At 43.7% G+C, this 115343-nt stretch carries 95 protein-coding genes and 4 pseudogenes (1 of these 99 running past the window's edge); 23 read left to right on the forward strand and 76 right to left on the reverse strand.

Annotated features, from left to right (window positions below; all coding sequences use genetic code 11):
- The 3 genes from V1L65_RS10005 to V1L65_RS10015 all read left to right on the forward strand — a co-directional run.
- On the forward strand, positions 1-718 hold a 718-nt coding region (locus tag V1L65_RS10005), incomplete at its 5' end, for a carbohydrate ABC transporter permease (protein ID WP_331699001.1).
- A 48-nt stretch (positions 719-766) separates the two neighbouring features.
- Positions 767-2083, forward strand: coding sequence for an ABC transporter substrate-binding protein (locus V1L65_RS10010; RefSeq protein ID WP_331699002.1), 1317 nt, complete (start codon positions 767-769; stop codon positions 2081-2083).
- 250 nt (positions 2084-2333) lie between these two features.
- Complete coding sequence (locus V1L65_RS10015; RefSeq protein ID WP_331699003.1) at positions 2334-3782, forward strand: GGDEF domain-containing protein; 1449 nt, start codon at positions 2334-2336, stop codon at positions 3780-3782.
- Between the two features lie 85 nt (positions 3783-3867).
- Here V1L65_RS10015 and V1L65_RS10020 read toward each other — a convergent pair whose 3' ends face one another.
- The 13 genes from V1L65_RS10020 to V1L65_RS10080 all read right to left on the reverse strand — a co-directional run bounded on the left by V1L65_RS10020 (position 3868) and on the right by V1L65_RS10080 (position 23232).
- Positions 3868-6096 (reverse strand): sensor histidine kinase, encoded by a 2229-nt coding sequence (locus tag V1L65_RS10020; protein WP_331699004.1) that lies wholly within the window; start codon positions 6094-6096, stop codon positions 3868-3870.
- Entirely contained in the window at positions 6074-6766 is a 693-nt protein-coding gene (locus V1L65_RS10025; RefSeq protein ID WP_331699005.1) for a response regulator transcription factor, read from the reverse strand. The genes V1L65_RS10020 and V1L65_RS10025 overlap by 23 nt, the downstream gene beginning before the upstream one ends.
- A gap of 174 nt (positions 6767-6940) precedes the next feature.
- Complete coding sequence (locus V1L65_RS10030) at positions 6941-8548, reverse strand: hypothetical protein (protein WP_331699006.1); 1608 nt, start codon at positions 8546-8548, stop codon at positions 6941-6943.
- Between the two features lie 80 nt (positions 8549-8628).
- Positions 8629-9492 carry a carbohydrate ABC transporter permease gene (locus tag V1L65_RS10035; RefSeq protein WP_331699007.1) on the reverse strand — a complete coding sequence of 288 codons (864 nt, stop codon included), beginning with the start codon at positions 9490-9492 and terminating at the stop codon, positions 8629-8631.
- Entirely contained in the window at positions 9489-10475 is a 987-nt protein-coding gene (locus V1L65_RS10040) for an ABC transporter permease (protein WP_331699008.1), read from the reverse strand. Before V1L65_RS10040 ends, V1L65_RS10035 begins: the two co-directional genes overlap by 4 nt.
- 727 nt (positions 10476-11202) lie before the next feature.
- Positions 11203-13425 (reverse strand): AraC family transcriptional regulator, encoded by a 2223-nt coding sequence (locus tag V1L65_RS10045; RefSeq protein WP_331699009.1) that lies wholly within the window; start codon positions 13423-13425, stop codon positions 11203-11205.
- Between the two features lie 91 nt (positions 13426-13516).
- Complete coding sequence (locus V1L65_RS10050; protein WP_331699010.1) at positions 13517-15634, reverse strand: right-handed parallel beta-helix repeat-containing protein; 2118 nt, start codon at positions 15632-15634, stop codon at positions 13517-13519.
- A gap of 28 nt (positions 15635-15662) precedes the next feature.
- Positions 15663-16298, reverse strand: coding sequence for a hypothetical protein (locus V1L65_RS10055; protein ID WP_331699011.1), 636 nt, complete (start codon positions 16296-16298; stop codon positions 15663-15665).
- Complete coding sequence (locus tag V1L65_RS10060; RefSeq protein WP_331699012.1) at positions 16291-17142, reverse strand: amidohydrolase family protein; 852 nt, start codon at positions 17140-17142, stop codon at positions 16291-16293. The genes V1L65_RS10055 and V1L65_RS10060 overlap by 8 nt, the downstream gene beginning before the upstream one ends.
- 22 nt (positions 17143-17164) lie before the next feature.
- Positions 17165-18292: a glycoside hydrolase family 88 protein gene (locus tag V1L65_RS10065; RefSeq protein ID WP_331699013.1), complete on the reverse strand. Its 1128-nt coding sequence runs from the start codon at positions 18290-18292 to the stop codon at positions 17165-17167.
- Between the two features lie 234 nt (positions 18293-18526).
- The gene (locus tag V1L65_RS10070) at positions 18527-20374 is read right to left on the reverse strand and encodes a hypothetical protein (RefSeq protein ID WP_331699014.1); all 1848 of its coding nucleotides are present in this window, start codon (positions 20372-20374) and stop codon (positions 18527-18529) included.
- A gap of 12 nt (positions 20375-20386) precedes the next feature.
- A complete protein-coding gene (locus tag V1L65_RS10075; protein ID WP_331699015.1) occupies positions 20387-21304 on the reverse strand; it encodes an aldo/keto reductase in 918 nt (305 codons plus the stop codon).
- Positions 21305-21318: 14 nt separating this feature from the next.
- The gene (locus V1L65_RS10080) at positions 21319-23232 is read right to left on the reverse strand and encodes a hypothetical protein (RefSeq protein ID WP_331699016.1); all 1914 of its coding nucleotides are present in this window, start codon (positions 23230-23232) and stop codon (positions 21319-21321) included.
- 115 nt (positions 23233-23347) lie between these two features.
- On the opposite strand from V1L65_RS10080, the gene V1L65_RS10085 reads away from it, so the two are divergent.
- A complete protein-coding gene (locus V1L65_RS10085; RefSeq protein ID WP_331699017.1) occupies positions 23348-24232 on the forward strand; it encodes an AraC family transcriptional regulator in 885 nt (294 codons plus the stop codon).
- A gap of 57 nt (positions 24233-24289) precedes the next feature.
- Here V1L65_RS10085 and V1L65_RS10090 read toward each other — a convergent pair whose 3' ends face one another.
- The 8 genes and pseudogenes from V1L65_RS10090 to V1L65_RS10130 form a co-directional block, all read right to left on the reverse strand.
- On the reverse strand, positions 24290-25078 hold the full coding sequence (locus V1L65_RS10090) for an IclR family transcriptional regulator (protein WP_331699018.1): 789 nt from the start codon (positions 25076-25078) through the stop codon (positions 24290-24292).
- A complete protein-coding gene (locus V1L65_RS10095; protein ID WP_331699019.1) occupies positions 25066-25977 on the reverse strand; it encodes a fumarylacetoacetate hydrolase family protein in 912 nt (303 codons plus the stop codon). Before V1L65_RS10095 ends, V1L65_RS10090 begins: the two co-directional genes overlap by 13 nt.
- Before the next feature lie 15 nt (positions 25978-25992).
- Complete coding sequence (locus tag V1L65_RS10100; protein WP_331699020.1) at positions 25993-26766, reverse strand: SDR family NAD(P)-dependent oxidoreductase; 774 nt, start codon at positions 26764-26766, stop codon at positions 25993-25995.
- Positions 26767-27132: 366 nt separating this feature from the next.
- Positions 27133-27480, reverse strand: a pseudogene (locus tag V1L65_RS10105) (MFS transporter); the annotation flags it as partial.
- Positions 27477-27929 (reverse strand): MBL fold metallo-hydrolase, encoded by a 453-nt coding sequence (locus V1L65_RS10110; protein ID WP_331699021.1) that lies wholly within the window; start codon positions 27927-27929, stop codon positions 27477-27479. The pseudogene V1L65_RS10105 and the gene V1L65_RS10110, both read right to left, overlap by 4 nt.
- Before the next feature lie 255 nt (positions 27930-28184).
- A complete protein-coding gene (locus V1L65_RS10115; RefSeq protein WP_331699022.1) occupies positions 28185-29174 on the reverse strand; it encodes a helix-turn-helix transcriptional regulator in 990 nt (329 codons plus the stop codon).
- A 519-nt stretch (positions 29175-29693) separates the two neighbouring features.
- On the reverse strand, positions 29694-30863 hold the full coding sequence (locus V1L65_RS10125) for a stalk domain-containing protein (RefSeq protein WP_331699023.1): 1170 nt from the start codon (positions 30861-30863) through the stop codon (positions 29694-29696).
- Positions 30864-30913: 50 nt separating this feature from the next.
- A complete protein-coding gene (locus V1L65_RS10130; RefSeq protein WP_331699024.1) occupies positions 30914-31270 on the reverse strand; it encodes a DUF4870 domain-containing protein in 357 nt (118 codons plus the stop codon).
- A 259-nt stretch (positions 31271-31529) separates the two neighbouring features.
- Between V1L65_RS10130 and V1L65_RS10135 the strand changes: the two genes are divergently transcribed.
- Positions 31530-33596: an ATP-binding protein gene (locus tag V1L65_RS10135; RefSeq protein ID WP_331699025.1), complete on the forward strand. Its 2067-nt coding sequence runs from the start codon at positions 31530-31532 to the stop codon at positions 33594-33596.
- 429 nt (positions 33597-34025) lie between these two features.
- The gene (locus V1L65_RS10140; RefSeq protein ID WP_331699026.1) at positions 34026-34937 is read left to right on the forward strand and encodes an SDR family oxidoreductase; all 912 of its coding nucleotides are present in this window, start codon (positions 34026-34028) and stop codon (positions 34935-34937) included.
- Between the two features lie 124 nt (positions 34938-35061).
- On the opposite strand, the gene ligD is transcribed toward V1L65_RS10140, so the two are convergent.
- Positions 35062-37488, reverse strand: a complete 2427-nt coding sequence (gene ligD, locus V1L65_RS10145; RefSeq protein WP_331699027.1) for a DNA ligase D — start codon at positions 37486-37488, stop codon at positions 35062-35064.
- A gap of 310 nt (positions 37489-37798) precedes the next feature.
- Between ligD and V1L65_RS10150 the strand changes: the two genes are divergently transcribed.
- The 3 genes from V1L65_RS10150 (at position 37799) to V1L65_RS10160 (ending at position 42302) form a co-directional block, all read left to right on the forward strand.
- Entirely contained in the window at positions 37799-39181 is a 1383-nt protein-coding gene (locus V1L65_RS10150; RefSeq protein ID WP_331699028.1) for an ADP-ribosylglycohydrolase family protein, read from the forward strand.
- Between the two features lie 279 nt (positions 39182-39460).
- A complete protein-coding gene (locus V1L65_RS10155) occupies positions 39461-40309 on the forward strand; it encodes an AraC family transcriptional regulator (protein ID WP_331699029.1) in 849 nt (282 codons plus the stop codon).
- Between the two features lie 817 nt (positions 40310-41126).
- Complete coding sequence (locus V1L65_RS10160) at positions 41127-42302, forward strand: patatin-like phospholipase family protein (protein ID WP_331699030.1); 1176 nt, start codon at positions 41127-41129, stop codon at positions 42300-42302.
- Between the two features lie 112 nt (positions 42303-42414).
- On the opposite strand, the pseudogene V1L65_RS10165 reads toward V1L65_RS10160, so the two are convergent.
- Positions 42415-43064, reverse strand: a pseudogene (locus V1L65_RS10165) (glycosyltransferase).
- Between the two features lie 295 nt (positions 43065-43359).
- On the opposite strand from V1L65_RS10165, the gene V1L65_RS10170 reads away from it, so the two are divergent.
- Positions 43360-44439, forward strand: a complete 1080-nt coding sequence (locus tag V1L65_RS10170; protein ID WP_331699031.1) for an NCS2 family permease — start codon at positions 43360-43362, stop codon at positions 44437-44439.
- A gap of 17 nt (positions 44440-44456) precedes the next feature.
- A complete protein-coding gene (locus V1L65_RS10175; protein WP_331699032.1) occupies positions 44457-45008 on the forward strand; it encodes a phosphoribosyltransferase family protein in 552 nt (183 codons plus the stop codon).
- Here the strand turns inward: V1L65_RS10175 and V1L65_RS10180 are convergent.
- Positions 45005-45310: an S-layer homology domain-containing protein gene (locus V1L65_RS10180; RefSeq protein ID WP_331699033.1), complete on the reverse strand. Its 306-nt coding sequence runs from the start codon at positions 45308-45310 to the stop codon at positions 45005-45007. The two genes, V1L65_RS10175 and V1L65_RS10180, sit on opposite strands and share 4 nt — an antisense overlap.
- A 90-nt stretch (positions 45311-45400) precedes the next feature.
- Here V1L65_RS10180 and V1L65_RS10185 point away from each other — a divergent pair, with 90 nt between their 5' ends.
- Positions 45401-45976 (forward strand): TetR/AcrR family transcriptional regulator, encoded by a 576-nt coding sequence (locus V1L65_RS10185; RefSeq protein ID WP_331699034.1) that lies wholly within the window; start codon positions 45401-45403, stop codon positions 45974-45976.
- 52 nt (positions 45977-46028) lie between these two features.
- Positions 46029-47012 carry an SDR family oxidoreductase gene (locus V1L65_RS10190; RefSeq protein WP_331699035.1) on the forward strand — a complete coding sequence of 328 codons (984 nt, stop codon included), beginning with the start codon at positions 46029-46031 and terminating at the stop codon, positions 47010-47012.
- A gap of 163 nt (positions 47013-47175) precedes the next feature.
- Here the strand turns inward: V1L65_RS10190 and V1L65_RS10195 are convergent, their stop codons facing one another.
- From V1L65_RS10195 to V1L65_RS10240, 10 genes are all read right to left on the reverse strand, one after another.
- Positions 47176-47772 carry a TetR/AcrR family transcriptional regulator gene (locus V1L65_RS10195; RefSeq protein WP_331699036.1) on the reverse strand — a complete coding sequence of 199 codons (597 nt, stop codon included), beginning with the start codon at positions 47770-47772 and terminating at the stop codon, positions 47176-47178.
- 46 nt (positions 47773-47818) lie between these two features.
- Positions 47819-48598 (reverse strand): DNA alkylation repair protein, encoded by a 780-nt coding sequence (locus V1L65_RS10200; protein ID WP_331699037.1) that lies wholly within the window; start codon positions 48596-48598, stop codon positions 47819-47821.
- Positions 48599-48611: 13 nt separating this feature from the next.
- Positions 48612-49040 (reverse strand): VOC family protein, encoded by a 429-nt coding sequence (locus V1L65_RS10205; protein WP_331699038.1) that lies wholly within the window; start codon positions 49038-49040, stop codon positions 48612-48614.
- Between the two features lie 140 nt (positions 49041-49180).
- Positions 49181-49561 (reverse strand): VOC family protein, encoded by a 381-nt coding sequence (locus V1L65_RS10210; RefSeq protein ID WP_331699039.1) that lies wholly within the window; start codon positions 49559-49561, stop codon positions 49181-49183.
- Positions 49554-50021, reverse strand: coding sequence for an SRPBCC family protein (locus V1L65_RS10215; protein ID WP_331699153.1), 468 nt, complete (start codon positions 50019-50021; stop codon positions 49554-49556). The genes V1L65_RS10210 and V1L65_RS10215 overlap by 8 nt, the downstream gene beginning before the upstream one ends.
- Positions 50022-50075: 54 nt before the next feature.
- Positions 50076-50663, reverse strand: coding sequence for a TetR/AcrR family transcriptional regulator (locus V1L65_RS10220; RefSeq protein ID WP_331699040.1), 588 nt, complete (start codon positions 50661-50663; stop codon positions 50076-50078).
- Positions 50664-50917: 254 nt separating this feature from the next.
- Positions 50918-53917, reverse strand: coding sequence for an InlB B-repeat-containing protein (locus tag V1L65_RS10225; RefSeq protein ID WP_331699041.1), 3000 nt, complete (start codon positions 53915-53917; stop codon positions 50918-50920).
- Positions 53918-54085: 168 nt separating this feature from the next.
- Positions 54086-55213, reverse strand: coding sequence for a response regulator (locus V1L65_RS10230; RefSeq protein WP_331699042.1), 1128 nt, complete (start codon positions 55211-55213; stop codon positions 54086-54088).
- Complete coding sequence (locus V1L65_RS10235; RefSeq protein ID WP_331699043.1) at positions 55194-58229, reverse strand: ATP-binding response regulator; 3036 nt, start codon at positions 58227-58229, stop codon at positions 55194-55196. Before V1L65_RS10235 ends, V1L65_RS10230 begins: the two co-directional genes overlap by 20 nt.
- A 206-nt stretch (positions 58230-58435) precedes the next feature.
- Complete coding sequence (locus V1L65_RS10240; RefSeq protein WP_331699044.1) at positions 58436-58789, reverse strand: VOC family protein; 354 nt, start codon at positions 58787-58789, stop codon at positions 58436-58438.
- A 121-nt stretch (positions 58790-58910) separates the two neighbouring features.
- On the opposite strand from V1L65_RS10240, the gene V1L65_RS10245 reads away from it, so the two are divergent.
- Complete coding sequence (locus V1L65_RS10245) at positions 58911-59834, forward strand: poly(ethylene terephthalate) hydrolase family protein (RefSeq protein WP_331699045.1); 924 nt, start codon at positions 58911-58913, stop codon at positions 59832-59834.
- A gap of 311 nt (positions 59835-60145) precedes the next feature.
- On the opposite strand, the gene V1L65_RS10250 is transcribed toward V1L65_RS10245, so the two are convergent.
- The 5 genes from V1L65_RS10250 to V1L65_RS10270 form a co-directional block, all read right to left on the reverse strand.
- Positions 60146-60532, reverse strand: coding sequence for a VOC family protein (locus tag V1L65_RS10250; RefSeq protein WP_331699046.1), 387 nt, complete (start codon positions 60530-60532; stop codon positions 60146-60148).
- A gap of 300 nt (positions 60533-60832) precedes the next feature.
- Positions 60833-61243, reverse strand: a complete 411-nt coding sequence (locus tag V1L65_RS10255; RefSeq protein WP_331699047.1) for a carboxymuconolactone decarboxylase family protein — start codon at positions 61241-61243, stop codon at positions 60833-60835.
- A gap of 208 nt (positions 61244-61451) precedes the next feature.
- Complete coding sequence (locus V1L65_RS10260; RefSeq protein WP_331699048.1) at positions 61452-62456, reverse strand: sugar-binding transcriptional regulator; 1005 nt, start codon at positions 62454-62456, stop codon at positions 61452-61454.
- Positions 62457-62505: 49 nt separating this feature from the next.
- Positions 62506-63174: a hypothetical protein gene (locus V1L65_RS10265; RefSeq protein ID WP_331699049.1), complete on the reverse strand. Its 669-nt coding sequence runs from the start codon at positions 63172-63174 to the stop codon at positions 62506-62508.
- 21 nt (positions 63175-63195) lie between these two features.
- Complete coding sequence (locus V1L65_RS10270; RefSeq protein ID WP_331699050.1) at positions 63196-64134, reverse strand: DMT family transporter; 939 nt, start codon at positions 64132-64134, stop codon at positions 63196-63198.
- A 125-nt stretch (positions 64135-64259) separates the two neighbouring features.
- Here V1L65_RS10270 and pdxR point away from each other — a divergent pair, with 125 nt between their 5' ends.
- Complete coding sequence (pdxR, locus tag V1L65_RS10275; RefSeq protein ID WP_331699051.1) at positions 64260-65648, forward strand: MocR-like pyridoxine biosynthesis transcription factor PdxR; 1389 nt, start codon at positions 64260-64262, stop codon at positions 65646-65648.
- Between the two features lie 91 nt (positions 65649-65739).
- On the opposite strand, the gene V1L65_RS10280 is transcribed toward pdxR, so the two are convergent.
- The 15 genes from V1L65_RS10280 to V1L65_RS10350 all read right to left on the reverse strand — a co-directional run bounded on the left by V1L65_RS10280 (position 65740) and on the right by V1L65_RS10350 (position 77051).
- A complete protein-coding gene (locus V1L65_RS10280; RefSeq protein WP_331699154.1) occupies positions 65740-66717 on the reverse strand; it encodes a tRNA dihydrouridine synthase in 978 nt (325 codons plus the stop codon).
- Positions 66718-66741: 24 nt separating this feature from the next.
- A complete protein-coding gene (locus V1L65_RS10285) occupies positions 66742-67446 on the reverse strand; it encodes a demethylmenaquinone methyltransferase (protein ID WP_331699052.1) in 705 nt (234 codons plus the stop codon).
- 121 nt (positions 67447-67567) lie between these two features.
- On the reverse strand, positions 67568-68137 hold the full coding sequence (locus tag V1L65_RS10290; protein ID WP_331699053.1) for an SF0329 family protein: 570 nt from the start codon (positions 68135-68137) through the stop codon (positions 67568-67570).
- A gap of 270 nt (positions 68138-68407) precedes the next feature.
- The gene (locus V1L65_RS10295) at positions 68408-68737 is read right to left on the reverse strand and encodes a metal-sensitive transcriptional regulator (RefSeq protein ID WP_331699155.1); all 330 of its coding nucleotides are present in this window, start codon (positions 68735-68737) and stop codon (positions 68408-68410) included.
- 126 nt (positions 68738-68863) lie between these two features.
- Positions 68864-69109, reverse strand: coding sequence for a glutaredoxin family protein (locus tag V1L65_RS10300; protein ID WP_331699054.1), 246 nt, complete (start codon positions 69107-69109; stop codon positions 68864-68866).
- Positions 69110-69244: 135 nt separating this feature from the next.
- Entirely contained in the window at positions 69245-70240 is a 996-nt protein-coding gene (locus V1L65_RS10305) for an NAD(P)/FAD-dependent oxidoreductase (RefSeq protein ID WP_331699055.1), read from the reverse strand.
- Positions 70241-70273: 33 nt separating this feature from the next.
- Entirely contained in the window at positions 70274-70507 is a 234-nt protein-coding gene (locus V1L65_RS10310) for a ferredoxin (RefSeq protein WP_331699056.1), read from the reverse strand.
- A 122-nt stretch (positions 70508-70629) separates the two neighbouring features.
- Complete coding sequence (locus V1L65_RS10315; RefSeq protein ID WP_331699057.1) at positions 70630-70836, reverse strand: heavy-metal-associated domain-containing protein; 207 nt, start codon at positions 70834-70836, stop codon at positions 70630-70632.
- A 29-nt stretch (positions 70837-70865) separates the two neighbouring features.
- Positions 70866-71486 (reverse strand): nitrite reductase, encoded by a 621-nt coding sequence (locus V1L65_RS10320; RefSeq protein ID WP_331699058.1) that lies wholly within the window; start codon positions 71484-71486, stop codon positions 70866-70868.
- A 32-nt stretch (positions 71487-71518) separates the two neighbouring features.
- Positions 71519-72391 (reverse strand): hypothetical protein, encoded by an 873-nt coding sequence (locus V1L65_RS10325; protein ID WP_331699059.1) that lies wholly within the window; start codon positions 72389-72391, stop codon positions 71519-71521.
- 31 nt (positions 72392-72422) lie between these two features.
- Entirely contained in the window at positions 72423-74855 is a 2433-nt protein-coding gene (locus V1L65_RS10330; RefSeq protein ID WP_331699060.1) for a heavy metal translocating P-type ATPase, read from the reverse strand.
- A 29-nt stretch (positions 74856-74884) separates the two neighbouring features.
- Positions 74885-75085 carry a copper ion binding protein gene (locus V1L65_RS10335; protein ID WP_331699061.1) on the reverse strand — a complete coding sequence of 67 codons (201 nt, stop codon included), beginning with the start codon at positions 75083-75085 and terminating at the stop codon, positions 74885-74887.
- Entirely contained in the window at positions 75082-75417 is a 336-nt protein-coding gene (locus V1L65_RS10340; protein WP_331699062.1) for a metal-sensing transcriptional repressor, read from the reverse strand. The genes V1L65_RS10335 and V1L65_RS10340 overlap by 4 nt, the downstream gene beginning before the upstream one ends.
- A gap of 112 nt (positions 75418-75529) precedes the next feature.
- A complete protein-coding gene (locus V1L65_RS10345; RefSeq protein WP_331699156.1) occupies positions 75530-75862 on the reverse strand; it encodes a metal-sensitive transcriptional regulator in 333 nt (110 codons plus the stop codon).
- Positions 75863-76025: 163 nt separating this feature from the next.
- A complete protein-coding gene (locus V1L65_RS10350) occupies positions 76026-77051 on the reverse strand; it encodes an MFS transporter (RefSeq protein ID WP_331699157.1) in 1026 nt (341 codons plus the stop codon).
- Positions 77052-77053: 2 nt separating this feature from the next.
- On the opposite strand from V1L65_RS10350, the pseudogene V1L65_RS10355 reads away from it, so the two are divergent.
- The 3 genes and pseudogenes from V1L65_RS10355 to V1L65_RS10365 all read left to right on the forward strand — a co-directional run.
- Positions 77054-77791 (forward strand): annotated as a pseudogene (locus V1L65_RS10355) (spore germination protein); the annotation flags it as partial.
- 49 nt (positions 77792-77840) lie between these two features.
- Positions 77841-78944, forward strand: coding sequence for a GerAB/ArcD/ProY family transporter (locus V1L65_RS10360; protein ID WP_331699063.1), 1104 nt, complete (start codon positions 77841-77843; stop codon positions 78942-78944).
- Positions 78941-80128: a Ger(x)C family spore germination protein gene (locus V1L65_RS10365; RefSeq protein WP_331699064.1), complete on the forward strand. Its 1188-nt coding sequence runs from the start codon at positions 78941-78943 to the stop codon at positions 80126-80128. Before V1L65_RS10360 ends, V1L65_RS10365 begins: the two co-directional genes overlap by 4 nt.
- Before the next feature lie 115 nt (positions 80129-80243).
- Here the strand turns inward: V1L65_RS10365 and V1L65_RS10370 are convergent, their stop codons facing one another.
- Both V1L65_RS10370 and V1L65_RS10375 read right to left on the reverse strand, forming a co-directional pair.
- On the reverse strand, positions 80244-84026 hold the full coding sequence (locus V1L65_RS10370; RefSeq protein ID WP_331699065.1) for a lamin tail domain-containing protein: 3783 nt from the start codon (positions 84024-84026) through the stop codon (positions 80244-80246).
- Entirely contained in the window at positions 84016-84141 is a 126-nt protein-coding gene (locus tag V1L65_RS10375; RefSeq protein WP_331699066.1) for a hypothetical protein, read from the reverse strand. The genes V1L65_RS10370 and V1L65_RS10375 overlap by 11 nt, the downstream gene beginning before the upstream one ends.
- A gap of 759 nt (positions 84142-84900) precedes the next feature.
- On the opposite strand from V1L65_RS10375, the gene V1L65_RS10380 reads away from it, so the two are divergent.
- Positions 84901-85350 (forward strand): SRPBCC family protein, encoded by a 450-nt coding sequence (locus V1L65_RS10380; RefSeq protein ID WP_331699067.1) that lies wholly within the window; start codon positions 84901-84903, stop codon positions 85348-85350.
- Between the two features lie 890 nt (positions 85351-86240).
- Here V1L65_RS10380 and V1L65_RS10385 read toward each other — a convergent pair.
- The 6 genes and pseudogenes from V1L65_RS10385 to V1L65_RS10410 all read right to left on the reverse strand — a co-directional run.
- Positions 86241-86375, reverse strand: a pseudogene (locus tag V1L65_RS10385) (transcriptional regulator); the annotation flags it as partial.
- A 1-nt stretch (position 86376) separates the two neighbouring features.
- Complete coding sequence (locus tag V1L65_RS10390) at positions 86377-88644, reverse strand: MFS transporter (protein WP_331699069.1); 2268 nt, start codon at positions 88642-88644, stop codon at positions 86377-86379.
- Positions 88645-88851: 207 nt separating this feature from the next.
- Complete coding sequence (locus tag V1L65_RS10395) at positions 88852-90180, reverse strand: stalk domain-containing protein (protein WP_331699158.1); 1329 nt, start codon at positions 90178-90180, stop codon at positions 88852-88854.
- A 274-nt stretch (positions 90181-90454) separates the two neighbouring features.
- Positions 90455-91996 carry a 23S rRNA (uracil(1939)-C(5))-methyltransferase RlmD gene (rlmD, locus tag V1L65_RS10400; protein WP_331699070.1) on the reverse strand — a complete coding sequence of 514 codons (1542 nt, stop codon included), beginning with the start codon at positions 91994-91996 and terminating at the stop codon, positions 90455-90457.
- 291 nt (positions 91997-92287) lie between these two features.
- Positions 92288-92923 carry an FMN-dependent NADH-azoreductase gene (locus tag V1L65_RS10405; RefSeq protein WP_331699071.1) on the reverse strand — a complete coding sequence of 212 codons (636 nt, stop codon included), beginning with the start codon at positions 92921-92923 and terminating at the stop codon, positions 92288-92290.
- 145 nt (positions 92924-93068) lie between these two features.
- Positions 93069-94058, reverse strand: coding sequence for a TRM11 family SAM-dependent methyltransferase (locus tag V1L65_RS10410; RefSeq protein ID WP_331699072.1), 990 nt, complete (start codon positions 94056-94058; stop codon positions 93069-93071).
- A 193-nt stretch (positions 94059-94251) separates the two neighbouring features.
- Between V1L65_RS10410 and V1L65_RS10415 the strand changes: the two genes are divergently transcribed.
- Together V1L65_RS10415 and V1L65_RS10420 are read left to right on the forward strand one after the other, a co-directional pair.
- Positions 94252-95181 carry an ABC transporter ATP-binding protein gene (locus V1L65_RS10415; RefSeq protein ID WP_331699073.1) on the forward strand — a complete coding sequence of 310 codons (930 nt, stop codon included), beginning with the start codon at positions 94252-94254 and terminating at the stop codon, positions 95179-95181.
- A gap of 2 nt (positions 95182-95183) precedes the next feature.
- Positions 95184-96308 carry an ABC transporter permease gene (locus tag V1L65_RS10420; RefSeq protein WP_331699074.1) on the forward strand — a complete coding sequence of 375 codons (1125 nt, stop codon included), beginning with the start codon at positions 95184-95186 and terminating at the stop codon, positions 96306-96308.
- Between the two features lie 202 nt (positions 96309-96510).
- Here the strand turns inward: V1L65_RS10420 and V1L65_RS10425 are convergent, their stop codons facing one another.
- A complete protein-coding gene (locus tag V1L65_RS10425; protein WP_331699075.1) occupies positions 96511-98058 on the reverse strand; it encodes a sulfatase family protein in 1548 nt (515 codons plus the stop codon).
- 128 nt (positions 98059-98186) lie between these two features.
- On the opposite strand from V1L65_RS10425, the gene V1L65_RS10430 reads away from it, so the two are divergent.
- Entirely contained in the window at positions 98187-99041 is an 855-nt protein-coding gene (locus tag V1L65_RS10430) for an AraC family transcriptional regulator (protein ID WP_331699076.1), read from the forward strand.
- Between the two features lie 249 nt (positions 99042-99290).
- Here V1L65_RS10430 and V1L65_RS10435 read toward each other — a convergent pair whose 3' ends face one another.
- The 10 genes from V1L65_RS10435 to V1L65_RS10480 form a co-directional block, all read right to left on the reverse strand.
- Complete coding sequence (locus V1L65_RS10435) at positions 99291-100424, reverse strand: hypothetical protein (RefSeq protein ID WP_331699077.1); 1134 nt, start codon at positions 100422-100424, stop codon at positions 99291-99293.
- Positions 100425-100439: 15 nt separating this feature from the next.
- Entirely contained in the window at positions 100440-101627 is a 1188-nt protein-coding gene (locus V1L65_RS10440) for a M24 family metallopeptidase (protein WP_331699078.1), read from the reverse strand.
- Between the two features lie 22 nt (positions 101628-101649).
- Complete coding sequence (locus tag V1L65_RS10445; RefSeq protein ID WP_331699079.1) at positions 101650-102378, reverse strand: PIG-L deacetylase family protein; 729 nt, start codon at positions 102376-102378, stop codon at positions 101650-101652.
- Between the two features lie 28 nt (positions 102379-102406).
- Positions 102407-103291 carry a carbohydrate ABC transporter permease gene (locus V1L65_RS10450; protein ID WP_331699080.1) on the reverse strand — a complete coding sequence of 295 codons (885 nt, stop codon included), beginning with the start codon at positions 103289-103291 and terminating at the stop codon, positions 102407-102409.
- A 17-nt stretch (positions 103292-103308) separates the two neighbouring features.
- Positions 103309-104256: an ABC transporter permease gene (locus tag V1L65_RS10455; RefSeq protein ID WP_442955685.1), complete on the reverse strand. Its 948-nt coding sequence runs from the start codon at positions 104254-104256 to the stop codon at positions 103309-103311.
- Positions 104246-105946, reverse strand: a complete 1701-nt coding sequence (locus tag V1L65_RS10460) for an extracellular solute-binding protein (RefSeq protein ID WP_331699081.1) — start codon at positions 105944-105946, stop codon at positions 104246-104248. The genes V1L65_RS10455 and V1L65_RS10460 overlap by 11 nt, the downstream gene beginning before the upstream one ends.
- A 147-nt stretch (positions 105947-106093) precedes the next feature.
- Complete coding sequence (locus tag V1L65_RS10465; protein ID WP_331699082.1) at positions 106094-107755, reverse strand: response regulator; 1662 nt, start codon at positions 107753-107755, stop codon at positions 106094-106096.
- Positions 107756-107772: 17 nt separating this feature from the next.
- On the reverse strand, positions 107773-109530 hold the full coding sequence (locus V1L65_RS10470; RefSeq protein ID WP_331699083.1) for a sensor histidine kinase: 1758 nt from the start codon (positions 109528-109530) through the stop codon (positions 107773-107775).
- Between the two features lie 787 nt (positions 109531-110317).
- Positions 110318-110464, reverse strand: coding sequence for a hypothetical protein (locus V1L65_RS10475; protein WP_331699084.1), 147 nt, complete (start codon positions 110462-110464; stop codon positions 110318-110320).
- Between the two features lie 34 nt (positions 110465-110498).
- Entirely contained in the window at positions 110499-111257 is a 759-nt protein-coding gene (locus V1L65_RS10480) for a class I SAM-dependent methyltransferase (protein WP_331699085.1), read from the reverse strand.
- Between V1L65_RS10480 and V1L65_RS28715 the strand changes: the two genes are divergently transcribed.
- Positions 111256-111714 (forward strand): LysR substrate-binding domain-containing protein, encoded by a 459-nt coding sequence (locus V1L65_RS28715; protein WP_442955686.1) that lies wholly within the window; start codon positions 111256-111258, stop codon positions 111712-111714. The two genes, V1L65_RS10480 and V1L65_RS28715, sit on opposite strands and share 2 nt — an antisense overlap.
- A 79-nt stretch (positions 111715-111793) precedes the next feature.
- On the opposite strand, the gene V1L65_RS10485 is transcribed toward V1L65_RS28715, so the two are convergent.
- From V1L65_RS10485 to V1L65_RS10495, 3 genes are all read right to left on the reverse strand, one after another.
- Entirely contained in the window at positions 111794-112315 is a 522-nt protein-coding gene (locus tag V1L65_RS10485; protein ID WP_331699086.1) for an AbrB/MazE/SpoVT family DNA-binding domain-containing protein, read from the reverse strand.
- Positions 112316-112911: 596 nt separating this feature from the next.
- Positions 112912-113421: a GNAT family N-acetyltransferase gene (locus tag V1L65_RS10490; protein ID WP_331699087.1), complete on the reverse strand. Its 510-nt coding sequence runs from the start codon at positions 113419-113421 to the stop codon at positions 112912-112914.
- A gap of 42 nt (positions 113422-113463) precedes the next feature.
- Positions 113464-115343 carry the 3' portion of a HAMP domain-containing protein gene (locus V1L65_RS10495; RefSeq protein ID WP_331699088.1) on the reverse strand. 874 nt of this gene lie beyond the right edge of the window, so only the last 1880 of its 2754 coding nucleotides appear in the window; its start codon lies off the right edge, out of view; its stop codon occupies positions 113464-113466.

Here is a 115343-nt window from a genome sequence, read left to right on the forward strand (position 1 = left end):
CTTTCGGGAAACACTATCTTTTCCGCCTACGATTATCCCATCGGTGCCGCAGTTTATTAACTACGTCGATGCGATGCAGGCAGGGCCGTTTCTGACCTATTTTAAAAACTCGGTCGTCATTACGCTGAGTATCATCGTTATTCAGATGATTGTGATGATTCCGGCCGCTTATGCGTTTGCCAAGTACAAGTTTTGGGGCAGCGGCCTTCTATTCAGTCTCGTCTTGCTTGCCTTTATGATCCCTGGCCAGGTGACCTTTATCCCGGTTTATCTGATGATGTCGGATTGGGGCATTATGAAAACCTTATTGCCGCAGATTATTCCGTTCATGTCCAATGCCTTTGGCATCTTCCTGCTTCGCCAGTACTTTATGCAAATTCAAGACGAAATTGTGGAAGCGGCCCGCTTGGATAACGCATCCGAGCTTAGCATTATGACTCGCATCATGCTGCCTATGTCCTTGCCGGCTCTAGCTACTGTAGGCTTGTTCAGCTTCGTCAGCCACTGGAACGATTACTTCTGGCCGCTCGTGATGACGGATTCTGCAGCAGTTAGACCGCTGACCATTGGTATATCCATGCTGCGCGAGACAGAGGGCATTAGCAACTGGCATATTATTATGGCAGGCAACGTGGTGCTCGTACTGCCCATCCTGCTCGTGTACTTGTTCAGCTCCAAGCAAATCGTAAAAGCGTTTGTTTACTCAGGTATTAAGTAATTATTACTTATACATTCCAGAATTTATAAAAATGGAGGGTTAAAACGTATGAAAAAGTTTTCTGCAATCCTTATTACGCTGACGCTGGTTGCGAGCATGCTGGCTGCGTGCGGCCAGTCTTCCACAGGCGGAAACAACCCATCAGATCCACAAGCACCGTCCAACACGGCTGACAATGGCGGCAGTAAAGGGAAGAAACAGGTTCACTTCTGGCATGCGCTTGGCGGCAAAAATGGCGAACGCATCGACGAAATGATTAAGCACTTTAATGATTCTCAAGACAAAATCGAAGTTGTCGGCACTTTCCAAGGCGGTTATGGCGAAACAGTTACCAAGCTGCAGCAAGCGATTGCAGCCAAGTCCGCTCCTGAAATTGCGATGATTGAGCGTGCTTACGTTCAAATGTTCTCGGATTCAGACGTGCTGGAAGATCTGAAGCCATATGTTGAAAAAACGAATCTAGATCTTAACGATTTCAGCGAAGGCCTAATGGGTCACTCCTACTTCGATGACAAGCTGGTATCAATGCCGCTTAACCGCTCTACCCCAATTCTTCATGTCAACAAAACGATGCTCGATGAGCTAGGCCTTGCCATCCCGACAACTTGGGAAGAGATGGCGGATGTCGCTTCCAAATTGGCGATTAAAGAAGGCAGTGAGTACAAGCGTTATGGCCTTTCGATGCCGTACGACCATTGGTACTTCCTGGCATTCATCACACAGGCTGGCGGCAGATTCTTTAATGAAGAAGGCAACGGCCTTGGCTTTATCGACAACGGTGTCGGCGTAAAAATTTTCGAGCATCTCAAAAAGATGCAGTCCAATGGCGGCCTGTTCTACCCGCCCGCAACAGATTCCGGAAGCATTGTAGGTTCCATGTTTAGAGAAGGCAAAGTAGGCATGCTATATGAATCCACTGGAACAATCGGCGGCTTCCTGTCTACTGTCGATTTCGAATATGTAACAGCTTTCTTGCCAAAAGAACAGGTTCACGCTATCCCAACTGGCGGTGCCAACATAGTACTACTCAACAATGCTCAAAATAAAGATGAAGCATGGGAATTCATTAACTGGGTGATGACGAATGAGCAAGGCGCACAGCAATTCGTTATTGATACTGGCTATCTTCCATTTACGAAGTCGATGACGGATTCCAAAGCAATCCAGGATCTATGGGCAAAAGAACCCATCCGCAAAACAGCTTTTGAGCAATTGCAATACGCGATTGACACAAACAAATCTGTAGCATGGAGTTCTGTTGAGCAAGAGTTCTTCGCTGCGATTCAGGCGATTATGTATGACAGCAACGATATTCCAGCAACGCTTGACACACTTAAGAAAAACACAGATCGTTTGTTCAAGTAAAAATTATAAAAAAAGGCGATCCAGGAGCAATCCTGGTCGCTTTTTTTAATATAAGCACCGTATGAGCTTTATGCTTATACAGTGCTTATATTTTTATGCTAGGATGAGTCATGTAACTCTCTTTATGACTCTTTTATTGCAATTATAGATTATACTATAGTAGTGAAGAACTATGGGTACTGCTTAATTAGAACTAGATTCATTCTATAGAGAGGTGCAGCAGATGGAATCCCGCTTCAGAGTAAAGCTTATGCTTACAATGATCGCTTTCGCCATGAGCATTTCGTTCATATTAGCTGCGATGGATCATAACAGACTTAAAAATCAAACAATTGATAACCAGCAAACGCAAATGAAGAAAAGTGAAGAAATAGTTTTGACATCTATCGATACAATTGAAAAAGCTTATTACCTGTTTGGCGAGCATAAGGCTGCCTCGATGCGGGATGTAAGCGCTAGATTAATACAGCACTACGAGCAACAGCCCGATTTCAATCAATGGAGCTTTAATGAGCTGAAGCAGAAATACGAATACGATATCTACATTATAAATAAAAATAACGTCATTACACATAGCAGCATGAAGTCCGATATTGGACTTGATTTCAATTCCTGCTGCAAAGGTCTTGCAAAAACATTGGATGACAGGAGAAATACGGGACAATTCTATCATGACGGCATGGATATCGAACAACAAACCGGGGCCGTAAAAAAATACAGTTATCAAGGCACTTCAGACAAAAATTATTTGATCCAGCTTGGCTATGATTTGCAGAATGACGATATTTTTCAACAATTTAATTTTTTCACAACGATTGAAAATCTTACATTAAGAGATCCGTTGATCTCCCATATTCGCATTTTGAATCCGGCTGGAAATGCATTAGGCTATTCTGCTGATTCGCTTATATTGCCTGAAGGGCATCGCAGTGCTTTCAAGCATACCCTTAACACTCAGGAAACGACAGAAATACAAGGGCTATGGGAGGGTGAAAAAGTTTATTACCGCTATATTTATTATAAATCAAAATATGATACGGGAACGACAACAGAACGAAAAGTGCTTCAAGTTATTTACAATGACAAAGAGCTGCAGAGCTTGCTGAGCGCCAATCGCAAAACCTTCATTCTCCAGCTTGCAACCGTACTATGTATTACGATCATTTTATCGTTATTCATTTCAAAAGCGGTAGCCAGACCCATGCATCTTGCCTTTCATGATAGCCTGACTGGTTTGAAAAACAGAGCCGCTTTCGATGAAGCAATGATTCGAACACTCGCTTCGCAACAAACAACGACAGCACTCCTTATGATGGATGTTGATAACTTCAAAGGAGTTAATGACAAGCTGGGTCACGACACCGGCGACCAGCTGTTGAAACGTGTGGCTGAAAGCATTCATAAAACGGCCCGTAAGGACGATATACCCGCACGGCTTGGCGGTGATGAGTTTATTATCATCCTGCCAGAGCCAGGATCCAAGGATGCGATCCAGATAGCTGAGCAGCTTATCGACTCTATCAAAGCCCTTACAGTTACTAAAACAGGACTTTCAGATATACCTGTAACAGTCAGCATCGGCATTGCATTTTCTCCTGCCCATGGCGAAGACGCAGAAACCTTAATCAAGCATGCGGACGAGGCTCTTTACGCCTCCAAAGAGCGCGGAAAAAATCAATACCAGGTATACAATGCCTAATTGGATAGAAAAAAGCGCAGCATTCTAGGCTGAATCAACCTTGAATCTTGCGCTTTACCGAAAACTAGCCCCATCCAGCGGTCAGTTAGTTCACTAATTTAAGCGAAATGCTTACTTTAAATAAATCGCCTTCCGTTTCGATAACAAGACTGCCATCATGAAGATCCACGATTGATTTAGCAATCGCCAGCCCGAGTCCAGAGCCTTCGGTTTGACGTGATGTATCTCCGCGCTTGAACCTTTCAAATAGCTCGTCTATATTTTCACTAAGCTCAAATTTGGATACATTTTTAAACGTAATCATCGCCTGATTGCCGTTCGAAGATACCGTTATATATACACGGGAATTTTCTAGTGAATACTTAAGTATATTTTCAATTAAGTTATCAAAGACACGCCATAGCTTATTACCATCGACAAGCGCGTAAACAGGCTGTTCGGCATACTTAATTCGAAATTGCAAACTGGAGTCTTTTACCGCGTTATCATGCTCGGCAAGCGCCTGCTGCAAAAGCTGGATAAGATCAACCTTTTCTGGCATCAATTCTATATTGCCGCTGGCCATTTTTGATATTTCAAATAAATCATCAATTAACATCTTTAAGCGTTTCGATTTACTATCAATGATTTCAAGATAGGCTATCTTGTCTTCGTCGGATACCCCTTCCTTTTTCAATAAATCGGTATACGTAATGATGGAAGTTAGCGGTGTCCGCAGGTCATGGCTTACATTAGTTATTAGTTCTGTTTTAAGCCGTTCGCTCTTGGCCTGTTCGGTCTGCGATGTTTTTACCCCTTGCTTTAATAGGTTAATGTTTCCAGCAAGCATGGCCAAAACAGATTTCCCTGTCACAGGCAGATCCTCTCCCAGATTGCCAACAGCCAATTCGTTAGTTCTTATCAACACTTGGTTAAAATACCCCAAGCTTTTTATTAGTATTATGATAATTGGCAAACCTACAAACACAAGAAGCATTACATAGATAAGAAGATAAGCGGATTCCCAAACAATCATGTTCGCTGCTGCTCCTAAACCAAATACTGCCGCCAAAACAATAAATAACTGTATGCCTATGCTCTTATTCAAAAAAGCATCCTTCAGGCTAAGCTTTATTTTTTTAGAGAGCACCCACAAGCCCTGTCCAGCTTTATTAAGAAGCGCTTTTCCCCACGCCTCTTTAAAGTTTTTCCTGTCCTTTAATTCTGTAACAAGAAACTTTCCTTGGATAAGCGTCAAGCACCAAACAATCGATCCCATTACTATACAGCTAAAAATATCCCAGCTATAAACTATAACATTTTTGATGTCATAAAAAATCTGTTCATTAATAAAAAATAGAACGTTGACAGCCAAAATTCCTGTCGCGGCAAAAATAATGATTCTTAAGTCAATAGGAAGCTTAGTATAATGGAACCTCCATGATTCAAATCCAGCAGGAATGACCTTAGCTATTTTGAGATAGAAGCAAAGAATAAAAGCGCCTATGCTTGCAATTATATACACAATTAATAAGATTTGTTTTTGCTTATAGCGTTCGTATTCAATCATAACTGGGTTTGATAAGGGTAGAGATTTGGATACCCCAATCTGTCCTTCAAATGGAATAAATGACTTAGCGAGCTCATAAGCTCCTGGAAAGCTATAATACCCCAAATATTCTCCTGATATAAAATAACTTTTAACGAATAACATTTCTTTAGCATTTATCCCATCATTTCCGAGTTCATCTTCTGCGTTTTTCAAATTCGTAAAGACTTTACCTGTCACATGATTTTTAAAATAGTACTGAAAGGCTTCTTTATATCTCATATACTCCAGACGGTAAAATTCCCGCTCCTGGAAGAACTCGCCGACCATCCGTTCTTTTTCTTCTAATACCTTTTCTTTAATGTACTCATCACTTTTGAACCCGTTTGTAATATCCTCTATCTTTTTATCTCTTTCCGCAATATAAACATCCGCTGCCTCTTGATTACCCGTTTCCAATGCATTCTGAATAACATATTCATATTCAGCTTTTAAGTCGACAATTCGATCAGTAAGGCTTACATATCGGTTTCGATACTCATTGATATCATTCTCAGTAACCGTTATTGCCTCTTTTGCTTGCTCCAATGTAATATCGTTCAGCTCAAACTTGTTTAAATACTCCGCAAATTGATCAAGCTTGAAGCGAAACTCCTGAGTGTGGAAATAGTTCGGATGAACATAACTGCTGCCAACGGTGAAAATAGATAAAATTCCGCTTAGGCCAAAAGTAAATAAAAATACCCAAATACTTATAATAACGCTACTTTTCCATTTTGTACCCAACTCCCCATACCACCTTTAAGTATCTTGGATTTTTCGGATCAATTTCAATTTTCTCTCGAATTTTTCTTATATGTACAGCAACCGTATTTTCCGCGTTATAGCAAGGCTCCCTCCATACTCGTTCATAGATTTCATTAATCGAGAACACCCGGCCTGCGTTGGTCATAAGTAATTCAACAATTTTGTATTCGATTGGGGTAAGCTTCACCGGGTCTCCATGGACCGTCACTTCCTTTGTTAATTTGTCTAGAGTAAGCCCGTTTAGATCAATCACTTTTTTAATACCTTCATAAGTGCCTAAAGTGACGTACCTTCTCAACTGAGATTTCACACGGGCAACAAGCTCCATAGGATTGAACGGTTTTGTGACATAGTCATCCGCCCCCATATGGAGACCTAATATTTTATCCGAGTCCTCGCTTTTCGCACTCAAAATAATGATCGGAATATTTTTCTTCTCACGAATTTTATATGTAGCCGATATCCCGTCCATTTTGGGCATCATAATGTCCAAAATAATGAGATGAATTTGATGTTTATTTATTATTTCCAAAGCCTCCATTCCGTCCTTAGCTTTTAACACGGTAACCCCTTCATTTTTTAAGTAAATTTCAATAACGTCCCGTATTTCCTTGTCGTCATCGGCAACTAATACAAAAAATTGTTCCACGTTTTCCCTCCATTCCAGCAGCCATCTTTCACTATATTAATTGTAAATGGAAAATCTTAATATCTATTCATCATAATTATGAAGACATTCTTAATTATTGGAAAGACAAAGTGCCCCCAATCATCTTGAACGATGACGAGGGGCACTTCCTATTTATACTGTTATAAGCCGGGTCTATTTATTGTTTCTGGCATAAGCAGCATTCGCTTCCTCAGTAGCTTTTGCAAGCCCGATCTTGTTCAATTCTGCTACATAGCTGTCAAAGCCGGCATCCAGATCAACCTCGCCTGCAACAAATTTCAGCTGAAACTCCTTTAACACTTTATCGATAGCATCGCGATTTTCTGTCCAGCTAGGAAGATCTACAAGCTGCATAATATCATATAAAATATTAATTTCCGATTTGTTGAGCTCTTCTTTATAGGCTTGCTTTTCTGCTGAATACTCGTACACCAGCATATCTGGATTATCCGCAGCTTTAAAGAAGGTTGTGCCGACGGTTGAAACCGATTTGGCTATGTCGGAAAATTCAGCTTTTCTAACTGCGCCGCCGTTAACGACATCGTAATGAACTCCCTCTTCGCCGAACGACACTTTCATATAAACATCCTTATCCGTGGCAATGCGATCCACCATTTCTAGAATCTTCTTTACCTTTGCCTCATCTTTTACTGCATCTGCACCAATTGCATAAGGATTTTGCTTATAGCCTTGAACAATACCATTCATTTGTCCGGCAGGCCCAATAACTGGAGCGCCTACAGCAAATTCTAGCCCTGTTTTAACGGCATCTGCACCAACCGCGCCTTCTGTATGATAGTGATACCACATCATCTGATCCATCATGCCTGTCTTGCCATTTACAAATTTAGCCCGGTAGCTATTGGCGTCATCCGTAATAAATTCTGGATCAATAAGTCCAGCCTTATACCATTTATTTAAAAGCTTATAAACTGCACGAGCTTGCTCACTGACGAGGACATGCTCCACTGTATTATCTTCTTTTACGTGCCAGCCGCTGCTTCTAATGCCATGCGCCGCAAAAACCGTATTGAATATTTGATTAGAGCCTAAAGTATCTTTACCGCGAACTGACATACCGTACGTATCCTTCTTGCCGTTTTGATCCGGATCATTATTACGGAACTTCGTTAATACATCCTCCAGTTCTTCTAATGTAGTTGGAGGCGCATCATAGCCTATATTTTTCAACCATTCTTTATTGTAAGCTGGCAAAAATGGCGAACCGCCTTCTCCGTATATTCTAGGAATTCCATAATTCTTACCATCGACAACAGCTACATTCCAAGCGGTCGGGTCATATTTATCTACCATTGCTGAGTAGTTAGGCGCATACTCACGTATTTTTTCTACCGGAAGCTCTCCTATTAACCCTTGCTTAACATAGCTAAGGAAATCAGCAAAGGTGAGATCCGTATTGCCGATATAATCCGGTCTGACACCAGATGCAAGCATAATGTTAATTTGCTGCTGCCAATTCGAGCGGTCATAACCAAGCGGTGTAATCTTTACATTAAACAATTCTTCAACGTACTTCTGAGTTGCCGTATCCTTCCCAGGCAAATAAAAATTTAACCACGATATTTCAATTGGGCTTTCTGGCTCCTTATTCGTCTCCGATCCTCCTGACGATGGTGTCGTGGTTGGTGATGTTGAACCATTATTGCCATTTTTCGTACCGCTGTTTTCACCGCCGCAAGCAGACAGCACTAAGATTAATGCCATCGCTAACACAAGCGTTTTCAATACATTTCCTTTCATGTGTAAGCCTCCCCTTAAATATGATTTTAATATATTAACCTGTTGGATGAACAACAGCTTAATTAAAAATAAATGCCTCCTTACCCTTTTACGGACCCTACCAAAATGCCCTGGGCAAAGTGCTTTTGCAAAAATGGATATACAACCAAAATTGGCGCTGTCGTAAATATTAGCGCAGCTGCCTTCAGTGATTCGGAAGGCGGCGCATTGGTTGTAACCAATACCGCATTAATCATCGACTCATCCTGATTAATAATTAAACGGCGCAAATACATCTGCAGTACAAGCAAAGCTTGATCCCTTGTGTACATCAGCGCATCGAACCAAGCGTTCCAATGATGCACCGTACAAAAAAGTATCATCGTAGCTATAATAGGCATGGATACGGGAATAACGATTTGCCAAAAAATGCGAATATCGTTAGCTCCGTCCATTTTGGCCGATTCCTCGATTTCCTCCGACAGCTGCATAAAAAAATTTCTCATAATAATAAGCCAAAAAGTATTGACCAAGCCTGGTAGAATAAACACTAAATGCGTATCAAACAAACCTAAGCTTTTAATGAGCATATAGCTCGGCAGCAAGCCGCCGCTGAAAAACATCGTTACAATAATGAGCGTAGTGAAAAATTGGCGGTGCGGAAGCCCTTTTTTGGACAACGCATAGGCAGCTGAAGACATGACCAGCATCATCGCTAATGTCCCTATAACCGTCCGGAACACAGAATTTCCGAATGCCGTCCAAATCTCACTCGTTTGAAACAGCATCACATATGCGTTAAATGTAAAGCCTTGAGGGATTAAGCTGATGCCCAGCCTGGCTGCACCGTCACTGAGTGATATTGTCAGCTGATGCAGAAAAGGATACAGCATGCTGACGCATAATAGGCTTAAAAATAAAACCAAAAAGACTTGGAATGTTTTTTCAGATCGTGTCATTTTCATATGAGCCCCTCCTGCCCCCCGCGCTTCACTAAATAATTCGTAAACAATACAAGAATGAGAGCAACGATATTTTTCGAGAGTCCCACAGCTGTTGCAAAGCTAAATTGCATCTGTTCGAGTCCTATCCGGTAAACGTAAGTATCCAGTATATCGCCTACACTATACGTTGCCGGCGAGTACATATTAAGCACTTGGTCGAATCCGGCATCCAGCACATTGCCTATTCTCAAAATTAGCATGATTGTAATAACTGGCAGGAGCGACGGCAAAGTAATATACATAAACTGCTTAAATCGCCCGGCTCCATCCATGACAGCAGCCTCGTACATGCCCGGATCAATACCCGCTATGGCAGCCAGATAAATAATCGCTCCCCAGCCTACTTCCTTCCAAATTGATGTAGAAATCAAGGTGAAGCGAAAATATTCTGCTTTTCCCAGAAAGTAAATCGGATCAAAACCGAACCAGCTAATGATTGCATTCACAATGCCGCTGGACGGGGAAAGCACTGTAAACATAAAACTGGCTACAACTACCCAGGATAGAAAGTGCGGTAAATATGTAAGCGTTTGCGCAATTTTTTTAAAAAGTTTAAGCCTTAGCTCATTCAATAAAATTGCCAAAATGATAGGAGCAGGAAAGCCAAACAACAGATGATACAAGCTAATTACGATCGTATTGCGAAGAATTAAATGAAAATCTTGAGCTCCGTTTACCATGGCTTCAAAGTGTTTTAAGCCGGCCCATGGACTGTCCATAATTCCTTTTGTAATATTGAAATCTTTAAACGCAAGCTGTATGCCATATAGCGGGCCATAATGAAAAATCAAATACCATATAAGCGCTGGAGCGAGCATGAGCAATAAATACTTATAACGTTTATATCGTTTCCAGTTTCGGCTCCAAGAAAAAGGCTCTTTATTGGAAGAACGTTTTCCTTTCTTGCCATGCACAGCTGAAGAAGCGCTAAGATCTGTCTGCATATCAATTCTTCCTTTCGGTGTTTATCCTCTTCCCAACAATAAGCGAGAAGCGGCGTATCGGTCTATTTCAAATCCTTCTAATGCATTGCAATATCTTCCGATGCCCAAGAAAGCTTATAAACAAAGGGATTCTCAAGGCCTCTTCCCATTACTCGATTCCCTTGAATCTATAATAATCTGTTATCATTCGAATTTTTTATAACTCAACTTTCGCAGATGCCATAATTGCCTAACGGTTGCCATAGAGGCTATTTCGATTATTCTAGCTCATTTGAAAATGTAATGGTTGTCATGAGCGCTATTGTGCCTTTTCTCGAGCAAAATCAATGCTTTTTGGGGTATTAAGCGCAATAGCAACCGTTAGAAAATTTAAACCATCATTTTTGCACGAATAGCGTTTGTGGCAACCCTTAGAATTTCATCATTGCTCAGTATACTCTGCGACGAAGTAAGTCAACCGGGCTCCAGTAATGGATCGCAGGTTTCACCAACCGGGGATTTCGGCGTTTTCTGCTTCGAGGCCTGCCGAAGGTTAGCCTTGAGGTCGGGTGGCTTTCGCTCGCCCATAATTTACTCAAGAAGGCAGCTATGGACCAAAAACCAGGAATGGCGATGCAGGGATGATCTCCCTTTGCATCGCCATTCCATTATTTTTAAGTTTTTTTGTGTAGCGAGCTATCTCATCTAGCGAGCAAACCTACTTTTGGGACAGCCCCTTTTTTATAGTTTAAGATTCCAATACAACTTGCTTGGATCTTTCCAAGTTGCGATATTGCAACGGGGTAATTCCATACTTTGCTTTGAAGCGTGTACAAAAGTATTGCGAATTTCTATACCCTACGGAAACAGCAACTTCTGCTACCGTTAATTTTATCTGGTCTACAAGCATATCAGCGGCACATTCTAGCCGTACCCTGTTCAAATATTCTGAGAAGGATTCTCCCGTTATGGTGCCAAACAAGGTGGAAACATAATTGGACGACAAATGGACACGGGCCGCTAAACTTTCGAGTGACAAATCCTCGGCTAAATGCTCCTTCATGAATTGCTTTAATTCATTCATTTTTTCAGCATGGTTATCGTTTCGGCTTTCATTCATATACTCAGCAATGCTGATCGCCTGCTCTTTCAGAACAAGCACCATTTCATCCAGGGTGCAATGCTTCATTTGATCGTGGATATTCAGAGCTGAAAACATGCCGCCAAGCTTCTGTTCATTGGCAATCTGCGAAATAATTGTACCTAGACGCAAACAAGCAAGCTCAATGGCATCAATGCTTATATTCTGAGAACTCAGCTCTGCTTTGGAATGATTGAACCATTGCTCTACTTCGCTTGCATTGCCTGCTAACATTTTATTTTGCAAAATAGGATAGGACAGCTCGACAGATAATATCGGCTTCTTGTCAACAGATACTTCCTCGTACAAAACAATAGCTGTACGTCCCTGCAGAAATGTATATCTGTAAGCATGCTTGGCATCTTCGTAAGTACGATGGATATCATCGATGGAATCCGCTATTGATCCAATACCTGCTGCAAACGGAATATCCGAAATCGCATGCAAGGCATAAAGCTCTGCTTTTAAAGAAGCTATTGTGTCATTTATATCCTCATAGATGAATCCTAAGAGCACCCACTCTGCAGCGCTAAGTTTGATAACCTCTGATGCGAGGCTTGTGCGTTCTTTTATGAAATAGCAAAGTGCTTCCCCTCCCTCCGGCTCAGTTACTATATAAGCAGCAACATAGCTGCACTCCAGAGGAATAGCAGGCATCTGATCAAAACTGGCAGCCGTTTGCTGCCCAGTCACCAGGCCGGCTAGCTGTCTTATGCGCACTTCGTCTTTCATCTTCAATAAATTTAAATCGATAAACTTCAGCATATGATGAATCGCATTATACTCGGTACCTTCGGTCACTTGAGCCGGCCCATTGTATAAATCCCGTATGGAGTAGAGTAATTTTTTGAGAGGCATATAGAAATGACGAGACAGTAAGAAGGCGATTAAAATGCCAACCAGCAGCGCAGCCATGCATGCCGCCCACACTTGATGCTTCATTTTATTGGCGGATAAAAGAAACGACTCCATCGGCCGAACGACAGCATACGTCCAGGTATGGGCAGATTCATTGCTGGATAGCACAGATATAACATTATCATTGATTCGTGTCGTAATATTTCCATGTGCCGGTTCATTGCTGAGCATATCATTAACGGCATTTTTGACGATAGTCATTTCCTCATTATAATGCTCATTTCCAACAATCGGGGTTCCGTGTTCATCGAATACATATAACTGGGTTTGAGGGGAGTTGAGTGCCAATTCCATCGTTTGAGTCAAGTATCCAATATCAATATCTAAATACAAATATCCTGCAATGCTTGTTAGATTATTTCTGCTAGGCAGCGCGTACACATAGGTCAGCACACTTGTATCTATACCGGGTTTTTCGCGAATGAACCAGGATTGAACGGGGACGGAACCAAGCGTTTGGATAAATGCAAAGTCAGACGAGTTTGCGGGACCCTCATAGTATCTTTGATCGTCGACGACATAATGCCCATGCTTAAAGTAAACAGTAATTCCTTCAATACCTTTCGTCATTTCCTTAATGAGGCTTAAATTCATTATAAAACTGACAATTTTGCTTGAATTCCCTTGTGCAGTTGCATCAATCAAATAATTAATTACATCTTCACTTCGCGGACTGACTAGTGAAAACACTTGATTATTAAAAACACCTTCATAAGATTGCAAATAATTTTCTTCTACTACACTCTTTACCTTTTGCAAAGAATAATTTGTATCCTTTGCTACTTCATTCATGACCATATCGTTTGCGTTGTTAAGTAAATATCCTCCCGTAAAGCCGATTAAAACAAGCGCCAGCACCGTATATGAAATGACCAGACGAATATAATAGCTGCTTCTCCATCTTGTAACCATTAGCAATGCCTCCTATTCTTTGTTCATTGAACGAATAAGGGGAAAGGAACACAGGATAAAGCTTCTATCCTGCATTCCGATTGCCGGCATTTCACTCATTCTTTAATCCTATCTTTGCAAATGGGATGTTCTCAAAGCCTGGAATATGACGGAACACAGGAGAGTCCGGCTTCAAAGCGAAGTTTTGTTCATTGGCATCAACAAAAGACAACTCCTCGCTCGTCACCCAATTTTGTTCAACAACGCCGTATTGTCTAGCATATTTGTGTATCAGCATCGTATCTTCATGATCAGAGACAGTATCGCCATCTACGTTGCTAGTTACGCCAGTCTTGTAAATTACATTTCGTTCGACCACATTGTATTTCGGGCATGACGGCATATCTTCCCAAAGCGTTAATAAGGCAGGGTACTTGCTGCGCCATGGCTCAGCATGAATGGGCATGGAAAGCAGTCTGCGGTGCATCACTTGCCCTTCCAGCGAATGATTGGCTGCCCATTCTCCCGGCATAGAACGCGCATCCAGCTGCACGGAACGAGCACAATTTAATATTAAATTGTTGCGCAATATGTTGCTGCGCCCGCCGCCTATCAAAACAGCCAAATCAACATCGTACAGCACATTTCCGTACATCTCTACACCTGAAGCCATATCATCCAAATAAATACCCATATGAGCCTGTGACACGTCGTTATGAATATGATGAATAAAATTATAGCGGATCGTATTTCCTTGTTCTGTCCAGTCGCGCCCGATATAGATCGCTCCAGCGTCCCCGGTTTCCATAAGTACCTTGTAAACCTCGTTGTACTCTACGGTATGATCATTGCCATACAACAGAATGCCAACATGCGGCGCATGATGAATATAATTATTGGCCGCTATATGACCGACACCCATTAATTCGACCGCAGCGCTATACGTTAGTTTTAGGCGGCTATAACGTGAAATATCATTGCAGCGCGCGTAATTGCCGCCAGCCTCGAGCGTTATTCTGTCACCGCCGGACAGTAAAATCCCGCCTGTACCTGTATCGTAGATTTTACAGTGAACGACGCCATTTCGCCTGCCTCCGCGAATATACCTTTCCTCGCGTTCCTTCGTGGCAGAATCTGCATTTCCGCTGCTTTCTTCGCCAATAATGACGGCCATGCTGCCCAATCGGCGCAACGTACATCCTGCAACGATATTATCCGATCCTCCAATGATTTGTATGCCTGCTCCGCGAGACACTTCAAAGGTCAAATGGCTAAAAGTAACATGGCTAGTATTTCGCAATAAAACAAGCGGCGCTACGAGGAGAGAAAGCTCTGCTTCAGCTGTTTCCAGCGGACCGGGCGGATAAAAATATAATATCCCCTTCTGCCGATCCAAGTACCATTCTCCCGGCGTATCCAATTCTTCTAAAATGTTGTAATAATAATAGCGTTGGTCGGCACGCATACTGTAATAACTCGCGCCTTCTGTCGTCAGTGAATGGCTGGAGGCATCAATAGAAGCTATTCGCAGATTGCCATCTGCCCAGTCCCATTGCCAATAACCGTACATCCATATATCTCCAGTATTGATCCAATGCAAAGGCCTGTCATCCTTGAACCGGAATGTCGCAGCTTTAGTCAGCTCCTCCGCGATTTTTACTTTGTCACCGTCATATTCACGCGGATTGCCTCCCGGATCGATGACCTTTTCTATTTTGACATAGCCTTCATTCGGATAGCGGGCAAGCGTCATCGTAGAGCCATTAAAAAACAGCTCCGGATTGGCTGCAACTGCCGGAAACCCAAAACCGCTTTTGGAGATTTGGCCAAATTCATTCAGCCCTAATGCCTTCAAGTCGATTTGCAGTACACGGTCACGTACATCTGCCTGCAATCTGGCTCTAACCGCTTCCTCTGTGACCGGTAGAAAATGCTCTGCTGACAATGGAATTCCGCCGCTTATTCTAACCTCTTCTCCTTCGGCAGCTGTGTAGACGATTGGTGCTTCTGGTGTCCCGGAATCTTGTTCTTCCAGCACAAATGACTCCTCATGCCTATATAAGCCTTCACGAATATAAACGGTAATTCCGCCTTTAGGCATGCCACTGGCATGTTTAATAGCACGAATAGCATCGCGCGCCCCCGAAAGCGTTGCCAACGGTGCGTTTGCTGTTCCTGAATTACGATCGTCGCCGCTCGGGTCTACATAAAGATTAAAGGTTGCGCTCATTCGTAAAACTCCCCTTCTAAATGCTTATTTAGTAGGCAAACCATATATCTAGTTTAGTCCATACCGATTTTTCTGCACCCTGCCCTGTCGTGAAATGCCCGGCCATTACGTCATGCCAATTCGATGGCGTATGATTAGTCGCCAGCTTGCCGACGCGGCTTGCTCCCTTTATCGCAGGAAGCTCATAGTACGAAAATAAAAGCGCTCCATGAAGCCCGATACAATAAGATTGGTTAAAGCTTCCCGGCATTTCTTCCTGCATCTGATAATGATAAAATACGTAACTGCTCACCATATCCGGCTTCAAGACAGCAATCGAGCCTATTCGTTCTATGCTCTCCCGCTGCTGTCGGCAGATTTGCGCTTCTGATACTGTTCCATCGTAAAACACATTCGGCATAAACACTTGATAGGTGTGCTCCTCAGCCAAATCTGGCCACGGCTCCAGCCATTGGTGAACTTCCTCAGGCCAACTCCAATCCTTGCTGTCAAAAGCAGCCTCTACATAAATAAACAGCGAGTGCTCAAAGGCGAAAATGCTGCAAGTCTCCGCCCCTTTTTTGACAAGAGCTTCCTTCCAGCTCTCCTGCACGTCTCTGAGAGCCTCCTGCAGCAGCTGCTGTTTTCCAGGTTTTACTTGTGCCCGATACATCCACCTATTCACTCGCCGCAGCCTCCTCTTGCCCGATGCCATAAAACCGATACCCATTGCTGCAGCGCACCGCGTGGCGCTCCGCCTCGCCCCATTCCGCCGGCAGCAGCTGTTCAAACAGCCGGATCACTTCATCATATGTGCCGCCTTGCAGTGCAACCGGCCAATCACTTCCAAACAACAATCTTCCGGATTTGAATGTACGTGTCAAATACTGCACATACGGCTTAAGCAGTTCGGGCTTATATCCTCCTGCTTGCGTAATCATACCTGACAGCTTCACCATCGTTTGCGGCAGAGCTTCTATGGAGCGCATATCGTTCATCCAAGTTTCCATCAACTGTTCTTTCACAGGAGGTACGCCAAGATGATTAATGACCGCTTTTAACTGGGGGACAGCGCTTAAGTAAGGGATAATGGAAGGCAGCTGATGAGCTCTGGCTAATAGATCGATGGAAAATTGATCCTTCTGGAGAAGAGCAAGATGATCGAGCAGCAGCTTATGTGTCCGCTCATCCGTCTGTTCGAATCTGGAACCATTCACGCGTATGCCTACGAATTTCTCCTTGGAGCGCAGCCTCCTATAGTTTTCCTCAAATGACTCTTGTGTCAAATCAAGCCCGCCCACTACACCTTTGATCCAACGATACTCCGCTGCCAGATTGAGCATGTAATCGATTTCGTCTGCCGTCGAGGCCGCTTCAACAAGAATTACCCCCGTAACACCACATGCTTCCAAAACAGGCTCCAATTGCGAAGGAAGCCGATCTTGGAATAGCATTTTGTTTTCAGGAGAGATCCAGCTATAATTCCCCCGATCCAGCTTCCAAAAATGAACATGACTATCCAAGTACATAAGCTTCCCTCCTGACCTCTCGTTACCAGTAACTCAATTCGTTGCCGCGCAATTTACTAATCGCCTCGGCGAAGTAGTAGTCTCCATAAATAATAGGAACTTCGACAAAATGCTTTTTAGGATAATTTGCAGTAGCTCTTCTGATCAGGCCTTCCTCGTTTGAATCATCCCATGTCCCGTAATATTGGTCTAGCAGCTGCAGTATTTCAATGGCCTTCTGTTCGTAGAACACAGCTTCCTCTTCTGTCACATGCTTGGCAAGCTCAAGCAAACCGCTGGCTGTACATGCCGCTGCGCTGGAATCCTGAATGGCCTTCGAGTCTGCCGGTGCTCTAAAATCCCAGGACGGCGCTTGACCAGGCTGCAGTTGTGACAGGAAGTATGCTGCTGTTTGCTTGGCCGCTGCCAAATAACGAATATCCTTCGTATACCGGTAGCTGAGCGTAAAGCCATAAATTGCCCAGCTCGTTCCTCTTGCCCAGGCGGAATCCTCCGAATAGCCCTGCCCGCTGATCACACTGATTCTTTCTCCCGTCTCTGGATCAAAGTGTACAATATGCCGAACCGATCCGTCCGGGCGAATAAATTCACGCAAGGTCGTATTCGCATGTTCGACCGCGATATGGTGAAATCTTGGATCGCCTGTTATTTCACTAGCCCAGTAAAGAAGAGGCAAATTCATCATGCAGTCGATGATAGCCCAGCCAACACGCTCTTCCTGGTTCCAGGCACGAATGAATTTTCCTTTTGCATTATATCTTCCTGCCAAGTGGCTGGCTGCGGTTAAAGCTCTTCGCTTGGAGGCTTCGTTGCCTAATAATTTGTAATGTGCAATGGCTGTCGGCGTCCACATAAAGCCTACATCATGATGCAGCCCAGTAAATGCATGCAAAGGCTCATCTAATTTCTCTTCGCATGCTGCGGCGATCGACTTAAGCCTTTCATTGCCGTTATGCTGATAAATAAGCCATAACAATCCCGGCCAAAAGCCGTTTGTCCACCAATCTGCGTCTTCATCTGTATAAGTCCCGTTAACCGAAGCATAAGGAAAGCTGACGCCAATTCTTTGGCTTGTCTGGCTGACCTTATTGACAATTTTATCCCAAATCTCATCAGCCCATCGATTTAATGTCTCATTCTGCAGCTTCATCACTTCCTAGTTATATTATCCAACTATGGTGAGAGGTCGCGCTACGATCAAGATTGGACTTACGACCGCTGTTGTATTCCAATTTTTTCGATTTTGTAATCCTATTATGGATAAAATTGTAATACAAAGGCGGCCACTACCGTTTCTCCAGTTCCAATCTTGCTCATCCGCTTGCCCATTCTTTGCCCCACTAATGTTGTGAGCAATTAATCAGTACTCTCATGGCTACTCTTACTAAAAGTCAATGCTTATACTAAAATTCAAGCTCTGCTCCGGCTCGATGCTCGACAGAAGAATACGATAAATCGTATGCTTATCCTCATATAGATACTTTACCTGATGTGTGTCAACATCAAAGGAGAACCTCTGTGCGTCATAGCTAATGACAGCCTCATCCAGCTTGATGCGGCCTGCCTCGATCAATTCAGGCTTGATTGACGATACTAGAACCTCTACGAATGATTTTGGTTTTTTTGAAAATTGAGCCTGGTCAGTAATCGTTAAACGGAAGTGCCCCTTATCACAATCAACCCGCTGCCAATTATACGCTCTTGTCAGTTCGTTCAAATGCGTGCAATCATAAGCGTTAGTCAGATCCAGCTTGAATTCAACAGCCGCTTCTGTTGATGCATACTGGATGACCTCTGTTCTGTAATTTTCCCCAAAGCCTTGCCGGAAGCCGTCTACAATCGGAACGGAATGTCCGTGAGAGCCGGCCGTTATCATCTCATAGCGCGTGACTGGCTGGAAATATTCCTTCGTATAAAAGCCTGAGCCCAAATCCGCAAGCATCGTTTTCCCGTTCATATGGACGATGAAATGCCCTAGATCATTATGATTATGAGGCTCGGCATTATGTCCTCCTTTGGCTGCAAAAGCGTACAGCCCTTTGGGCGTCCATGTCTTCGATATGACCCATTGGTGTCCCTGGAAGAACTTGTCGTCAATAGCTTGTGCAGGCACATCCTCAGACACTGCCTCCGAGGTCCATAGCAATATTCGTGCAAAATGTGCCCAGTGATCAAACAAATCATTGAACTCTGGCTTCATCTTTGGAATGGCTACGTCAGGAAAATGCTCCTTCAGCCTGCTAAGAAGCCCGATGTTAATAGGAATATCTTCAACGGAATCAGAAAAGTTGACCACTTTTCCACCGCTAAGCATACATGCATTTGGGAATGTGGCTATACGGCCGATCTGTTCGCCTGCGAGCAAGTTAACTCGGCCATTCGTGCGATCCCTTAACATTTCAGAGAAGTAGACATAAAAACCAAAGCCGAACTGCCAATAGGTTACACCTTCCGGAGTTGCTCCTTCCTCGTCAAAGCCGCTCAAATGCTTTCGCATCGCTTCAATTACTCTCCATAGCATGCCGGCTAGAAGCTCGCTGTCCTTCACCTCATATATAGCAGTTACGCCAATGCCAGCCGAGCATACGGCCGGCCAATTATTCGTTTTCAGCTCCCAATTTTGCGGAACAGGATCGTAGAAGTAGACTTGTATAATTCGGCGGTCAAGCTCTTTGTGAACCCGCTCCACTACCCATGGATGCAGAGCGTCGCCAACGAGACTAATCGTCTCTGATAAAGCAAAGGCAGTAATAGAGGAGAACAAATCTATCGTTTCTCTTGGCGCATGCTCCCTATCCCAAATACCGCTTGGATACTCATTCACATAAAGTCCAACATGAGCCGGGATTACCCAGGTCGATTCCTCGCAAATGGCCCATATTAAATTTTCAAGCGCTTCTCCCCAGCGTTCCCTTCCTTCCGTTAGTACTAAAACCGTAAGTACAGATAAACGCTTTCTTCTCTCAAAATATTTACTTTCAAAAACTTTGCGGTCACCGACCGTGCCGAACATAATAAATTCCGAAAATTTAAGCTCCTTTAAGGGGGCATGAACCGTTTCTTCCCCGTACTCGCGAATATCTTTCCACACTTCTGACATCAATGAGCTGTGAGCCAGCTTATTCCAATTATTAAGATCCCTGCTTTCAGGAAACAATTGATACCCTTCCTGTGCCGACTGCTCCAGTGCCAGCTTCAATTGCTTCAAGGTCAGATCATACATACCTGGCATTGTATTTTCCTCCTAGTATTCAAATAACGGCTTTTTGTTTTCTAATAATTGAAACACTCTGGCTTGTTCTTCTTCCGGTAATCCTGTCCCATCACAGCATGCGACATTTCTGAGCAAGGATTGTACGGACGTTGTACCCATCAAGGTTACGGCAATATCCGGACAATTCAGGCTGAATCGCATAGCTGGCTCGATCAAGCCTTTCGGTTCTGTTTTCCTTAGAAAAGAGATCTGCTGCTTCCGCTTCTCGGCTTCTTCCAGCAGCTGCTTTTTCGGCAGCAGGAAACTGGCCGGAGCATCCGCCAATATCCCCATTGCCAGCACACTGCCATTTATAACCCCTACCTTATTTTCACGAGCCAATGGAAATAGCTCTTCCTTCGCCGAGCAATCGATCAGCGTATAACGTCCCCACATTTGGACCGTATCAATTTGCCCTGTCCGTATGAATGGGAATAACTGCTCCACTTTTCCGCCATTAACGCCAATGGCCCTTACCTTTCCCTGCTCCTTCAATTTGAGGAAAGCAGCTACAGTGCCGTTCATTCCTTCCTCGAACGTTGTCATTTCAACTTCGTGGAGCTGTATTAGATCGATATAATCCGTTCCCAATCTTTTTAGGCTCTCTTCTACTGAACGCATTGTATTTTCATAGCTGTACGCTTCACCGCGCATAACAGCTTTAGTTGCCAGCACAACCTGATGACGCTTGCCGCCAGCCAGTGCCTTCCCTATTCTTAATTCACTTGCCCCATTACCGTACAATGGAGCCGTATCCATAAACGTAATGCCACTGTCAATCGCTGCGTGAACGACATTTTGAACGATGTCATCATTCGTCTCACCGAAGCCGCCGCCGAAAGGGGCTCCGCCTAGACCAAGCCTCGATACTTGTATTCCTGTATTGCCCAGCTTCGTATATTGCATCATTAGTCCCTGCCTCTCTAAAGCTGTCTTCCTGCCAAAAAAGGTTTTGCAGCGTCTGCCACTGTCCATGGAGTATCATAGGACGGCCTATTCACATATCTGCTCATTTGGAAAACGAGCCTTGCTCCTGCCCCTTTGCCCAAGTGAACCTTAAACCATTTGCCTTCTAATGACTCCGCTCCTATTTGCTCACCATTCTCGTCATACAGCACGACGGATTCAAAAGCATGCTCGCCAAAGCTTCCCGCCTGCAAGATTACTTCCCTGTCCTCGAACAGGCTGAGATTGACCAAAGTTACTGTGACAGACTGATCTGTGAGTTTATCGATTAAAGCGCCGACAGATTCTGGCAATCCAGGCCTCTTATTGATCGCGTCGAAGTACCGAATTCTAGCATGTTGGAATCCCCCATGAGAAATATGCATAGGAGCGCCCAAAGTCAATTGAACGAGCGATTCCATATAAACAGGATTCATCTCCTGCCACTTATGAATGCCGTTAATATCTTCCCAATCCCATCCGGCCGGATTGCCGGCTTCCGATCTCATCTTCTCCAGCTGCTGTACAATGAGCCGATGATTTGCCTCCAAGATTAGATTAGGATAATCCGGATATTCACCTTGCATGAATAGAAACCAAGGAATAGTATTTCCTATAAAATGCTTCGTTTCCTTCTTCGTAACCGGATTGCGTCCTGATACAACGGGCACATCAATCTCCTTCAGGCTATCGGGGATCGTAATGCGTTGAATTCTTTCCAAATCCTCTTCCTGCATCGATACCATCCATAGCTGAATGGGATACACTGCGTTCTGAGTCCGATAATCGGTCCAGCCGCTGTCAAAATGCTTGTTCGGCGTTACCCAAACGCCATCCTGCTCTTTACCGAGCTTCCAGTTGTAGTCCAGCTGTCCCCTCGCCAGATCAAGCCACTTGGCATCCCCTGTTAACAAATACGCATTCATAACCGCGTTAACCATTGGTTCAATTATCGTCATGAAGCCATGCGGCCAGCGCCAGCCGTAATATCCGCCCCACCATTTGCCGTCGTTATATTCCCCTATCTCGCCCGACAGGCCGATATTGTCAGGGGTTAGCCCGCCGTTGCGAGCCGTGCGCTCTATCCATGCTTCCACATACTCCAATACCCATTGCTTATACTTCTCATTGCCCGTATACAGAAAAGCATTAGTAATCAGTCCAGTTGCGTTTAAATTTAACGGGACATCGCCTTTAGCTATCCGGCTGTTCATCTTGGCTATAATTTGTTTATATATCGCATCATTAGACCATGCGCACTTGCCGCTTTCAAAATCAACCCCGTCTATATCTTCAAAAGGCGCCAAATAATCATCGAGCACCCCTCTATGCGTAACCCAATCCTCTTCCGTCATCTCGAATCTAGGCCCGCGGCTTCCTGTAATAGGGGAGCGAATCAGTTTTTTCTCTGTATCATAGTTTGGAGCGAGCGGATCTTCACCCGTATACATACGAGCGAATTGAACAGCACGCTGTTTGTTTTTTAAAGAATGCGGATTGCTTAATCCGAGAAAATAAATATAAAGATAACCCTCACCATGATGCATCCAATCATAATAAGCATCAAATTCACGATCAATTTGACCATATTGCGTCCACTGCCACGTAAGCGCTTCCCACATCGATTGAGATAGCTCTTTTACCTTTTCGCTGCCCCCAAGCGTATATAACAAGGACAGATACATAAAGGCTTCGTAGGGGTCGTCGGAGCCATCCATGCCCGGCCAATCCTGTCGCCAGATTAATGTTCCGTCCTCACGCGTATAACGCTTTACAAACTCAACCGCGCTTTGATTCAAAATATCTATAAGCAATCTTTCCATTAATGCCCATTGCGGGGGCGTCCAGCTTGTATAAACCTGCACTTCTGGTATCTGATTGTTATGAGGCATATTTTGATCTCTCCTTATAGCTTATATAACTATAAGGATACTAAAAGAATCCGTATCAATGTATCTCTACGATGTGCTAAAATACGGTTATATTGATCAGAGGAAGAGATGCCAAATGAAGCTCATTCATGAAATGGATTTAACTAAAATACCTTTTCATCTCAAGTTCCATTATGCTGCCTATTCCGAGCTACCCAACTTCTATCACTCGCATCAAGGCTTGGAAATGATCTATATATATGCAGGACAAGGCGATATTCTAGTCAATCGCAAAGTATATGAAGTCCGTCCAAACAGCCTGTATATTTTTCAGCCCTATCAATTGCACCGGATTCGTCTTCATGTTACTACAGAAACCCCTTATATCCGTTCAAAATTTTTAATAGAGCCGTCTATTTTTTACGATCGTCTGCAGCATATGCCGCTACTGCAAAAGTTTTTTTTGCAAATATGGAAGCATGAAATTGCCCAGCCCGTTATATATGACATGCAAAGCAATCCCTTTGTACTCGAGTTGATGAAAGAATACCAATCACGGATTAAAACGCCGTCACCTGCTCCGGAAATTCAAGAAGAAGGCTTCTTGTTTCTGACACAGCTTTTCCAGCTGCTCAAAAACAATTGGCATACGCATCTGTTCGGTGACGCTTCTGGTATACTGCAGAAGAGAGAGTATCATCAAGCCGAGCATGTGATTCATTGGCTGGAAGAATATATGCATGAGCCTTTGGAGCTCGATCGTATTGCAGATGAACTTCATGTCACCAAGCATCATTTGTCGCGCTTGTTCAAAAAAGCGACAGGCAGCACCATAAGCGAATATATGACTGTTCTCCGAATACAAAAGGCGCGCAGACTGCTTGAAACGACCGAGCATTCCATCGAGCAAATTTCCCAGGACATCGGGCTCGGCAACGTATCCTATTTCTGCGAAATATTCAAAAAGGCAATGGGCATTACACCGCTGCAATATCGTTTGTTTTTGCTGAAGCACCCTTAAAAAAGCAAGAAGTCCCTCCTGCGTTATGTTTTACGCAAGAGGGACTTCAAACTTAATTTATTGCTGTGCTGCTTGCGAGAGCTTGCGAGCCAGCGTCTTTATTTGCAATGCAGCTCTGTCTTTCTTCTCTTCCCAAACTTGCTGCAGCATCGAGCAGCTTACCGCAGCCACGACTTCCCCGCTGCTATTCGTAATAGGAGCTGCCACGCAACAGAAGCCTATAACCGCTTCCTGCAGATCAAATGCACAGCCCTGCTTTCTAATCGCGTCCAACTGCTTGAATAGCTCCCCGGAGTCTTTAACACTATTAGGCGTTGGCTGCTCCAAAGCCTGACCCGCATAGCGAAGCCGCACCTCTTTATCCGTTAATCCAGCCAGCATCACCTTACCTAGCGCAGTTATATGAGCGGGATAAGTCATGCCGGGCTCACTTACTAAGCGTACTCGGGAATAGCTGCATTCTTCTTTTGCCAAATATACAACATCCGTATGCTCCAATCGAGCCAATTGAATCGTTTCGCCAAGCTCCTCAGCGTACAGGGAAGCTTCTTTTCTGAATTCGCTTATCAAATCATTATGCCTGTAGAAAGAAGCTGCCCACTGGGCAATAACTGAACCATTAGAGTAAGTGCCATCAGGTTCCAATACAATCCAATTTAAAGCCTCCATCGTCTGCAAAAGCGAAAACATGGAGCTTTTATTAATTCCAGTCTCATGAACCAAATCCATTAGCCGATACTTTCGCGGAGATGAGCAAACCAAATTCATAACCAAATGCGCCTTCTCGATCGCCGGTACCCAATATTTCGGCTTTTCCTTCTCTGTGATATGATTCACCTTCTCCATTCTGATCGCTCGTCTTTTTCCTCAACAAAATGATTCGTCAGTTGTCCGAGCTTTTCAATTTCTATCGTGACGACATCGCCAGGCTTCAGATAAACCTGCTTATCCTCTGGCAAGCCAAGCACAACGCCTTCAGGCGTACCTGTCAAAATAATATCGCCAGGCGTCAAAGTCATATGCTGTGAAATATAGCTTACAATCTCAGCGCAATTAAAGATCATATCCGACGTGTTTGAATTTTGCCTTACTTCACCGTTGACAATCGCGCGAATTTCCAATTGATTAGGGTCTCCTACCTCATCGGCAGATACAAGATAAGGACCGAGCGGGCTAAAGTCATCGCATGTTTTGCCAAGCAGCCATTGTGCAGTGCGCAGCTGCAAATCCCTTGCAGACAAATCATTAACCATCGTGTACCCGTAAACATAGCCCAGCGCATCTGCATTAGATACATATTTAGCTTCCTTGCCTATAACTATGACAAGCTCAGCTTCATAATCCAGCTTATCTGTCACGCGGGGGATCGCCACGTTTTGCTGATGGCCTGTAAGTGTATTATTGAATTTATTAAATAAAATCGGATAAGTTGGATAAGGAGCATTTGTCTCATCGGCATGTTTTCTATAGTTCAAGCCGATGCAAATGATTTTGTTCGGACGGGTTACACTCGGTCCCCATACGATGTCTTCTTCCTTCAGCCATAATTCTGGATTGGACTGAGCTTTGGCTGCTAAGGCTTCCAGCTCGGCCATTGCCGCAGTACCTCCAGCTATTAATTCCATATCAGTACGGGGAGCAGCGCCGCCGTAAATATTCCAGGCAGCATCAACATCCAAAATACGTTCAGCATCCTTCAGCCCAAGAGCTGGCATGCCCTTTTTCATAAATGTGATCGTTTTCATAGTTAAGCCTCCTAATTATGCATTTTTTCCAAAAGTAACGCCGCCGTCGATATATAAAGGTGAACCCATCATAAACGATGACTCATCCGATGCCAGAAACAGCGCCGCCTTAGCCACATCTTCCGGACGGCCAATCTCACCGCTTAACTGCCTACGCTTAATGGAAGCAAATGCTGCTTCAGGATCACTGTAGGATTCTGTTAAGTACTTCTCAACAAACGGTGTCATAATCGTTCCTGGAAGCAAAGCATTCACCCTAATATTATACGAAGCATAGTCCACTTGCATAGATTTTGTTAAAGAAAGCACGGCACCTTTTGTAGCCGAGTAAGAAGCTCTTCTAGCCAGCCCTATCTCCGCAATGCAGGACGACATATTAATTATATTGCCGCTTCTTTGCTTCATCATTTGCAGGACAGCATATTTGCTTGGCAGAAAAACGCCTTTCACATTCACACTCATAATTCGATCCCACGTATCCGCCTCGACTTCGTGCAGAGCACCTACTCCGCTAATCCCGGCATTGTTCAGCAGCACATCGATCTTTCCATACGCTGCTACAATTTGATCGATCATATCCGATACGGATTCTGCAGCGGTTACATCTGCGTGGATAAACAAAGCCTGGCCGCCCTGCTCGCGAATTTCTTCAACGGTTTGCTTACCCGCAGCTTCATTAAGATCATTTACTATAACCGTCGCTCCCTCATTGGCAAACAGAAGCGCTGTGCTTCTGCCTATGCCTGACCCGCTGCCTGTAATTAAACATACTTTTCCGGATAATCTCATCGTTTTCCTCCTCATTATTGACTAAACGGTATTATCCACGACGTATTGCTATTACATTCTTAAAGTAACTTTGCCCAAGCATTAGTTAAAAACCATTCTTTTGCGTTCTTTAGTAGTTTATTATAAGGAACTAGGTTTTATATATTAATTTTTAAGTATCTTAGCACGTAACTCTAATCTCGTCAATTGTAAATTACAGCCGTTATTATGCGAGGCAACTCTTGAATGGAAAATCGTACACAGTTGCTGCTTTCGGCACTGCGTAAACCCCTTGGGTATACTTTCCCAATAAACAAAAAGCTCAAGCAAAATCCGCTTGAGCAAAATAGAATTATTCCAGCTGTCTACAGAAACATTAGTGAGCGGAAAAACGAAACCCAAGCCATGCTCGTCTAGATGCATGACGAACGGAGAATAAGCCAGCAGGGTAAAAAATCCAAAGTTATACAGAAGCGCTGCGATCCCCAGTATAAGCAGAGCCGGATATTTTAGAGCACGAAACGGGTCCAAAATCGATGTCTTTTGGGCGGGTGGCGCCGCTTTCTTCAATGCTGCATTAGGATTGCGGGAGGGCATCATAAACAGAAGCAGCAGAAACGCTATCCCCATTAAGCAAGCCACACCATAAAACGGTCCTCTCCAAGAAATCGAACCGAGGCTGCCACCAAGCAGTGGTCCTACAGAGATTCCCAGCCCAATGGCCGCTTCGTTTAAATGATGTATGGACGCAATTCTACTGCCATATCCGTATGTCGGAACACACTTCTAGATTCTGCTTCAAGATCTGCCAAATCCTCAATTGTAATTTCCACAATCTTAATCGGATAACCCAAATGAGTTCCCGTTATCCGCAAATTCGTCTCCACATATTCACACAATCCTGGAGGTCCGTAAATTTCCAAAGATTCTGTACATCCAAACGATGAGCGGCTACTTAATAAACCCGGGATACCATAGACGTGATCCCCGTGTAAGTGTGTAATGAATAATTTCATCAATCGATTAAGGTTCAAAGAAGTTTTCAACATTTGCTGCTGGGTACCCTCCCCGCAGTCAAACATCCAAAAAGATCCACTATTCTGATTTATTCGTATGGCTACAGATGTAACATTCCTTCCGCGAATCGGCATACCTGCACTTGTACCAAGGAACCAAAGCTCCATTTTACCTCACCTCTGAAATGTTTAACTTTTCTAATCTGTCATATATTATTTCACTTCGTGCTAGCTATTCTACAGTCTATTGTCTGTTTGAAATCTCAATAATATCCATATGCATAAGTAGTCAAGGATAAACGGCTTCCGCCGCCCTCTCGACGTGCGCGTTTTGTGAAAAATTTATAAACTCTTATATTTAAACAAAAAAGCAGTCTCAAGGTTATGTCCTCCGTTGACTGCTCATCATACCCATATTTTCGATTAATCCCCGTCATACATTTCAATAACATATTTTGCTTGCTGAACTATTTTCCCAATTAAATAATCAGGTTCTATCAGCTTCATCGCCCCGCCGAAACCAAGTACGTAAGCGATAGCTTCCTGCTCCGTGTTAAAGTTTAATGTAACAAGAATTGTGTCGTCTGTTAGCCGCTCATCTGCATCCACTTTTTCGACAAATTTATCCGTAAATGTCATACGGCCTACGGTTGTTGGATCTGCCAATACTTTCACTTCGAAAGAAGGCAATGATTCGGTAAATTCGCGTTTGCTTTGCTTCCAATACTCATTTAACTTAAAGTGCTCTGGTCTTGCAAATCCTTCATGTCCAGCTTCAGCCTGAACGATTCTTGACAATCTGAAGTTACGGTATTCACCATCTTCATTTAATCCAACTAAATACCAAGCACTTCCCTTCGCCACCAGGCCCAAAGGGCAAACAACTCTGTTTGAGCAGACACCATCCGCTTTTTGGTACATCATATTAAGCTTCTTGTCTTCCCATAATGCTTGCTGAACGATAAGAAAGGTTTTATTTTTCACTTCGGATGTCTTCCATGAGCCTGTATCTATATAGATCTTCTCTAGGTAATGCCGCCCTTCTGTTTTCGTTGAACGAGGCAAAGATGCCAGCAGCTTCCGGCGGATATCTGACCCATACGTCTGAACCCCCAAATCTTCCAGCATTTTTTCAGAGGGAAGGATAAATAATGCCTTCATATCCTCCAGCTTCAGACTGCTCAACTGTGATTGAAAATGATCCATTAGCCGCCATCCTCCCGTTTTTCCCCGCTCAGCAACAACAGGTATTCCAGAAAGACTCAAGGCATCCATATCACGTAAAATAGTCCGATCCGACACTCCAAGCTCGCCAGCCAGCTCATTTGTTGTCATTTGCATATTATTTTGGAGCAAAATCATAATACGAATAAGCCTGTCAGCTCTCATATTTTTCACCTCTGCTTGATCCATTCAATCATTAATCTTTTTCAGTTCTTTTCCGGTACTCTTGCGACAACCGTATTCTCTGGCAATGATTAAGAGTAGCAATCACAACATTCATGCCAGTCATTGAACCATCGCCAACTCTGATTCCGCCTCTTTACCAAATCCTGAATCGCCATATATAGTCCTCGCTCGAGAAAATAAAGTTTTCAATGAAATCATAGAATGATATGACTCAAATATCAATTGCACGACCTAGAATAGAATTAGGAACAGTTTTATTTGCAAGAGGGAACCGGAAAATCACATTAACGGAAGAACTACTGTCAACAATGAGCTATCATACATCAAAACAGCAAGCTTTGCTTCATACCATTAAGTCCTCGATTAGAAGCTGACTTAAATTTCATTTGGAAAAAACATCAAGTATTTTCTAATGCAGTAAATAAATTTTTGGATCAGCTACGGAATACTATTAAAAAATAACGCAACCTAGACAGGTTGCGTTTTACTCATTGCTCTATCGGTTTCGATTGCTTCACAGCATTAAGGAAATTGCAGTTCAAGTTGAATAAGATGATGGCCTGTAAACGGACTTTTGAAATTTGCCGTAATTTTCTCTTTATACTGTTCATTTTCCTTAAGGCTAACCAATAATGGAACTGCCTTATAACCGTCAGGTTTCCAAATAGCAGATATTTCGTATGTGCCAACCGGGATTTGCATCAACCGATCCCCATCATGGCGAATAGGAATTCCGGTAATCGTACTGCCTGTACTTCCGTCTACCAGCTTGCCAACGGGCTTCAGCGTAAGCTCAACATCTTTCATCTCGAACCATGGCGCATTGTCATCATACGGGTATAAACTATCCCAGCTGTGTACTTCAATTTCTCCAATGTTGATATCAAGCGTAAAATCTCTTATCGCTCCAGTGCTTCCGGCAAAGCCTTGATTTGACTTCGGCTCCATATAAAAGCTATAAGTTTGACCTTCATACTCTGTATCTAGTCTTGCTCCCATCCGGTAAGATGTATTTGCATTCGGAAGTTCCAATCGGTAATAGCCGTTGTTATCGGTCGCCCCCAAGATATTGCTATTATACAGGAGCGTATTGTCTGCCCATACTTCTGCCCCCGGCACCGGTTGGCCCTCGACATTGACGATGCGGCCCTTAACCACAAAAGGCTCCACTTTATTATCAATCGGCGGCGTGGATGGCTTCGGAGCAGGCGGATTCTTCACAATGCCCGGATCTGCCGATTCCTCCGTGGCGCCAATTCCAATGATGAAAGTACCTGCATTATCAGAAAAATAAACATGAAACCCGCTGTTTTCTGATACGAATCGCAATGGGACAAGCGTTCTGCCGTTTCGGATCTGCGCTGGCACATCCAATGCAACAGTTTTCCCGTTGACTATTGCCTTATTGCTGCCAATCGTCAATTCAATCGTCAAGCCTGCCTTCTTGCCAATCACCTTGCGTACTTTTCCCTCAATCCACTCTATTTCAAAACCAAGCGTTTCAAAGATTTTACGAAATGGAACCATCGTGCGACTATCGATCAGTATCGGGTCAGTATCTTCGAATTTCAAGCGTTCTCCTTCAAAGTACACTTGAATTTCTCTGGAATTGGCTTCTGCCCCTTGCCCGTTGACAGGAATCAAGGCGGCGCAGAGCAAACATAACAGAAATATTCGCATTATTTTCTTCATTAATCACAATCCCTTCATTATTTAATCGATATTGCCAGTATTGCATAGGCCTATTTCAGTTGCTTCTCCGCCATGTCTCCGATAATCGGCAATTTGAACCATTGGCCTTGATAAGCTTTCATCATTAAAACAATCCACAAAACGAATGCTGCCAGCATGATAAAAATGCTTATTATGAGTCCCAATATCGGAATAAGATTTATTACCAGATTCAAAATTATGATCGCTGCAGATACAAAAATAGATTGCAACGCATGGAACCGCACAAAACGATTCTCTTTTTCAATAACCATAAAAATAATTCCCGTTATAAACCCGCATAAGTAACACAAAACGCCGGCCAGATTCTCATCTATACCGGAACTTGTTGTACCTTTTTCCCTTCCAGATTGTTCATGTCTGTCCATGAGTTCACCCTTTCATAAACTGTTTTCGAATAGCTAGCTTGTTTTAGATCCCTCCTCAAGATTTCAACACAGTAGTTACAATTATACATTTCAAAAACTCTCAAATAATACGCCAAATTACTCTCATATTCATGCTTGTACACAAAATAATGAAAACGCTTCATTCATTCCGTCTATGATATAATTAGCTGTATTGAACTGGCTCGGCGGCGACCTGCCTGTCTATGATGCGTTGAGGAAATCGGGAGGACTGGTTCCTATGGATATAGGTGATTTATTGATCACACAGCAAAAAGCATTCTTTGTTGGGCGAAGCGAAGAATTAGCGATGCTCGAACAATGTTTATCAAACCATGATTGGAAACTGCTTCACATTCATGGTCCTGGCGGTATTGGAAAAACAACGCTGCTCCGGCTATTCGCACAGACAACTGGTTCCAGCCGATGCATATACCTGGACGGACATAGCGATTTCCAGCTTCCGCAAGATTTTTTGAAACAAATTCGACGTGCGCTTCCCGAATTCGCAGATGATAGGACAGAAATAGATATGCTCAATGCCTGCGCTGCTTCACATGGAAGTGTTATTCTGCTGCTGGACACGTTTGAGATGTGTGGTGCAATCGAAAATTGGCTGCATCAGGATTGGATTCCCAAACTTTGTCCGCTTGTCAAAATTTGCTCGGCTGGCCGCTATCCATTGGAAGATCAGTGGATGCGAGACGGTTGGCATGCTCTCGTTCATAACATGGAGCTGCAGCCGCTAACTTTTCAAGAAATTCAAATGTACGCCCACACACGTGGAATTGCCGATCAACAGATCGTCGCTGCGCTGCAGCAGTTTTCGAATGGATTGCCGCTCGCCTTGTCGCTTGCTTGTGAAATTATTGTACTTAAAGGAAACACTCAGTTTCTTGATCAATATCAGAAGGATCACATCATTACGTACTTAATAGAGGAATTAACCAGAGATTTAGAGGAGAACGATTGGAAACGTTATATGGAGGCATCTTCTGTAGTATGGCGCTTCGATCAGGAATTGCTGCAATCCCTGCTTCAGGAGAAAATAACTAACGACTATTTCAGAGAGTTTTGTCGACTTCCATTCGTCATCCGGCAAGCAGACGGCTGGTCCTTGCATGATTCGATCCGGCAATGGGTATTTACCGATCTGCGAAACCGCATGCCGCAAACTTTCCAAGCCTACCGCAGACTTGCATTAGATGCGTTATACAAACGGGCGGATCTCTTCCCGCACAAGAAAACAGATTTGGCCTTTGAACGGCTATATCTGCACGAACTGGACTTCGTTCGCGATTTCCGCTTTCAATGGGATGATCGGCTACGGTTTCGTGAATGCAGAGAGCAGGATCTGGATCTGGTCGAACAGCTATATCTGCAACATCTGCATAATCAAAGTAACTTTATTCCTGGCGAAACTCATTTGGAAGCTCTTATACGTCCACTCGGGCAAGTAGATCCGTCTGCCTTCTATGGTTTATGGCGGGATCAGGAACTGGTCGCTTTCTGCTCCTGCATCTTGCTCACAGAACAAACGGTGCGGATATTCCGCAGCAATCCGATCACCTTGCCCATAACTACCCGCATCCGTCCCGATCGTCGCCAGTATTTGCTCTCGATTACCGGGGTAGCCGCACATCTGGAACAAGACATTACAGGGTCCGTTGCCCGGGCATTAGTACAAATTATTGAACGGAACAAGGATGCTGACTTTCTCGATTTAATATCGATACCATACTGGCTGGAATATTTGCCGGTGCTTGGCTTCCAGCGAGCCCCTTGGGCAGACTCAACGACTCCTTTGGGCGTTAAATACTTCGGTCATCAGCTGGATCTCAGTCACGAAGATTTAGCCACTCGGCTGAATCGGATGTATTCATTGATGGAATCTTCTGTACCTGCTGAGCAAAAGGTCGTATTATCGCATTCAGAAGAAACAGGATTATCTCTTGAGCAGTCAGTCAAGCTGGTGCAGCGGGCGCTGAAGCATTTCCCGCGCTTGCCCCTTCATCCGGAAATTACCCCTACTTTGCGCCCGTTATTGCCGCAATCCATTGCCGGGCAGGTTACAGACAAGATTGCTGAACTAATTCAAACCAACATTCGTGACATTATGCAAACCTTTCTTGACGGAAGTGAGGAAGAACAACGTTTCTATCGCATCTTGCAGCACGCCTATATCAAAAAAATAGGCACACATGAATTTGTCTCGGAATATTTGAACATCCCTATTAAAAGCTACTACAGATATTTGAAATTGGCTGTCCGATCGCTGACCTATCAGATGATGAAGATGAATGTATAGTATCGACAAAAAGACTACTTTCGCAGTTTCACAAATAAACGAATATAACCCGTCTGGGTTCACGCCTGCGGGTTATTTTCTGACCATAAAATCTTAATATGAATTGGCCTCCAATAAGTTTTTTATATATGACAAAAGATGTCGTAATTATAGATTACAATATTAAATAATGCAACAAAACAGGGTGTCGATTAATTGTGGGCAACTATTGATAAGCAATGAGAAAGGGGAAACGGAGAGCAAGAATGGGAATGGAGAAGCGTCAGCGTCCGCCTTTGTAGGCCAATTTTATCCTTTACAGGGGTTATTCATTCAGAAAAATTGGACTACAACAGCGGTCGGAATCCCAATCTTGATCGTAGTGGCATCCCTTTCTATTGCTTGTTGCTCTATCCACAAATCGACAACTTCTAAAAGGAGGCTAACGAGATGAAATCTTTACATGGAAAAATTGCTTTGGTTGCCGGGGGAACACGGGGCGCCGGGCGCGGTATCGCTATTGAGCTGGGAGCAGCTGGAGCAACGGTTTATGTCACAGGACGAACCACAAGAGCAGAACGTTCCGAATACAACAGACCTGAAACGATTGAAGAAACGGCAGAGCTTATCACTAAGGCAGGCGGACGAGGCATCGCTATACAAACTGATCATTTAATCCCTGAACAAGTACAGGCTTTGATAGGACGCATTGAACATGAACAAGGACGGTTAGACATACTTGTCAATGATATTTGGGGAGCTGAACATTTGGCTGAATGGCATGTGCCTGTGTGGGAGCATTCATTAGAAAAAGGTCTGCGCATGATGAGGCTCGCTATAGATTCGCATTTAATTACGAGCCATTTTGCACTCCCCCTCTTAATAAAAAACAAAAATGGGCTGATCATCGAGATGACAGACGGAACATTCGAATATAATCAAAAAAATTACAGAATATCGATGTTCTACGATCAAGCCAAAACATCTATTAATCGTATGGCCTGGGCTCTTGCTCAAGAAGTTCAGCCCTATCAATGTACAGCTGTTGCACTGACTCCCGGCTGGATGCGCTCAGAAATCATGCTTGAGCATTTTATGGTGAAAGAAGAAAACTGGCAGGATGCCGCCGAGAGAGAACCTCATTTTCTAATATCAGAATCACCGCGTTATGTAGGGCGTGCAGTCGCTGCTTTAGCCGCGGATCCTCAAGTCATGCGATTTAATGGGCAGTCCCTTTCAAGCGGCCAGTTGGCACAGGTATATGGCTTCACGGATGTTGATGGTTCTAGGCCCGATTGCTGGCGCTACCTTGTAGAAATAATGGACGCAGGAAAACCTGCCAACGTTAGCGGCTATAGGTAAAGGTTAAGGTTAAGGTTAAGGTTAAGGTTAAGGTTAAGGTTAAGGTTAAGCAGGGAGATGCGAGAGAGATACGATTCCGGTGAATCATGCTGGCGTCTCCCTGCTGCCCATACTTACATTTTTCTTATGTTTGAAAAAAATCTTTCCAAGGATCGTTGCCGCCGATTCTTAAAAGCGCATCTGCCATATTAATACCATCAGGAGCAACTGTGTCAAGTTCGTCCCACGCGATAGGCATGGACACATTAGCCCCTTTCCTCGCTCTTATAGAATAGGGTGCGATACTTGTAGCGCCTCTGCCGTTTCGAATCCAGTCGATGAATATTTTTCCAGTGCGACTAGCCTTTCTGACATTGCTCGTGTAGCGGTCAGGCCACTTCTGCTCCATCACCTCAGCAACACGCTTAGCAAAATCATGAAACTTATCCCAGGTCATGACCGGTTTTAATGGGACAACCACATGGTATCCCTTGCCGCCGCTAGTTTTGAGATAGGAATGCAGTGAAAGCTCGGCAAGAATGCTTCTCATGTCCCTCGCGCCCTGTCGCACCCTGTCTAGCTCCATTCCTTCATCCGGGTCCAGATCAAATACCATCATATCAGGTTTTTCAAGCTCATCTATGCGGCTTCCCCAAATATGAAATTCCAGTGAGCCCATTTGCGCTTCGGATATAAGCCCGGATAAGCTCTCAATATAGAAATAATCTTCTGTTTTTCCACTGCTTGTAGTAATAGGTATCGTGACAATTTCCTTACTGCCTGGACCGGGATGCTTCTTGTAGAAGCAGGTCTGTGATATCCCCCTGGGGCAGCGTACAAGAGTGAGGATTCTGCGGCTCACATAGGACAGCATATGATCTGAAACCTTTGCATAATACCGGATCACGTCTTCTTTTGTAATGACAGGTTCGTCAAACAATACCTTGTCCGGATTCGTAATGGCTATTCCTTCGATAATGATGCTTTTTGAATTTGCTATTATTGATCTCTCCACTTCTATGGCGGGCGATTGAGGCTGTATTTCATCCTCTGTTTTTTCCTTTTTTATTTCCCTTGGATCTTTATCGTGCCTTAAGCCTTTGTAGCTTGCTTGCCTCAATAAATTTTCTTTGGTCCATTCAGCAAATTTGATTTCCGCCACCAGCTCAGGTTCAAGCCACGTAAGCTTTTCCTTCGGTCTAGGCTTTGGTGCAAGCTTGAAGGGCGCATCCAATCTCTTCAGTTTTTCAAATTTTTTCTCAAGAGCTTTCATGTCAATCTCGCCCATGCCCGTACCGGCGCGTCCGGCATAAACTAGTTCATCATCTTCATAGACACCAAGTAAAAGGGAACTTATCCCGCTCGTTTTTTTGTCGGAAAGAGAGTAGCCTCCGATGACGAATTCCTGTCTTTTATCGCATTTCAGCTTGATCCAGTCGCCGTTCCTTGTTCCACTGTAGTAAGAATTGGCCTTTTTACCTATTATCCCTTCCATGTCTGCCTCACAGGCTGCAGCAAAGCTTTCTTTTCCATTCCCTTTAATATGACGGCTATAGTAAAGGTTATCCGGAGCATTCTCCATCAGCGTCTCAAGCATTTCTTTTCTGTCAATCAGACGGCGCCCCCGAAGATCCGCACCATCCAGCGCAAGGAGGTCGAAGACGATATAGGTCAGAGTCAGCGTTTCGCGATTTTTCATATAGTTCTGCAAAGCCTGAAAATCTGTCTTTCCCGATTCATCCGTAATTGCAATTTCACCGTCGAGAACCATTGCCCTTCCTGCAGCAAGTTCAATAAGGGATGAGGCTATGTTATGGAACCGCTCCATGTAGTCATTACCGTTTCTAGTTATCAGCCGGACACTGTTGCCCTCCACAAACGCAACAATTCTATATCCGTCGTATTTCAACTCGTAGAGCCAATCCTCATCCTCAGGAACCGTATTAACTAGCTTGGCAAGCTGCACCTCAACCCTGCTGAAAGGGTTCCTTATAATCTTTTCCTCTTCTCCCGCTTCTATTTCAGCCATGGTGCGTCCGGTTCTAATACTGGTGCTAAATTCAGATATCCCGTCATCAGTTCTGACATACTCATCTCTTTCCTTTATCAAAAGCCAGTTATCCTTATCTTCGCCGGCCTTCGCTTTCAACCGGACCAAAACCCACTTTCCCTTAAGCCGTGCTCCTCTCAGAATAAACTTCAGCTCTCCCTTACGAAGCCCTTCCTCCACATTTCCATACGGCTCCCAGAAGCCTTCATCCCAAAGCATCACTATTCCGCCGCCATATTCCCCCTTGGGAATTGTCCCTTCAAAGTTTCTATATTCCAGCGGGTGATCCTCCACCATTACAGCTAGCCTCTTGTCATGTGTATCATAGGAAGGTCCCTTGGGCACTGCCCAACTTAAGAGAACCCCTTCCCACTCCAGACGTAAATCATAATGTTCCCTTCTGGCCATATGGTGCTGGACGACAAATCTCAAACCTTCCTCCGAAGCTTCTGTTGCTCCTTCCGGCTCCAACGTTTTTTCAAAATTTCTTTTTTGGTTGTACTCCCTTAGTTTCACAGTCATAAAATCACGCCGTTTCCTTGTCCTTTTTCGCCTTCTCGGCGCTGCCTTTCAAGGCTTTCATGAGCTGATACCTTTAAAGGATATTGTTTCCAAGTAAATGGCTAGTATTCAGACTATCGATGACCTCAACCTTGTAACAGCCCGGATAACCGACCTAAAGCGGAGATCGAGAATGCCTCGCCTGATTCAAATTCCATTGCTCGATACGCAAAAAATGAGAAGTTTTCGTCCATTTTTTGAGAAGCCATAATCAATCATACTGGCTATAATCAGGTAATAAAGAATACACATAGCTTGGGAGGACACCGTTATGACAAAATGGGTTGGACTGAACGAAATTGTTCGAGAGGAAATACAGCAACGCAAAGAAGAAGGCTGCGACGTAACGGGTTTTGCAGAAAGACTGGAATCAGCCGGCATGGCTGAGGCTCAAATTATGGATGTTTATCATGCACTAATGGCTCTTGAGCCGAGTGCCGATTTTAAGTATATTGAGCCGTCGGAGTTGGAAGAGATTCGTGCTCAACGCCCAGAAGGACCGCGCACTATCGTCAGTCATTTGGATGATACTGAATGGCAAAACAAGTTTTATGGCGCTTGGCTTGGACGCTCGGCAGGCTGCGCACTGGGCAAGCCGCTGGAGGCTCCTTCCTTTATGCGGGGCTCAGACGGCAGACCGGGCTGGCACAATATTAAGCTTTGGTTTGAAGGCGCGGGACAATGGCCGATTCGCCACTATACACCAAGCAAGTCAACTGCCGAGGCTCAATATGGCCTTGAGCTTGCCCTCTGGAGCAGTCTGGCAAGCTGCCGAGATCATATCAGCTACATGGAAACAGATGATGATATTCGTTACACCGTGCTTGGACTGCTCATGCTTGAGGAACGCGGTCTGGATTTTAACTCCTGGCATGTCGGCAAGCTGTGGCATCGTCTTCTGCCATTCGGTCAAGTATTCACTGCCGAAACACAGGCATATTTGAATTTTGCTCGAGTCACTTCGCATATTAACGGCGATCAGCCCGACGATTGGGAGAAGCATATCCATTGGGGACGTTCCTATTTGAACCCTTACCGCGAATGGATCGGGGCGCAAATCCGTGTTGACGGCTATGCATACGGTGCTGCCGGCCAGCCCCAGCTTGCAGCTGAGCTTGCTTGGCGGGATGCTTCCTTCTCACATGTGAAGAATGGTATTTACGGCGCCATGTTCTGTGCCGCAATGATTGCAGCCGCATTCGTTGAAAGCGATGTTAAACGGATCGTTGAGATAGGATTGAGCGAAATTCCACAGCACAGCCGTCTGGCAGAAGACATTGCACTGGCGGTCCAAATTGCCGAAAATACGACAGATCAGTTGGAACTGGTCGAAAAAATATGGGACGCCTTTAAGCACTATCACTGTGTTCATACCAACAATAATGCTGCTTTATGCGCGGCAGCGCTCATCTATTCCGGCGGTGATTTTGAAAAGGGTATTACTACAGCCGTGCTTGGCGGCTGGGACACAGATTGCAATGGCGCTACCGTCGGTTCCATTCTCGGTGCATCCCTTGGAGCGGCAGCACTGCCTGACACCTGGATTGCCCCTCTAAATGATACTTTGTATGCGGAGGTTAGTGGTTTCCACCCGATTGCCATTTCAGAATGCGCTCGCAGAAGCCATAATGTTTTCCGAAAACTTCAGCAGTAAACTCTGCTTTTTAGCGCTATTTGTTGCAAAAGGTGCAGTGCTTTGCCATGACCAAGGCTGCATATCCTTGCACGACAAATGCAATGCTCATGGCACTGACCCGGTCCGGTACCCATTCATCCTGGATCGGGTCAACCATGGCCGTTTATTTCAACAAGCGGATCGTAGTCCGTTTGCCTCCAAGTTGACCATTCCTAAATCATCTCCATGCAGTCAAAAAAGCGGCTCTTTATTGTATACTTACCTTATAACACGATTAATATCGGGGGTATTGATGCAATGAAACTGCATATAACATACGATCATCCGATTCCGATTAACGCTTTCGAATGGACACCCACCACTAACAGGCAGTCGCCTCACATGCATTCAAGTCTGGAAGTCGGCCTCTGTTTGTCGGGCAAAGGCTATTTCTTCTTCGGCGGCAAACGCTATACGGCTTGTCCTGGCGATTTATTTATCGTCAATAATGAGGAACGCCATATCGCACAATCTGACCCTGATGATCCAAGCCGTTACCTCTTTATTAACTTTGATCCCGCGCTGCTGTTGGCGGAGGAGCCCGGCCTTTTGCTGCCCTTTTCCTATCGTTCTACTCATTTTCGCAATCATATTTCCGGCAGCTCGCCTCTTGCGGGGGAGCTTGCGCCTTGGATACTTGCAATAGCACAAGAGCTGAGGGAAAAATCCCCTGGCTATCTAGCAATGGCTAAAAGCGCGCTTATTCAGTTATGCGGCCGCCTGCTCCGCCATTACAGCGAGCTGTGCAGCGATGATGAGCAGCAGACAATAGTGCAAACAGTGCGTCAAGCACAATCGCTGGCCAACTTGGTGGAGCGGCGCTTTCGCGAGCCGTTAAGCTTAGCGGGGCTAGCAGATGAGCTGGGAGTAAGTGCATCGCGCATCAGCCGCGCATTTCTGGAAACGACAGGATACCGTTTCCCTGATTATGTATCGCTCATGCGTGTCCAGGCTGCCAAGAGAGAGTTAACGGGGTCAGACAAAGCAGTTGCCGATATTGCATTTGAATGCGGCTTTCAAAGCTTACCGACCTTTTATCGGGTTTTTAAAGACATTGTAGGTGTATCCCCTGTTATTTATCGTCAATCTATGGGGCTTGTGCTATGAGCACAGCGTTTAGCCTCTGCAGTCTTATGTTAATAGACAACGTTATGTTCATTTGATGAAAACGGCAAAAGCCTGCCGTGCGGCAGGCTTTTTTAATTCAGAAGCGGCTCGCTAAAACATATATTATTTGCGACCCTTCTGTCTTCAAACACGTGCCAACTAAAAGTAGTTTTGGGGTGGCGCTGACCGATTCTGTATGAATTTTCATATACAATTGTGTTTTTCGGGGCATTTCAGCGTCATGTGTATGAAATTTCATATACAATTAGCCGTTTTGAGGTGGCACCAACCGATTCTGTATGAATTTTCATATACAATTGTGGTTTTCGGGGCATTTCAGCGTAATGTGTATGAAATTTCATATACAATTAGCCGGTTTGAGGTGGCACCAACCGATTCTGTATGAATTTTCATATACAATTGTGGTTTTCGGGGCATTTCAGCGTAATGTGTATGAAATTTCATATACAATTAGCCGGTTAGAGGTGGCACTAACCGATTCTGTATGAATTTTCATATACATTTGTGTTTTTCGAGGCATTTCAGCGTAATGTGTATGAAATTTCATATACAATTAGCCGGTTTGAGGTGGCACCAACCGATTCTGTATGAATTTTCATATACAATTGTGGTTTTCGGGGCATTTCGGCTTATTCTGTATGAAATTTCATATACAATCGTGTTTTTCGGGATATTTCAGCGTATCGTTTCCAACTAACTAAATTGTTCGTATTCGGCATTCCATTTTAAACATTTTCATCATAACTTATAATAGATGTTCTCAGAGTCTATCGTTTAGGACAGAGGGGTTGGAATCATGTCAGTTTTGGGGCTTGCACTTGAAGGCGGTGGTGCAAAAGGCGCTTATCATATGGGAGTTGTGAAGGCATACTTGGAGATGGGACATAGCTTCGGGGCGGTTGTAGGCACCTCCATTGGCGCCATCAATGCAGCGATTATTGCACAAGGGGACTTCGAACGCGGCTATCAGATGTGGGAACACCTTGACGCCCGCTCATTATTTAATATGTCTGACGAAGAATATTTTCTGTTGCTGAACCGCAAGCTGGACTCAAGCGCGTTGCGTCATTTGGCCGCGCGTACGCGCGAGCTGATCACCAGCAGAGGCATAGATACGCGAAAAATGAAGCACTTGATCGCGTCCATTGTCGACGAAGAAAGGCTGAGGAGTGCTGCAGCAGACTTCGGCTTAGTGACCGTATCCTTGACCGATCGAAAACCATATGAACTATACAAAAACAACATTCCGCCGGGACGATTGGTAGATTATCTGTTGGCCAGCGCTTCCTTCCCAGGTTTTCAGCCAACCGTTATCGACAATAAGGCTTACATCGATGGCGGTCTATATGACAACTGCCCCATTAACATGCTAGCTCACAATGGTTATACAAATGTGGTTGCAGTCAGGACGCGCGCAATCGGTGTTAACCGCAAAATTAATTATCCTAACATCACGCTTACAACGATATTGCCCTCCGAGCGGCTTGGCGGCATCATGAGCTTTAACCCGAAATCTATTCGCCGCAGCTTAGACATGGGCTACTATGATGCCATTCGCCTGCTCAAGGGCTTGCAAGGAAGCATCTATTGCATTGATGTCGGCAGTACGAGCGAGGAGATGTGCAAAGAGATGCTCGATTCCCTGCCTGATGCCAAGGTACTTGGCATCGGCCGCATGCTCGGCATGAGCGGCCTATCCTCTCGAGAGCTGTGGAGAAGCGCCATCGTGCCAAAGCTGTCAGGCAACATGCGGTTGCCGGCGGACGCTTCGGCAATGACCTTTATTATTCGTTTGACGGAGGTGCTCGCCGCGGCCAAGGGAATGAACAAATACACGATCTATACTTTTAATGAATGGCTGCGCTCCGCTGCATCCGGGCCGCTTAGAAACACCTCCGGACTCGATTTTCATCATTTGGAGTTATGTATGGCAGCACAGCGGATATTGGAAGCCATTGAGCTGCCTGACTAATTTCCACATAAAAAGCCCAAAGACCCATTTTTACAATACAAAAGGCTTGAAGCTTCAGTCTATAGACGACTGCTGCTTCAAGCCTTTTATATAGGTAACCTATCACGTTATTTTAAAATTTTTCCGGAAACTGTTTGATAATGCCTTCTGTCAAAATGTCGGCTAAATGAATCAAATAGATCTCATTTTTGTCAGTTGCAGCAATATCAGCTTTCCAATCTCCTTTGAGACAACTGACGACTATTTCCGTAATCAGCTGAAGATGCGTATACAGCATATCCTGCAGCTCTTTAAATTGCCAATTCGGATTTGCTTCGCTTAAAAATTTAGCAATTTCGTCGGCATTTCTGCGCCAGTCTGCCTCAAGCTTGTTGACTTCCGCCTGATTACCCGCTTTGCAGCCGCTACTATTTTACCTGCAATAAGAATATGCTCTCTCAGAAGGTCAGCCAGTTTATTGCCAGCTGCTTCTCCATAATAAGGCTTGATCACATTGCCTATGTCCTGCTGGTTCCGCAAAAGCCGGTCCAATACGTCCTTCTGATCTGGACGATTAGATATGGCGCTGACAATATAGCTTCTTATCCATATCGTGTGGTTGATCCAAACCTTCTGCATATCTGCTTTTAATTGCACCATTTCGGGACTTATGCAATCCATATTTTTCTTCTCAACGGCCTTAGCCTTCACAGATACTACTGGCATTAAGCTAAAAACAAGCGTCAAGATTAACAGCAGCGCCAGCAACCGTTTACTTTTCATATTTATCTGCTCCTCAAAATGTTTAAAGAAGGAGGCGCGTTTACCGATGAAAGATAGAGATAGAGATTGCCATCTTCCACTGTAAAGCTTGTTTTCGATAAAAAATGTCGAATAATATTGAATATTATTCCGTAGTGTGATAATTTTTTATAGTTATAACAAGAAGAAACGCTGCGCGTCCTTGGTTAAGGATGTGCCGTTTCTCGGTGAAATATAGGAATAGGTATAAGGTGAAACTTATACTTTCCTATATTTTGAAAAAAACTACTTCTAAATAGGGGGAAATGACGTCACAATGGAAATACTTCAAGACATTCTCGCTGCTCTCAGTGTGGTTCTTAACGGATTGCCGCAAGGGCTTATGGCGCTCGCGTTCGGCTTTGCCTCAGTCCCGACCGCACTGGCCTTCATCGTCGGAGCAGTCGGAAACGCCGCTACGAGCAACGTTGCGGTCGTCTCTTATCAAGCAGAAACAATTACTCTTGCCGGTACAATGGGCAAATCGATGCGGGAACGCCTGTCCATGGTCTTCTTCGGTGCCTGCATCCTGCTCATTATCGGCTTGTTCGGCTTGCTCGAGCGCATTATCGATTGGATCGGTCCCATTATTACAAGCGGAATGATGGCTGGGGTCGGCATCATGCTCTCCAAAGTAGCATGGGATATGGCAAAGAACGATCGGATTATCGGTGCAACCTCCATTTTTAGTGCATTAATCATGTATATGCTGACGAAGGATCTCGTTTATACAATCACTGTATCTGTCATCCTCTCAAGCATTGTGTTCAATATTATGCAGAAAAAGTCCGGTTCCGATAAGCAAGAGAGCAAATCAGCACCTGAAGAAAAGCTGAAGTTTCAAAAGCTGATGTTAAACACATCAGTCGTACGCGGCGCTCTTGCATTGGCGTGTCTAAACATCGGTGCCAACATTGCATTCGGCAGAATCAACGAAGATATTGCCGGTCAATCCGTCAATGTAGATGTTCTATCAATAATTAGCAGCTTAGCTGATATGGTTTCTGCATTATTTGGCGGCGCACCTGTGGAAGTTGTTATTTCTGCAACAGCCAGCGCTCCGCATGCCGTATGGTCCGGAGTTCTCATGATGGTACTGATGGCAATCATCTTAATTACAAAGACATTGCCGAAGATCGGCAAATACGTCCCAAGTTCTTCTATCGCTGGATTTCTAATGATTTTGGGCGTAATGGTCACTTTGCCTGGCAATGCGGCAGCAGCCCTGACAGGCGAAGGCGCAGGCTCGGGTATCGTTGGCGGCGTGACGATGGTCATGACGGCAATTACCGATCCGTTTATTGGCATGCTGTCAGGAATTGTTGTAGAAACTTTAATGAATTGGATCGGCATGTAAAAGGAGGATAAAAGAACATGAACACATATACTTTACAAATCGGAGAGCTGACTAGAGAACTTCCCATCATTCCGATATCAGATTCCCTTAGCATTGCCAGCTTTGTCATTCTTGGCGATACTGAGCTCGTCATGCAAGTAGCGAAAGATATAGCGGATAAACTGCCTGATGTAGATATTCTTGTGACGGCAGAGGCGAAAGGCATTCCATTCGTATACGAATTGTCCAAGCAGTTAGACATGAAACGTTACGTCGTTGCAAGAAAAAGTGTTAAAGCTTATATGGGAGAAACGATCTCTCATAAAGTCAACTCTATTACGACACAGAAGCAGCAGGAGCTTATATTGGAAAAATCCGATGTAGAATTGATTCGCGGCAAGCGCGTTGCTGTTGTCGATGATGTCATCAGCACAGGCGAATCCCTGCTTGCTTTGGAACAGCTTGTAGCGAAAGCCGGCGGAGAGGTAGTTGCAAGAGCAGCAATCCTCGCAGAAGGCGATGCCGCCAAGCGCGAAGATATTATCTTCCTGGAAGCTTTGCCTTTGTTTCCTCACCCGGCAAGTTCTTAAAGACAGGTTTCGCAATTTTTAAAAATCATTATTGTACTGTAAAGCCTCAGAGCACTTTCTCTGAGGCTTTTTTCGTTTGCTATATAATTTCTAGAACAGAGAACTACCGCGACTTCTCCTCTCGTAATATATGCAAGTGGTGCAATCTTATTACTTGACATACCATTTACAATGTTAGCTTTGAGCATACGTGCTGTGCTTTCTCTTGCCCAGCTTGAAATAGAAACTACATCATCAAACGGAGCTAACGCTTGCTCAACATTAAATGTATCTACCTTTGATGCTAACCCAAGTCTTATCAAGCTTTAATCCTAACGCACGCACCATAATAACTGAAAATGTTGCATAACATGTGTTACATAACATATGTATTTATAAAGGAGTGAACATCAATGCCGCCAAAACCGAAATTTTCCAAAGAACAAATCATAAATTCTGCTTTCCACATTGCCAAAATAGAAGGACTCGATAAAATCACGATTCGAAAAGTAGCGGATCATTTGGGCGGCTCCAGCGCCCCTATTTATGTCAACTTCAATGATGTAGGGGAACTCAAGCGGTCAGTCATTCACAAGATTGTGGAATTGAGCCAGCAAATGCTCCGGGAATACCAATCGGGGAACCCTTTTAGAGATATTGGGATTGCCAGCCTTAAAATGGCGATAGAATATCCTGTATTGATTCGGGATTTCGTTCTGAAACCGAATGATTACTTAAAGGATTACGACCAGGAGATGGCTGGTGAGCTGGTCAGCATAATGCAACAGGATCCAGGGCTTGAAGATTTCACGAAAGAAGAACTGAAGAAGATTTTGTTGAAAATGAGAATTTTTCAAACGGGGCTCACCCTCATGACGGCGAATGGTGTGCTGCCTGAAAAACTTGACTTCGATCAAATGATTGAGCTGTCAGACAGTGTTGCCGAAGATGTAGTTATGGCGGCTCGCATACGTAGGGAAAAAAAATAAACAATCTATAACTGTGGAATTTATTTCTTTATCCTGGGAGGAGAAAAGTGAAATGAAGAACAAAACAGTGATTATTACAGGGGCAAATTCGGGTATTGGAAAGGAAGCCGCATTAAGATTTGCCAAAGAGAATTACAGGGTCATTATGGCTTGCCGAAATCTGGATATTAGTCGCAAAGTCCGCGAACAAATTATTGAGGTATCCAATAATGATGAAGTAGAACTTATGGAACTCGATGTATCTACATTCGGATCCATTCGCAAGTTTTGCTCAGACTTTCAAAATCGTTATGACCAGCTAGACATTCTCATACATAATGCTGGCTATTTTAACCATGGGGAACCTTATCGAGAAAGCGCTGATGGCATTGAACTCACGTTTGCCACTAATGTAATTGGTCCGTTTCTCATGACTCACTTATTGTTGGGTAATTTGAGAAGGTCTAAAGATCCTAGAATCTTATTTGCGGGGAGCAATATCATAAAGCATTTCTTCGATCCAAAAAGAAAGATCGACTTTCTGGACGGTCAGTATGAAGAAATCATCAAGTCATTCACTGTATATAAAATGTATGCCCAATCGAAGATGGCACTCACTTTATTAACGTTTAAGATGGCTGAAAGGTTTGAACAATTCGGCATCAAAGTTAACGCCATACAAATCAATGGGGCGACAATGTCCAAGGAAACGATCAAAAAATTCAAACCAAAGTACAAACTGATCGCTTGGGTTCAAAATATATTTATCCCTCCAGCTTCCTATATGGCAGATAAATATTTTAAGATTTGTACAGAAGAACAATTTAATCATACAACAGGGAAACTTTTCAACGATAAAACCGAGATCATGTTACCATCACCGAATGAATATCCTGGTTTTATCAAGCAAATGAAACAAATTTTTGGCACCAGTGTTTACCCTGCTTACACAGAAAATTCTAACGTCAGCGATAAACTGTGGGCATTATGCGCAGAGCTTACTGGAAATCCAATGATTACTTATGAGAAGCATAATCTTGACCCAAAGATTGAGTAAGAACTCTCTTCGATCATATCAGCATATCTCCTCGACTGTATTTATCTCTTAAGATAACGGTGATGCGTAACGTGCATGCGTTTTATTGCAAAAAAAAGAGGACGTCCACTTTAATACGCCCCTGACATTTTATGTTTTAGATTGTTAATCAAACAGAATATATTTAGCGAAGTGTATTTTTCTTAAATCCATCTAAGAAAACGGAAAAGACGTTCATTGTTTCATCTAAAGTTTTCGGCTGTGCGGATTCATTGGCAAGCCAGAGCGCCATCTCATTCAAGCCGCCTGAAATAAAATAAGTTAGCACATCGAGGGGAACCATTTGTAGATCTCCTTGCCTCTGCATGATATCAAGCTGCTCTCTCAATAAACGCATAGAGTGGTTCTTATCCATTTCTCTCCATGTTTCCCAGCCTAGAATCGCCGGACCATCTATCAGCATGATTCGTCTATTGTTCTCTTCAACGGCAGCCATAATAAAAGCGCGGCAACCTAAGTAGAGCTGCTGCCATGAATCTTCGCTTGTCGCGGCTTCACTCTCCACTCTTCCGGCGACCTCCCGCTGGACATCCTCCAATACAACCCGAAACAATTCCTTCTTGCTGCGAAAATGATGATAAACCGCCCCACGCGTTAGTTTCGCTTCATGAACGATCGATTCTAACGCCGCATTCGCATAACCATACTCGGTAAAATGCATTCTTGCGATTTCAATCAATTTGCGTATTGTTTCTGTTGTCTCCGCTTTGCTTCTCCTCATGATCAACAAATTCTCCATTCATCAGGCATTTATGATCTCAAAAATGCTACAGATCCTTCACCATTGCCAACGCATCCGGATCTCCAGACTTCACTAACGATCTTAAGGCGTGGCGGACCATACTCGGGCCATGCTCCCTGCCATTACACAGCTTGTCTGCTATCCATTTTATAGTGACCGATTTGTGATCCTTAGTCAAATCGTTTAAATGATTGGCTACAGAACGTCTGACATAGCCCGAATAGTCATCTAACAAAGGCTCAAGTAAAGTAAGATTGCAGAAGGGATCCCCGCCGAGGACCTCCATCTTCCTCGCCCAAGGAAGACGAGGACGGGTCCCTTCACTAACCAAACGGCGCACATGGAAATTAGGATTATAAGACCAGGCTTTAAGTGTCTCCACACATGCCTTCGGGTAACGGTAGAGATAAGGGCGGATTGCATATTCCGCGGTATGGCGCTTAGTAATTTCATACAATGCGTCCATAGAAGTCCGAAAATCCTCCAACCCATATATCTCCACAAAGTTAGCAACAGGCATGAGAAAGTAACCTTCAGTGAACATTCCCTGATCACTTTCATTTTCCGGACCGAGTATCTTTAACAGAATTTCAACCTGATCGGGATAGCCTAATGGTAATGACCGATGCAGCTCTTCAGCAATCAGCCGGACTCTCGCCTTCAATTCCAGCGGACCCACATTCTTCTCCACAGCACTAACAAAATTGGTTACCGGGAAGCCGGGATAGGAGGGCTTGATCAGCTCGGCCAGCCGTACAGCCAGCTCCGCTCCAAAGTAATTTTTCAGCGGTATATATGATCCCAATAATATCGGCCCCTTATTTCCAGACTTCTTCGGTATATTGGCTGTTAAAATCATTTGTCGGAGGGATGACGCTAATGACATCAATCAAGACTCCATTAGGGTCGGAAGTAATGAAATGCCGCTGACCAAAATCCTCGCTTCGGATATCAAGCTCAAGTGGAAGCTTAGCTTCCTTAATAAGTCTTTCATATTCTGCATCGACATCGTTAACTTCAAAGTTAAGGATCAGCCCTCTTACTTTCGTTCTATACGCGTCTGGAATGGTCGGATGTGCCGCATCGAGAATAGCTAACTCGAATGGGATTTCATTACCGGACATTTTCAAGCTTACATACCAATCTGCCTCAAAAACCATCTCGAATCCGAAGTGCTCCATGTAAAATGCGGCCGTGACTGCAACTTGCTCTGATAAAACAACCGGATAAAAACTGGATACTTTCATTTAAAAACTCCTCTCAGTATGTTAGGTTTATTATACATACATACTGTATGTATGTAAATAAGTAATTTAAAATGGTGGATTATCTCGTTCAGCCGATACGAAAAAAGACACGGAGAACGGGGCTCCATGCCTTTGAAGAGCTAATTTAATCGATGTACCATTTCATATTTATTTCCGCAAGGGTCTTCAAAATAAACTGCGTAATAAGTTGGGCTAATCGGGAATAAACGAGGGCCGTCGTTTATAGTACCGCCATTTTCCTTAACCAGCTTTGCAATACGATCGACTTCAGCCTGATCATCCGCCCAGAATCCAATCATATTATGATTTGGCTTATGTTCACGGTCTTCTGTAATCGCAAAATAAGCTGCACTAGGCAATTCCCCATCAGCAGCATATACTTTCCAATTCAAGCTGTGAAAGGTTCTTGTAAACCCTAATTCCGGAAGAAGTGCTTCGTAAAAAGGCATGACACTTTCTAAATGGTTCACTCTAAGATCAATGTGACTGAACTTATTCATAATTATCCATCTCCTTCTCATCATTTAGAGTGCTTATTTTCTGCCAGGTGGCGCTCAGCACGTGTTCCCAATGCAGCTTCATTTGTTCCCGCGTGTTCGGATGATCCAAATTTTCTTGATGGAAGCTGATCGTTGTTCGGTCAGGGTGATTAGAAAGCAGCCGGATTTGCAGCGTAGACGGCTTCTCCCAATCCTTCTTGCCCCACTTTAATCGAAGCTGCTTGAATGGCTTTACAATTCTGAGCTGACCCGAAATCCCCTCATCGGATGAAAAAACCTCACCCTCATTAAATGCTGGAGGAGATACATTTCCAATCCATAATTTTATTCCTTCAGGAGAGGTTAAAAACGACCATACCTGTTCTGGTGAAACTGGGAACGTCCTTCTAACACCGATTTGAAAACCTGCAGACGCCGTTTGACCAACAAGCTTGCGCGATTCAATATTCTGATGTTTAATAGTAACACCTCCGCTATATTGTTTGTTAGTGCTCACTATCTTTCATTTGAAAAATTAAGGGCTTAACGCCCTGACAAACAAATCGATGCTTGATTTCATAAAATCTTGCTTGGATTTTGTTGTAATCTCAGACTTGACAAACAACTGCGACATGAATGCTCCATAATTCATCCACATGAAAGTGATCGCCTGCATCTCCGCATCGGTCGAAATCAGTTTATTCTTTTTCTGCATGTCTATGAAATAAGCTGTCAATAACTCCAATAGTTTCCGCGGATGCTTCTGTGCCTTTTCGCGGATTTCGGTCAATTCATTATCGCTCAATACAATGAGGAACAATTTTCGGTTACGCTCCATAATTTCATGATACATTTGGCTAATCATGAGCAAGTCCGATCTCAAGTCCCAAATCACTTTCTCGTTAAAAATTTGGATCATTTCGATTGAGTAATGATAATGGTCTACTGCTTTGTCCAGCAGGTTTTGCTTGCTGCCGAAATTACGGAACAATGTCATTTCACTGACCCCTGCCGTTGCTGCAATCTCCTTCGTAGATACGCCTTTATAGCCCTTTTCAGCCATTAGATCTATTGCCGCTTGCATTAATTTGGCTTTATTGTCCAAGACCATCTTATTTCCCATAATTAACTTCCCAGCCCGATTCATTAATTTATAGTTAGTGCTAACTAACATGTTATCATAATATTATTAAACCGCTAGAATGTCAATATCTTCAAAGTATCAAGAAGAAACGCTGCGCGTCCTTGGCTAAGGAGGTGCCGTTTCTCGGTGGAATATAGGAACAAGTATAAGTTGAAAAAATATACTTTCCTATATTTTTAAAGAGGGACTGTCCGAAATGCGGACAGCCCCTCTCATTCATTTTTTGCAGCAAGTTATAATTGAAGTGCACGTTTCATAAATGTTACAAATTGCGCGCGCGTAACTGGCTCTTCGGGTTTGTAATACCCGTTCTCACCTAATGCTAAGCCGTACGACTCCAAAGCAGCGATATAGGGATAACCCCAATGTGTTTTAGGCACATCTTGAAAAGTACTCTTTCCGCCTGTTGGCAAATTGAAGGCAATGACAAGAATCTTAGCCATTTGTGCCCGTGTAAGATGCTGGTCTGGATAAAAGTATCCATTCGCTCCTTCGAAAATACCAGCTAATGAAACTTTCATGATGGCCTCATAGTACGGACTATTGTTTGAGATATCATAAAAACGGTTCAGCGGGCGGTTTGGCGATAATTCCAGAGCTCTTGTGAACATTACCGCAACATGCGCTCTAATAATGGGATCATCCGGTTTAAACTCTCCGTCTGGATACCCTATTATAATACAACGGCTAGCCATATCTGTTATAGCGTTCTTCGCCCAATGGCTAGATATATCTGTAAACTTTGCAGAACATGCATGTTGTACAGGTTCTTCTTCTTGTATCGGTTCTGGTTCTACAGTGGGTTCAGGTTCTATAATAGGTTCTGAAGGTGTGACATAAATAATTTTCGACCATTTTGCGTAAAGTGTCATATCGGCTATGACGACATTCGTTGTAAAATCCCAAGCGAGTGTTAAGTCTTCATCTTTAAACCAGCCTGCAAAATTATATCCAGACTTTTTGGGATTTGCGGGTAGAACTGCACTTTCTTCAAATGCAACTCGTTGATCAGTTATTTCCGATCCTCCAGTTGTTTCGAAGCTAACCGTATATATCTCTTTTTCCCACTCAGCATAGAGGGTCATATTTTCTGTAACGATATCCGTTGCAAACATCCAAAGTGTTGTTAGTTCCTCATCCTTATACCAATCAACAAAGCTATAACCCGTTTTAATTGGGGGAGCAGACAATACGACTTTATCATCGTACACTATCACTTGCTCTGCGACTGCTGATCCACCGTTCGACTGAAAACTTACCGTATACGTATTGGCCTTCCATTTCGCATACAGTGTCATATCCCCCTTAACCAGACCCGTATTAAAGTTCCAAGCCGTCGTTAAATCGGAATTCGTATACCAACCTGCAAATGTATGACCCGGTTTACTTGGGTTTATCGGCGAAACGACTATGCCGTCATAGGCTATAGTTTGGTCAGCTACCGCCGAGCCGCCATCCGACTGAAAACTTACCGTATACGTATTGACCATCCATTTCGCATACAGCCTCATATCCCCTTTAACCAGACCCGTGTCAAAGTTCCAAGGCGTCAGTAAAGTGGAATCCACATACCAACCTCCGAAGGTATGGCCCGCTTTGCCCGGATTTACTGGCGATGTGATCTGGTTATCGTAGACTATAGTTTGGGCAGCTACCGCCGACCCGCCGTTCGACTGAAAAATTACCGTATACGTATTGGCCGCCCATTTTGCATACAGCGTCATATTCCCTTTAACCAAGCCCGTCTCAAAATTCCAAGGCGCTGTTAAATCGGAATCTGTATGCCAACCTGCGAAGGTATGACCTGTTTTGCTTGGATTTGCCGGCGACGGGACTCTGTTATCGTACGCTATCACTTGCTCTACGACAGTTGTTCCACCGTTTGACTGAAAACTTACCGTATACGTATTGGGAATCCACTTCGCATAAAGCGTCATGTTTCCTTTAACCAGATCTGTACCAAAGTCCCAAGGCGTCGTCAAACCAGAGCTCGTATACCATCCTGCAAAGGTATGCTCTGCTTTGCTTGGGATTGTCGGCGATACTACTGAGCCATTGTATGCGATGGCCTGGTCCGCAACCGCCGTTCCACCGTTCGACTGAAAACTTACCGTATACGTATTGGCAATCCACTTCGCATACAGTGTGATGTTTCTTGTTACAATATCCGCATCAAAATCCCACTTGTTAATAAGCTCCTTTTCCTTATACCAGCCTTCGAGATTATGCTCTGTTTTATTTGAAGTGATTGCTGTTGTTGTTTGAGCAAAATCCACCTGCTTTGCAGCACCACCCGATCCTCCATTAGCATTAAACGTAACGTAGTTCCTCTGCCACGCTGCATAAATAGTCAGTGGAGACGCCGGGTTAGCCGTAACTGTTTTGTTCCAAACTTGTGCATACTCAGGGTCCGTATACCAATTATACAAATTACTATTCGTTGCATCTGAATACTGATAAAAAAAACCGCTATTAACATCCGCCATGTTATCTTCAAGAAGCGGCGTTCCTAAAAAAGTTACTAATTCTAGTGCGTTGTAATGAAACGCCTCTCTCTTCACAGTAGTTACAGTTTCTGGAATGACCAATTCTACTATACGATTGCCACTAAATGCAGAGTTGCCAATAATCCTCACACTGGCTGGAATGTCCAGCGAAATTAATTTGTTATTGGCAAAAGCATACTCACTAATCTCTGCCAGACTATTAGACAAGCGCAGATCTACTAGTCTATTTCTCTGAAAGGCATACGCACCCAATTCAGTTACACTATCCGGAAGATGCAAAGCAGTCAGATCATTATTTGTAAATGCATTTTTACCGATCTTCTCTACACCATCATTAAGCGTTAGACTTGTTAATTTATTAAGTTGGAATGCTCCATGACCAATTTCTTTTACACTTCCCGGAATTTCCAGGCTTGTCAAAGGATTATTATAAAACGCTTTTGTACCTATCAACACTAATCCATCTGGCAATTCCAAGCTCTGTATCGATTTATTTTGAAAAGCCTCGTCACCGATTGCCGTTACTGTTTTCCCATCCATTTTCTGCGGAATAACGACAAGATCTCTTGGAGCAGAATCCGTATATCCTGTAATCGTTACAGTTGTAGGATCAGCATTGTCAGTGTAATAAAAATCACCACTTTGATTATCTGCATGCACAGGCAAAATATTAAACGGTGCGATTAGGAATGCCATAACTAACAACATCATGCATGTTCTTTTCATAATAGTCTCCAATCCTTCATATTTCTAATTATTCAGTTCATCCATTGCTACCAAACGCTGCCTCCCGTATACGAAATATTTGAATACGATATGTAGCTTAATGAATCATAATGGACAAATACTGAACAAATATTAAAATATAAAGTCTTATTGGACGCTTCTCCTTATTTACATGCCCGAAGGTTCATGGCCTTTCATATACTCTTTATATAACTCACTCATTTTTTCGGGTACCGGAATGTTTAACTCCCCCAGCAATTTTTCTTGTATCGTTTCGTAAAATTGATAGCATGCTTGTTTTTTATTTTGCTCAATTAGAAATTGCAGAAGCAAAAACATATACTGCTCATTATACTCCTCTATTTCCAACATCTTTTGTAAACAGCTTAATTTTAATAATGGATTTATTCCCTTCGTGTCCGCTACATAGGACTCCAGCACATTTACAACCGTTTGTTTTAACCGAAGTCTTATTCTGATTGCCCATGAATATTCTTCAGCTGCTAGAAAATCATCCTCATAGCAATTTAAAATTTGTTGGATCGACTGTTCATCATGCTGCTCCCTCTCTATCAACGCTAACAATTGCTCGTAATCGCTGCCTATTTTCATTGACAACTGATAGTGATTATTAACCAGTAAAATGGGATTGTCACTTCCATACTGCTTGAGGGTTTTTCTTAATTGATATATCGTGGTGTGAAGATTTACACTCGCTCTTTCTGGTTCAACCTCTGGCCATAAATTTTCCATAATGACGACATTTAATAAAGGCTTTTTTTGATGAAGCCATAGAAACAAGAACAGCTCGCTTACTTTTTTTGTGCGCCACTTTACCGTTTTTTGCTCAGTATCCAATAATTGAAAGCCGCCAAATACACGAACATAGAGATTTGCATCTATAATGTCAGTCTGTGTTTCCCTACGCGAGTCATAAATTTGCTGTGCTTTGATCATCGCCTTTTCTAATCGCTGCTCGTGAACCGGCTTTAACAAATAATCTGTAGCTGCAACGTCAAATGCGTCCACCGCAAACTGAGAATGTGCCGTTACAAAAATAAGTTGTATCTGTGGATATTTCGCTAACATTAATTTCGCAATCTGCAATCCATGAACATCAAGCATCTCCATATCCAGAAAAACAAGATCTATCTGTTCCCGTTCAAAAAGATCAAACGCATCCATAGCATCAGTAAAACTTCCTTTCATGCAAATCGAAAATTGTGTTAGCTCCTCTAGCACAATTGTCAATACATCAATTGCTAGCTTCTCATCGTCAATGATGACTATGTTCACTCCGTTCATCTCCCGGCAATAAAATAATGACCGTCGTTCCTTTTCCTTCTTCACTATATAGACGCAAACTTGCACTTTTGATTAGCTTGAACTTTTTCAATGGATTTTTTAGACCAATTCGCGAATGGTCCCCACCCACTATTTGCTGCAATTTATCATTCGGGATTCCTACGCCGTTATCGTCAATTTTAATACGAATCAGCTGTCCATCCCGCTTAATACTAATTTCAACCGTGCCTCCTTCTTTTTTCTTCGAAATTCCGTGAAAAACGGCATTTTCAACTAAGGGCTGAAGAGACAATGCTGGAATTTGTATATCAATTAATTCGTCAATATCATAAATGACAGTCAACCGATCATCTAATCGCATTTTTTCTATATAAAGATACGCCTTTACAAGTTCAATCTCCTCAGAAATAGAAACCATACTGTTACGATAATGAACATTTAGCTTCGCACGAAAATAAGTGGATAAATAGTAGAGTGCTCTCCTCGTACTTTTGATATCTTTATAACTTAACGCAATAATTGTATTTAGTGTGTTATATACAAAGTGAGGGGTCACTTGGGCGTACAAATAATTCATTTCCTCCTCTATTGCATCAATAGAAGATTGACGAACTGCCAGCAATGAGCGAATACGTACCAGCAAATCCTCGGACACGATCGGTTTTAACAAATAATCATTCGCCCCGCTATGCAAAGACAGCATCAGATCTGAATGCTGCATAATCGATGTTAACACAATAATTGGCAGCTCTAATATATCGTGATATTTACGTACCTTTTTACATAATTCATAGCCTGAAATCCCTGACATCATGTAATCGATTAACATACAATCAACTTTATGTGTATTTAAAACTTCCAAGGCATCATAACCATTATCAACTGCTATAAATGTATATCCACTTTGAGTTAAAGCGTCAGCAAGCTGCTTAATACTTACATGATCATCATCAACCACTAAAATAGTCTGTTCATTCCCCTTATAAAAGAGCGGCAATTGTAGCGAATGCAATGTGTTGTCTGTTGTAGAATCAGTAAACTCATCGATCCTGGCAAGCGGCATCGTGAAGGTGAATACCGAACCGACACCAAATATGCTGGTGACATCAATTTGACCGTTTAGCTTTTCAACAATATTTTTAGCAATACTAAGCCCTAATCCAAAGCCCCTTCTTTCATTCTTCACTCTATAAAAGGAGTCAAAAATATATTCTAGTTCTTGTGGAGGTATCCCCGATCCTGTATCGCTGACTTGAATGACCATATGTTCCCCGCGAACCTCTGCAGTGACCTCAATATGGCCTTCGGCAGTATGCTGCAGCGAATTATACAGTAAGTTGTAAAGCACCTGCTTAAACCGCAATTCATCCGTATACATCGCAGGTAAAGAATCATCAACCGCACTAATAAGTCTTATCGGCCCATGATTCGACAGCAAGCTTTGGATTTCATTAATGACTTCATTAATGACTGCAATCGGCACAGCCCGTGGAGCGACACTCACTTCACCTGCCATATGATTGGATGAGAACAATAAATCCTCTACTAAAAAACCTAAACGTTGTGTGTCACTATGAATAGATATTATATTTTCTTGCTGCTCACGTTTTAATGGACCCTTGGTTCCTTCCATTAAAGATTTCGATACATTTAATATTCTATTTAAAGGTGCCTGTAGCTCCTGTGACGTTTTTATTAAAAACTCATCCTTCAATTGGCTATTTACATACAGTTCTTCCGATAATTTTTGCGTTTTGCTAAAGGAAGCATTTGCTCTAAAGCTAAGCAGTGACGCAAAACTGTAGAGTACGAGTACAAATAACAGTAACTCGCTATAATTCATAGGCAGATCAAATAAAAACTTAACAACCATTAAAATGGAATAGCAGCAAAGCGATACTAAAAATATTAAAATATAATGCGCGCCTTCTACTTTTTTCATGAGTACACGAAATAAAACAAATAAATTGTAGAGTACGACTGGAATAATTGCACTTACATAAATAAGCTGAAGTAATACAATAGCTCCCGTCCCATTATTGCTAAAAGGATCTGTAATCGCATATATAAAGAAAACAGTGCCAAGTAAAACATTAATTCTAATAATCGCCCGTTTTTTAATAAATTCTGGATACATCGCGTGTACAAAATAAGTTAAGCTGGCAGCTACAAGAGGTATAATACCAAGCTGTAATCGTATTTGCTCCGAAACTCCCAGTGATGGCATAAATTGAAAAAATATTTTTTGATTGATAAATGACATGTAAAGACCTAATAATAAGATGAACAGTCCAAAAAACAACTCTTCTTTTCGTTTTCGATTTTGATTATAGGAGATTAAATAAATGAGACCAAATATCATATAGCCGATTGATACCAGAGCATCCAATAACAGTTTTTTATTATAATGATTTTCGATGGCGCTTTTTGTGCCAAACTCCACCTGAAAAAGAATGCCTGCCTTTGAATAATTGTAATTGGCTACATGAATGACGATATCAAGCTGCTTATTTTCACTTACTGAATAAACTGTGTATTTATCTGCATTTTCAACACGAAATGTTTCAAGTGTAGGACTTGGATTCCCCCTTGCACCAACTTCTTCTCCATTTATAAAAATGCGATTGGCTTGCCGTATTGTACGAATGTATAAGCCGTATTGTCCTTCGACAGGTACTTCTACAAGGAGATGATACGTTCCAACAGAGAGCCCTTCCTCATTTGGTTCAACAAAGCTATTCCACTTGGAAGGTACATTAAGTGCTGCTCGTTGTTGTTCAAATTCTCTCATCTCCCTACTCGGGGGGATCAACACATTGGGATAAAATGCCCACTCTCCATCCAATTTTATAATGGACCGCTTCTCTAATTGCCCAATATCAATGGTGGCAATACCATCCTGAACAACTGATTTATGCTCAATATGAAAAAAGTTTTGATTACCCAGGTAAAAGACAATCGTAAATAGCGTAATAATCACTGTAATCAAGCTTATATTTCTTTTCATGATTAAGCCTCCTGATTTTTATGACTACTCTATCCTATTCGATATTCTCTGGACAAAATCTGATCAATTACAGTCATAACTTCAATATATCACGGCTCAATTTTCACTACCAACATTGGGTCTCTCTCAAATATTCTATAAAAAAAGAGAGCGTCCGATGAAGGACTACTCTCATAACCACCAACAAAACCGTCCATATACGCTCTTCAATGTTTATGTGCTAGAATGTTGACAAGCTTACCAAAAGGGTCGCGGACAAAAAATCGCCGGACGCCCCAAGGCTCGTCCACAAGCCCATATTCGATTGAAAATCCGGCATTCTTCATTCGTTCAAACGCAGCATCGACATCATCGACTTCAATCGATAGATCAGGGGTAATCGTATCAGATCCCCCCTGTGAAGCAATACTAATTTGAATGCTCATCTTCTCATTTGAACCATAAGTTTTAATCCATCCATGATCCATTAACAATTCAAGTCCGAGCACGTCATGGTAGAAGCGTTCGGCTTCCGCGATATCCTTCGTATTTATATTGGCAACGATTCGTTTGACCTTCATTTTCAACCCTCTTTTCTTTTTGATGAAACATAACTACATCTTTCACGTATATCCCTTTAGTTTCATATTTTACAGATAAATGATAGAGAATCCTATAGACTATTTCGGAGAGGTCATGTGTATGCTGGTTTTGAAAAAAAGAAAGTGGGTTTTATGGTTATCTGTTTTAATTCTTATCATCGCCCTCCCAATTACAATTTTCATGCAAATAATCATTCATTCTAATGTACCAGAGCTTGCAGAAGGAAGCATTGAGCAGCGGTATGCACAGCAAGGAAGCTATCAGGTAAAGGTAGAAGAAGTTAAGAGTACCATCGGAGAGGCTTTATTTAGAATATACTACCCGGCATTTCAAGGTGACGAAGCATACCCTATTATTTCTTGGGGGAATGGAACAGGCGCCACGCCGGATCGTTATGATGAGCTCTTAACCCATCTTGCTAGCTGGGGGTTTATTGTAATAGATTCCTATAGCAAGACAACAGGAACAGGCAAGGAAATTGTGGAGGCTATTGATTATTTAAGAAATGAAAACCAACTGGCAAACAGCTTGTTTTACCAAAAAATACAAATGGAGCATGTTGGTGCAGCTGGACATTCTCAAGGGTCTACCGGGGTCATTAATGCGCATACCAACTATACAAGCGGATCGTTGATTAAAACGGTTGTATCCATCGCTCTCCCGGATTTGAAGCATTGTGATCCGGAAGATGTGTACGATACTGCACGTATTACCGTTCCTTTCCTCATTATGGGCGGTACACGAGATTTTTTAATCTCACCGGTATCAACAAATCAATTAGCCTTGCATAGTACGAACGCAAGCACGCCTGTTATGATGGGGATGGCAAAAGGCGCAGCCCATACAGCGATTGAAGGTAATGGCGGCAATCATAGGGGTTACTTGACGGCATGGATGAGATATCAGCTGCTTGATGATCAGGAAGCCATGAAGGCATTTCATGGGGAATCTTCCGAGATGATGCATAACACAAATTGGGTGGACGTTATACAAGCAAATATGGATGATAAGGTACATCATTAACAAAAACTACTCCCTAGTGGGCAACCAGCACTCCACATATGCGGGGTAGCGAGGGTGCTCTGGCGTACGTCTGACTTCCGAAGGTCTTAAAGTACTTCCTTATGCAAAAGTGGATGTAATAAATATCAGAAATTGGTTTCCATACTCCATCAAAACTTTATAGAGATGAAAAGCCGTTCTGGAAATATGACCATCATTATATCTTTCTTCAACCGTTTTTGTTCAATGTAAGTATTGGGTAGAATCTTATAGTTCTCAACCAATTCTACAAATTCCCTATAATTTAATACTTCCATTGTCTGCAACACCTTTTATTCTATTGGAATTTCGTGATACAACTCGATTAAGTTTCCTGCGGGATCTCTGAAATTAACGCTTCTTATCCCATATTGTCTAGAAATCGGCTCCGACATAAAGATGACTTTTTCCTTCAGTTCAAGAAATGCCTTGTCTACATCATTCACCTGAAAGACAATTACTGCCCGATCATTAAAATGATCGTTTACAGAATAAGAACAGTCAATCGCATCAGCCATGGATTTTCTATCATAAAGAGCGAGTGTGGTATTACCTGTATTGAAATCGGCATATCTGCCCTCTTCTGTTCCCCAAATGGGTTCAAATCCCATCACATCCCGGTAAAAAATAAAACATTCCTTAAAGCAATCCACGAGCAAGCGAGTATGGGTTAACTCCATTTCTAATCTCCCCCTGACCTTAATCATTATTACAATTCAGTACTTATTCGATGTATATAGGTTTTTCCCTCTTTTTGGTTTTGTTACAAAAAATACGAAAAGAGGCTGATCCTCACGGACAACCTCTTTTTCTTCATCACAGAGCCAAGGGATTTTAGCATTACTGTCACATCTCATCTGTTTGTTACGAACCATCAATATTAGGCACTCCACATGTGTGGGGTGCGTGATATTGAATGGAAAAATATTGAACTTTAAAGTACCCTGCAAATAACTACTTAATTAGTATGCCCCTAAACCTTATAATGCACTTGTATCTACTTTTATTCCCTGCTCGTCAAACACTCTCTGGGCGGCTTTCAATGCATTCAACACTCTTGGGAATCCAGTATACGGGATGAGATGTACAATACAACCGACAATTTCCTCAGAGGTTAAACCAACTGCTAATCCGGTTCTTACATGCATTTCAATTTGCGGTGTTCCTTGAGCAACAAGGGCGGAAATGGTTGCAATCACTTTTTGCTTTTTATCTAATCCAGGACGTGCATAAATATCCCCAAACGCGAATTCAACAATAATTTTCTTTAAATCAGGAGCAATATCTTCAAAAGCCTCTCCGATATCCATATGACCCGTTGGCTTTTCTTCCGTCGGTATAGTAAACTCCTTTATCGTTTCAATACCCTTTTGATAGCGATCATGTACCATGATAAAATCCCCTCCATAAATGTACGTTTATTTAATGCAAAGAGTGAAACATATAGTAACATCAAATTGCATTATACCATCTTTATAGTTAATGATAGTAAATGACATCGGTTGGTGAACTTATTGGAAGGGAAAGCCCTGTTCAATATTCCATTCGTTGATGCGACAGCTCCCAGAAGCATGTCATACCTGCGAATTTTTATTATTGCTATGCCATGGCGGTTGTCGACACCTCCCCAGATGACCGGGCAGGATGGTTGTGTTGCCAATCGAGCAGTCGTTTGGCTGTGTCCATATCTGTAACGAGCACATCCAGGCACTTACTCCTGAGGGCGGCGGCAATCGCTTCAACTTTGTCGTCACCAGCGGCGATGGCGATCACGTTCGGAATAGCCTTAATATCGTCTATCGTAAGCCCAATCATCCGTGCTTCCCCATCGTCATGCACCCTTTTTCCGTTTTCATCTAGGAATGACGTAGAAATATTGCAGACCGCACCCTTCATTTGCACCCCCTTCAACTCTTCGTCACTGAAATATCCGGAACGGACGATCATCGCCTGTTCCGTAACCTGACTGATCCCGATTAGCGCTATCGATACCTTCTTGGCAGCTTCCAGCACGTCGAAAATTCCCATTTCGTTCAGAAAAAAATCTCTGACCTGAGCTGACGTGACAACAGCTGGCGCATTCAGCAGCAGATGGTGGGACTTAAAGCGTTCCGCGAACACACGCGCGTTCGAATTGGCATGCCAGGCTCCGCCGTCCGAGCCAAATCCGCCGATCATCGGTACGAACTTGACATCTTTCCTGCCGGTGTAATGCAGCTCATTGGCGACAGACGCGACCGTTCGTCCAGCCGTGATACCGACAACGTCGCGATCCTTGATCACACTTTCGAGCAGTGCCGATGCGGTGCGAGCGACATGCAGTTCAATCATCTGTTGGTCAGCGTTCGGAATATGTACGACGATGACATTGTGGATGCCGAACGTCTCCGCGATGGCCCTCTCATATGCCTGCTCCTCCGAGTACGGATTGCGGATACTAATTTGCACGATGCCCTCCGACTTGGCGGTTGCAAGCATTCTGCTGATCTGCGGGCGAGAAATGCCGATACGATTCGATATTTCCTGTTGATTCATCCCGTCCATGTAATACATCGTACTGACCTTGACCAACAGCCTCGTCTTCACTTGACTCGCATCATTCACTATTTGTCGTGACCTCCTTCCTCTTGAACATTCGGAATACGTACAGAGATCAGTCAAATACCTGTAGTAGCTCTGTTTTTGAAGAAGGCGATAAGCTGTGAATGCTGTTCTCTAAATTCTTTAAATTCTTCTCAATATAACCCGAATCGATACCCGGCGGCGCATAAATCGAAAAAAGAACCTTTGTAGTGGATTCGGTAATACGACTTTCATAGTCTGGTCCTCGTAAAATGCTGGATATTGCACCCGTTTGGTCACATAGTGCCATATCTCCCTGATCTGCGGTAACTTTTTTACTAGAAATAGATCGATAAGCCTCCATGCCGGTTGCAGATTTTAGCAGCAGCGGAAATTGCAATTGGTCTAGGTCATAACCGGCAGTAAGCAGCATACTGTCAAGTTCCGAAATAAACATCGCTTGTAACAGTCCTGACTCGGAATGCAAGTCTTTTTTCCCTTTTAGTACGGATTCCAGTTGTGCCAGAAGATGATAGCTGTAACCGAATTTCTTGTAATAAGCAACGTACGCCTGGACAGGGTGGATCTCTTTCAATTCTTTTCTGTCCAGATGCGAATACTTTTGGCGTAATCTATCAACGACTTGCACCAATTCCTGTTCTTCATATGAGCCAGAATAGGATACTTCCCGCATGATCAAGATCCCCATTTTTGTCCCAGGATAGGTAGTTGTAATGCTTTTATCAATTGAAAACATCATATCCTCCTACATGTTTATCGTTTATTGACCAGTTGCCTGCCGATGCGGTTGCCGCTGCCGATTTCCGATCATCAGCATACTGGAAATAATCAGGAATCCCCCGGCCCATTGCGCATAGCTGATTGCTTCTCGCAATAATAATAGGGATAAGAGCATCGAGGTCAAAGGAATCATCCCGGAAAAGGCGGCGGTCGTATAAGCATCACAGTGTTTGACGCCGGCATAGAAAAACACAAAAGCCAGCGCGGTTACAATCAGGCCATACCATATTAATGCCAGCCATTCATTAAGCCCAATCATCTGCAATGCTGCAAAAGGTTGTTCCATCAAAGCCGGAATGATCGACAACACAAAAGCGACTGCAGATACGATCAGCGTCTGCACCATCGGATGAATGGGTATGCCTGTCTCATATAGCTGCTTTGCCCTGTGCCTTCTCGAAATGATATTAAAGGTAGATTCACTGGCCATAGCGCAAAGGATGAGCACATTCCCTCCCAAATGCTCTGCCGAAAAGGCAGCGGAATATATATTTACTCCCGCTAACAGAACAATACCCATGACCGTACAGGCAATACCCGCCGCAGTCCAGCCGGAAAGCATTTCCCTCAGGACCAAGTAAGCCAACACAGCTGTGATTGCAGGTGCGGTTCCGGTTAAAATTCCAGCTTCAACCGTACTTGTCAGGCTAACGCCCGACAGCAGGAAAATGCGAAACAAGAAGATGCCAAAGATGGCTTGCAGAATAAGCATTTTCCAATCGCCGTTCTTGAGCAGGCGAATCGTTTTCGCTGTTTCGACCCCATAGAATGGCGCTAAACATAGAAGCATGATTCCCAAACTAACAAAGGTCACCGTAAAGCTGCCCAGCGTCTCGGAAAGGATATAGCCTGTAATAACCGAAGTGCCTGCCAGTGAAAAGGCAAGCAGCAAATAAATTTTTCCCTTGATCTTGTTCATCTCCAACCTTTGCCAAGATATTTGATTAAAGCAGACTGCCAAGTATAATTATGTTGTACGAACTGGATTGTTCATAGTGCCAGTATAGCCATTATTTTAGGGAGCCAGTTGGAAGGAGCATTCACATGTGGGGAATAGAGTTGCGTTATAAAGATGAGATCAGCTTGTCCCGCCAAATATTTTTAACACTAAAGCAACGTATTTCGACAGGTCAGATCGCGCAAGGCGAAGCTCTTCCTTCTACACGCGAGCTAGCAAAAGGTTTGGGCGTTTCCCGAAATACGATTTGTGAGGCGTATGATATGTTATGGACGGAAGGCTTTATTGTCAGCCGTCAGGGAGCGCCGTCGCGCGTCGCGGAAGGGCTGCATATTACGCCAAATAAAACCGTTCTGATACAGAAACAAAAACCAGAACGGACGCCGATCCGCTGGGACTTTAAAACAGGGAAGCCGGATTTAACCCTTTTCCCCTGGCAGCTTTGGAGTCAAATGATTCACCGGGCCACAACTCATTTCCCTGTTCAACAATTAGCCTACGGCAGCCCGAGAGGATATGAGCCTTTATGCGAGGAAATCGCCCATTGGCTGCTGCGCAGCAGAAGTATGGAAGTCGATCCGGAGGATATCTTTATTACATCAGGCGCTACACAGGCTCTTCGTCTGCTTGTAGATATTCTTAATAGGGATGGACATGCCTTTGCCCTGGAAAACCCGTCACATCAAGCAATCCGCACCGTCATAGAAGGCAAGGGCTCCCCTCTGCACTGGATGCCGGTGGACAGTCAGGGCGCGGATATTTCCTTGCTTCATGACCACAAGCTTTCGGCAGTCTATGTCACTCCTTCCCATCAATTTCCGTTAGGCGGCATTCTTCCTGCCGGGCGCCGCGCTGCATTGATCCGTCTCGCAATCGAGCAAGATTTTTATGTGATTGAGGATGATTACGACAGTGAATTCCGCTATTCCGCCGCTCCGATCAGTCCGATTTATGCCATGGATTCGTCTCGCGTCATTTATGTAGGTACGTTCAGCAAGACGTTATTCCCTGCTCTACGGTTAGGATTTGCGATTGTGCCCAAGCCGCTGCAAGCGAGTTGGAAGCATCACCGGATGTATATGGATGTGCAAAATCCCATTCTGGAGCAAGCCGTGCTTGCTGAATTTCTAAAACAACGAAAAATGGATAAGCATGTCCAGCGAATGCGGCGAGTCTATGGTGAAAAAAGAAGCGTATTGCTGCGCGCTGCCCAGCGCCTTTTCGGAAGCTCGGTCCAGCCTTGGGGGGATGCCTCCGGCTTGCATGTGGCGCTCCAGTTTCCGGGGAGGGCATTCGGGGAGCAGTTTGTACAGGATTGCAGGGAAGCAGGCATCCGATTAGCTTCGGTATCGCAATATTGCCCCGTTCAAAACGATCATATCGATAAGCTTCTTGTAGGCTACGGGCATTTAAGTCATATGCAAATTGAGGAGGGGATGGAGGCGCTGTACCGTTACTTAGAAACTGCGACTTAAAACTACTATAACGGAACTGTGGAAACTGTCGATTAATTGTGGGCAACAAGCAATAGTTGCCCACAATTAATCGGCAGTTTCCTGAGTTCCTTTAGCTTTTTTCGCTGCTAACATTCTTTTCAAAGCTATCAAGCAGTGCACGTACTTCATCTGTTGACTTTGTACTCATCATCTGATGTCTTAATTCGCTAGCCCCGCGAAAGCCTTTGACATATACTTTGAAGAAGCGCTGAAGCCCTGACATTGCACGCGGCAGCTCTTCGATATATTGATCATGAAGATCAAGGTGCAATTTAAGAAGATCCAGGTATTCTTCCGGACTATGCTCTTTTGCTTCTTTTTTAAAAGCAAACGGATTATTAAATATTCCACGACCAATCATCACGCCATCTATTCCATATTGCTCCGCAAGCTTTAGCCCTGTTTCACGGTCGGGAATGTCTCCGTTAATGGTTAGAAGAGTATTTGGTGCTACATCATCTCGTAACTTTTTGATTTCTGGAATCAACTCCCAATGCGCATCCACTTGACTCATTTCCTGCCTTGTACGTAAATGTATGGAAAGGTTCGCAATATTCTGATTTAATATATGCGTGAGCCACTCCTGCCACTCGTCTACATCCTTGTATCCAAGTCTTGTTTTCACACTTACAGGCAGTCCTCCAACTTTTGCTGCTTGGATAATGTCTGCTGCAACATCAGGGCGAAGAATAAGGCCGCTTCCCTTCCCCCTTGATGCAACATTTGGAACAGGGCAACCCATATTGATATCTATGCCTTTAAACCCCATCTCCGCCATCCCGATACTCATTTGACGAAAATATTCAGGCTTGTCCCCCCAAATATGTGCAACCATCGGCTGTTCATCTTCTGTAAACATCAAACGTCCACGCACACTTTTATGTCCATCTGGGTGACAATAACTCTCTGTATTTGTAAACTCGGTAAAAAACACATCAGGTCTGCCTGCTTGACTTACCACATGGCGAAAAACAACATCCGTCACATCTTCCATTGGTGCAAGCACAAAAAATGGTCGTGGCAAATCACACCAAAAATTTTCTTTCAATTCAAGCTCAAATCCTCTCACTATCTATTTTATAGCCATATGCATGGCTGCGACGCCGCCACTATAGCTTTTTACATCTACTTTGGAAAATCCCGCTTCTAAAAACATTTGTTTAAGTTCTTTTTTATTTGGGAAATCACGAGCTGATTCTTGTAACCACGAATATTCATCGTAACTTTTGGCAAAAAACTTTCCAAGCAAGGGCATAATAAAACGCATATAAAAAAGGGAAAGTTGTCTATAACCAATTAATGTTGGTTGGGATGTTTCTAAACAAACTACTTTTCCGCCTGGTTTTGTTACGCGATGCATTTCCCTTAACACAGTTAAATATTCTGGTACATTTCTTAAACCGAAACCAATGGTTACATAATCAAATAAATGATCTTCAAAAGGGAGTTCCATGGCATTACCTTGGATAAATGTAAGTTGCTTTAAAGCTCGTTGCTCTTGCTTATCTTGTGCAATCTTGAGCATGTTTTCGCTAAAATCTAATCCAATTACTTCTCCGCGCTTTCCAACAGCATCTGCTAAAGCAATCGCCCAATCCCCAGTTCCTGTGCATACATCGAGAGCTTTACTCCCTTCTTTAACATTCATTTGTTCCATGACATCTCGACGCCATGCGATATGTCTCTTAAAAGTGATGATAGAGTTCATCGAGTCGTACTGAGTCGATATCTTTTCAAATACACGATGAACCCTTTCCGTCTTTGTTTGTTCAGACATATAATCCCCCTCTTCCACGAATGCTATATCAAAAGAATACAAATATACCAGCCATAATTGCACATTCTATTATGAACGTTAGTTTAGGAAAGTATGATGAAGGCGAAAAAGTTATTTATTTTCAAAACGTACTACGCCGTAGCTCATAAAAATACTGCACAACCGAATGCTTTAACTTCATCTTCTCGGACATATTTAAAATTCGTTTTTTTCCAACTCGTCTGTCCACCAAAGCTAGAATATTCAATAAGATATCATTGCTCTCTATGCTTTCCTCAATAGAAATGGATAAAAACTTATTGGCTGCAACGATAAAATTCGATTTACTTAATGATGTCTGTGCCGACAAAAGCTCCTTTGCATATTCTGATATTTTTCTACTTCTTGCAATTACTTTTAGACGATCCTCCGGAACCATCCCTTTGGTTTCTTTTCTAATGGCTTCAATTTCTTCATTATTGATAGGAATTTGGATATCTGGATCATTTTTAATCTCCAGTTCCGTCTGATACCATCTGATTAAGTTAGTTACATCACTCATATTGAGTACGTTCTTTTTATCTACTGTAATATAACAATTTCCCGCTTTATCAGGTAAATAACGGTAGCTGGTTGCACGGTATTCAACCCTTCCAATTAAAGCAGGACAAAGAAAACTCTCCAAATTTTGTTTCAATTTACTCCAGGACATGTACTCCACCTTGTTCTATATTAATAACTACCTATTGAGGCAGTCTCTATTATCCATAATACAATAACCTACACACAATTCTCTATGTTCGAATAAAAATACCATTGTTTTAAACACTGTTGCCTTTTAATCGTTGGTAAACGTGCAGCGATTCACGCATTCGCCCAACACAATAACGGATCGCAATGCCTTGTTGAATGAACCATTCCGATTTTCAGTTAAAGCTAGAAACAAATAAGGAGAGACAATCGATAATGTCTCCCCTTTCTGTTATTTAATTAGCTTATTTACAGTGGTCAACAATTCATCCAAAACTTCACGATCGCCTTCTTCTATCCGTTCAATAACACAACTTCTTAAATGATGTTCCAGCAGTTGTTTTCCCAGCCCATTAAGAGATGCATGGATCGAAGAGATTTGATGTAGCACATCATCACAATACGTATCTCGTTCGATCATTCCCTTCACCCCGCGCACTTGCCCTTCGATACGATTCAATCTTTGAATCAAATTTTTTTTTGTTTTTTCTGAATGATGACTCTTCCGCTCTGTGGAGGATGTATGGTCGCATGAGGCGGTCTCATGGTTGGTATTACTCATTGGAATCAGCTCCTTCTTATTAAACATTAACATCCCCCCTCCCCCTATGTAAAGGGGAACCAGACGTATCGTAAATAAGACATTGCGGGGAACTGGTTACTGGCGTGTATTCACTGGACAGTCAACTTATGCATTTTTCAACAAACCGCTTATTTCATTGAGATTTTCCGCAAAGCCGACGAACACTTTATCGCCAATCACAATCGTCGGCACAACTTGTTTTCCGGTCAGGTTCCAGACTTCTTCTGGATATTTAGGATCTTCTTCGCAGTTTAAATCCGTATAAGGGATTTCATTCTCTTTGAAGTAGCGTTTGGCGAAATTACAGTCACTGCAGGTTGGGATTGTATAGATTTTTACGGGTACTTCCATGTTCGATACACTCCTCACTTATCGATTATTTTCCAGTTGCAAATGTAAATGATGCTTTAAAATGACTTGCTGTATTTTCCTTTTCTTAAACTTTTCTTTCGAACCGGCCTATTCGAAGGAAGATACCGTTCCTGCTTACATTTTCATATTGCTGCTATGCCCAGGTGAAAGTTTGGCTTCCGGATCAATGTAAACTTTGGCATTGTTAATGGCAGTCGGCGCTTCTCCGAAGCCAACGGCAATCAGCTTCAGCTTGCCTGGATAAGTCGAGATATCTCCGGCAGCGAAGATGCCGGGTATGTTCGTCTCCATTTTCGTATTGACAACGAGTGAACCGCCTTCGACGACAAGTCCCCAATCTCGGATCGGTCCCAGTGAACTAACGAAACCGAAATTGATGATGACTTCATCAACATCGACCAGTGTCTTCGTTTGGGTCTTCACGTCGGTCAGCACAACCCGCTCGATGCTTTCATCTCCATGCAGCGCCGTGATTTCGGCAGGCACGACAACATTGACTTTTGACTGCATAAGCAACTCGACGCTATGCTCATGAGCCCGAAATTTATCACGGCGATGAACAAGCGTCACCCGCTCTGCGATCGGCTCAAGCATCAGCGACCAATCCAATGCGGAATCACCGCCGCCGCTAATGAGCACTTTCTTGCCGCGGAATCGCTCCAGATCGCTGACGAAGTAATGAAGATTCGAATTCTCGAAACGCATCGCTCCCGGCAGTTCCAACCTGCGCGACTCGAAGGCACCGACACCAGCAGTGATGATGACGGCTTTCGCCTGGTGAATGGCGCGATCCGTAACAATCTCAAAAGACCTTTCACCGAGCTTGCGCACAGCCAGCACCTTTTCCTCGAGTCTGACATCAGTTCGGAACAACTCCATCTGTTTCTTTAAATGATCGACAAGCTCCTGGGCTTTCACTTTAGGGAAACCGGCTACGTCGTAGATATTCTTCTCTGGATACAAAGCTGCGAGTTGGCCGCCGAGCTGCGGCATACTTTCTATTAGCGTAACCGACATCTGTCTCATGCCGCCGTAGAAGGCGGCGAACATACCAGCAGGACCGCCTCCAATAATGGCTACGTCCGATTTCGAGATCATTTTTTCATACATTCTTTAGTACCCCCGAAGCATTTCTTTCTTCTTTTAGTAAAATGGCTTATCAGAAATCATGATCGAATCAGTGGGGCATCCGTCTAGCGCATCTTGCAAGTCATCCCACAAACTTTCGTCGATCGCCGATATCCCGCGATTGTCGTCTCCCTTGAATATGACGTGGGCCAAGCCTTCATCATCGTAGTCGAAAATATCGGGTGCCGCCGCTCCACATGCTCCGCATGCAATGCATGTGTCCTTGTCCACGCATGTATATTGGGCCATCTTATACGCTCCTTCGCGTTTTTCTCCAGTATGATTTAACAAACCCGGTCAAAGCTCGACCGGGTTTCCTCTTTTAAGCGCTAAATTTTCCACAAAGCCGATGAAATCGTATTATCGATATATTATACCAAAACGGCATTATATCCTTTTTTTTGAATAGCTTCCTGAATCTCAAAAATTTGAACTTTGGCTTCATCAAACCGAATATCTACCGTGCCCTGCTCAAAATTAACGCGACCTTCAGCGCCGATTGCACTGATCGCGCCTTCAATTTTCGGAACGCAAGAACGGCAAGTCATGCCCTGTACTTGGACGGTTGCTTCCTTCACTAGTTTTCACCTCCTTTCTTTGGCTTCCTTTATCCTGAAATTTGTTGCAACTGCTCTAACGAGATCCGATCTACAAATTTTTTGAACTTTTCTTTACCTTTAGCATGTTCCTTATAATAATCAATGATGGCCGTAATGGCGGGAATAAGTTGTTCTTCTGTGACTCCCTCGCGAAGCAACTTGGCGAAGGAGGTTTTAAGCCCCTTCGATTCACCGCCAACATAAATATTAAACTTATCACGCATTTTGATAACGCCGATATCCTTAATGAGCGGTTCACTGGTACCTAATGCGCATCCGGCATAGCCGATCTTTAGCGGTGTAGGTGTTTTAATGCCAGCTATTGCTTGATTCAAGGCTTTGGCCGTTTCAAGCCCCGCTTCTTCGGCACCTTTACAGAAATTGCAGGCAATCAAACTCTTGGTTACAAATCCGGCAGGATTCACTTCAAGACCATTACGCTCAAGTTCTTCCTTGATGGCTTCCCTTCGTTCGATCAGCACTTCTGCATACAGCTGTTTGAAGGTGGTCATTTCCACCTTCGCATCTGTGCCTACAATAGTGCCGATTTGGACAAGTTGGTTTGGCGTGAATAAGCTGCCGCCAAGTTGTATCGCTGGACTTATGGCAATTTTCACTTTTTCACCCACTACTATCTACTCCTCTGTTCAAACTTAACGAATCACTTTATATCAACTACGAAAGGTACGGTGAACACTTTTCCTTGATGTTGAAATTGTCCCCAGATTTTATACGTACCGCTTTTTGGGAAGGAAGTCATAAACTCAGCCTTTGGTCCAGTCGCCTTTTCGTCCAACGGATGGACATGGAGGTATTTCTCCGCGTCATCCGATAAAACAACGACGTGACCAACAGCGCCCAAATATTGCTCCAGGTTGCTGATCCCTTTATTCGTTTGCACATCTGCAATATTAAACGTTAGCGTGACTTCGTCTTGTGCCTTGGTGCTACTTAACGTAAGCTCGACTTCTTTGCCATCAACAACTTTCACAAGCTTTTCGTCTGCATTGATAGCTTCGTGCGCTTTTTCTTCCCCTTCTACCTTCACCCATTCACTGAGTGTAGTGCTCGAGCCGCCCTTTGGAACGAAATCCACAAAGAGTTTGTAGTCCCCGCCTCCGGGAAACGATGTATCAATAGAAAAATTTCCGTTCCCATCAAACTCAGGGTGAATGTGATTAAAGTAAGAGAGGTCATGGTTAACAACGATGAGATGCAGCAATTTTTCATGACTTAATTCATAATCATTGACCACATTGCCTTTGGAATCGGCGATTTGAATGTCCAATTTTGATTTTTCGTTTGCTTTTGCTGTTCCTGAAGCGAATGAAAAAGATGGCTTGTAGTTGTCTGCTGGTTGTTCACTAGCACCGTGTCCGCCATGCTCACCATGTCCTGTACTTGGAGCTGCTGAATTTTCTTGATTCTGATTGGTACCTCCACTTGAATGTGCGTCTTCATTGGGGGTCCCGCAAGCAGACAATACCCCGAAGGCTAAAACGCCTGTTAAAATAAGTATCATTTTTCTCTTCATCAGAAAATTCCGCCTCTTTTCAAAATCATTTTTAGTGTCGCACTTTCACCCGCTGTAAACGGAGTGCGTTGAGGACAACGGAAACCGAACTCAGTGCCATCGCTGCACCAGCAACCCACGGCGCCAGCAAGCCGATCGCAGCAATCGGAATGCCTAACGTGTTATAACCAAGCGCCCAAAACAGGTTTTGCTTAATATTAGTCATCGTTTTACGACTCATGAAAATCGCATCAGGAATGCTTGATAAGTCGCCGCGCATCAAGGTGACATCTGCCGCTTCCATCGCCACGTCTGTCCCTGTGCCGATTGCCATGCCAATGTCTGCTGTTGCGAGGGCTGGTGCATCGTTGATGCCATCTCCGACCATCGCCACTTTTTTGCCTTGCGCTTGCAATTTTTTCACTTCTTCCGCTTTTCCTTCAGGCAGAACTTCAGCACGTACATGGTCGATACCGACTTGGGCCGCGATCGCCTTCGCCGTCCGTTCATTGTCGCCTGTGATCATGATGACTTGAATGCCCATCTCCTTCAGACGGCTCACTGCTGCCTTCGACGTTTCCTTAATCGTATCCGCCACCGCAACCATACCTGCATACCGGTTATCAATCGCAACCAGCATGGCGGTCTTGCCTGCTTCTTCCAAACGAGACATCGGTCCGTATGCCGCCTTCGCATCGACTTCGTACTTTTCCATTAGCCGGCGTGTACCGATTAGCAATTGTTTCCCTTCGACAACCGCCTGGATTCCAAATCCCGGAATCGCTTCGAAAGACTCTGTTCTCGGCATCTCAATATTTCTTGCCTGAATACCTGCCACAATCGCTTCCGCAAGCGGGTGCTCCGAATTTATCTCCGCCGCCCCGATCAGTCTGAGAAATTCCGCCTCACTGCCTTCGGCTAAAACATCTGTCAATTCCGGCTTGCCTTTCGTTACTGTGCCGGTTTTGTCGAGAATGATCGCATCGATCTTATGCGTCTGCTCCAGATGCTCTCCTCCCTTGAACAAAATACCGAGTTCCGCCGCGCGTCCCGACCCCGCCATGATCGATGTCGGGGTTGCCAGTCCCAGCGCACAGGGGCAAGCAATGACGAGAATGGCGATTGCTTTTTCCAAAGCGCCTGCAAAATCGCCTGGGGTGACAAAAAAATACCATACTAGGAAAGCCACTACTGCTATACCCACGACAATCGGAACAAATATCCCGGAAATAATATCCGCTACCCGTTGAATCGGCGCTTTGGAGCCTTGCGCTTCTTCCACGACCTTAATAATTTGTGCAAGCGCCGATTCTTTGCCGACTTTCGTTGCTTTAATCCTAAGCATGCCGTTTTTGTTGATCGTGGCTCCGATAACCGCATCGCCGACTCTTTTCTCTACTGGGAGACTTTCACCCGTGAGCATCGATTCATCTACCGACGACACGCCCTCAAGCACTTCTCCATCCACCGGTATTTTATCTCCCGGACGGACAAGAACGACATCTCCTGCAATAACTTCATCAATCGGAATCGTTAGTTCTTGGCCATCACGAATGACCAGGGCCGTTTTCGCCTGCAGCCCCATTAACGATTTAATCGCTTCAGAGGTCCGGCCTTTCGCGTTTGCTTCAAACAGTTTCCCCATAATGACCAGCGTAATCAGAACCGCACTTGTCTCGAAGTACAAGGAAGGTCCATGATGCATGCTGTCGCCCATCGCAAACCAATCGAGAGTCAAGTACAGGCTGTAAAAATAAGCAGCCGAGGTTCCAAGTGCAATCAGAACGTCCATATTCGCACTGCGATTGCGCAGCGCCTTATATGCGCCTACATAAAATTGTCCACCAATATAAAATTGCACCGGAGTGGCCAAAATGAGTTGAACCCAAGGATTCATCAGGAAATCCGGCATGTACATCCATGAGGTGAACGAAAAATGAGCCACCATTGTCCATAACAATGGTAAGGAGAAAATCGCCGAAATGAGTAATTTCTGTTTCTGCCGACGTATTTCATTCAGGCGATGGTCGCCTGTGCTTTGATTTTCCTGCTTGACCAAGGCTTTATAGCCAAGCTTTTTGACTTTGCTTTGCATATCCTCGATCGAGACTTCGCCTGATGAATACTCGACGCGAGCCGTTTCCATCGCAAAGTTTACAGTGGCGCTTGTCACGCCCGGCATCTTGCTTAGTCCTTTTTCGATTTTGTTGGCGCATGCAGCGCACGTCATGCCTTCGAGGTTAAATTGTGCAACTTCCGTTACCGTACCATATCCAAGCTTTTTAATGGTTTCTTCCAAATTCTTTCGATCCAATTTTGCTGGATCGTACGTTACGTTTGCTTTTTCCAGAGCAAAATTGACGTTGGCTGAGGAAACCCCCTCCATTTTATTAAGGCCCTTCTCAATTCGATTTGCGCACGCTGCGCAAGTCATACCCGTAATTTGCAATGTTGATTGCTTTGTCTGGGCGGCTGTAGCTTCCACAAAATTTCACTCCCTTGTCGTTGAATGACTTACACCACTTCGTAACCCTGATCTACGATGGTTTCCTTAATCAGCTCGATCGAAATTTGATTTTCATCGAACGACACATCCACCAAGTTGTTCTTCAGATCGACCTTTCCTTTCGCCCCGATTTCTTTAAGCGCTCCCTCAATGGAATTGACACAGTGCTGGCAGCTCATACCTTCAACTTGCAGTGTTATGTTTTTCATTTCCCCTCATCCCTTTTCTTCACTAAAATGTTTAATGTTAGTAGCATTTCATCCGCGATCGTATCATTATTCTTTAGGCCGGTGTTTGCTGCGTATGCTTTCAGGTGATGCGACAAGAGCACAACTCCAACTGCATTCAAGGCAGAATGGACAGCCTCAAGCTGATTTAAGATTTTATCACAGTACTCATCTCGCTCCACTTGCCTCCGTATCCCCCGGACCTGCCCTTCAATTCGATTCAATCTTAACTGAATGGAAAGCCGTTCCTTCGGAGTCATGTAACTTGATTCTTGATTTTTAGGAAATGATGCCGTCGACTCCGTCTTATTCATTCCCACCACCTCACAATTAGTATACCCTCCCACCCTATATTAGTCATTTTTTTTACTGTACCCCCTCTCCCTATATACTGATTCAAAGAAAAAGCAGCAGTCGCTGCCCAACTTACTTTATTAACTTGTTCATGGTGACCATAAGCTCTGTTAACACTTCAGAGTCCCCTTCCTGGATCCGCTCGATAACACAGCTTTTCAGATGATACTCTAATAAAAGCTTTCCGACCCCATTCAAAGCAGATTGTACTGACGAGATTTGGTTCAACACATCGTCACAATACGTATCTTTTTCAATTAGCCCTTTTATGCCGCGTACTTGCCCCTCAATCCGATTCAATCGGTTTATTAAGCTGTTTTTCACTTTATCCGAATGATGACTTTTTCGTCCATCTCCGTTAATCGAGCAGCAACTCAAATCATTTTCACCTTCATGCTCATGCATTTCTGTATCCACGTTCATATGATTCGCCTCCTCGATCTTTATTATACTATACCCCCACACCCTATTCAATATACACTATTCAAAATACCCATTAGGGATTGGAGAAAATTATTCAGCGGAAATCTCCAGCCAAACTATTCGTTTGGCCGGAGATCTGTCGTAATCACATTACTGCCGGACCGTTTGCCCCCCCTTGCTTGGGCGAACGGATAAAGAGTAATGCCAGAATAGCCCCTGCAAAGGCCACTACACCGGACCAAAAAAATACTTGATGAAATCCGGCATTCAAAGCTGCTATTGAATCAACTCCTCCTTGGGAAGCTGTTGTAGAAGCGGCGATCGCAACCATAATGGCCAAGCTAATTGCCGAGCCGATCTGGTAACTGGTATTGGCCAGGCCAGATGCCAGACCCGCCTCTTCCGGTTTCGCCCCTGACATGGCTGCCATCGTTGCAGGGACATAAGCAAGAGACATGCCCAACGCTCCCAATAACGATGCCGGGAGAACGTTCGCGACGAAAGTGCCGTCTATAGGAGTATTTCCCGAGAACCACATCATTGACGCACCAAGAGCGATTAAACCGATCACTAAATTAGCTTTTATGCCAAACTTCCCGATCAATTTGCCTGCAATGAACATCATGACAATCGCAATCAGCATCGTCATCGGAAGCAAAGCAACTCCACCGGCAAAAGCGGAAAATTTCAAAACCTGCTGCATGTAAAGGTTGAGAAAATACCAAAGTGGAATCCATCCTCCGGAAAGCATGAGGAGCGCGATATTTCCGGCAGCCAGATTTGGCGCTCTAAATATTCGGAGCGGCACGAGAGGTTCTTTTTTAACAGCCTGAAGAATGAGAAAGAGAATGAACAGACCCGCTCCCGAAATGATGGTCCATAGAGTGGACGGCGATCCCCATCCATTATGTTCTGCAGTTACAATGCCGTATACAACCAATATTAGAGCAGCTGTGACGAAGATGGAGTCCACGACATCAATGCTTCCTTTTCGGCGCTGCCCTTTCGACAATAGGGACGGAGCTATCAATAAGGCCAGAATACCGACTGGAACATTGATTAGAAACGTCCACGTCCAACTCAGCCATTCGGTAATTACTCCTCCAAGAAACACGCCGGCAGATCCTCCTGCCGCTGCTGAAGCACCCCAGAAGCCGAGAGCCTTGCCCAGTTCCGTTTGCGCTTATAGTCCCTCTAACGTTTTGGTCAGTCGTCCAAGCTGCGGAAGATTACTATGAGCATTTCATCTATACAACAGCGATTCGGTGGCTGCGATTCATGCTGCTGGGTATTTCGTTCCTGCTCCCTTCACTATATGTTGCAGCCACCACGTTCCATCCGCAGTTAATTCCAGCGAGTTTACTGCTTAGTATCTCTGCCGCTCGAGAAGGCGTTCCTTTTCCGGCCGTTGTAGAAGCGTTGTTGATGGAAGTCATGTTCGAGGCGCTTAGGGAAGCCGGCATCCGTTTGCCCAAACCGATCGGTTCGACGGTCAGTATGGTTGGGGCATTGGTAATTGGGGAATCGGCAGTGCGTGCCGGCATCGTTTCGGCGCCCATGGTCATTGTCGTTGCGTTTACAGGTATAGCCTCGTTTTCTATTCCCCGTTATAATTTGGGGCTGGCTTTTCGAATTTTGCGGTTCCCGCTATTAATCTTGGCGGGCACGTTAGGTTTTTACGGAATTGGCTTCGGATTAATCGCGCTCCTTATTCATCTGGTCAATCTTCGTTCGTTTGGAGTCCCTTTTCTAGCCCCGGTTGCTCCCCAGATTCCCGGAAATTTAAAGGATGTTCTGTTCCGTTCGCCGCGCTGGGCTTTGAATGCTCGACCAACCTACCTTGCAGGAAGGGATAAAAAACGCATTCCAAAAGGGCAAAAGCCTGGTGAAAAACGAGGGAGAAGCGAATAGGCATTGAAAACAAGTATCCGATTAGCCATAGATAGGAGCGCGCTTGCGAATGAAAATATCCGGACTGCAGCTTTTCTGGCTGATCCTAAATACGATAACCGGCCTTGGTATTTTGTTTACACTGTCACCAGCCATTGCCGAGGCTAAGCAAGATGCTTGGATTTCCATCACGTTGTCTGGAATAATCGGGCTCTGCATGATGATCCTCGCTGTAAAGGTAAGCCTTCTTTACCCCGAGCAAACATTTATACAATATAGCCAGACGATATTAGGGAAATGGTTAGGGAAAATTCTCGTCATTCCTTACTTTATGATGTGGTATTCGGTAAGCGGGATTATTTTACGCAATTCCTCCGAATTTATTTATGTTGCGCTGTTTAATGAAACTCCTTTGACCGTATTATCGATCGTCGTGTTAATTTTGGCGATTTACGTTGTTTATACGGGAGGCCTTGAAGGAATCGCGCGTTGCAGTGAAATGATGGGCTCATTTATTGTGCTTATGCTTTTGGGCACTTTCGTTCTTAGCATAAATCAGTCGGATTGGCAGCAATTAATACCCGTCTATGCGGATTCCGGTTTGAAGTCCATTTTGAAAGGGGCCGTTCCCCTCGTTGCTTTTTATGGCGATATCATCTTGTTTGTCATGGTGTTTCGTTTTCTTGCGGATTTCCGTCAAGCATTCACACGGTCCATGTGGGGGATAGCCGTTTCCTCTATTTTGACTATCGCAGCAACGGCGATGATCATTATGACATTTGGGCCGACGCTTCCCTCGCGAATGTGGTTTCCTTTTTTAAGTATGACGAGGTTTATTTCCGTCTTGGGATTTATTGAAAATGTCGATATCTTTGTCGTGATCATCTGGATGTTTTCTGTTTTTATCAAATTGTCTTTGTACTTGTTTGTCACCATTTACGGAACCGCGCAGTGGCTCAATATGAAAGATTGGAGAAAGTTGATTTGGGTTGTTGTTCCAATTATATTTCTTTACTCGCTGTTGCCAAAAAACATTGCGGAGGTCGTGGTAGATTTCCAACAATCTATGATACCTCGTGCTCTGCTCATCTACGCATGTGTCTTTCTCCTATTATTATGGATTGTTGGGCTGATCCGCCAAAAGAGATCCAACAAGAAGGTGAGCCCGCAATGAAATCAATACACTTTATGAATCCTGTCCTATTACTCTTGCTCATGCTATTGACGACAGGTTGCTGGGACCGCAAAGAACTCAACGACCAGGCCATTATCACCGCCTGGGGATTTGACTTGAACGAAGATCAAATGTATACGGGGATTGCGCAGTTTGCAATTCCATCAAAACTAGGCGTCGGTGAAGGGAAAAGCCAGGGCAAGGCTTTTTTTACCGTATCGGGAAATGGGGAAAATATGTATGATGCCTCCAAAAATATGCGGTTAAAACTATCCCGGCCTTGGTTTGAAGGGCATAGCGGGGTAGTCCTGATCGGGGAAACATTAGCAAAACATGGTCTTGCAAACATTTTGGATGAATTAGGCCGGGATCCCACTGTTCGTCTGCGAAGGGACATAATGGTCTTAAAAGAGGGCGCGGTACAGGATTTTCTCGAATTGACGTATCCGCTGGAGCGTGTATCCGCTGATGCTATTGTCAAAATGCATGAGACAGCTGGATTAAAGGCCAATCGCACGTTGCGAAACTTTTATATGGCTGCTGAGAGCGAGGAGAGCAGCCCTTTCTTGCCTGTGATCGAGATGAATGACAGTTCTTCCAAGGGAAGCTCTGAACGAACAGACCCAAAGATGAAGTTATGGGGGTTCGCTATTTTTAACAAAAACTCCCGGCTCGCCGGATATTTACCCATGAATATGGGTTACTACCAGCAATGGATCAAAGAGCAATTGAAATCAATAATCATCACTGTAGATATACCTGGGGAGAAGGGAAACGTCGTGGTGGAGGCAAACCATTTGAAAAGTAAAATCGTGGCATCCCCGCTGGGCTCGAAGGTGCATTTTCTCGTTACGCTTAGCGGAAAGGGGAAAATTCGGGAAAACAATACTCGTTTAGACTTGGCTGTTTCTAAAAACATCGCTCTGGTCCAGAATGAATTAAATACACAAGCCGGTACATATGTCCATCAGATCATAAAGAAAGTGCAACCTCTCGGCACAGACATTTTCGGTTTTGGCGAAGCTTTTCACCGACAACATCCGTATAAGTGGAAAACATTAAAACAGGAATGGCCAGAGAAATTTGCAGAGGCGGAAATTTCCGTTTCACTGAATCTGCAGATTCAAGAAACAGGATTAATAGGTACACCATATATTTTGAAAAATAGAGAGATCAAAAAATAAAAAGGGATACTTAAAATGTCATTGGAGCGAAGTACGGTGTAAAGACTGCCATCATGCTGTGCGCATCGCAAAAAATCTCCCTTGGATCATTCCTAAGGGAGATTTTCCATTTCATTTACTGAACAAGCTCTGTTACAAAATTTTTGAATATGGTGGCTACTGCTGCTCTGTCGGCATTTGCCTTTGGTACGAATGTATTTCCGCCAATTCCGCTTATCATGCCATAACTTTGAATTGTAGTCACTGCATCCTTCGCCCAATCGCTCACTAAGTTTGCATCTGCAAAGGCTGGCTTGTTTGTGCCTGCTAATTTTGTACCCTTGTACTCCATATAGTTATGAAGCATCACAGCCATTTGCTCGCGAGTAATAGGTGCAGATGGATTAAATTTTCCATTCCCCATACCTGACACAATCTTTTTATCAGCTGCCCAGGCAATTGCAGCGCCATGCCAAGCATTCTTATCAACGTCCACAAATACTGATGTATTGTAGCTGGTAAGGTCTGCTCCCTCTATATTTGCAATGACCTTAGCAAACATGGCTCGTGTCATTTCATTATTCGGTGCAAACTCATTCTCGCTTATCCCATTGAAATACTGTCGAGCTGCTACAAAGTCTACTGCATCTGCAAACCATTGTGTGCTTAAGACATCTGCAAACGACACTTTATTGTAGCCAATAACAAAGCTAGAGAAGTGGTTAACCGTCATCTTTACTGTACCAGCCTCTGCATTGTATAATCCCATGACATGTTCAAGCTTTCCGTTCTTGTCCAGATAATATATCACAATAGCGTTTGGATTCTCACCTTCGCGTAATGTGTACGGAACGGATACGCTCGCTAAACCGCCATTGAAATCACTGATCTCTTTATCACCGCTTGTTACTGTAAAATCGAATATCGGTCTGTCTGCAATCCGCTCTTTAGTAACTCCGGACACTGAAAGCGTGCTCGAATCAACAATGCTGGCAGAAATCTTAACATCGGCCTTAGCCGCTTTTTCAATTGCTTTTAGAGTTATATCGTCAAACGTGATGGTTGCAATTGGTGATGCAATTACAAGCGCTTCTACCCGAGCTTCGGCTAATGCTCTAATCGATTGGTTTGGAATCATCACTTCAACTGTTTTGACATTTGCAACAGCTTCTACTTTGATTTCAACAGTGGTTTCTGCTCTGTTCGCAGCTTCCACGAAAGCAATTGTTTCTGCTAATGCTTGTTCAGTTAGAGCTGCTTTAGCTATGCCGCCTTCAGAAGTTTGTGTTAACTCGGAAGTAACGTTGATTCTGTTCTGATCTACTTTCGGCGCGCCTGGTGTTGGAGTAACTGTTCCAATGTTATCGCCTCCCGGGCCGCCACTTTCTTTATAATCAGATGCAATAGAACCTATAGATAAAGAACCCGATTTTTCTCCATCTTTAAATCGATATACCGGTCTTTGACCATTTTTTGTGAAATTTGCCTCTGCGATTGCAAATCCTTCATTATTGGCACTAATATCGACACCACTTGCTGGCATGATATGAATAATTTCCGGATTTTTCTCTCCATTGATTGATATTTTTGCTGCACGGTTATTATATCCATTATCTGCAACAACCCACAATACATTTTCATAGGTATCATAGTCGAGAGCCATTGCTCCGCCAATTTTTCCGTCAATATCAGCAATTTGTACAGAACTTCCATCCTCGTTTAAAACATAGGCATACACATGTCCATTATCCTCTAATGCCACAAAGAACACACCATTTGCAATGGCGTTCGGATAATTAGCTGCATCAAAAACTGCATCCGTGTTTTGGTCATAAAGCTTGCCATCAACATTTGCATTTGATACCCATTCTACAGCTTCAATCCCCATATTGGCAGAAACCTGTGGTAATGAAGCGGTTAAATCCCACTCCTGCAAGGCAACTAAGTCATTGTCTTCTATACGTGGATCAACTTTAAAAATCACATTAAAGTTAACGCCTTTAACATTATTATCACGTTCAGAAGCAATATAAACAAAACCATCTCCATCTACTGTAATTCCTTCTGCATCCGGACTTGCTGCTTTTTCATTGTCTGCATCTTTTTGGAATCGAACACGCTTACCGTTTTCAAAGCCTTTTGCAAAACTTAACTCTCCATTTTTAGAAACGTCCAAAATCCAAAACTTACCCGTACCGTTATCAACCGCATATAATTGGCCATTAAAGAAATCCAATCCGGAAGAATCCTCTAAAAATGTTGGTTCAAGGTCAAAAATCACAACTTCGCCATTACCTGGCCATGCAATAACATCAGGAATACCTTCAAATTTATTTGCTGCGCCAGGTGTTGCTTCCTTTGTATTTCTATACTCTGTTCCAGTTAAATCAGGATACAGTCCCCAGGTAGGATTTGTATGATCTGGCCATGTTGTGCTGGCTATTAACCTCTCATTTTCAAATAGGCGTACAGAATCATCCTTTCCAAGTCCAAAACCAAACTCTTCTTCTGTCAATACCAAAAATCCAAATGCTGGAATCGTTGTACCTTCAGGAAGAACATATTGATGTGCATCGTCACTGTCTTTCATTACTATTCCCGAAATATCTAAAACTTCTCCTGTTGGATTAGCAAGTTCTATCCAATCAGGTCCCTTATTCAAGTCATTTGACTGTATTTCATTTAAAGTAACAGGATTTGTTACAATATTCGCTTTTCCCTTAGTCGAAGTGGGAAACTCTATTAATTCGCCTGTTCCATCTGGAATTCGCGCGTATACACCATTTGCATGGACTTCCCACGAATACTCTGCAATGGACACACCATCCTTATTAAAAATAGTAACTTTATCTGCCTTCCCTAAGCCAAATGTAAAATGGATATTTTGATCAAAAACATAAAACTCACCTGGTTTAAGAACTGTTCCATCTACTACAGGCGTTATATCTGCAGCATGCCCTACCGGGTCATCATCATATAAATACCAGCCAGATAGATCTACGGCTGTTGTTCCTCTATTAAAAATTTCAACCCAATCTGTTTCATCATCGTTAGACTCTACTTCATTGATGACAATCTGAGGTGCATACCAATCGTTTTTTAGTCCCTTTGTTTCTTTCGTTAATCCAAACGAACCGGTCCCATCCGGATATCTTCCGAAAGACGCCACTGCCTCATCGCCTTCATAACTTGCATGCTCAGTCCATGAATATTCATCCAGTAAATTTCCTTCGTTGTCATATACACGAATAGAATCTCCTGAACCAATACCAATTGCTGCTGCGAACTCACCTGGAACGTAGGCATCTGTCTGATCATCATATACTTGACCAACCGTATTTGCCTCAACCACAAACAATCCGCCTGCTTGCAGTTTTGTTCCTTCTTCAAATTTCCAACGATGGTCATTAGAATTGTCACGAATTTCATAACCAGAAAGATCCATCTCTTCTGTTCCTAGATTAATAAACTCTACCCAATCATCCGGCGAAGAATTAATCTCATTAATTAGTAATCTATGTTTAGGCAACTCTTCTTTTTCTACAATATTTAACTTGCCTTTGGTTGGTTCCTGATCAACAAATCCTCCTGTACCGTCTGGAACCCTTGCATATGTGCCAACTGCATGACCTGAATAAGTATAAAAATCCAATAACGTATTGCTACGATCATATAAGGAAACTGTATCCTCTTTTCCCAAGGATAGATTGTTTAACAAAACATTATGTTCAATAACCAGAATTTCGCCAGCTTTTAATATAGTACCTTCCTCAATACGCCATTCCTTATTTTCTGCCACACGCTCTAAATCTTTATCATCTGTAACAAACCATCCGCTGACATCTATATCTTCATTGCCAGTATTCATGATTTCAATCCAATCTATATCTGTCACCGGATCATTAGATTCAATTTTCATTAATAAAAACTGTATTTTCTGCTTCTGATGCCCGTACATACTGCATTGGAAGTAATAGCATGGATGCAATAATTAACACATTTAACATACTCATTGCTTTTATCCTTCTTCTCATTTTCACTGCTCCCTATTCATTTTTATGATTAAGCCTTATTCCGAGCCACTATTTCAATGATGAGACATCATTGTAAAATTCAAATGTACTTTATGTAATAAGTTTGTTAATTTTGCAAACTATCACTTTATTCCATCTAAAAAGAGGTGCCACTGCCATCAAAAATGGGATTCCGACCGCTGTTGTAGTCCAATTTTTATGAATAATTATCCCTGTTAAGGTTACACTTGGCCTACAAAGGCGGACGCTGCCGCTTCTCCATTCCCATTCTTGCTCTCCGTTCCCCCTTTCTCAAAGACAAAAAAACAAGATGCCGGAAGCTAATAGCCTGCATCTTGTTTTCTATTGGTTGCTCTATTTAATTAACACTTACCTCTTTATTTGGATTCAAGTAACTTTGATGAAGATGTTCACATCTTTCAAGTTCTTTCTGACACCATCTGGTGCCAGACAAACCGCATCATCAATGTCTCCGCCAATATCTGTATCAAGCAATACTTTTTCTATTTTCTTTACCTTCTAGCAGTGGCGTTAGTGCTTCATTATACATACGTTTCCAGTCAATGCAACGGCGGCATTTTTGCTCCAATGAGTATGTATCCCAATCGTTATCAGGAACACTAGTAATTGCAATCATTATGGATGGTAAAGTATACCATGTCTAATTTTTTTGCTATAATCGATTGTATTCAGCATTTGATTTCTCATAATTGTGATGCAATATTAGGTATAATTTATTTAATAAAGGAGAGATAAGGTGTGAGCAACATATCTATTGAAAAGCAAAGGAAAATTTCTGCAACAACCAAGACAGTATGGAACGTACTTACTAATCCTGACTTCATCAAACAGTGGTTAGGGGTAACAGTTAAAACAGATTGGACTATAGGAAGTCCGATTACTTTCTCATTCTCATGGGAAGGTAAAGAATATGAAGACAAAGGTCACGTCCTTAAATATGAATTACAGAGCATTTTCTCATATGATTACTGGAGTGGCTTTTCAGGCACTACTGACAGTCCGGAAAACTACTCAATCATAGAATTTAATCTAAATAACAACGGTGAACAGACAACACTGAGATTAAAACATAGCAACTTCTCTACCCAAACGATGTATGAGCATTCGGACAAAAACTGGGAAGATACTTTAGATGTTATTACAAGGTTAGCTGAGGAATCCAAAAGGAACAAAATCACCTATCGGTGACCTAACCTGCCATCATCGTGTGCAAAGAACAAACGATGCGATGTTATTTGCGGTGCGGACATCCATGACCGTTAGAACCAAAAAAGCAGTCTTTTTGTTGTGTATGCGGACACTTATGACCATTAGAAGAACATTCCGCCGAATTTTCTAGCTTTTTTCCCGCTAACGGACTTTTCTGTCCGCTAGAAAGTGGAAGTTGGCGAAATATGGGCGCTAAGGGACATCAGTGTCCGCATCATTAGGTCAATTCGAGCTCGACATACTTATCCACAATTTTATCCGATGCATAATTTCCTAAACAAGAACAAAATCACCTATCGGTGACCTAACCTGCCATCATCGTGTGCAAAGAACAAACGATGCGATGTTATTTGCGGTGCGGACATCCATGACCGTTAGAACCAAAAAAGCAGTCTTTTTGTTGTGTGTGCGGACACTTATGACCATTAGAAGAACATTCCGCCGAATTTTCTAGCTTTTTTCCCGCTAACGGACTTTTCTGTCCGCTAGAAAGTGGAAGTTGGCGAAATATGAGCGCTAATGGACATCAGTGTCCGCATTATTAGAATCAATTCGAGCTCGACATACTTATCCACAATTTTATCTGATGCATAATTTCCTAAACAATTAAAAAGAGGGGCTGCCGACCCTTTTCCATTTCCACCCATACATCTCATATCAATAATCTTTCCTCGCTAACAGTGAGCAGCACTCCACATGACTTGAGCATTGATGGCAGACAGTTGGTGTATTACCTTAAGCTAAGTTTTCCGGCGGTTTTGTCGCAGGAGCCGGTTTCTGGCGATACTATAGTGCTTGATGATGAAGGTAGTGGTGCGGTAGCCGAGCAAGTTATAGCGGTATCGCGGACAACTATGTCAAGAAAGCGACCAATCGTCCAACTCAACGAAAGGGTTAGGACTTAACGAAAAGATACGACGGTTGGCTTCATCCTGAACCTTGACAATACCGGCATTGGTCAGGACGCGAAGATTTTTGGAAGATTGAGGCAATCTAGGTCCCAGTCTACGAGTCATTTTGAGCATTGTTGTTGCGAATGCCAATATCACGAATCAAAATGGTTCCTTCATTTGTTTTATCAAACACAAAGCTGAATTTACTTAATTGTTCGGGTTGAAAATCTGGATTGTTCTTTTTAAATTCAATTAATTGGAATGCAAAGTTCTGAAACACAGGCTCCTTGGTTGGCATTAGAGATGCGAATGGAAATTTAACGATGTTTCCAGCGAACATGGGAAGTAGATAGGATTCACTACTGAGGGATAAGGTTGCTACATTGCCGCGCTTGTCTTCAGCTGTTAAAGTCAGGTCAATAAGTGAATCTTGATCTATTAGCTCTTGTTTCTCATTCACATCCGCCATAGAAAAGACAATGGAACTGTTATCACTTATAACCATATGTTGAACTGGTAAAACAACCGTATAAGATGGAGTATCAGTATCCGTCATGTGGGTCCATCCAAGCTTTACTGCGCTATACATGTCAGGCCCATATTTCATCGCTACTTTTTCCTCTTTCCACAACTTTAAGTTTTCTCCGATTAGTCGACCGCCTGAAAGTGTTGTCGTACCTGGATCAATATCTTCTTCAAAGTTGCTTATTAAGGTTGTTTGCGAATCCATATAATTGCTAATATACATCGTATTTGGTAACCAATCACGGGCATAACCAATATCCTGGAAGACTGATCGATAATCATTATTATCTTTAAGTGTTGCGTCCAGAAAGGATGAAATCAATACCTTTGCTGCTTCCATTTGCTCCTCCTGAGTGATGAGCTGCTTCGTATTATAAAGCTTGTTGCTAAGCCCTATACTGTCATTCTTTCCCCATATTGTGTTGAACTGACCATGATTCATTCCATACAAATACACAGATGCTTTAAAATAATCGCTGCCTTCCGTAAAGTCGATTCGATTATATTGGTTTAGCGCACTAAATGAGATGACATCCATATCGTGAGATCCGTGTAATGCTAAGTAGTTCAAATCCTTTAGAGATGTGGATTGGCCTGCCGGTTTATACTGTCCGTCTGTACCTGCGATAGAGATGATGGAACGGATACTGAAATGATAGTCAAATTTAACATTTCCGTCCTCTGGGTAAGCTGTCATCTGATTAAACGCTGCAGCTGCCGTTATCGCTTCTCCACCGCGCGAATGTCCGATTAACGCAATTCGGCTCATGTCGACTTTCCCATTGAATGGATTGTCCTTTGTCTCGTTCCACGCCTTCCACACCTTCATATGCTCGAGCATCAGCCAACCTCTTGCCGAATTTTCATTTTTGAGCGATTGGAGGAAGAGGAGATCATCAAATGGAGATGAATTGAGAAAATTCTCGTCTATCGAAACAAATATGTAACCACGACTCGCAAGCAGCTTGCCTAAATAGTCATATCCCTTATCTGAGTAATCCGTTGCAATATGATTTCCGTGAACAGTAATGATCAAAGGAAAGGGACCCTCACCATCTGGATACCAGACTTGCCCATTTAGAGGCATTTGGTCTGAGCCGAAACCAAATGTTTTTTTGCGAAGAGTTGACCAGTTATCAACAAATGCAGAACCATCTACCGATTTCGTCACAAGGGACGTGCTTTGAATAAATTCTTTTCTGTAGTTATTAGCACTGCCATAGGTCAATGAATTGATCTCATAAGTACCTTGCAACGCTGGGTTTGTCATTGCAGTAAAATAGCGGTCTGCTGATTTCATTTCTTGCAATCGAAATGGGCTTGCGGGTTCAGAATTACCGTTATCAATCAGCCAATACCCAATGATGACAATAAAGAGCATTGAAATAGCAGCTAATATCACTGCTGCTGTTCTAGAAAAAAGCTTTACCTCGCGATAAACACCTGACTTCCATCGGTATATTAGGGCTCCTAATACGGAAAGTGCGGCAATGATTGTCACAGATATAATTAATCCAACCTGCAACATACCGATAAAGCAGAGTGTTAATAAGAAAAAGGATACGAGTACTAACCATATGTAACGTGTAGGAACACGCTTTGTGAGATGGAATGCGCCAGCCAATATACCAGTAATACCTACTATAACAATCAAGGATATTGATGTACCGATTAGAACATCGACGTATCCACGTGACCCCATAAAAAAGTAACTTTGAATGAAGAACATTATTATTGCAATAATGGTTATTGCAATAGAAGCACCTTTCCACCCTGGAGTAAGTAATTGAAATCGCTTTGTAATTTTGCTGAATCTTTGTTTAATTGGCGTTTCTTTTATTTCATGTTGTATCATATTGCCACCTCATTTATAGTTTTTAACTATAATATAACACACTAGCGCTGCATAACCTTCGAAGATAACTGCAAGTGTAACTATTAATACAAAACAATAAGCCCAAGCAGTAACAGCTTGAGCTTACTTATTTTAATATTATCGGTAAATGCGACTCTAAAAACGCCACTCCCTTACTATCAACACACAGCCTCATGCAACCTTGTATTAAGATAAGCGATGAATCGACCACACTATATCCGTACCGAAACCAAGGGTTAAATCATCGGACTCGTAATATAATTCAACTTGGTCACCTGCCTGAAGCTCGACATCTCCGGATAGCGTCACCGTTGCACTTTCCAGTACGGTCCTAAGAGTTAGAACTAACGCAATATTGACGTTCAAGATAGGCATATATCCTTTTATTAAATCAGTGTTGCCATTCTTCCTTATTGTGAAAAATGGATCAATACCACTTCCTACGCTTATATTAACCGCGGCGGCAGTCTTATAGTTAACAGTTGCATTTATGGCATACTTACCAGCGGCTGGCGCCGTAAATATACCTGTAGTAGGATCAAACGCAGGGTCTGCGTAATAAGGAGACGCCACGCTCCAATTCGTAAATTGATGGCTACTAGCAATTGATGATGTCGTACCCAAAGCAGAAAACCCTTCCGAGGTAAAAGTAGTCCCTGCTGGACCTGGATCTCCTTGTGGTCCCGCCGGACCTGGATCTCCTTGTGGTCCCACCGGACCTTGCGGTCCCACCGGGCCTGGATCTCCTTGTGGTCCCACCGGACCTTGCGATCCCGCCGGACCTGGATCTCCTTGTGGTCCCACCGGACCTTGTGAACCCGTCGGACCTGGATCTCCCTTATCACCCTTGGCTCCCGGCGGTCCTGCTGCTCCCGGATCTCCTTTTGAACCTTGAGAGCCTGAGTATCCCGAGTCTCCTTTATCTCCTTTATCTCCTTTTTCTCCCTTTGGACCTTGTGGACCCGTTTCTCCTTTGTCTCCTTTTGGCTTCTCAGTTGTTGGGGTATTAATATGGACTTGCTCATTCATACTGTCCCATGAAATTTCTAGTCCAAGAGAAGTAGCTAACGCTCGTATTGGTAAGTACAGACTATCGTTGATTGATACTGGATAAATTATATTTTGATTCGTGTCCAATAATTGAACGGGCTTGCCGTTAACATAGATTGAAATGCTGGATTTCAATACTGATACTGTCGCGCCTGCTTTCATCCCATTTTGGTTGTTTGCAGAAGCCACTGTTATCGTTGAATCAGTGGTAATGTAAACCGCTCGTTCCTCTTGGTTCCAGCTAATGTTGAATCCAAGTAACTGAGAAGTTGCCCGAAGGGGTAAATATAATGAGTTATTAATTGAAACCGAAAGAATATCCGCTTCTGTTATCTTGCCATCAACGTAGATTGGTGTATTTTTCACCTTCCCTTGCTTACTAACTGTTCCCGCAGATACAGGTAAAGCTGATACGCTGAATACAATTAATACAAAAACAAGTAGTGCTAATAAGTTTTTTTGCATCACTTAATACCTTCCTTTACTAGAATTTATCTTCACTCACGCTTGTTTATCCTACCCTTCTAACACCGCCTCACAGAAATGGCGTCTTCAATACAGCATATTTGAAGTTTTATCACTTTTCTGTGATTCTGGTAACAAAAATAAGAGAGGATTAAAGAGTTAGCAACGAGCATATCCTTATGATTTTCGGTTGTATAAAAAAGAAGAATTGGCAACTCAACTTTCGCAGCTTGAAATCGACAAATAAACCTTGATGTTTACTCAAGCGAATCTGTCACTTTTCATTTCTTTCCATCAATATTACCACTTCCACATGAGCTGTCTGCGGAAACATATCCACTGGCTGTACCGATTCAAGCCGATAGCCTTGATCGAGCAGCACCTTGCAATCCTTGGCAAGCGTTGAAGGATTACAGGACACATAGACCAAACGCTTAGGCTTCGCAGCGGCAATTGCCCGGAGCAGCGGCAGCTCGCAGCCTGTTCGTGGCGGATCGACCACAATAACATCTGGCCTGACGCCCTGTGCCACCCATTGCGGCAGCATTTCTTCTGCACGTCCGGTATAGAAACTGGCATTGTTTATACCGCTGTTGCGTGCGTTCTCGCGTGCGTCCTCAACTGCTTCTCCAATAATCTCTATCCCTCGGATCTCCCTAGCAAAGGGTGCAAGCCACAACCCAATTGTGCCTGTTCCGCAGTAACCATCAACTACTAGCTCGTCCCCTTGCAAATCAGCCGCTTCTTTAACTGCATTGTAAAGCTTCACCGTCTGCTCGGGATTAAGCTGGAAAAACGCTCTCGGTGAAAGCGAAAACTGAATATCGCCAAGTGTCTCGCCAAGCCTATCTTCGCCCCATAATATGGTTGTTTTATCTCCAAAAATAAGCGGCGTATTGCTTTTATTTACGTTATGCGCAATGGTAGTAACCATCGGCAGCTTCTCTTGAATTGCATCAATCAACTTCTTGGCATCAGGCAGCTTTTCCTCCGCTGTAATGATAGTAAGCTGAACCTTCCCTGTCTCATATCCAACACGTGCAACGAGCGTACGGACATTTCCTTTTCTAGTGCGGCTATTATAAACAGACAATTTGAGCTCAGCCATAATGGACTTCACCTTATCGATTACTTCGTTAATAACAGGATGCTGAATGGGACAACCGCTTATATCCACGAGCTGACGAGAGCCTGCCTCATACAAACCAGTTACGATTGCTCCATCGGCTTGCCCCGTCTGAAGCTGTGCCTTATTGCGATAGCTCCACGGATTATCCATTCCGATAATTGGTCGTATTGGCAGCCGATCCAGACCTGCATAGCGCTGAAATGATTCCTTTACGATTTCTTCCTTCGCTCGAAGCTGCGCTTCATAGGTCATATGCTGCAATTGACAGCCACCGCAACGATCATACACTGGACATGGCGGTGTTTGCCGATCAGGAGAACGCTTCTCCAGCTTGATCATCGCTGCATTCAAATAACCCCGCTCAGCTTTTGTAACATTAGCAACAACTACCTCGCCCGGCAAAGCCCCTTCAATAAATACTGCCTTTCGCTTATAGTAGCCCACGCCTTCACCATTGATGCCAATCCGTTTAATTGTTACAACAATACGATCTCCTGATGTAATTTGCTCCGCCGAAATATCCGCTCTATTATGCTGATCTTTGTAAGATGTCCCTTTACGCCGTCCATTCTCCACAGCATTACGTCTCGTTCCTTCAGACTTACCTTTAGGTTTATCCGCTCGTTTTCCTTCCCTCTGCTTGCTGGCCGTGTCTCTTGCTTTTATGTCATTGTTTCCTGTTTTCATTCTGTTCGCTCCGATCAAATTTGGTTACACTCACTATAACATAGCGCTACTCATCATTCTATTCCTTCTATTATATACGCCGTTTCAAGCTTTCTTCAAAAACAGCTATTAATTACATCGTCGGTAAATTAACTGATTCCATCGTGCGAATTCTTGAAGCAAAACTGCTGAAGTGGCAGGATAGTTATCGCGGGTGACATACAAAAAGCCTACTCCCCACAAAATCAATTTGCGGAGAATAGGCTTTATTTATTTGTTACCATTTTGGCTGCATAATATGTGTTGCAGCTATTACTTTACGAGCTCTTTGGAATAACGAGCTGCTACTGCTTTTACTTTTTGCAAGCCTTCTTCGATAATTTGAGCGGCACGGTCAGGCATTGCGTTATGACCTTCGATAATAACTTCCTCTACAATTTCCATACCAAACACGCCGCCAACTACATTGCGCATGTAGTTTGTGGACATTTCAAGGGACGCCATCTCAGGTGAAGAATACACTCCGCCGCGAGCGCTGAGGAAAATCGCTTTTTTATCTGTCATCAAGCTGACCATTTGGCCTTGCTCGTTATATTTGAAAGTGAAGCCTGCTGCATATACATAGTCGATAAATGTTTGAAGCTTCGCAGGAATCGTAAGGTTCCATAGCGGATATGCAAATACTACGATATCAGCAGCGGATAGCACATCCATCGCTTTTTGCTTAGCTGCCATTAGGCGAGCTTCTTCAGCTGTAAGCTCTTGTCCAGCTTGCAATTTGCCGAATACGTTGAAAAAGCTTTGGCCAAAATATGGTGTGTCTTCTTCGAAAACATCATATACAGTCACGTTTACGCCTTCCAAGCCCTCCATAAATGTTTCGTACATTTTTGAAGATACAGCTTGTGAAGCCGGACGATCGTTAGCTTTAATTACTAGCATATTCATAGTTGATTTCTCCCGTTTTTATATTTTTGTGTGTATCTATTTTTTTGTTAGTGAGATACCTTACCCATTATAAACAATAAAAATAACTTTTTCTATAATAACGTCTAAAAACTTTGTATCAAAATATTGACAATTAGGCTTTGTTCTAACTGCAGCACAGTATTTCTCTGCGAAATTTACCTTTACTAACAGCGCATCGATCAGTAATTTGAAATCCCGCAGCCAGCAGCTCTTGATCCAGCGGCTCTACCGTAACGATGACCAGCTGCTCAGCAAATTGCCGCGCATGACGGAGCATTGACAGCTTATCGTCCATTGGCAGCACCGAGCATAAATTATAGGGCATATCTATAATTGCCACATCAAATTTTTCTTTAATGTCACGCATATCCCCCAGTACCACCTGCACATCATAATGAAAATAAGCCAGATTCTCGCGTGCGCCCTGAGCTGCCAACGGATTTATTTCACGGCCAGAAACAGCTATCCCCATTGAAGCAGCTTCCAGCAAAACGGTGCCGATTCCGCAGCAAGGATCGATTGCTTGAATGCCGGCTGGGCTAGGGACTGCAATATTCACAATCGCTCGCGCCATCCTTGTACTTAAGGCCGTTGAATATTGACGTGGTTTAGAATGGTGCTGCTGCCAAACGGCAGTATTGGCTTGCATCGCGCCGATATACCATTTGCCTAACCAGTATGCTATGCCGATCTCCAATCGCGGGCTTTTCAAATCAACCGTTCCTTTGATCCGCTGTCCGATCTGCTTTGCGAGCTCCTGCTTTTCTGCGTTTGAAGTGGGCTGCTTATTCTCCGTTGAGCTATGCGCCTCTGTTTCGTTGCTGGCTGCATCCCATACCGTAATTTTGAAGCTGGCATCCTTCAAGTCTATATGCAACGCATATTGTTCCAGCTCATCCCTGCTTGCTGCTTCATGCCAAATTTGCATGCGATGCTTCATAAAAGGACTGCGGTCCACATCTATCTCCCGCCTACTGCCTGCTACACAAAGGCCTGCTTTCATTTTGAAAGAAGCTGGAAGATCGAGCAGTCTTCTAGCCTCCAGCTCACAAAGTCCTCTTTCTTCCTCATGACAAATAAAGCTATATAAATAATCCGGTTTTATCCCGTTCATACACATCATGCCTCTCATAGATTCATGCCAATATCATCTATTATACCTCCAATCGAAGCCGGAATGGTTTGCATCCCAGCCAATTATTAACTCCTACTTAAGACTGAGAAAATTGCATTCTGCAGACGGTGCACAGCCTAACCAGACGTCCATTACAATAAGGACAGTGATATGAATAAGGAGTGGTTAGCACATGCCCGTATTAGAAGTGGAACGGCTCAAGAAATCATTCGGTACTGTTCATGCGGTAAAGGATATTAGCTTCTCCGTTGAAGCTGGCGAGATTTTCACCATTATTGGGCCTAACGGAGCTGGAAAAACAACTACGCTGGAGATGATTGAAGGGCTGCTTCAGCAGGATGATGGCCAAATTCGGTTTGACCAGCTTGATTGGTCCAAGGATAGCGGCAAAATCAAAATGATGATTGGAGTCCAGCCGCAATCCAGCGCTTTATTCGATCTTTTGTCAGTAGAAGAAAACTTGGCTTTATTCGCAACCTTTTATACAAAAACAAGACCTGTTGCAGAAATATTGGAAATGGTCAATTTAACCGAGCATAAAAATAGATACGTAAAAAAGCTGTCCGGCGGGCAAAAGCAGCGTCTGGCGATCGGGCTTGCCATGATTAACGATCCGGACATTATTTTTCTGGATGAGCCGACAACCGGTCTTGATCCGCAAGCGCGCCGCAATATTTGGGATATCATCCTGAAGCTTAAGGAAATCGGCAAAACGACCATTCTGACAACGCATTATATGGAAGAAGCTGAAAAGCTGAGCGACCGTGTATGCATTGTCGACCAAGGTAAAATTGTAACGATGGATACCCCTTCCGCACTGATTGATCGATTGACCAAGGAACGGGAGGTTCGCCTCTCCTTGCTGGACGGCATAGATGCAGCGAAGCAAACAGAAACGGTCGCGCAGCTCCATCCTGCTGTCGTACGAACAGAACGCGATGGTTCAGCATTAAAAATATGGACGACTCAGCCAGAGGAAACCTTATACGAAATATTCGGCTTTACAAAAGAAAATAAATACCGCGTGGAGCAAATATCAATTCGCGAAATGAGCCTGGAGGACGTATTTATCGCCTTTACGGGCAAGGAATGGAGAGATTAAAAATGATGCTAAAACAGTTCAATGCCATGTTTATCTCCCAGATCAAAATGACCTTTCGTGAGAAGCAGGTTTGGTTTTGGAGCATCTTTTTCCCTGTAATTCTGATGGTCATCTTCATGACTATATTTGGCGGCAGCTTTTCAAGCAGTAGCAGCTTTAAGGCGAATATCGCGATTGTAGATGCGGTGCCGAACAGCTCCTCTGCCATGCTGATTGAGCAGCTCAAGCAAATTCCCGTTTTTGAATATAAGGAAGATGCGCCTATTAGCATAGAGCAAGGGCGGGAATGGGTGGAGGATAAAAAGATAGATGCCCTTATCGTGATGCCGGAAAATGAGGGTAAAGCCAGCATTCAGCTCATCGTTAACCGCGAAAAAGAAGCTGGCGCAACTACGCAAGCTATAGCTGGCATTTTGCAGCAATTCACTCAGTACGCTAATCTGGCTGTTGCCGGCATTGAGCCTACTTATACGATCTCGCAAGAATCGATTACTACCGCTTCCGATGATATTAAATATACAGATTTTCTGCTTACAGGCATGATTGGTCTATCAGTTGCACAAGCAGGCTTGTTCGGCATGGTGGACATGGTCGATATGAGAAAACGCGGCCTGCTTACGCGCCTTCGGATGACACCGGCTCGCATGGGATTGTTTGGACTGTCTAGCATGGTTGTCCGTATGCTGATGGGTGTTTTGCAAATTATCATTTTATCTATAATTGGCGTATATGTTTTTGGCGCAACACTGCATTTCAATTTGCTGACGCTAACCGTCGCCTTCCTGATCGGAACGCTTGTATTTAATGCGATGGGCTATTTATTCTCATCCTTCAGCAAGACGATGGAAGCATATATGGGCGTTGCCAATATTACGAGTATGCTTATGATGTTCCTAAGCGGCGTATTCTTCCCGCTTGAATCCTTACCGTCCTGGCTGCAGTTCGTTCCAAAAATATTGCCGCTGACTTATTTCGTCGATGGCATGCGTGAAGGCTTGATCTATGCGGGAAGTATTATGTCCAGTACGTTCTGGATGGGTGTCGGCATTATGTCGCTATGGGGCGTCGTCAGTTTCTTGATCGCTTCTCAATTGTACAAATCAAAATCACTGGCTGCCACTCGTTAAACGGTTTCCAGCTCATTGCCTGCAAAATTCATCAAGGATAAACGGCTCCGCCGTCCTTTAGACAGGCGCGTTTACCGATGAAATATAGGAACAGGTATAAGTTGAAAACATATACTTTCCTATATTTTAAAGAAAGCTTACAGCGCCAAGCGGTTAGAGGACTGCCCCTCTAGCCGCTTGGCTTGCTGTAAGCTTTTATTTGTTAAGCATGCGATACTCGCGGCATCGGCATAGCTTCCTTGCCAAGCTCTGCCCAAGCATACTTGAGCAGCAGCTCCATTTTCAAATCCTTGAATCGTTCATCGGCCCATAGGTTATGCAATTCCTCCGGGTCCTCTTGCAAATCGAATATTTCACCATAGGTCTGATTGTAGTAAACGGTTATTTTATAACGTTCATTGACATAGGTTTTCTGATGGATCGTCGTCGGCTCATGGCGGAATTCGCAAATTACATGATCGCGTGCGGACAACTCAGGCTCACGCCATACAGCCGCTTGATCCACCCCTGTCATTGCACCTGGTACAGGCAGTCCTGCAAAGCTGAGGAAGGTTGGCGCAAGATCGACTAGCGACTGCAAAGAATTAGAGCGTGTATTAGCTGGAACGACGTTTGGATATTTGACGATAAACGGTATTTTAAGCAGATCTTCATAGTGGAAGCCGCCCTTGAACTGCAGCCCATGCTGGCCGAAGAAATGGCCATGATCGGTTGTAAACACGATTAACGTATCCTCAGCAAGTCCAAGCTCTTCCAGCCGATCAAGAATTCGCCCAATTTGCTCATCCATGAAGCTGACCATGCCGTAATAAGTCGCTACCGCCTTACGATGCTCTTCCTCCGTAAATACTTGGTGTGAATGATAGCCGTGGATCGAGAAGCCTGACTCCTCATAACTGGAAAAATCCGGTTTTTCCTGCTGTGTCATGCCGAAATGCGGAGGATTTTGGTCATGCTCGCCCGGCATTACATGAGGTATCGTTAGCGTATTAGGGTCGTACATACTTGCCCAAGGCTCTGGCACAAGATATGGCGGATGCGGATCAGGAAAGCTTGCCCATAAGAAGAAGGACTCATCCTCTTCCTTGTAGCTCTCCAGCAGTTCATTCGTCCTCTCGGCAATCCAGCTGTTGTAGTGGAATTTCTCAGGCAGCTGCCAATGATAGAGCTTATTCTCGTCCATCGTGCCCGTTGGAGCTGCGAAATAATCGCGCCAGTTCGTACAGCCTTGCTCCTCCAGCCACAACACATAATGCTGACCGACTAGCCACTCGTTCGTATGATTACGCGCCATTTCGGCTACTTCAAAACCATAGTAAGGCCCGTTGAATTTCTTCCAAAATTCGTAATCATGCAACGTGCCTCTTCCTTCAAGCGTGGGATGCTCTTCAGTAGGAGTAACCTGCTGAAAATGAGCTTTCCCCACAAGCGCTGTCCGATACTCGTCCTTACCGAGCAGCTCCCCGATCGTCGTATGCTTCTCCGACAGGCTGGTGCCCAGCGTCCATGCGCCGTGCTGGCTCGGATATTTTCCCGTAATAATAGATGCCCGCGTAGGTGTGCAGGTAGGATTCGGACAATACGCCCGGTCAAATGTAGTTCCTTCCTTAACGAGACGATCCAGATTCGGAGTCGAAATTTCCGGATTAAATGCTCCTATAGTATTCCAATGCTGCTGATCGCTTGTAATCAGCAATATATTTGGCCGCTTATTTTTCATGACACTGCCCCTCTCTTCTAGCTTCTTCATCTGCTTTTATTATAGAGAGACAGCCGATCAGCCTACAATAACAGAAGGTCGTCATTTACTTGCATTTTGTAAGGTATACAGTACAATTTAATTATTAGCCAGCGAAATATTTAAAGAGGTGAAGTACAGTGAGAGAAGAATCTGCATCCGAGATTGCTGAAAATTTTTTCTTTGTTCCTGACGAATTTGACCACCAATCTGGCTTGTGGCCAGTAAGATTTGGAAGCAATACAGCAAAGCAAGGCTACAATGTCGGTCCGCGCAGCATCCCTTATTACAGCTTGCATTTTGTAAGGAATGGTCAGGTGGAGTTTGATTATGGGACAGGAACGGTTCAGCTTGTGGAAGGCGATTTTTTTTGCATGCTCCCTGGTCATTCTTATAGCTATCGCATGCTGCCCCATACTCATCCTTTACAGATGACCTGGATAGCATTCGACGGCCCTCAAGCGAATCGACTAATGAGCTGGATCAATATCGACTTGGGTGCCCCTTTTAAACAAAAGCAACCAGCGCCTGAGCTGCAGCTTACTTTGGAGCAATTGCTGCGATCGGCACGAGGTCAGCATCCCAGCCATAAGCTGAAGCGTTGCACACTGCTGTATCGCTTATTCGAGCAGCTATGCGAAACGCCAGCACAAGAGGAACTGGAACTAACCCGAGGCCCCAATGAATGGATACCGAAAAGTATTGAATATATGAAAACACATTATGGCGAGCCCATTGGCATCAAGCATGTGTCTGATCACATTGGCGTGCATCGTGCTCATTTTTCCAAGCTGTTCACAGAACAGATAGGCATAAATCCATCCGATTATTTGCGAAGGCTGCGTATGGATCAGGCTTTACGTTTACTTCAGCATACCTCGCGCTCCGTGCTCGATATTAGTCTGAGCCTTGGATATGCAGATGCGACATCCTTTACCCGCGCCTTTGGCCAATATTATGGGCGGTCTCCGAGTCAAGCGAGACTGGATAGATGAATCGACAGCTCCCTAGCTGGCCAGACGTTCCGTTATTGCGCCCAAAATCGCAGTTTTGAGGCCGCAAAGTGACAGACATTCCGTTATTGTGCCATAGATCGCAGAAAAAGCCCCATTCAGTACCTAATAGCGGAATGTGTGACCGCGAAATTAAAAAATGGCCGGTTTTAAAGCAAATAACGGAACGTGTGACCGTGAAAATTCATTCTTGGCAAGATATGCTTGCAAATCTATTAAAAATCTTGTTCATTACTTTCCCCCTGCACCATATAATTCCTTGTACAATTTCCGCACCTTGATAACATGCTCATCCGTAACGCCTTCCCACTTCAACCCGGTATCCGGCACAGGATTGCCCATTCCCAAGTAACCGTCCAATTGCAAATCTAGGCTGAACTTGTAAAAATCGCGAATCGCTTCATTTTTAACATCCAGGTCCAAGCCTTCCTTGCCGATCGTAACATCGCCAATATGACAAATCCGGAATTGTTCCTGCTTCCATTTCTGCATAAGCTCTTTCGAGATCGCCTTTTTCTCTTCCGTTTCTGGCGATTCATTTTCGCAAACCCAGTAGTTCCAAGGGACAAGCCACCAGCTTTTATCAGGCAAAATGTCCGGGTAAATAAACGTCTCATAGCCATAGGAATGAATAACGACTCCAACGATTCCTTTATAGTTGATTTGATCCAGCACTTCGCGTATCGAATGAAGGTTCATTTCGTAATAATAACGAAGCATAGCGCGTGCCTCGTCAGACCATATAAAGCTTGGCTCCAGTCCGATTCTTCGGCAATGCTCAATCGCGTCCGGGCTATAATGATATTGTTCCTCTACCAACTTGCCCTGACCTGCAGCCCATGCCGGATAGAGCGCCTCTACCGCGTCAGACCTTGCCCCTTCAAACTCCAAAAACAAATAGTCTATGCCGGGAAATTCCGTTAACAGCTCCTTCACAATTTCTTTCATCCTTGTTTGATATTCAGGTGCAGTGAAGTCGGCAATCCGGTTTGGTCCATCCGTAAGCGCACAGTTTCTAAGCTCCCACTCATCGATAGACAGTTCTTTTTCCCAATTATGCTCCTCATAGGTTAAAAACTGCAGCATCGCGCCTACTGAAATCCCTTTGCTATGCAGATGCGAGATCATATTTCTGCCCCATTCGTTGTTCGTTTTCACATTCGCTGACTCGGGATGATTGTATAAGTACGGGAGCTTCGATTTGATCCCGTTCGTATACCATTTCGTATAGAAGGTAAAATGATTAAAATCAATATCGGACCGCAGCTCATCGATCATCCGGATGGCAACTGTTTCATCCTGCTTCCAAAACTTGCTTACATGATCCTGACTTGGCACCCAGTGATCCATAAACCCTTTTATCATAGTTAAGCACCTCTTCTATAAACGTTCTGTTTCCTTCCACTTCTCAGTCAGTTCTCTCACTAACCGGGACATTGGCTCATTGCCTTCCTTCGTCAGTATGAAGCCTTCTTCAATCCGATTCGATCCGTGCGGATGGCCGAACAGGCTAATATCTGTATTAACCGTCATCCCTTCCTCAAACAATCCCTGTGTATGTTCATTCGGATAAGGCATCTCGGCCTCAGCAGCTCCGCAGCCATGCAGCGGCGGATACATGTCATAAGCATCGACACCCTGCTCGCGAAAATAGCTTTTTACCGCTCCAACCATCTCTCCTTGACGTACACTCGGGCGGATAAGCTGCAGCGCACGGTCATTCGCTTCGATTAAATAGTTAATAAATTCCCGCTGCTCCGGACTGCTGTCGCCGACGATAAACGGAAAGTTTATCGTTGCTATATAACCCTCATATTGCACGGCCAGTGCAGCCATTATCATATCCCCGTTCTCTACTCGCTTGCGCGTCGGCCTGCCGATAATTGTATTGACTCTTACTCCGCTTGCAACGAGGCAAAATGGAACATTTTCCGCTCCTTCCCGCATGCAAGCATAATAGGCGGCGGCTGCAATTTCCAGCTCAGTTACTCCAACGGCCGCCGCTTCCATAAGCGCTATGTAACCTTTATCAGCTACGCGAGCCGCTTCTTTCAAGCAAGCAATTTCATATTCAGATTTTATTAACCGCATTGTAAACAGCAGCTCATTGGCATCAACAACATTAACCTCTTGCGCATTCGCAACAATCGATTCATAGACCTGCTTGGCCATGGCGTCCATCCCCGCAATACCAAGCCGCTTCACCCCATACTGCCCCTTTAGCTCATTAAATACCTTCTTGAAATCCGTATAATCAGCATGCGGATATTCAATTTCATCCGGCACAGTGACACAATTAAAATCCGGAATTAAACGAATATCAGGCCAGACCGACATCTCCCGGCAGACAAGCTCACCTTCGGGCGCAGCGAGCACGATTGGCTCGCCCGTCATTGTGACGATTACAGCCCCACGCTCAAAAATAGGCCAATAATTGCTCATATACCGCAAATTTTCTCTTCGATACTCATCCCCGTAAATAAAACAAGCATCTATTCCCCGCTCCTGCATCAAGCTTCTTAGCTTCTTCACACGCTGATTGAACTCATTCTTTAATTTACCGTTCATACTTTAAAGCCCACCACCCTTGTTATGTTATAGCAGCGCGGCTGCTTAAACCGAGAGTTAATTGATTCACATCGGTTATTAACCCGGGAACTGTCGTATTCAGCAATAACGCTTCTCCATATTTCACTCCGGTCTGGGCGCCTCTTGTCAGCGCCCGTCCTTCAATTTGCTGCAGTGCGTCCGATACAACAGCATCGCACTGTGAAGCATAAGCCTGCATAGCTTTTACCTTATCTCCATAAGTGTCAGAAATATCAACGACGAAGGAATTTTTCGGCATAAGCTGGATCACTTCAAAATGGTAGAGCGCTGCAGCCTTCCACGGCTGACCGAGCTCGAGAGAGCATGACCAGCCGGCTTGCCAGAACGCTTCTTCTGTTATGGAAGCTACCGCTTTATGCGTTCGATACTCATTCCAATAATGCGTAAATACAATATCAGGACGATAAGTGCGGATCGCTTTCATACACATCTTATAAGTCACATCATCAGCCGGGATCGCAAAATCTCCATACTGATAAGCTTCGTAATGAGCAATGCCCAGTATTTCCCTTACCGCTTCACGCTCCTGACGGCGTATCTCAACAATACGGTCTTTATCTTCCAGCCGAATGTAGCCTTCATTTCCATTAGCAAACATAAGCACGGTAACTTCGGTGCCTTGATTCGTCAGCTTTTTGATCGTTCCGCCTATGCCCAGCACCTCATCGTCAGGATGGCAGCAGATCACTAATGCACGTTCTATTTTCATAGGGCCAAATCTCCTTCTATTGATTCATTCAACCTTTAACGCTGCCCAGTACGATACCCTTCATAAAATATTTTTGTAAAAACGGGTAGACGAGCAAGATTGGCAAGGAGCCTACAAATATTTGCGCAGCCTTGCTCGTGCGCTCATTCACTTCGGCGAGCGCTCCTAAATCCGTGCCAATCGTCAGCATCAGCTCGCGGTTAATGACAACCGTGTACAAATAGCTTTGCAGCGGATATCGTTCTGGCGAATTCATTAGAATTAGACCGTCAAACCACGTATTCCAATGACTGACTGTTGCGAACAAACCGATAGTCGCCAGACCTGGCAATGATAAAGGCACAAATATTTTCCACAAAACCGTCCACTCCTTGGCCCCATCAATGCTGGCCGCTTCATGCAGCTCCTTCGGCAAGCCGCGAAAAAAGTTAAGCAGTAAAACGACATTAAATACAGGAACTGCGCCCGGCAGTATAAGCGCCCAAATCGAATCTAGCAATCCGTAGGTGTGAATCGTCATATACCATGGAATTAACCCGCCATTAAACAATATCGTAAAAATAAAAAACCAGGCATAGAAGCTGCGAAAACGGAAAGCGCTCGTCTCCTTCGATAACGGGTAAGCAGACAATACCGTCAGCAGCATATTTACACTTACGCCAAGAAGGACGCGCTTAAGCGTAATACCGATCGATTGTAAAAACTCAGGCTTGCTCAGAACAAATTTATAGGAGCTTAGCGTAAATTCAACAGGCCACAATTTTACGAAACCGCCTGCTGCCGCACCGCTCGAGCTTAACGATACAGCTAGAATATGAATAATCGGCAGCAAGCAAAGCAGCGATACTCCGCCTAAGAAGATATAATTACAAAGGGCAAAAAGCTTCCGGCTCGGCGAATTAGCGGTATACATAAAAACTTTTCACCTCCTCAGAAGATGCGGTAGTTCGCGAACCGATAGGCAAGAAAATAGGATAGGGAAATTAACACCAAGGATACGACGGATTTAAAAATGCCTACTGCTGTTGCCAAACCGTACTGTGCTTCAAGCAATCCAAGCCGATAGACGAAGGTGTCAATAATATCACCGCTTTCATACACTTGCGGACTGTACAAATTAAATACCTGCTCAAACCCAGCATTTAGCGTATTCCCAAGACTAAGTGTCGCGAGCAAAATAATAATGGGCAGCATGCCAGGCAGAGTTACATGCAAAGTTTGTTTGAACCGGTTAGCTCCATCCACGATCGCCGCTTCATAAAGCGCCGGATTAATCGCTGTCAAAGCAGCCAAATAAACAATCGTATTAAAGCCAAATTCCTTCCATAAATCCGAAAAGACGAGCACGTACGGAAACCAGCGGTTATCCCCAAGAAAATAAATCGGCGAAATGCCAAACCAGCCTAAAAATTGATTAGCTATACCTTTCATCGATAAAATATCGATTAATATACCGCCTAAAATAATCCACGATAAAAAATGCGGCAAATAAATGAGTGTTTGAACACTGCGTTTAAAAAATTGTTTGCGAATTTCATTCAGTAATAATGCGATTAAAATCGGAACAATTAAGCTTGCCACTATTTTCATCGATGCAATAAAGATCGTATTCCACAAAATTTGTGTTGTATTGGGCAGGTTGAGCAAGTACTGAAAATTTTCCAGGCCAATCCACTTTGAATTGAAAATACCTTTGGCTGGAATAAATTTTTGGAATCCGATTACAACGCCAATCATTGGCACATAACTAAACAGGATGAGTATAAGGACCGCAGGTACTAGCATAAAATGAAGTGAAATTTCCCGCTTCCATCGAGACGACCGATTTGTTGTCCCCTGTCTGCTTATGCCGGCCATCCGAATACCTTTAATTTTCATTGCTGTACCACTCATTCACTTCCTTCGTAATCTCACTGCCGCCCAGCTTCATCCAGTTGTCTACAAAAGTATCGAACTCATCAATCGAAGCACCCATAATGATTCTGGTAATCGCCTCCTGCTCCAGCGTCTTTAACGACTCGCTCTTCTCAATCCATGTTTTTGTCGAGTTGCCTGCGAACTCATTGCGTATGAGCTGATTATTGGCAATATAATTACTTATGATTTCGTAAGAGGAGCCTTTGTCTCCAAATACTCGGTCATAGCCCCAATTAGACGCATCCTTTCCGGTTTCACGGTAAGTTTTAATTCTTTCAAAGATATCTACATCTTCTGCATTAAGGGAAGACACTTCGGCCTGGCCTTGCAGCACCTTCGCAATATTGATATGCTGATCCATATTTTTGCGGTAAGGCCATAAAGTGAATGGCGCATATTTGAACGTTTCAATTCCATTATTAACAAAGTAAACGCCTGGCTCCGCTTTCTCGCCCCAGCCCTTCTCCACGTATAAATTAACCATTTTAATGCCAGCTTCCGGATGCGGGGTGCCCTTTTTAACGACCAAATAATTGTTAACCGCAAACCCGAGCTGCTTCGTTAGAGCCGGTTTTTCATCAATGGAAACGATCGGGTATGGATTCCAGTCTGCATTAGGATCATTGGACTTGCTTTCATTAAGCGGCCAAAGTGAATTGGACATTGTACCAAATATTAATCCAGCCTTCCCGGATGCCATCCATTCCGATGCTTTCACGACATCCTTCACTCCGAATTCTTTATCGATATAGCCAGCTTTGTATAACTCTTGCAGTTTAAGCAGCGCAGGCTTCATTTCGGGCTGAATATTGCCGTAAACGAGCTGACCCGATTCATCCTTAATCCAAATGCTTGGATAAGCGTGATAGCCATTGAAGAAGCCTTCCAAATCAGCTACCCCTGCAGTCAAATCTTTATGAATGACGAGACCGATTGTATCATCCTGATTATTTCCATCTGGATCTTGCAGTGTAAACGCTTCCGCTATTTTCAACACATCGTCCATTGTTTGCGGCACTGGTAAATTAAGCTTCTCCAGCCAGTCTGTGCGAATCCATAGCATCTGGGCGTTATCAATGGAAGATGTAGCCGCAGGAATACCCATCAGCTTGCCGTCAATCTTGGCCGATTCGAGTGCGCGCGTGCCGTCTTGTGTCATAATCTTCTTTGTTAGCGGGGATGCATATTTCTCATAAGCGTCAGTCAAATCCATAATTAAGCCTGCTTCAGCCAGCTGTTCCATCTGTGTTGCATTTACCGTCATAAATTGTGGAATATCTCCAGAAGAAATCGTCAAATTTGTTTTTTGGGCTCCTTGATCGCTGTTGACTACCCAATTATATTTCAGCTTAATGCCAAGCTCATTCTCATATGCTCTAGTCCACACATTGTTGCTGATATCATCGCCGTCTGCATACTTATATGCACTGCTCACGACCCGCACACTTGTTATTTCAATCGGGGGATCATATTTGCCCAATGGATCATCGGCGGTCTGATCAGGCGGATCGGCAGATGACTTGGCCGTAGAATCTGGACTGCTTACTCCGGAGGGCGGGGAGCCTTGCTCATTCTCCTTGGCGCTCGTGCATGCTGTCAAAACTAACATGAAGACGATAATAACCGCTGCATTCAACCAGCTCTTCCTCATTGTTTCATCTCCTTGGCTTGGTTTTGTAAGCTTACAATCAAATTATAAGGTTGCTATAAAAGGTGCCGCCATCGCACAATTTATACATATTGCAACTAATTTAAACCGATATTCAATTGTGCCAAGTGTACATATGCTTATTGCGGGCTAAAGCGAGCGCTTCTCCCGGTATTCCTGCGGCGTCATCCCTTCATGACGTTTAAAGAGCCGGGCAAAGTAAGTGGGAGATTCGAAACCGACACTGCGTGCAATGTCGTGAATCTTTGCATTCGTCTCCAGCAATGCCCGCTTCGCTTTTTTCAGCCGCACATCGTTAATATAATCAACAAGGCCGACCCCCGTTGACTGCTTATACAGCCGCGACAAATAAGCTGGATTCAAATAGACAAGCTCCGACAGCCGGTTTAGCGATAGCTCCTGATCGATATGCTGTTCGATATGCTGGTTTAAAATATGGACGACCTGGTGCGTGTGCCGATTTTGCTCACTTTCTTTCTCACGAATTAATGCAGCTGCAATTTGGACAAATTCGTCGAGAACGAGTGTATAGGGACGATTCACTTCGTATTGCTCCAGCACCGCAATATTGTTTAGGTTCGCTTGCCTATTCGTCTCCCAGCGTTTCATATAAGAAATAAGATGGGCAGCAATAGAAAAATAAATTTCTGTAAACAAGGACATATCATAGGCTTCATCAAGACATCGCTTCAGGCGTGCGATCAGATCAACGAACAGTTCATGCTGGGAAGTGCTTGAAAATTCGATATCGGAAATTTTAATTAGCAAATTTCTCGCAGTGCGGTGATGCTGATCAGCAGCCTCCTTCGCCGAATCATGCGGCTGCAATCCAGCGGTCAAAATCATTTCATTGCTTTGAATGCGCATAAGCTGCTTGCGCAGGCTTTCGAAATGAATATGCAGCTCATGCCAGCTGACGGGCTGCTGTCCGATCGAAAAAGAAACGGTAAGCTTAAGCAATCGGCCAATGACCGGCTGCACTGCTTCCAATATCCCTTTCACAAAAGTAATCATTAACTCCCAGCGGCGCTCTATTGCTTCGTTACTTGCTTGTCCGCCCGTCCGGTCACTCGCCGGCTGCACAAACAGCGCAAAATAGGTTTTACCGACAGGGGTGAATTGAAATTGATGATGACTAAAAAATTCAGCCAAAATATTTTCGACCGCCTGAACCATCAACGCCCGATCGGCTTTGCTTTCATAATGTCCCCAATCGTCTATACGACCGGTTACGGGAAGCACATTTTGAGCTTCGTCCATCCCGATTTGCATCTCTTGAAAAGCGGCTGCCGATATCATATGGCGAGATAATGATCCATCGTGAATGCTTGTCAAAAATTCCTTCTTAAGCAAAGGAAGCGCCAGATGCATTTGCTTTCGCGCCCGGTCGATCAGTTCTTTGTATACTTGATCCTCTTCAAGACTGGCTAGCGCTTTGCACACACTGGCAATAATATTGTCGTCTTCCTCTGTCTTCAAAATAAAATCTGCACTGCCATTGCGAAGAGCGGTCTGTGCATACTGAAAGTCGTTATGGCTTGTCAAAAAAATAAATTTGCTGTGAGGCCAAAGCCGCTTCGTTTCCTGCTGTAATTGAAATCCGTCAATTTTTGGCATGCCGATATCACTTATTACAATGTCTATACGCAGCTCCTCCATCAGCTTCAAAGCCTCCTTGCCTGAATAAGCGCGGTAAAGCTCCAGATTTGATCTGTTTTGCTCTTGAAACAATTCATACATACCGTCAACAATAATTGGTTCATCATCAACAATTAGCAATCTGTATATCATCGTCTCTTCCCCTCCATTTACAACTCATAATCTAACGGAATCAATAACTCGACCTTCAATCCGCCCAAAGCGCTGCGGGAAAATCTCAGTCCGCCCCGCTCCTTATAGTGAATTTGCACTCTGCGATGAACATTGAACAAGCCATGGCCTTCTTTCAATTTATTGTTTGCTTTCAAGCTATACTGCAGCTTAAACAAATGATCTTCATTTAAAGTTCCCCCGCTATCCTCTACGGCAATAATAAGCATCCGGATTTCCGCATCTTCTTCGTAGGACACCTTAATCCAGCCTTCTTCATCTTCATCAGCTAAGCCATGCTTATAGCAGTTTTCCAGTAACGGCTGCACAATAAGCCGCGGGACGACCATTGCATTCCATCGTTCGGGCAATTCCGCAAAATCGACGTGAATACGTCTGCCGAAACGAACGTTTTGGATGTCGACATAGGAACGTACGAAATGAATCTCATCTATCAGCGGCACTTCCTGCACCCCATCGCGCGTTATAAACTGAAAGTAATGGCCTAACGATTTCGTAAACGTCATGACCTGATCCAATTGCTCCATCTTGGCCATCCGATATAGAGTAAAAAAGCTGTTATATAAAAAATGAGGGTTGATTTGCAGTTGCAGCTGTCTCAGCTCCGAAAGCTGAAGCCGATATTTTTGCTCATATACTTCATGAATGAGTACTCTAAGCCGCTCGATCATTTTATTGAATTGAAAGTACAGGAATGAAAATTCGTCTTGATACTTATACTTGATTTCGCCATCCAGCTTCCCTTTCTCCACCCGTTTGAATGCTCTTACCAAAGTGCGCAGCGGCTGATGGATCAATTGATAAATGGCGTAGGAAAACACGGCGATGATGATCAATGAAACGGCAGACAGCCACCAAATGCCATTGCGATATTTTTGCAGCGGCCCCAGCACGACCTCTTCTGGCAAATAGGTTAAAATCATCGAATCAAGACTGGCAGACTTTTCGAATATGACAATATATTTTTTTCCTGACTGCTCGATATACCGGATGCCCGAATCTTCCGCATTTCTTTCATACAACTCATAGGCCAGCTCGGTTAACGCCGGCTGCATGGCACTGTCCGGCATGTTGACGATTTCCCATCTCTTTTTCTGATCGACCATAACAGCGCCGCCTTGTATATGCTCTGCGAACAAGCCAATAGCCGATTGAATTTCGGTCTTGTCCACCTCAACTGCAATAATATAATGCGTCCCGCCTTGCACAGTTATTTCTGGGTATGGAATACTAATATACAGCTTGTCATCCTGTTGAATAAAAGGGGATTCCAAACGATCGACCGGTTTAGCCAGCGCCTTGAACAAAGCGCCGTCAATCGGATCAATCGTTTGATCAGTAGATAAAGTCCGGTTAATCGAGGCGATCGAAATATGAACATTACGAATATAGGGGCTGGAAGCCTTGAGTACTCTAATCCGATTCAGTAAATTTGTAAGCGCTTTATTTTTCTCGATATCTGTTATAATCAAATTAAAATCACTCAGCTGCCGCAAATACTCATCATTGGCATATTCCTGCTGCAGCCGGATCGTTCTAGTAAAATCAGTTTCAAGCAAATTCAAATAGAAATGAACGCGCGCCTGCATCGACTTTGTAATTTCACTTCTGACATTGTCCGCACTCGACTCATTCAACTGCAGGCTGAGAGCGTAAATCGGAATAAGCACCAGTAAAAATGTAACCACAAGCTTCGGATAGATGGACAACGGTATTTTCTCTAACAGGCTTCCCATTATAGGCACCTCACTCTATTTAGTTCTAAGTGCTGCTGTGTATCTAAATGTATTCCTCCTTTATTCCTCTTGTATTCCTCCTTTACAACTTGCTGCCTATCAGCGCATATAAACGGATCTACTGCCTATTTTATAGTTATTCAAGCAAATGATTAATATAAATCTTGCTCAGTACTGGACACTAACTCGCTCCTCGAAGGTGTCGATTCATTGTGGATGATGCAGCATGCAATAGAAACGGGTAGCACTGCGATCAAGTTTGGGCTTCCGACCGCTGTTGTACGCCAATTTTTTTGTAATACATATAACCTGTAAAGGTTAAAATTGGCCTACAAAGACGGACGCTCCCGCTTCTCCAGTCCCAATCTTGCTCTCCGTTACCCTTTTCTTTTGCTTACCAAAGGTTGCCGAGACTAAGGATTTCATCAGGCTGTTGAAAAAGAAACTTTTCTGACGAAGCCGATAAGCACCACCCCAAAACTGCAATAGCGGAACGTGTGTCACTTTTAACAAGCAAATGAGGGGATTTCGGCGCAATAACGGAACGTGTGTCCAGATAGTTGGCGACTTCAAACTCTGTGGGGGCTCAGTGAACGTTTGCTTATATTTGGCGGTCACTCACAAAACAGCTCAATGTATATGAAATTTCATACAGAAGAAACTAAGGGCAGGAAATCCACTTAGACCAATAGCGACACATGCTTGCTCCAGACAAACCGTCTAGTAAAATTCCAGAATCACAAAAAAAGGCTGCCCATCAGATCATAAATGATCTAAATGACAGCCTTCACATTAAGCGCAGTGCGTATTTGATTAACTTCATTGCTACTAAGGCTGGCTCGCCATTAATAACAATATCGTTTTCCAGCCATTTCCCATCCGGACCACTTCTGTGCCTCTGCAGAAGCATCTGTGGTGTTTCCTCATTCATCATGATAGTTAAATGTATTTTTCGAGCCCCGGCCCTGCTATACCTGTCCCGTGTAACATTTGCATATATTGGGCATTAAAAGCTCCCTGCCATGCACTGCGTATTTTTCAAACAGCGCGGTTAGTTCCTGCACAAAAGGCTCGAATGCTTTATCTTGAACATTAGGGGCATAGGATGCAGACAAATTACGGTCGATAAAACTATTTCTATCAAAGCTAAGATCATTAGCCATTTCTATTACTTCATATTCCCCTGATCGAAAAAAAGAGCTTATCTTCTCGTCACTCTGCTCGAAGCCACCGCTAAATCCGTTAAACTGAGGACAGTATCTTTGGCAAATTTCAGCATTTTCAATGACAAGCGCACGCTCTGCAACACGGCTGTTCCAAATTAAAGATACATATCTCTGCGGCTTAAGCACCCGTTGGCACTCCAGCCTAAACAGCTCCGGATTAAACCAATGAAAGGCTTGCGCCACTGTAATATGATCTACATTGCCCGCCACAAGTGTTGTCTGTTCAGCAGTTCCATTAACAGACTTATAATTAGGATAGTCTCCCCAAGCCTGTTCGGACAAAAGCCTCATATCCGTATTTGGCTCTACAGCCATGACATTCAACCCTTTATTCAGCATTTGACCGGTTAATATCCCTGTTCCGGCGCCAATATCCGCAATAACGCTCTCATCATTCCATCCGTATTTCTCGATTAACACCGTTAATAATTGATCAGGATAACCTGGGCGAGATTTCGAATATACGGCTGCTTTACCTGTAAAATGATTTGTTGCATCCATGTTCATACCTCCCCATACTGGTTTAAACCATATTTTCCTATTTCATTATACACTGCTGCACCAGCCAAATGAGTGCTTTGAAAAAATTCACAATTGGATCTCAGACACTTTCAAAATAAAAACCCCCAGTACCCTACCCGTACTGGGGCTGGAAAGATACCCGGCTATCGCCGTCTTATCATACCTTCCCATTCTCCATACTAAACTTGCAATTGTTCCCCTGGAGTTAGAGAATGTGCTTGGCAAAGGTATTTCGTTCATCTCGCGAATTGCCGTTGCAAACGAAGTCGAGCGGGGACTGCTCTTGCTTTCGCCGCTGCCAAACCCACTCAGCAGCAGGTCAATCTATGTCATCTATCACCGGGACCGGTGGCGATCCGCACAAATGCGTACATTTTTGGATATGCTGACATATAACCAGAAAAGAAGTAACCTGAGTGATCTTGGCTTGGGATGAACAGCCACAAAAACAGCCCATCCCCGGATAAGGAATGAGCTGTTTTATGTTTCACGATTACATATCCAATTTGAAGCTATTAATCATCAAGCTCGACACTAATAATATCGCCATTTCGGTCAATTTCCCATTCAATCTTTACGCCTGGCCTCAGCCCGAGCTGGTCATCATCTTCAATGACCACTTGTTCAGGAATTGTAATTTGCTTGGTTTGTCCGCTTTTGAGCTGTACAGTAACCTGTCTGCCATTAACTGCGGTAATAACACCCTCATACTCAATATAATAAACAAAAACTCTGCCGTTGTTCTTGCCTATCGTTACGCGCTTGCCGCCATCTGACAGCAGCTCTACCCGCTTGTTCAAATGATGGCCCAGCTTGACATCCTTAATGACCTTAACTACTGTAACACCCTGCGGCAGCTCGATATTGCGATGCTTCATCGGCGCTTTGTGCGAAGGATCGCTTTGCGCTTCGACTCTGGTTTCCTTCTTAACCTCATCGCTGTGCGCCGTGCTGCTTGTTATCATCGAAGCGGAGCATAATACAGCAGTGAGCAAGCTTGCTGCTATCTTTTTCCACCCTTTTGCTGAAAGTCCCATTGTGTAATCCTCCTGCATTTATTGAATATTGACACTAGCTGTGCATGTATATCATTTCCAATTTTTTGTTATTTATGAGTCGTTCACTTCAAAAGAGGGGATACACGGCGATTAAAGATTACTCACACGAATCGACGTGGTCACATGTTCCGCTATTTACCTTAAAACCGCCATTTTTTAAATTTCGCGGCCATACGTTCCGCTATTCAGCTCTAAAGGGGGCTTTTTGGGCGATTTATTGACCAATAACGGAACGTCTGTCACTTTACCGCCTCCAAGCAGCAATTTTGGGCGTAATAACGGAACGACTGACCGGCTAGAAAAAATGACGATTTAATAAGGATAAAGCAAAAAACGGGTGCTGCGGTGATTAGTTCAAAGTGGAGCGGAGGGTCGCTATTATCCTCAATGAATCAACAGACTTCCTGCATTAATTAGAGCTGGTCACTGGTCTATGACAAGAAGAAACGCTGCGCGTCCTTGGCTAAGGAGGTGCCGTTTCTCGGTGAAATATAGGAACAGGTATAAGTTGAAAACATATACTTTCCTATAATTTAAAAAAACCACCGCCCTCTTCCGGCAGTGATTTCTTTAAGCTATCCCAATTGCTTCAAATAAAGCAGTTTTCCTTCTCCAGGATAATAATATTCCGGCAGATGGCACATAAACTGAAAACCATTGCGTTCAAACATATAACGCGCGCTGGCGTACTCTGGCAGATCGCAAGTGAAGGTTTCAATATATCTGCCATTGCGCGATTGGCAGAAGGCAAACATCGCATCAAGCAGCCTGTAGCCGAGCTTGCGATGACGATAGGAGCGGTGCACACCGAAATATTCAAGCCGATATCCTCCGCTGCGATGTTCATTTTCCACAAAAATAATGGCCGATATAATATGGCCCTCATCTTCCTCATACCAGCAAAAAACATGTTTCTCCTGCAGGCTGCGTATAGGAAACCACTGCAATTGCTCCGTTTCTCCTGGAGTAAAACGCTGATCATCAAAGCAGTTCTCACCCAGCAGAAAATCTGATACTTTGCCTGCTTCTGTACCATTTTCTACTGGCTTGATGCCCGAGTACTTGTTCTCATTGCGTCCTTCCATGCCTGTACGACCTCCAACTTTAGTGCATTCTTTCTTTTACTCTTAAGATATTCGCAGCGCTATATGGCGATCAGCTGCCTCGCCGCCTTGCACGAAGCGGTCACATTCGAAAAAGTAAAGCTTCGCGGCTAAATCGTACCGATTCTTTTTCACGACAGCTACAAAGCCTTCTCTCGCATCATAAAAGCGTCCGGTTCGAAAGTTATCTACAGCCTGCTCGAACTGCTGTTTAGTCTCATGCTTCAGCTTGCGAATCAGCTCCGAATCACCCGCATACCAATCATAAAGCTCTATCGCTTCTTGATCCGCATCGACTATTAAGCGCCCTAATCTGCGAACCTGCTGCGCCTCCTCAGCCTTCAATTCCTGCATCGTCGATTCTGTAAGCAGCACAGAAACGCCAAGCTTGGCAGACACCTTCTCGAGGTCCAGCGCCAGCTGCACATGATTGGATACTACACTGCCTTCCATACGCTGCTCCTCGCCAATAATGCCCAGCATAACATCGCCCGTGTGCACGGCAATACCAATATCAATCGGCTCCTCATGCGCTCTAAGCTCCATATTGTATTGCTTCAGCTTGGACCGCAGCTTCGAGGCTGCATCAATCGCAGCAGACGCTCCATTAGGGAACATTGTCAGCATGCCAGGCCCCAAGTAACGGCTCGTAAACCCGCCGTGCTCACGAATGGTCGGTCCAAAATATTTTAAAAACGAATTAATAAACTGAAAATTTTGCTTGGTGCTCATTTGCGCCGAGGCCTCATTAAACCCTCTCATATTGCAAACCATAATCGTCAAGCGGCGGTTCTGCTGCTCGCCTAGCTTGATTTGGGTCATATTCGTCTTGCCAAGCACCTTTAAAAATTGCTGCGGCACAAATCGGAAATAGGAGTTGCTAAGCCGTGTAACCTCTTGAATATATTGATGAATCGAGCCGGCCATCATATTGAAGCGGTCGCCAAGCTCCTCTACCTCATCCCGTGAGCGGATATCAACCTTCACATCCCACTCTCCGTTAGCGATCAGATTGACATGCCGCCGCAGCGTTCGCAGCGAAGACAGCAAGTATACAGTCAGAATGGTTATCATCACCAGCAAAATAATGCCGATTAGAGCAAACAGCTTGATCACATCGTACAATATATTCATATTGCTTTGCTTGACGCCAATCATATCCTTGCCCGTTTCATAGATGCCGATGATTTCTCCATTAGAGTGATAGATCGGTCCAAGCGCATACATCCACTCCCCGGTCTCGTCCTCCCACTCGCCAAGCACAATCTCGCCGCGCTCTATCACTAGCTGATTTTCTTCATTAATTGGAAAGGGCTCGAACATCGTCGTGCTGTCATCATCATCCATAACAATATAAAGCTTGCCGTTCATATAACGGTAAATCGTATTGTACAGCCCCGAGCGATCCTCGCCGGCAAGAGAAAATACTTCATTGATGCGTTTTTTAATATATTGATACTGATTGTTGCCGTAATCCTTCGGAGAGTTCAATAGCTTCAAGCTATCGCCATCCACTAAATATTTGCCATTCGCAGCTAATATTTTCAATTGCTTATACGTATCTGCCTTCATTTCCGCAGAGAAGGATGTATATACGGAATAGGACAAGCCGACCATCGAGATCAGCACGATAGGCAAAATAACAGCCAGCTGCTTTACAAGCAGAAACAATTTGCGCTTCATAATATCGATATAGATCATTCTTGCTGTCATAAACAAACTGACCGCGAATACGACAATTAAAAACCAATACAATACCTTTTTCAGTACAACGGGAACAGGATATTTATATCCTGTCAGAACCTTTTCAATTCGCCCATCCGCATTTGCCAAAATCATCTGATCCGTTGCAGCAGCCAGTATACGGTTACCCTCTACCGTCAAATGACTGAACTTGGCCCACT

This window comes from Paenibacillus sp. IITD108 (genome assembly GCF_036541265.1).
GTDB lineage: Bacteria > Bacillota > Bacilli > Paenibacillales > Paenibacillaceae > Pristimantibacillus.

Coding starts and splice junctions, on each gene's coding strand:
- V1L65_RS10050 (WP_331699010.1), bottom strand. CDS start 15,634: ATGAGCGCAACCTTTAATCTTTATGTAGACCCGAGCGGCGACGATCGT.
- V1L65_RS10475 (WP_331699084.1), bottom strand. CDS start 110,464: ATGATGAATGAGGAAACACCACAGATGCTTCTGCAGAGGCACAGAAGT.
- V1L65_RS10390 (WP_331699069.1), bottom strand. CDS start 88,644: ATGATACAACATGAAATAAAAGAAACGCCAATTAAACAAAGATTCAGC.
- V1L65_RS10335 (WP_331699061.1), bottom strand. CDS start 75,085: ATGAAAAACATAACACTGCAAGTTGAAGGTATGAGCTGCCAGCACTGT.
- V1L65_RS10090 (WP_331699018.1), bottom strand. CDS start 25,078: ATGGAGAAGGTGAATCATATCACAGAGAAGGAAAAGCCGAAATATTGG.
- V1L65_RS10225 (WP_331699041.1), bottom strand. CDS start 53,917: ATGAAAAGAACATGCATGATGTTGTTAGTTATGGCATTCCTAATCGCA.
- V1L65_RS10140 (WP_331699026.1), top strand. CDS start 34,026: ATGAAATCTTTACATGGAAAAATTGCTTTGGTTGCCGGGGGAACACGG.
- V1L65_RS10150 (WP_331699028.1), top strand. CDS start 37,799: ATGACAAAATGGGTTGGACTGAACGAAATTGTTCGAGAGGAAATACAG.
- V1L65_RS10360 (WP_331699063.1), top strand. CDS start 77,841: ATGAAAATATCCGGACTGCAGCTTTTCTGGCTGATCCTAAATACGATA.
- ligD (WP_331699027.1), bottom strand. CDS start 37,488: ATGACTGTGAAACTAAGGGAGTACAACCAAAAAAGAAATTTTGAAAAA.
- V1L65_RS10045 (WP_331699009.1), bottom strand. CDS start 13,425: ATGGTTACAAGATGGAGAAGCAGCTATTATATTCGTCTGGTCATTTCA.
- V1L65_RS10480 (WP_331699085.1), bottom strand. CDS start 111,257: ATGGATGCAACAAATCATTTTACAGGTAAAGCAGCCGTATATTCGAAA.
- V1L65_RS10030 (WP_331699006.1), bottom strand. CDS start 8,548: ATGAAAGGAAATGTATTGAAAACGCTTGTGTTAGCGATGGCATTAATC.
- V1L65_RS10460 (WP_331699081.1), bottom strand. CDS start 105,946: ATGAGGAAGAGCTGGTTGAATGCAGCGGTTATTATCGTCTTCATGTTA.
- V1L65_RS10365 (WP_331699064.1), top strand. CDS start 78,941: ATGAAATCAATACACTTTATGAATCCTGTCCTATTACTCTTGCTCATG.
- V1L65_RS10035 (WP_331699007.1), bottom strand. CDS start 9,492: ATGAAAATGACACGATCTGAAAAAACATTCCAAGTCTTTTTGGTTTTA.
- V1L65_RS10375 (WP_331699066.1), bottom strand. CDS start 84,141: ATGAGAAGAAGGATAAAAGCAATGAGTATGTTAAATGTGTTAATTATT.
- V1L65_RS10340 (WP_331699062.1), bottom strand. CDS start 75,417: ATGAATAAGACGGAGTCGACGGCATCATTTCCTAAAAATCAAGAATCA.
- V1L65_RS10170 (WP_331699031.1), top strand. CDS start 43,360: ATGGAAATACTTCAAGACATTCTCGCTGCTCTCAGTGTGGTTCTTAAC.
- V1L65_RS10295 (WP_331699155.1), bottom strand. CDS start 68,737: ATGAGTAATACCAACCATGAGACCGCCTCATGCGACCATACATCCTCC.
- V1L65_RS10420 (WP_331699074.1), top strand. CDS start 95,184: ATGATGCTAAAACAGTTCAATGCCATGTTTATCTCCCAGATCAAAATG.
- V1L65_RS10485 (WP_331699086.1), bottom strand. CDS start 112,315: ATGGGACTTTCAGCAAAAGGGTGGAAAAAGATAGCAGCAAGCTTGCTC.
- V1L65_RS10220 (WP_331699040.1), bottom strand. CDS start 50,663: ATGGGAAATAAGATGGTCTTGGACAATAAAGCCAAATTAATGCAAGCG.
- V1L65_RS10425 (WP_331699075.1), bottom strand. CDS start 98,058: ATGAAGAAGCTAGAAGAGAGGGGCAGTGTCATGAAAAATAAGCGGCCA.
- V1L65_RS28715 (WP_442955686.1), top strand. CDS start 111,256: ATGTTCATACCTCCCCATACTGGTTTAAACCATATTTTCCTATTTCAT.
- V1L65_RS10440 (WP_331699078.1), bottom strand. CDS start 101,627: ATGAACGGTAAATTAAAGAATGAGTTCAATCAGCGTGTGAAGAAGCTA.
- V1L65_RS10115 (WP_331699022.1), bottom strand. CDS start 29,174: ATGGATCAAGCAGAGGTGAAAAATATGAGAGCTGACAGGCTTATTCGT.
- V1L65_RS10470 (WP_331699083.1), bottom strand. CDS start 109,530: ATGGGAAGCCTGTTAGAGAAAATACCGTTGTCCATCTATCCGAAGCTT.
- V1L65_RS10405 (WP_331699071.1), bottom strand. CDS start 92,923: ATGAATATGCTAGTAATTAAAGCTAACGATCGTCCGGCTTCACAAGCT.
- V1L65_RS10435 (WP_331699077.1), bottom strand. CDS start 100,424: ATGATAAAAGGGTTTATGGATCACTGGGTGCCAAGTCAGGATCATGTA.
- V1L65_RS10410 (WP_331699072.1), bottom strand. CDS start 94,058: ATGAACGGGATAAAACCGGATTATTTATATAGCTTTATTTGTCATGAG.
- V1L65_RS10100 (WP_331699020.1), bottom strand. CDS start 26,766: ATGAGATTATCCGGAAAAGTATGTTTAATTACAGGCAGCGGGTCAGGC.
- V1L65_RS10255 (WP_331699047.1), bottom strand. CDS start 61,243: ATGGTACATGATCGCTATCAAAAGGGTATTGAAACGATAAAGGAGTTT.
- V1L65_RS10175 (WP_331699032.1), top strand. CDS start 44,457: ATGAACACATATACTTTACAAATCGGAGAGCTGACTAGAGAACTTCCC.
- V1L65_RS10125 (WP_331699023.1), bottom strand. CDS start 30,863: ATGAAGAAAATAATGCGAATATTTCTGTTATGTTTGCTCTGCGCCGCC.
- V1L65_RS10250 (WP_331699046.1), bottom strand. CDS start 60,532: ATGGAGTTAACCCATACTCGCTTGCTCGTGGATTGCTTTAAGGAATGT.
- V1L65_RS10205 (WP_331699038.1), bottom strand. CDS start 49,040: ATGAAAGTATCCAGTTTTTATCCGGTTGTTTTATCAGAGCAAGTTGCA.
- V1L65_RS10010 (WP_331699002.1), top strand. CDS start 767: ATGAAAAAGTTTTCTGCAATCCTTATTACGCTGACGCTGGTTGCGAGC.
- V1L65_RS10075 (WP_331699015.1), bottom strand. CDS start 21,304: ATGATGCAATATACGAAGCTGGGCAATACAGGAATACAAGTATCGAGG.
- V1L65_RS10060 (WP_331699012.1), bottom strand. CDS start 17,142: ATGTACTTGGATAGTCATGTTCATTTTTGGAAGCTGGATCGGGGGAAT.
- V1L65_RS10455 (WP_442955685.1), bottom strand. CDS start 104,256: ATGAAAATTAAAGGTATTCGGATGGCCGGCATAAGCAGACAGGGGACA.
- V1L65_RS10155 (WP_331699029.1), top strand. CDS start 39,461: ATGAAACTGCATATAACATACGATCATCCGATTCCGATTAACGCTTTC.
- V1L65_RS10270 (WP_331699050.1), bottom strand. CDS start 64,134: ATGAACAAGATCAAGGGAAAAATTTATTTGCTGCTTGCCTTTTCACTG.
- V1L65_RS10465 (WP_331699082.1), bottom strand. CDS start 107,755: ATGATATACAGATTGCTAATTGTTGATGATGAACCAATTATTGTTGAC.
- V1L65_RS10290 (WP_331699053.1), bottom strand. CDS start 68,137: ATGTCCTGGAGTAAATTGAAACAAAATTTGGAGAGTTTTCTTTGTCCT.
- V1L65_RS10345 (WP_331699156.1), bottom strand. CDS start 75,862: ATGCATGAGCATGAAGGTGAAAATGATTTGAGTTGCTGCTCGATTAAC.
- V1L65_RS10070 (WP_331699014.1), bottom strand. CDS start 20,374: ATGCCAGGTATGTATGATCTGACCTTGAAGCAATTGAAGCTGGCACTG.
- V1L65_RS10210 (WP_331699039.1), bottom strand. CDS start 49,561: ATGAATAAGTTCAGTCACATTGATCTTAGAGTGAACCATTTAGAAAGT.
- V1L65_RS10135 (WP_331699025.1), top strand. CDS start 31,530: ATGGATATAGGTGATTTATTGATCACACAGCAAAAAGCATTCTTTGTT.
- V1L65_RS10490 (WP_331699087.1), bottom strand. CDS start 113,421: ATGGAAGGACGCAATGAGAACAAGTACTCGGGCATCAAGCCAGTAGAA.
- V1L65_RS10300 (WP_331699054.1), bottom strand. CDS start 69,109: ATGGAAGTACCCGTAAAAATCTATACAATCCCAACCTGCAGTGACTGT.
- rlmD (WP_331699070.1), bottom strand. CDS start 91,996: ATGAAAACAGGAAACAATGACATAAAAGCAAGAGACACGGCCAGCAAG.
- V1L65_RS10395 (WP_331699158.1), bottom strand. CDS start 90,180: ATGCAAAAAAACTTATTAGCACTACTTGTTTTTGTATTAATTGTATTC.
- V1L65_RS10080 (WP_331699016.1), bottom strand. CDS start 23,232: ATGCCTCATAACAATCAGATACCAGAAGTGCAGGTTTATACAAGCTGG.
- V1L65_RS10015 (WP_331699003.1), top strand. CDS start 2,334: ATGCTTACAATGATCGCTTTCGCCATGAGCATTTCGTTCATATTAGCT.
- V1L65_RS10415 (WP_331699073.1), top strand. CDS start 94,252: ATGCCCGTATTAGAAGTGGAACGGCTCAAGAAATCATTCGGTACTGTT.
- V1L65_RS10310 (WP_331699056.1), bottom strand. CDS start 70,507: ATGGCCCAATATACATGCGTGGACAAGGACACATGCATTGCATGCGGA.
- V1L65_RS10065 (WP_331699013.1), bottom strand. CDS start 18,292: ATGAAGCTGCAGAATGAGACATTAAATCGATGGGCTGATGAGATTTGG.
- V1L65_RS10095 (WP_331699019.1), bottom strand. CDS start 25,977: ATGAAAACGATCACATTTATGAAAAAGGGCATGCCAGCTCTTGGGCTG.
- V1L65_RS10110 (WP_331699021.1), bottom strand. CDS start 27,929: ATGGAGCTTTGGTTCCTTGGTACAAGTGCAGGTATGCCGATTCGCGGA.
- V1L65_RS10235 (WP_331699043.1), bottom strand. CDS start 58,229: ATGAAAAGAAATATAAGCTTGATTACAGTGATTATTACGCTATTTACG.
- V1L65_RS10265 (WP_331699049.1), bottom strand. CDS start 63,174: ATGATGTTTTCAATTGATAAAAGCATTACAACTACCTATCCTGGGACA.
- V1L65_RS10085 (WP_331699017.1), top strand. CDS start 23,348: ATGAAGCTCATTCATGAAATGGATTTAACTAAAATACCTTTTCATCTC.
- V1L65_RS10190 (WP_331699035.1), top strand. CDS start 46,029: ATGAAGAACAAAACAGTGATTATTACAGGGGCAAATTCGGGTATTGGA.
- V1L65_RS10370 (WP_331699065.1), bottom strand. CDS start 84,026: ATGAAAATTGAATCTAATGATCCGGTGACAGATATAGATTGGATTGAA.
- V1L65_RS10195 (WP_331699036.1), bottom strand. CDS start 47,772: ATGAGGAGAAGCAAAGCGGAGACAACAGAAACAATACGCAAATTGATT.
- pdxR (WP_331699051.1), top strand. CDS start 64,260: ATGTGGGGAATAGAGTTGCGTTATAAAGATGAGATCAGCTTGTCCCGC.
- V1L65_RS10325 (WP_331699059.1), bottom strand. CDS start 72,391: ATGAAGAGAAAAATGATACTTATTTTAACAGGCGTTTTAGCCTTCGGG.
- V1L65_RS10240 (WP_331699044.1), bottom strand. CDS start 58,789: ATGAAGGTCAAACGAATCGTTGCCAATATAAATACGAAGGATATCGCG.
- V1L65_RS10305 (WP_331699055.1), bottom strand. CDS start 70,240: ATGTATGAAAAAATGATCTCGAAATCGGACGTAGCCATTATTGGAGGC.
- V1L65_RS10445 (WP_331699079.1), bottom strand. CDS start 102,378: ATGAAAATAGAACGTGCATTAGTGATCTGCTGCCATCCTGACGATGAG.
- V1L65_RS10285 (WP_331699052.1), bottom strand. CDS start 67,446: ATGTCTGAACAAACAAAGACGGAAAGGGTTCATCGTGTATTTGAAAAG.
- V1L65_RS10040 (WP_331699008.1), bottom strand. CDS start 10,475: ATGCAGACAGATCTTAGCGCTTCTTCAGCTGTGCATGGCAAGAAAGGA.
- V1L65_RS10130 (WP_331699024.1), bottom strand. CDS start 31,270: ATGGACAGACATGAACAATCTGGAAGGGAAAAAGGTACAACAAGTTCC.
- V1L65_RS10245 (WP_331699045.1), top strand. CDS start 58,911: ATGCTGGTTTTGAAAAAAAGAAAGTGGGTTTTATGGTTATCTGTTTTA.
- V1L65_RS10450 (WP_331699080.1), bottom strand. CDS start 103,291: ATGTATACCGCTAATTCGCCGAGCCGGAAGCTTTTTGCCCTTTGTAAT.
- V1L65_RS10160 (WP_331699030.1), top strand. CDS start 41,127: ATGTCAGTTTTGGGGCTTGCACTTGAAGGCGGTGGTGCAAAAGGCGCT.
- V1L65_RS10185 (WP_331699034.1), top strand. CDS start 45,401: ATGCCGCCAAAACCGAAATTTTCCAAAGAACAAATCATAAATTCTGCT.